The following is a 97,217-nucleotide window of genomic DNA, read 5'->3' on the forward strand; positions in this document are numbered from 1 at the left end:
TGTCCTGGGCCGTTGTATAGGACTCCCCATTAACGGACCACAAATATTCCTCATCCGAACAGATATTGACCTCCGTTACTACAGGCGCTGGCTCCGGTGTCACCGCTAGCACCAGGCGCTGGTCGGCTGCACAGTCCTCGCCCTCTATCGTGATGTCCTGGGCCGTTGTATAGGACTCCCCATTAACGGACCACAAATACTCCTCATCCGAACAGATGTTCACCTCCGTTACTACAGGCGCTGGCTCCGGTGTCACCGTTAGCACCAGGCGCTGGTCAGCCCCACAGTCCTCGCCCTCTATCGTGATGTCCTGGGCCGTTGTATAGGACTCCCCATTAACGGACCACAAATATTCCTCATCCGAACAGATATTGACCTCCGTTACTACAGGCGCTGGCTCCGGTGTCACCGCTAGCACCAGGCGCTGGTCGGCAGCACAGTCCTCGCCCTCTATCGTGATGTCCTGGGCCGTTGTATAGGACTCCCCATTAACGGACCACAAATACTCCTCATCGGAACAGATGTTCACCTCCGTTACTACAGGCGCTGGCTCCGGTGTCACCGTTAGCACCAGGCGCTGGTCGGCTGCACAGTCCTCGCCCTCTATCGTGATGTCTTGGGCCGTTGTATAGGTCTCCCCATTGACAGACCACAAATATTCCTCGTCCGAACAGATGTTGACCTCCGTCACTACAGGCGCTGGCTCCGGTGTCACCGTTAGCACCAGGCGCTGGTCAGCAGCACAGTCCTCGCCCTCTATCGTGATGTCCTGGGCCGTTGTATAGGTTTCCCCGTTGACGGACCACAAATACTCCTCGTCGGAACAGATGTTCACAATCGTCTCAATCGGCGCAGGCTCTTGAGTTACTTCAATCATAAAGTCACAAGAGTTACTACAACCATTGGCCGCTGTGTAAGAATAAGTAATTTCATAAATTCCTGGTGATACTTCAGATGGATCAAAAACCCCTTCAACAACTCCAGCACCGCTATAGGTGCCATTTTCTGGAGTTCCACCACTTAGACCAACAGGATTATCATCACTACACAAAACCATATCTTCTGGACAGCCTACCTGTGGTTGAATTGTATCCAATGTTACCTCCACCGTATCTGAGGCCGTACACCCATTTTCACCTGTTACTGTAAGAGTATAAATTCCAGGAGCATCAAAAATTGAAATACTTGGGTTCTGTTCTGAAGACGAAAATCCATTTGGACCACTCCATTCATAGCTCACATTTGGTGTGCTACTGGATCCTTCCAAGGTTACTTCAAAAACCTCACAGGTCAGTAGTTTATCTGGTCCCGCATTAACATCTGGTGCTGAATTCCCCAAAACTACCTCCACTGTATCTGAGGCCGTACAACCATTTTCATCGGTCACCGTTAAGGTATAGGTCCCTGAAGCATTCAAGAAAAGGGAAACTGCAGGAGTAGCATCAGTAGACATATAGCCACCAGGGCCACTCCATTCAAAACTTACATTTGGCGTGCTACTTGACCCATCCAGTGTCACTTCTGAGATAGAACAGGTAAGAATTTTATCAAGACCTGCATTTACATCCGGTAGAGGATTGATAGAAATTACTAATTCCTGAATAGTGTAACAATCCTCAGAAACCTGACTTCTTACAAAAAAGGAAGTTTCCTCCAAAGGACTTACCTGTGTATCGGTCAATTCAGTTGTATTATTTTGGGCATCCTCCAAAGTTTCATGAAAACTTACCAATGCTCCTTGGTCGGTTGTAACAAGGCTTTCTAAATCTACACTTGACTGCCCCTCTGCACAAACTGAACCTGGAGTAACTTCCAAATTAGGCTCGACGCAGCAATTCTCCTGAGTCAACACAATGCTTTGCTCACATTCCGAGGCATAATAAAAAGCATCATCTACAGGGTCGTAATATTCTAAAGTATAGGTTCTCGTTACTGAAATGGTATTATCATCATTAAGATCTATACAATCTGTTTCACCTTGATCTTCAAAACTCATCTGAAACTCTAACTCACAGTCTTCAGAAATGACGAAAACATCAGATGGATTCTGAAAAGCTACAGGCAAATTACATGGATCTCCATCACAATAATTTCCATTGATATCTGTATCCCCAACACAGGTTAAATCCAACACACAAGGAGGCCGCTCTCTACAAATATTACAAATGGACACATTGGCATTGGAGTTTACGCAGAGATAAAGGTATACTTCATTGACATTATCGGGAAAATCAAAAGTGATGGTTGTTTGCGAACCTCCACTGGATAAAGGCGTACAGTTAATCCCGTCATAAAAATAATAGGAAGCATCCAATTCTCCATTACAACCTTGCCCTTGCCCTACATCAAATGTAAAGCTTTCAGTTACGGATTGTTCCTGTCTCACAAACACAAATTCATAACAATTAAGAAGATCACTCCCCTCATTATCTAGGTCACTTAGAATCTCACAACCTGAGCCATTAATATCTCCTGAAATACCCGTGGTTCCTTCATCGCAAAACGGTAAGGCATCTACATCTACAGTCACGCTTTGATCCGCACAAAGTGCACTTTCTATACATTGCGCATATGAGACTGAACTACTTGAAAACAAAAAAGTCAATATAATTACCAATGGTATATTGACTTTATGATGTAGTTTTTGAATGAGAAAGTTTGGGGTGTTTTTACTTGAATTGATAGCATTGTTATTCATAATGGTTAGTTTTTAAAGTTTAAAAACCAAACATTAGTCTGTTCTTATTCTGAGTAAATTTAGGTTGACGGGCTATTAATCAACTTAAATTTTTCACTAAAAAATGCTTTGGGAATTATTACAACAAACGAATTTAAAAAAAATTAATTCACAAAAATAAATCTTCTATCAACTGAACAATAAAAAGTTAAACGTTATTTATCGGTAAGAAAAAACATATACAAAATTAATATTCAGACAAATACAATACGAAATTTCATAATAACAAATCAATTTGAAAGAAATAACATTCATTGATTTCACTTGTCCAAATAGGCCTTCAAACTCTCATTAATAAAATATTGCCAGCCCTCTAAACAACTTTCTCTTGAAAACTCTGGAATCCCTTCTTGAAAATCCTCAATAATAGTTACGCTTAGGATCAGTTGTGTTTTACTAACATCGATAGGGATAAGTTCAAATGTAACATATGAATCCCCATCCAAATCTTGATATCGCCATCTGTACACAAGTTTTTTATTCGGAAGCACTTCTTCAATAGTCCACAGATGTAAAAAATCCCTACTCGGGGCCTTCACATTAAATTGAGTATGAAACCCTTTTTCAGCTTTAAATTCTGGTATATTTTCAAAAAACCATTGCAACATCTGCTTGTGCTCTGTAATAGCCTTCCAAACTTGAGCAACAGGTACCTCAAATTCCTGAATTATTATAATTGGTGGGTCACTTCTTTTCATAGTAATAAAGCATCTTTCACAGTTTTTAAACCAATACATTGTTTTACGTAGCTAAAGATAAGCATTCCCATAACTCACAAGAATCATTTTTAATAGAGTACACTACAAATCAATAAAACTTATCAAATCAAACCCTGACATCAAATTCTACTATTATTATGTAAGATATTTCATTAAAATTAAAGAATGTTTCTATATTTGAGGGAAATAAAAGCAACCTAAGTATTATTAACAAAACACATTAATTCAACTATTTATGAATGTAAAATTACCCAACCTATTTTTAAGTGCCTTTTTAGGAACCTCATTAATGCTAAATGCTCAAGAATACGAGCCCTTAATTGTAGATTCTGGATTTACAGCGGATATTGTCGCAAATGGTGCAACTACAGCCATGGCTTCAACCACAGCCGCCGCTGATGATGCCAATTGGTGTTTTATGAGTACCGATTTTGATCCTACCGGCACTTCCAATTTTGATTTCGCATTGCCTGCCGATGGACTATTTAATTCTGAAGCAACCCTTGATATTAGTTTTCAATTAGCAGATTTTGCATCCAACAACTCTTTAAGAATAGTCACCCAAGGGAATAGTGGGACGCTAACATTCACAAACGACGTACAGGCTTCCAAATTATTTGTGGTAGGAACCACAGGAAGCGGGAGTACGCAATTTACAACAATTGTAACGTTTACTGACGCCTCCGTACAGATTTTCAACGGATCCCAGATGCCTGATTGGTTTAACAGTAATGTTCAGCCTATTGCATTATCTGGATTTGGAAGAGTCAACAGAATTGATGACGAAATCCATACAAATACAGGAAACCCTAGACTTTACCAAGTACAATTAGATATTCTTCCAGAAAACTATGGAAAAACTATCGAAAGTATTGAAATATCGAAAACTACTGATGATAATAGTGTGCTGAATATCATGGCTATTTCAGCTGAATTAGCACCATCATGTTTACCAATATCTAATCTAGAAGCTTCTGCCACAGCAACTACAGCAGAGATTTCTTGGGATTCACCCGCTACAGCACCTGCTAATGGAATAGATTACTATTTAACTACGGATAGTATTGCTCCAGACGAAACGACAGAGCCAACCGCCAATTTGGCTGCTACTGAAACATCTTTATCTCTTTCTGACTTAACTACAGGAACAATTTATTATTTCTGGATCCGTACCAACTGTGGAACTGATGATTTAGGAACATGGGAACTGGTGAGTTTTACACCTGGCCAGGTAAGTGCCACCTATTCTGATGGAGACATATCTACTTTACATTTAGACTCGCCAACTACATCTTCAAGTACCACATGTCCTGGTATATTAACTATTTCTATCCCCGAAGGATATCAAATAGCAAATGTTGATGTAAGTTATAATATGACTAGTAATAATTCCGGATACATGTCTGAACAAAAATCAATTCTAGTTTGTAATACAACTGGAAATACAGAATCTCAAGTCCATTCTGGACTTGGACAAGGAGGAACTTATGCCTACAGTCGAAGTAATCTAGATATTGCAAATGGCACTACAGGTGATGTGGAATTTGAACTAAGGGGTTGGAGAACTTGGACATCACCTGGAGCAGATACAGGCTGCACCACAACTTATAACAAAGTAGACAACAATACTTGGACCATTACCGTAACCTATGAAGCTACCTTATCCGCTCCTAATTATGAGTTGGAACAATTGTCAGTATATCCAAATCCTGCCACCAATGTGGTGACCGTAGAAGCTGGAGAGCAAATTTCAGACATCACTATTTTTAACTTGTTAGGTCAGGTTGTACTGAACCACACGGCGAACAGCCTTATCGAAGAAATCAATATTTCTTCCTTGGCTCAAGGTAATTACATCCTAAAAACTTCTACCACAACAGGCAAACAAGCTACTACGAAATTGATAAAACAATAGGTTTTAATATTCCAATAAAAAAAGGGAAACTAAATGTTTCCCTTTTTTTATAATACTTAACTATCTTTCAATGTGTCAACCTTCTTACAATATCCTTTACAGGTAAAATTTCATTTGTGTATTCTATACTAGGTCCCGCCACCCATACTGTTTTATAGGTTGCTTTGAGCGCCGCATTCTCAGTAGCTTTCATTCCTAAATAAAAACGAAACATTTTCACCCACTTCTTAAGCTTTTTGTTTTTATTCAAAACCGTTTCCAACCAAGTGGCTTTGGTTCCTATTTTTTGTACATAGGGTGTGTTGATGACGGTACAAGGTGTGCCCGATATTCTTTCCGTCATCACAATATCATTTTTACCATAATCTACACAGGCCTGTTTGTATTCTTGAGTTACTCCAGCTTCTTTTGAAGCAATAAATGGACTTCCTACCGAAACTCCTGCTGCACCGTATTTCAACATTTCATCTACATGTGCTTTCGTACCAACCCCACCAGCCGAAATCACTGGGATATTGCAATATGTTTTAATCTCTTCAATGAGTTCCTGAGGCGGCACTTCACCCCGATGTCCACCTGCTTGATTGTTAACGGCAATGACGGCATCTGCGCCCAATTCCGTTACTTTTTTGGCGTAGGTTAAATCCGTAACATCACAAAATACTTTTATGTTATGTTTATGAGCTTCTCGAATGGTTTCTTCAGGACTTCCCAAAGAAGTGATGATAAAATCGCAACCTTCTTCGCACAGCAATTGTAACTGCTCCCTATATTTTACGTTGGATTTATTGACAATCAAATTAAAACCATAGGCACCTCCTTTTGGTTTTGCAGCCTTCAGTTCCTTTATTGCTTCCTGCAATTCTGGAAGTGTTCTATAATTCAATGCAGGAATACAACCGGCAATGCCTTCCTGCATGGCTTCTTTTACCATTTCAACATTGGACACCAAAAACATGGGTGCCATAATAATTGGGTATTTAATACCTAAAATTTCTGTAAGTGGGGATGTCATATAGTTTGCTTATACAACAAATATAAGCATTTTACTATGCGCGCATAACAAAAAGTCAATTTCTAATCTATAAATCGATAATACCCACATTTCAAGTAGGCTCCCTCCGGAAAGTTTACAGGGTGGTCAATGTCGTGTTGCGTTTTTAAGATCAATTTAAACTTCCTCCCTGCCTTACTTAATGCTTGATTGTTGATATCAAAGAAGGCCTGAGCTACTACTCTTGAAGAACAGGATGCCAAAACCAAGAGGCCATTTTTTGCGGTTAACTGCACTCCCAAGGTTGCCAATTGTGCATATTTCTTTTTTGCCAAATCCACTTCTGACGCCTGCTTGGCAAAACTTGGTGGGTCAATCACTACCACATCAAATGTATCTCCTTGATGTATTAAATTTTCCAATTCTTTGAACGCATCTCCTGCGATGGTGTTATGCACTCCCGAATACTCATTTAATTTTCCATTGGCCAATGCCACTTCCAAAGCCTGCTTACTAATATCCAAACTGGTTACCGAAGTAGCACCATTGTAAAGCGCATGTACCGAAAATCCCCCCGCATACGAAAACACATCCAAGACGGTCTTACCTTTACTCCATTCACCCACCTGTTTTCTATTGGCTCGATGATCTAAGAAATAGCCTGTTTTATGCCCTTTGATAACATTGGCAGAAAAATTCACACCATGTTCTATAAATTCCACAACCTCATTCTCCAACACACCATAGATTACAGAGCCATCAACTAGATTTTGGTTGGGAATGTTTTGAAGGTTTCGGCTTAGCCGAATCACTACAGTATCCACACTAGACACTTCCCGCATCATTGGCAAAATAGTTTCTAAATAAGGTAGCCAAATTTCAGAATATAACTTCACTACCAACACCGAAGCATACACATCGGCAATCAACCCTGGAAACCCATCATTTTCTCCAAAAATCAATCGGTAACTATTGGTATTTGTCTGCAACAGGTCATAGCGTTTTGCGTAAACTTCCTCAATTTTCTTTTGAAAAAAAACAGCATTAACCTCTACCTTTTCAACTCCGCTATACAACATTTTTATACGAATTGGAGAATTAGCATCGTACAGCCCCAATCCTATTAACTTATTCTTGTTTTTACTGAAAACAATAGCTAAATCTCCAGATTTTGCATCCTCATTAATCTTTACAATACTGTTTGAAAACACCCACGGATGACCTTTAACCACAAACTGCTCCCCTTTAACATTCAACTTGACCGCCAAACGCTTGGGCTGATAATTAGACTTTATATTTTTAGAAAATGACATAGCTCTGAAATAGACCTCAAAATTATGGGTTTTAATTGAATTTGGTGTAACAAAAAACGCAACCAGAAATGGTTGCGTTTTTAAGTCCTTATTTTCTTTTTTATTACTCTTCCCTAACAAACGTTTGAAAAGTAGTCATATTTGTTGTTACCTCATACCCTTGTTGATTTTGAGTATCTGAAATAGTGCTTTTCAATTTCATCATGGTATCAGTCATTTCTAAAATCACAAATTCTTGAATTAACTCCCCACTAGTTATCGTGATAACATCTCCTTCCATTTCCCAAGTTCCTTCCAAGTATTGTCCAACCATACCGTAATCTTGGGTTTGGCTAACTCCTTGGCTAGTCGCAGTTACCTCTAGCCCAAAAGCTCCGTCTGCAATTACTTCGTTGGGAGTTTCTGTAAACGTCCAAATATAATCAATTTCATATGCCTCTCCTACAACATCTGAGGATACTGACTGGCCCATATACTCGTAGGATGTCTCTCCTTCATAGTTATATTCTAACATAGACCAAGACCCTGTAAGTTCTCCAGTGATAACAGCAGGATTATCATTACTGTCATCATTAGAACATGACACAAATAACAATGTAACAAATGCAAACAATAGGTTAAGTTTTTTCATAATTTTAATTTTTAGTTGGTTAATAATTTAATTTGCGGCAAACATAGCAGAATTGAAATGTTAAAAAAAGTTTATTTTTATATTTTTTTAAGAAAATTCATACTGAATTTTTCAACATACTTGCTATCAATAATTTATTTATTACACCATTAACAAATAACGTTCTTCATAAAAAACGCAACCAGAAATGGTTGCGTTTTTCATAACAATTAAAAATCGTTATCTAGAAAATGTTGTTGTAGTTGTATAGGTTACTTCAGTTCCAGATCCCAAATCTTCTGTATATTCACTTTTCACTTTCAAGGTAGAAGCCGTCAACTCTAATATTTCATATTCTTCAATATCTCCATAAAAATCTAAGGTCAATACAGTTTCTGCCATTTCATAGGTGCCTTCATCATAATAATCTGAAATACCATCATCGTAAGAATTCATTTGCTGACCTTGTATAGATGTGGTTATCTCCAAGCCGTAAGATCCATCTCCAACAACTTCATTAGTTTCTTCACTAAACACCATAGTATAGTTGATATCATAGGCTTCCTCTACCTGATCTGTGGTAGCGGATTGTCCCATAACAGACTGTACAGTGTGCTCTTGATACTTGTATGACTCCAAAGTCCAAGTTCCTGCAATTTCTGCTGTAATTTTAGGTCCATTGTCATCATCGTCCTTTGAACAAGAAACGAACAATAATGTCATTGCGGCAAATAATAGGCTAAGTTTTTTCATAATTTTTTGAATAATTAGTAATTGGTTAATAAAATTTGAAAGCCAAACTTAACGAAAATAAAATGTTAAAATAACACTTAATCTCGCTTTTTTTAACATTAAAAATGTGATTATTATTAATAAACTACAATACAAAGACTTACATTCAATTTTTATTCACCTACCCCTCATCGTTTAACTTTCAAAATGCTCCCAATTTTTAAAAGTCTCCTTCCAAAAAACAAAAAAAGCAACCATTTCTGGTTGCGTTTTTATTGAGATTCCTTCTTTCTAAGGAATTTGTTATTTTACTTCTTCAAAGTCTACGTCTTCAACATCGTTGCTTTCTCCTGCATCGCCACCTGCATTTCCTTCAGGTTGTGCTCCAGCTCCGTTTTGTTGTGCTTCCGCTTGTGCTTTGTACATTTCTTCGCTAGCTACTTTCCAAGCTTCGTTAATTTTCTCCAATGCAGGATCAATTACCGCGATATCCTTGGTTTCGTAAGCTTTCTTCAACTCTTCCAATGCATCTTCGATTGGTTGTTTCTTATCTTCAGATAATTTGTCACCAAACTCCTTCAACTGACTTTCGGTTTGGAAAATCATGGCATCGGCACTGTTCAATTTATCAGCAGTCTCCTTAGCTTTAGCATCTGCTTCGGCATTGGCCTCAGCTTCTTGCTTCATCTTTTGGATTTCTTCCTCCGTCAATCCTGAAGAAGCTTCAATACGGATATCCTGTGTTTTATTGGTTGCCTTATCTGTAGCTGATACTTTAATGATACCGTTGGCATCAATATCAAAGGTCACTTCAATTTGTGGGGTTCCTCTTTTTGCTGGTGGAATACCATCTAAGTGGAAACGACCGATTGTTTTGTTGTCTGCTGCCATTGGGCGCTCTCCTTGCAACACATGGATTTCAACCGATGGTTGGTTATCCGCTGCTGTAGAGAACACTTGTGACTTTTTGGTAGGAATGGTTGTATTGGCCTCGATAAGCTTGGTCATTACATTACCCATAGTTTCAATACCTAAAGACAATGGCGTAACATCCAATAACAATACATCCTTAACATCTCCTGTTAATACACCACCTTGAATAGCGGCACCAACAGCTACTACCTCATCTGGGTTCACACCTTTACTTGGTTTTTTACCGAAGAATTTCTCAACAGCATCCTGAACTGCAGGAATACGTGTAGATCCACCTACCAAGATAATTTCGTCGATATCACTCTTAGACAAACCAGCCGCTTTCAATGCAGACTCACAAGGTGCAATGGTACGCTTTACCAAATCGTCGATTAATTGCTCAAATTTAGCTTTCGTCAAGGTACGTACCAAGTGTTTTGGTCCACTAGCGGTAGCAGTAACATAAGGTAAGTTGATTTCTGTTTGTGCAGAAGATGACAACTCAATTTTAGCTTTTTCAGCAGCTTCTTTTAAACGTTGTAATGCCATAGGATCTTTACGTAGATCCATGTTTTCTTCAGCATTAAACTCTTCTGCCAACCAGTTGATGATTTTCTCATCCACGTCGTCACCACCTAAGTGCGTATCTCCATCAGTAGACAATACTTCAAATACTCCGTCTCCCAATTCCAAGATAGAAACGTCATGTGTACCTCCACCAAAGTCGAATACGACGATTTTTTGATCGTGACCCTTTTTGTCCAATCCATAAGCCAAGGCAGCTGCCGTAGGCTCGTTAATAATTCTTTCCACTTTTAAACCTGCAATCTCACCAGCTTCTTTGGTAGCTTGACGCTGAGAGTCGTTAAAATAGGCAGGTACTGTAATTACGGCACGCGTTACATCTTGTCCTAGGTAGTCTTCAGCAGTTTTCTTCATTTTTTGAAGAATCATAGCGGAAAGTTCTTGAGGTGTGTACAAACGTCCGTCGATATCCACACGTGGGGTATCGTTATCTCCTTTTACTACTTTATATGGTACGCGTTCTGCTTCTTTTTTAGATTCAGAATATTTATTCCCCATAAAACGTTTAATAGAATAAACAGTTTTAGTTGGGTTGGTCACTGCTTGTCTTTTGGCTGGGTCACCTACTTTAATTTCGCCTCCTTCAACAAAAGCAATAACCGATGGTGTAGTACGCTTACCTTCTGCGTTTGGGATTACAACAGGCTCGCTACCTTCCATTACAGAAACACAGGAGTTTGTTGTACCTAAATCGATTCCAATAATTTTACTCATAATACTAATTTCTTTATTTGTTGCGTTGAATGTTCAATTTTAAATTCAGGAGGTATATGTCAATGATTATGCCATGGAAAAAAATATGACACGATGTCACCTCGCCTTCATTTTAATATTTCCATAGCACTGGCTTAACATTGCCATGCAACCACGATTCCAAACCTATACTTAGTTGACCTTTTCTTAATAATGTATTGATTTTAAAGGAAAACTCGACCTGTAATTTCACGGCATCTAAAATCAAAACAATATTTATGAAAAAACTTCTACTCTTGGCCTGCCTATGCATTGGCCAGTTGTTTTACGGACAACTAAACACCGGTGACATGGCATTTACAGCCCTGAATGCCGACGGCAATGATGATTTTGCCATGGTGACCTTTGTGGACATTCCTGCCAACACCACCATTTACTTTACCGATTCTGAATGGGATGGCTCCCAATTCGGAACCGATGAAAACGATTTTTCATGGAATTCAGGTACTGCCACTATCAACGCGGGAACTGTCATTTCCTTTAATGCCATCAGTGATATTTCTGTAACGGTATCCCACGGAAGCATTACCGGTGAACCAGGTGGTGTTTCGGGAAGTTCCGAAGCTATTTTCGCCTTCCACGGAACCGCTCCTAGGGTTCCCACAACCTTTATTGCTGCCATTGCCAATTCAAATTCTGCTTATGGTTCTTTGGATAACACAGGTTTAGTAGATGGTACTACTGCAATCACCTATCCTGACGGAACCGATATTGGTGCTTATAACGGACCAAGAACAGGATTGGATATCAACGGCTATTGGCTTGCCTTGAATGACATGCCCAATTATGATTTCCAAGATGACAGTGGAGACCAAAGCAATGATGGAATAGCCCCAGACCTGTCATTCAATACGACTAGTTTTGTAGTTTCAACTGAAGATGTTACTGCTCCCGCAGTAACAAATGTTTCTGTGCTTAACCAGACAACTTTAGAAGTGGTATTCTCCGAAAGTGTAACTTCTGCCACTGCTGAAACACTATCCAATTATAGCATCTCACCTTCTCTTACCGTTTCATCGGTTAGTTATGATGACGCCTCTAAAACAGCGACCATTGCCCATGCTGGATTTGCTGTTGGTACAGCTTACAATGTAACTGTTGACAACATTAACGATACCGAAGGCAATCCAATGGCATCGGAATTTGTAAGTGAGGATTTATTTTTCAATAACACAAGCAACGGATTGATCATTACGGAGATAATGTACAATGCGCCTTCTGATGATTCTGACGCTTTGGAATTCCTTGAAATATACAACCACTCTGCTTCTACAATTGCTCTTGGAGGAATTCAAGTGAAGGATGAGGCGAATTTTGTCTTTACTTTCCCTGAAATGGACTTGGCTTCTGAAGCCGTTGTATTGCTAGCTACAGACAAAACAACTGCCGATGCCTTTTACGGCGTAACATTTTTAGACATGCCTCAAAGCATTTCCAACGCTTTAGGAAACGGTGGGGAGCTTTTACAAATTATAAACTCTCAAAACACGGTTATTTCCGAAGTAGAATATAGTGACGACGCTCCTTGGCCGACAGACGTAGACGGTAATGGTCCATCCTTAGAACTTTTAAATCCTGATTCCGATTTCAACGAAGGCACCAACTGGACTTCTGCTACCAATCTTGTTGGGCAATCATTGGGCGAAAATGTTTATGCTTCTCCAGGAGTGTATAATATTGTTACCGAAGTAACTCCACAAATCTCCTTTGGAGCAACTACTTATAATATTTCGGAAGATGGAACTTCAGTAACCGTAACGGTTGAAATCTCTTCAGCTTCAAGCAACCCTATCACTGTAGATGTGTCCTTGGTAACCGAATTATTGACAGCAACGGAAGGAAGCGATTTTACTTTTTCCAACCAAAACATCCAATTCCCGGCCAACTCTACAGAAGGCATCGAATTGGTAATTCCAATTACTAATGATTTGGATGCCGAATCAGATGAGTTATTCCTATTGGAACTGACCAACCCTTCAAATGCTACTTTGGGAGCTTATGCCGTAACAGGCGTTTACATTACAGATAACGATGTAAGTTTAGAATACCCTGCATCTCCGCTCGACATAAATTTTACTACAAGCTATTTGGTGGACGCTCTAGGTTCTGCTGAAATTTGCGATTATGATGCCGATACACAACGTTTGTTTGTGTTGAATTCTGTCGCTAAAAAAGTAAATATTCTAGACCTTTCAGACATCAACAACATCACTGAGTATGCTGTTGTGGACTTATCTTCCTATGGAACCGAAGGCCCAACGAGTGTTGCGGTTCATAATGATATTGTAGCTGCTGCTGTATCCAATGGACCTGCCGCCGATGGTGTTGTGGTTTTTATGGACAAGCAAGGACAAAATCTTTCATCTGTTGTTGTTGGAAACCTACCAGACATGGTTGCGTTTTCTCCTGACGGCACTAAAGTTTTGGTGGCCAACGAGGGACAACCGAACAGTGATTACACCATCGACCCTGAAGGTACTATTTCGGTTATCGATGTTACTGGCGGATTTGGCAACATCACTCAAACCAATGTCAGCCATATCAACTTTAATGCCTTCGATTCCCAATTGGAAACTTTAAAAGCACAGAACGTTAGAGTATTTGGTCCAGATGCTTCAGTGTCTCAAGATTTGGAGCCAGAATACATCACATTTTCAGCAGATTCCCAAACGGCTTGGGTAACCCTACAGGAAAACAATGCTGTGGCTAAAATCAGCTTAACCTCTAATACGGTTACAGATATTTTCCCTCTAGGCTTAAAAGATCACAGCTTAGCGAACAACACTTTTGATGCTTGCGACGACACCGATTTTATCTTTATGGGCAACTGGCCTGTAAAAGGAATGTACATGCCAGATGCCATGGCCTACTACCAAGTGAACGGAACCGAGTATTTGGTAACAGCCAATGAAGGTGATGCCAGAGAGTATGATACTTTCGAAGAAGAAGTGCGCGTTGGTGATAGTGATTACAACCTTGACCCGACTGTCTTTCCAGATGCAAATTTCTTGAAATTAGATGAAAACTTGGGAAGGTTGACAGTTACCAATGCCACAGGAGATATTGACAATGATGGCGACTTTGATGAAATCCATGTTTTGGGAGCACGTTCTTTCAGTATTTGGAATGCCAATACAGGCGCATTAGTGTTTGACAGTGGCGATGATTTTGAACGTTACACTGCCAATGATCCTGTGTTCGGAGGATTGTTCAACGTAAGTAATAGCAATAATAATTTCAAAAATAGAAGTGACAACAAAGGACCAGAACCAGAAGGTGTAACCGTTGCCGAAATCAACGGAGTTCACTACGCCTTTATCACTTTGGAGCGTGTTGGAGGATTCATGACTTATGACATTAGCAATCCTGCCAATGCTAGCTTCCAAAAATATGTAAACAACAGAACTCTTGGAGAGGACGAAGGTGGCGATTTAGGACCAGAAGGCATTATTTATGTACCCACTGAAGACAGTCCTAACGGTTCCGGCTTAGTAATCATGGCGAACGAAGTAAGCTCTACCATCAGTATCTATACTGTAGAGAGTGCTACTCTGGATACTCCTGAATTATCAACAAACAGCAATACTTTTAAAATGTATCCTAATCCAGTTAATGGCAATGAAATATTGTATTTCAACCAACAAGTAAGCGTTCGTTTATTTGATTTGCAGGGAAGAGAAATTGCCCACAAAGCAAATACCATAAGCTTTAACATTCCTAACTTACCAAGTGGAACGTACCTGTTAAAAACCAACACAGGTGAAACCCAAAAAGTCATCGTAAAATAGTCTGCCGCTATTTTTAGTTTAAGATGCTTATTCTGAGAGCCCTTCATTGAAGGGCTCTTTTATTTTTCAATACAAGCCATAAATCATTCTCCCTAAATTCAGTAACTTTAGTATCTAATAACATCATTGTTTCAATAAAAAAGAATTATTATGAAAAAACTTTTTGCTCTTTTAATGTTTACCTCCCTGCTGTTTACAGCTTGTGAAGGAGACCAGGGACCTCCAGGTCCTCCTGGTCAAGATGGAGTCTATTTTGTTGGGCAGTCCTTTGAGAGGACTATGGATTTAACCTCTGCAAACAACTACCAAACTACAGTAGAAATACCTTTAAGTATTGATTTATATGAATCTGACATGGTATTAGTCTATCGCCTAATTGGTCAGGTAGATGGCTATGATGTATGGAAACTACTTCCTGAAACTATTTATACTTCTTCTGGTGAATTCCAATATAATTTTGAACACAATTTTGATTATGTCACCATCTTTATGGATTTTTCAGCAACATTTAATTTTAATGAATTGTTACCTAGCGACACCTTAGATCAAATTTTTAGAATTGTTATACTTCCTGTCGATTTTGTGAACAGTAGTAATATAGATGTTACAAATTACGATGAAGTCATGGAGTTTGTCCAATAAGAATTCAGCAATTAAAATACACAATACCAAGTCCGAAATTAATTTCGGACTTTTTTATTTCCAAAGGCTTAAACTTTGCTGAAACAACTTATATATTTGCAGCCTTAATATAACGTTTTCGTAAATGGAGTGCATTAGTGTTTTTGATATGTTAAAAATTGGTGTGGGACCGTCTAGTTCCCACACACTTGGCCCGTGGAGGGCTGCCGAACGTTGGATTGCAGAATTAAAAAACAAAAACAAATTTGATAAGGTTGAAAAAGTAAAAGTTGACCTTTTTGGTTCCCTTTCCCTAACAGGAAAAGGACATGCCACAGATTATGCTGTGCTTTTAGGTTTGAGTGGTGCCGACCCGGAACGCATTCCAACCGAAGACATTGATGTGATCATCTCCAACATAAAAAACTCAAAAGCACTTTGTTTCAATAACGAAAAAATGATCCCTTTTGATTTTAATGAAGGAATTACATTCAATAGAAAATTTTTGCCCTTTCATGCCAATGCACTCACTTTTACTGCGACCATTAATGGAAGAAATTACAAATCTACCTACTACTCCATTGGCGGCGGATTTGTAGTTCAGGAAGAACGCAAAATAGCCAAGGCCAATAAAATCATCTTTTACTGCACCTTCCCCTATCCCATTGAAACAGGAACCCAACTGTTGGATTTCTGCAAACAATTGGAATTGCCAATTTCAGGAGTGGTTTTGGAAAACGAAAAATCCATACGAGAGGAAGACGCTATTGATTCTGAATTGAAGCGCGTTTGGGATACCATGTTGGAATGCATGTACCTAGGTTGCCATACCGAAGGAAACCTGCCAGGTGGCCTAAATGTAAGAAGACGCGCTTACGATACCCATCAAAAACTAAAAGGAGAACTTCCATACAATACACCTCAGGAATGGTTGGAGACCATTCGGCTTACAGAAGTAAAATTTAGACAGATCTTTAAATGGGTAAGTTGTTTTGCTTTAGCAGTAAATGAAGTAAACGCCTCCTTGGGACGTGTCGTTACGGCCCCTACCAATGGTAGTGCCGGGGTAATTCCTGCCGTATTGATGTACTATATGGTAATTGAAAATCACAAAGCTAATTTTGAACATGTAAAACGTTTCCTTTTGGTGGCAGGAGAAATTGGCAGCATCTTTAAAAAAGGCGCCACTATCTCAGCTGCAATGGGTGGGTGCCAAGCCGAAATAGGCGTATCCTCTGCCATGGCCGCTGGTGCTCTTTGCGAGCTTTTGGGAGGAACCCCAGAACAGGTGTTGGTAGCTGCAGAAATTGCTATGGAACACCATTTGGGACTTACTTGCGACCCTATTGGCGGATTGGTACAGGTGCCTTGTATCGAGCGCAACTCAATGGGCGCCATTAAAGCCATTAATGCAGCTGAATTGGCCCTGGACACAGACCCCAACAATGTAAAAGTGCCATTGGATAAAGTAGTCAACACCATGTGGGAAACTGCAAAGGACATGAACTCCAAGTACAAAGAAACTTCAGAAGGAGGTTTGGCTGTAGGAGTTCACCTAACGGACTGTTAACAAAGTTTTAGCGTTTCAGCACAAAGGAATAATAGCTTTAATAGCATAAATTCTTATTTAAACTCATTATTTTTGCATCTCCTAAATGTAAAACACTATGTCTGTAGCTAAAAAAGAATACAAACGAATTACGGTTAAGTCCTTGGTTGAAATGAAGCAAAACGGAGAGAAAATCTCCATGCTTACAGCCTATGACTACACCATGGCAAAAATTGTTGATGGAGCTGGAATAGATATCATTCTTGTTGGGGATTCTGCAAGTAATGTTATGGCAGGTCACGAAACAACCCTTCCTATCACTTTAGATCAAATGATCTATCACGCCTCGTCTGTAATTAGAGCTGTGCAACGTGCTTTGGTTGTAGTGGATTTACCGTTTGGAAGCTATCAAAGTGATCCCAAGGAAGCCCTTAGGTCTGCCATTAGAATCATGAAAGAAAGTGGCGGACATGCCGTGAAACTTGAAGGTGGTAAAGAAATTAAAGATTCTATCAAACGTATTCTTCATGCAGGTATTCCTGTTATGGGGCATTTAGGATTGACGCCACAATCTATTTACAAATTCGGAACCTATACTGTAAGAGCTAAAGAAGAGCAAGAAGCCAAAAAGCTTAAAGAAGACGCCTTAATGTTGGAAAAAGCTGGTTGTTTTGCCATTGTATTGGAAAAAATCCCTGCAAAATTGGCCAAAGAAGTTGCTGAAAGCGTTTCCATTCCTGTTATTGGCATTGGTGCAGGAAATGGGGTAGACGGACAGGTTTTGGTATTACACGATATGTTGGGAATGACCCATGAGTTTAATCCAAGATTTTTACGTCGCTACATGAACCTTTACGAAGAGATGACTTCGGCCATTTCTCAATATGTAGACGATGTAAAAGCAGTTGATTTCCCTAACGACAACGAACAATACTAAAGTTCTAACTTTTCAATTGCAGTCTAGTGGGCACAAAAACCATATCCACGCCGGAAAATCTTCAGGTTTTATATGAAGACAACCACATTATTGTGGTTAACAAACGTGCTGGTGATTTGGTACAAGGCGACAAAACTGGAGATTCACCGCTGAGTGACATTGTTAAGGCTTATCTAAAAACAAAATACAACAAACCCGGAAACGTGTATCTTGGAGTGGTCCACCGTTTGGACAGACCAACTACAGGCATTGTGCTGTTTGCAAAAACCAGTAAGGCACTACCAAGGCTTAACAAACTGTTTTCAGAAAAAAGTGCCTCCAAAACCTATTGGGCTCTGGTTAAAAATCAACCTCCCAAAACGGAGGACACCCTTATCCATTGGTTAAAAAAGAATCCGAAAAACAATAAATCTTCCGCATTCCACAAGGAAACCAACGGTAGCAAAAGAGCGGTGTTACACTACAGTGTTCTTAAGCAATTGAACAATTATTTCCTATTGGAAATTGAATTGAAAACAGGCCGTCACCATCAAATTAGATCTCAATTATCTAGTATTGGATGCCCAATCAAGGGAGATTTAAAATATGGCTTCGACCGAAGCAATCCAGATGGCAGCATTCATTTACATGCCCGAAAATTGGAATTTACGCATCCGGTTTCCAAAGAAGCTATATGCATTACTGCTCCTTTGCCCAATGATCCACTTTGGGATGCTTGTCTAGATTAACGATCCAAATTCCATGGTTTCAAACGAAACCTTATGGTATTACCTGTAGTTTTCTGAGCCAGTGAATTGATAGAAGCTTCCGTAAGCTGCAACACCCTTGGATAGCCTCCCGTAGTTTGACAATCCCGCATCAACACGATCAATTGTCCTGAAGGTGTCAATTGCACCGTTCCAGGAAGCACAGGAGCCGTTATAATGGCATTTAAATCGTTTGGAAGGGTTTCATTCAACTGATAAGCCATACGGCTGTTATGGTTCGAAATTGTAAATGTTTTTGAAAACAAGATGGTTTGCTGCTCTTTGGAGAGCTCATTGAACTCTGGCCCCTCTAAAACCTCCAATGTATCCGAAACAACATAGGATTCATCAAACCTAACAACTGCATGTCTTTTAAAAGAAGTTTCCTTAGCCTCCATAAGCTTCAACTCATCTCCTTTTTCAACCCTACTTTGTAGCGTCACTGGCCAATACATACTCCGACTTCCCAATACGGATTCTGTTTGAACACCTCCCAAAACCGCCAAATAGCACCTCATCCCCTTTTGCAATCGTCCAAAAGTCAATCGATCTCCTTGAAAAACGTTAATAGCTATATTGTTCTTAACAGCTGCTCCATTAACCCTAGGACCCATTTCGGCTCCAACAATACAAATACTCGTCACCTCTGTAAATTCCAATTCAGGACCTACCATTGTAATCTCCAAAACAGCCGCATGTTCCGGATTCCCTAAAAGTACATTCGCAAACTTTGCCGATTGCACATCCATAACCCCGGAAACAGGCACTCCAAAATTACCATGTCCAAACCTCCCCAAATCCTGTACGGAAGTATACAATCCAGCCTTTAGAACCCTAATCATAATCGTTTCCTAAATTTAGGTGGATACACTCCAGAATTCACATCACTTTTTATTTTTTCATACTCCAGCATATCTATTGGAACAAACTGAACTTGATCTCCCGCTTGTACAAAACAGGGCGGTGATTGATGCGGATTAAAAAATTCTAAGGGAGAATTTCCAATAATATTCCACCCTCCCGGACTTTCATTTGGGTAAATCCCGGTTTGATATCCACCGATGGCCACCGCTCCTTTTTCAACCTTCATCCTTGGTGAAGATTTTCGTGGAAACTGAAGTTGATGATCCAATCCTCCCAAGTATAAAAATCCGGGTAAAAACCCGATAAAATAAACCGTGTAAAATGGCTGGGAATGCAGTTGGATCAGCTCTTGTTTTGTTAACTTTTTTTCTTCTGAAATTTCATTCAAATCTAAACCAAATTTAGTATCATAGCAAACTGGAATTTCCCAAACCAAAGATTCCAAACCCACATCATCAACTTGGGATTCATATAGTGATTTTAACCTCAAAATTTCACCATTGAAATCATCAATAGTTAAACCGTAAATAACTAATAATGAGCCGTATGACTGAATTATCTCAACAATAACTTTAGAAAGATTTTTCTGAATGCCATTTTTTAACGAAAGTACATCTTTTAATATATCTTCATCAATACGGGACGGCCATTCCACTAAAATAGAACGTTCATTGAAAGGTAAAAACTTCAACTGAAAACCCTTCATAACATCATAAAATTTTCACATTATTCACCTTTAATTTGGCAGTCATTTCCTGAAGTATTTCTACTGCCTTTGGATGGTCGCCGTGCACACAAAACGTATCAGCTTTTAGATCCATTTCAGCCCCAGAAATGGTCTTTACTTTTTGCGTTAAAATCATGTTGTAAACATGATCAAAAACAGCCTCGGAAGATTCGATAATAGCATCAGGTTCCTTCCTCGATACCAAGGTGAAATCATCATTGTAATTCCTATCGGCGAAAGCCTCAAATGTCACTTTAATATTTTCCTTTGAAGCCAAATCGGCGATTACAGATTTATAGGGCACGTATAAAGCCACGGGCATCGCAATACTTTTGATTACCTCTATTATTACCTGAGCGGTCTTTACATCTACAGCTGCTTTATTGTACAAGGCACCATGAGGTTTGATATGATGCAAAGGGACATTTTCTTGATAGAGAATTTTCGTCAAGCTCCTCACCTGCTTTTTAAGGGATGTATATAAATCTGCGCAGGATATCTTTATGGATTCCCGGCCAAAATTTTCTTTGTCGGGATACGAAGGGTGCGCCCCCACCTTCACTTTATACAATTTGGCCAACTTCACCACCTCACGCATGCTCTCTTCATCACCAGCATGTCCCCCACAAGCAATATTACATGACGAAATATAAGGTAATAACTGCGACTCATTGCCCAAACCTTCACCCACATCTACATTAATATCCACAACAAAACGCCCCATTATATCACTTGTAAAACTTTCAATATACTTTTCAACCCCAAAACGATGGTCACAACTAAGATAATCATTCCCATACTATTTTGAAACATGGAATTCTTGTAAGTTCCCAACAAGGACGCTTTATTCATGGCCCAAAGTAAAAAACCTGCAATCAACGGCAATAATAACCCATTTGAAAATTGAGCAAACCGAATGATTTCTATCAAATTAAAACCTCCCATCGAAACCAAAACTCCAACCAATAACACAAGGCCCCAAACCACCTTAAACCGTATGGATTTCAAGTCTGAAGGCCACCCGAAACACCCACAGGCCACATAAGCTGCCGCCAAAGGCGCTGTAATAGCACTGGTGATTCCCGCTGCAAATAAACCTATGGAAATCACATATTTTGAAAAGGATCCAAACAAGGGCTCCAAGCTTTTTGCTAAATCACTTGCATTAGTTACTTCCAAACCGTTTACGGCCGACGCCGCAATAATTACACACATGGAAACCATTCCTCCTAACACCACAGCAATACCCGTGTCTGTCCTCGCGAATTTTAAGCTCTCTATATCTTTCCATTTCTCTTTTGCCAATGAAGCATGCAAAAACAAATTATAAGGCACCACAGTAGTCCCTATAAGCCCCACAATGGTCATCAAACTTCCTTCAGGACTCTTAAGCATAATAATCCCTTTTATAATGTCCACTATATTGGGACGAGTTACCACAGCAACAGCCAAAAACGATACACTCATAAGAATGACCATTACCAAAAGAACTTTCTCCAACAACTTATAACTTCCCTGAAACAACAACAGAAAGGCTAAAATTCCAACAAGGATCACATGGAGATTAAAAGAAAATCCAAAAAACTGAAGATTCATTTTTCCAAACATAGCCTCCAACCCCAAAACCGCACCACTAATATTTCCTGCTTCATAAGCCGTATTGCCGACAACAATCGCGGATAACACCAAAAGCACTAAAAATCGTTTAGCCAATTTGTTCTTTATCTCACTCTGCAACACATCTGCCAATCCCTTTTGCGTCACAATACCCAGACGAGCTGCCATTTCCTGCAACACTATGGTAGCTACAATAGAAAAAACCATAGCCCACAACAAATCCAGACCAAACTGAACCCCTGCAATGGTACACACGGTTACCGTTCCAGGCCCAATAAAAGCAGCCGCTACCAAAGGACCTGGGCCAATGTTCTTAAGCCACTTACTCATGAATAGAATTCAATGCATAAATGGCAAAACTCCCCAACCAGTGCCCACCTTCATAACTATCTCCAACAATAGAGGGCAGCGAATGATTGATATGCTTATAGGCGATGTTCTGTAAATGTTGATATTCAGGAATCCCTTCTGATATTTTCATCAAACTCCAAGCCCTTGAAAAATTCACGCCATCCAAGTGCACTAATTTTCCATCTGAACGATCAGACACCTTACCGACATCCAAAGTAAAATTAGACGCTACTAGTTGCGGTAAAAAGTCAGCCAACCATGGTTTAAAGATTTCTTTCGGCAAAATTCGCTTCATTAAAGCAGCCTCTTCCAAACAAGGCGACAAAAAATCAAAACCTCCCGGCTCCCATGATAAAGGGCACCCTTGATCATTCATATAAAAATCCTTGGCTCTACCCTCAATCAACTCTTTCAAAGCTATATGCCCCACACTTAAAGCATAATCATAGGCAAAGGATAAGCCAAAGGCGGTGTTTGGATGCTCTCCTACCCTAATGGGATAATTCAATTTGGGAAGAAACTCCAAATATTTCGTCACGATTAAATCTGTCAATGGCTGCAGATTGCTTTCCAGTTCTCTCGCAACAGGATCATCCCAAGTATGAAGCTCCTCTGCTAATTTCAACAACCAAGCCCAACCGTAAGTCCGTTCATAAGTCTTGTTATGTTCGCCATAAAAATAAGCGATTTCTTGGGCAATGTTCTCTTTGGAAATATGCTCCAGTAGCTTTCCTTTTATCTCTGAAGCACCTTCCAACTCAGGAAATTTCTTCAACAAACTCACCAAGCTCCAATGCCCATGTACCGCCGAATGCCAATCGAAACAACCATAAAATGCAGGATGCAATGCCTTTGGGGATCGCAGGTCTTCATCACCACCAATCACCTGATTTAATTTATTGGGATATTCAGTATCCATACAATGTAAGGGTAATTGAGATAGCCTTTTGGCTTCTTCAGGATTTAACACAGGTGCTTTTTCTGTTTTTTCTAGGGTTATTTCTTTAGCTACTTGCTCATTTTCACTTGACGGATTCTTGCAGGAGAAAACCACAGCAAGCGCCATTGCAACATAATATTGTTTCATTTACTAATAGTTATTTTAAAATTTAGGACAATCACCCCAACCAACCTTCCCTATCCAAACTTCTGTATTGAATAGCCTCACTTATATGAGCTCCCTGAACCTCAGCACTGCCTTCCAAATCGGCGATTGTTCTTGCCACTTTCAAAATACGGTCATAAGCCCGCGCAGACAAGTTCAAGCGTTCCATAGCCGTTTTTAACAACTGCTTGGAAGCCTCATCCAATACACAATAGTTTCTGATTTGCTTGGTATTCATTTGTGCATTGTAATGCACATTATCATATTCCTTAAAGCGTGTCGACTGCATCTCCCTAGCCTTCGTTACCCGCTTTCTAATATCCACGGAAGCCTCGCCCTTTCTGTCATCGGAGAGTTTTTCAAAAGGTACCGGCGTCACTTCAATATGGATATCAATTCTATCTAACAAAGGCCCTGAGATCTTACTCAAATACCGCTGCATTTCTGCTGGAGAAGAGGTCACAGGTGCACTAGGATCGTTAAAATAGCCACTGGGACTTGGATTCATACTAGCCACTAACATAAAACTGCTAGGATAGGTTACGGTAAACTTTGCTCTGGAAATAGTCACTTCCCGATCTTCCAAAGGCTGGCGCATCACTTCCAACACCTCTCTTTTAAACTCGGGAAGTTCATCCAAGAACAATACTCCGTTATGCGACAATGAAATTTCACCTGGCTGCGGATAACTTCCCCCGCCGACTAAGGCTACATTTGATATCGTGTGATGTGGACTTCTAAACGGCCGTTGCGACATCAATCCCGTGTGTTCTTTCACCCGCCCCACTACCGAATGTATTTTCGTAGTTTCCAAGGCTTCACTTAAGGTCATAGGCGGCAAAATACTAGGCAAACGCTTTGCCAACATGGTCTTTCCTGCTCCAGGAGGCCCAATTAAAATGATGTTATGCCCTCCAGCCGCAGCAATTTCCATACAACGTTTGATACCTTCCTGCCCTTTGACATCTGCAAAATCGAATTCTGGAAACTCTAGGTTTTTATAAAACTCTTCACGCGTATTAATGATTGTTTGCTCTAAAGGTTCCTCCTTATCAAAAAAGTTAATGACCTGCGTGATGTTATCCACCCCAAATACTTCCAAGTCATTTACAATGGCCGCTTCCTTAGCATTCTGACTCGGCAAAATAAAGCCCTTAAAACCTTCCTCTCTAGCTTTCACTGCAATAGGTAATGCCCCTTTTATAGGCTGCAAAGTACCATCCAAAGACAATTCTCCCATAATCAAATATGATTCCAGAGCTTCGGCTTTAATCTGACTTGAAGCTGCCAAAATGCCAATGGCCAAAGTCAAATCATAGGCAGAGCCTTCCTTTCGCAAATCTGCCGGAGACATATTGATAATAATCTTTTTCCCTGGAATTTTATAGCCGTTATTCTGAAGCGCTGCTGCAATTCTGAAGTTGCTTTCCTTTATTGCGTTATCGGGCAACCCCACAAGGTGATACCCTATGCCGTTGTCCACATTAACTTCCACGGTAACCGTAGTAGCCTCAACGCCGAACACAGCACTTCCATAGACCTTTTTTAGCATCGTTGATTGGTTTTGCTTAAAAATAGGAAAATTTGGGAAATAATAATATTGCTTGAAAATTCACTATTATTACATGACAAAGCATTTATTACATGAACACCACAAAACGCATTGGTTTCTTTCTTGGCCCGATTCTGTTTATTCTTATTCGCTTATTTTTCCATTCTGAAGGTCTTTCTACTGAAGCCAATGGTGTATTGGCATCAACCACATGGATAGCCGTTTGGTGGATTACCGAAGCCATCCCCATTGCAGCCACTGCGCTTTTGCCGATAGTTCTGTTTCCGCTTTGCGGCAGTTTGGACATAGGATCCACCACAGCATCCTTCGGGCATAAGTATGTTTTTCTTTACTTGGGAGGCTTTATTATTGCCATTGCCATTGAAAAATGGAACCTCCATAAACGCATTGCTCTAAATATCATCAATCTTATTGGCTCCAACATCCATAAAATCATTTTGGGTTTTATGGTAGCAACCGCCTTTCTCTCCATGTGGATTTCCAATACAGCTACTTCTGTCATGATGTTGCCTATTGGCATGGCCATCATCAACCAGTTAAAGGACAATCCCAAAACCTTGAAAAATGAAAACGAGCTTTTCGGAAAAGCTTTAATGCTCGCCATTGCCTACAGTGCTTCCATTGGAGGCATCGCCACTTTGATTGGCACTCCTCCCAATTTGGTGTTAGCAGGCATCGTGAAGAGCACCTACAATTATGAAATTACCTTTCTACAGTGGTTTCTATTTGGATTTCCCATTTCTGTTTTAATGCTTTTTATCTGCTGGAAATTTTTAACCCGAGTGGCTTTTAAATTTCATCAAAAGGAATTTCCGGGAGGCAAAGAAGAAATCAAAAAACTTCTAAAATCACTTGGAAGCATTAGTTATGAAGAAAAATGGGTGACCGCAATTTTTGCGACTACAGCCTTTTGCTGGATCACTAGATCCTTTTTACTTCAAAACCTACTGCCAGGGTTAGACGATACCATTATAGCCATCCTTTTTGCATTGGTATTATTCTTTATCCCCTCCAAAACCAAAGGCGAACAATTGATTTCTTGGGAAGACACACAAAAACTCCCTTGGGGCATCATTCTTTTGTTTGGTGGTGGTATGGCTCTCGCCAAAGGTTTTGAAAGTAGCGGACTCGCCCTTTGGATTGGCAATCAAATGACCTCGCTAACAGGCATTGCAACTTTTCTAATTATACTACTTCTGATTGCGGCTGTTAATTTCTTAACTGAAATCACCTCCAATTTAGCCACAACCGCCATGTTGCTTCCCGTATTGGCCCCTATGGCCTTAACGGTAGACATGCATCCTTTTATCTTGATGGTTAGCGCAGCCGTAGCGGCATCTTGTGCCTTTATGCTTCCGGTTGCAACACCTCCTAACGCAGTTGTTTTCGGGTCTGGTTACCTGAGAATACCCGATATGGTAAGTAAAGGGGTTGTAATGAATCTAGTATCCATACTTATCATTACATTGTTTGTGTATTTTGTACTTCCTGAGCTATGGGATATCAACCTGTTAGGTTTTCCTGAAGATTTGAGACTTAATCCAATCCCTGAATGAACTCCAAAGTCCGTTTTTCATTGTAATAAAATCCATTTCTCAAACAGAAGCCTACATGCCCTCCATGTTTAGGCATCTCCAAATAAATATTAGGATTTTCCTTAGCATCTTTTACAGGATAACATTCTGGTGACAAAAACGAATCATTCAACGCATTGATGATTAAAGTCGGAACTTTAATGCCTTTTAAAAATTGTAAACTACTGCATTGTTCATAATAATCCACAGCATCCTTAAAACCATGCGCCCTTGAAGTATAAACGTCATCAAAATCACTCAATGTTTTGATGGACTGTAATACAGCATCGTTCAACTCTTCCGAATATCTTAGCTGCTTCACTTTTAATTTATTGAGCAAATGTCTTTTGAATCGATCGTGAAAAAGAACATTTTTAAAAGAATGTAGTTCCTCTGCCGAACCTTGAAGATAACAAGGTACAGACACGGCAACACCCGCCTTAATTTCCGGGACCAATTCTTCTCGTTCGCCCAAATACTTAAGCACTATGTTCCCACCAAGACTCACGCCATGGAAAAATATTTGTGAATAGGATTTGGTTTTCAAAATATGTTGAATAACCTCATCCAAATCATTGGTCGCACCTGAATGGTAAGAATAGAATTTTAAGTTATCCTCACCACTACAACCTCTAAAATTCACACAAACGGCATCAATAGCATTGGCATTGCATAATTTAGCAACACCTGTCATATAAGGTCGCTGGGCATTGCCTTCCAGACCATGTAAAACAATTATGAGTTTGTCAGTTTTGGTTTCGGCGTAGCTCCAATCCAAATCCAAAAAATCCCCATCAGATAAGGTGATGCGTTCACGTTCCTGCTCCACGCCTTTCACTTTACGAATCAATCCGGAATAAACCGTAGAGACAAATCCGTTTTTTAATAACACAGGTGGTTTATAGTCCGAATGAAGAATAGGCATAGCACATTATTTATGGGAGACAAAACTAAGAATGAAATACCTATTTAAAAACAGTTTACAGTTCTAAATCCACAAATTTGAAGGTATTGCCATCAAAAAGCCCTTTGTCACTCAGTTTGAGTGACGGAATTACCAACAATGCCATAAAGGATAGGGTCATAAAAGGTGCATGCAAAGTACTGCCCAATTGTTTTGCTTTTTGACTTAACTCGGCATAAGCTTTACCTACTGACACCCCGTCTTGATCACTCATGATTCCAGCCACAGGAAGCGGCACCACCTGCTCTTCCGTATCAGAGACGACACAAATGCCACCTTTATTGGCTATGATCAGGTTAACCGCCTTACAAAGTGCGGCATCATCCACTCCCACGGCAATGATATTATGCGAATCATGACCTACAGAACTAGCAATGGCCCCTTCCTTCAATCCAAAATTCTTTATAAATGCCAAAGCTGGTTTCTGGTTTTCATAGCGATTCACCACGGTCATTTTCAAGATATCCTTTTCAGTATTGGACATCAATTCTCCATTAACAATCAAAGCCTCTTCTAATAATGGGTTAGTGACCAATTCGCCATCCAAAGCTTCTATAACCCTAATTTGTTTTGCTGAAGATGGTATTTTGAAATCGGAAATTTGTTTGGATACAGCCTTAAAGTTGTTAGGAATTTCAAAAGGAATTGGCTTAATGAGGCTCTTTCCATCAAAAACCAATTCACCTTCAATATAGGTTTGCAATGTTTTAAAATTAACCAAATCTTCCACCACGATGCAGTCTGCTATATCTCCCTCTTGAAGCAATCCTACCTCAAGGCTATAATGCTTCACAGGATTCACGCAAGCTATTTGCAACACGTTAAACACATCATGACCTTTGACAATGGCTCTAGCACACAATTGGTTTATGTGTCCAACTATTAAATCGTCTGGATGTTTATCATCACTACAAAACATCATGTTGTGATAATGGTCAGGCAACAAATCTATCAAGGCTTCAAAATTCTTAGCGGCACTTCCTTCCCGAATCAACACTTTCATGCCTTTTTGCAATTTCTCCAAACCTTCTTCATACGTAAAGCACTCATGATCGGTGGAGATTCCAGCATTTATATAGGTAGACAAATCATCTCCTCGCAACCCGGGTGCATGCCCATCGACAGGTTTGTTATAATGTTTGGCCAAAGCGATTTTCTTAAGCACCTCTTCATCTTGAAACAACACCCCGGGGTAATTCATCATTTCGGCCAGATATTTTATCTCAGGATTTTCCAAAAGCGTTTTAATCTCTTCGGAATCGATGACCGCTCCCGCCGACTCAAAATTAGTTGCCGGTACACAGGATGGAGCCCCAAAATTGAACTTAAAGGGCGTTTGTTTACCGTTTTCAATCATGAATTCCACACCTTCCACTCCTAAAACATTGGCAATTTCGTGAGGATCGGACACCGTAGCCACCGTACCATGACACACTGCCAATCGGGCAAATTCGCTAGGCACCAACATGGAGCTTTCAATATGGATATGGGCATCTACAAAACCCGGAAGAATGAAATGTTCAATGTCATGTTCCTTTTCTTCTAGGGAAAAAATCTTTCCATCCCTTATGGTGACTTCCCCCTTAAAAATCCTTCTATTTGGAATATCTACGATTTGCCCCTGTAGTACCATGGTCTATTTTAATTCTATTTTAATGATATGATGCGTATGGTCACAAACTTTAAAACGGCCATCGGGACGTTTTCCTATTACCCAGATGATATAATCTCCCGAACACAGCACCAACGCATTTTCCTTTTCCAATAAGGACATTTTCTCATCCTTAAAGTATTTGCTCAATTTCTTCTTCCCTTTCATTCCCAACGGATGAAAATAATCGCCTTCTTTCCAATGTCTAATAGTCAATGGGTATTTGAGCTTTTTCTTGTCCACAAAAATTACATTGGGACCTTGATTGGACACCTCAGCAGCCTCACTAAAATACAAATTTCCAAGAGGTGTTTTTATCTTATCATCACATTCAGACACGAGAATAAGCGTTTCCTGTTTATCCTCAATTTCACTCAACAACAAAAACTCTCGGTCTTTGATCAAACGATGAGTTTCAGAAAACAGTTGCTTCCCCGATTGCGCATCCAAAAGATCTTCCACATCATTCCACTCTGTGAAATTGTAAGCTTTTAAGAGTTCATACAAATAGGCTTGGGGATTGCTTAGAGCTTTTATTTTGGAGATATCGTATTTCACGTCGTATTCGGAGATTTCTTTAATCACGGAATCTTCCACTTCTTCCACATGATCTTCAATAATTGATTTAGACGCTTTTAAAAACCCAATAGTTTTCTCAAAATTCTGCAACAATTGTGGATTGATTTCCTTCAACAAAGGAATGACATCATGGCGCAATTTATTTCGCAGGTATTTTGTAGACGCATTACTACTATCCTCTCGCCAAGTTAACTGATGTTCCTCTGCATATTCTACCAACCTGTTTCTTGAAAATGGTAAAAGCGGCCTTACAAACAAGCCATTCACTTCAGGAATTCCGGTTAAACCATCGAGTCCTGTTCCTCTCGTTAAATTAATCAAAAATGTTTCCAAATTATCGTCGGCATGATGCGCTGTTAGGACATAATCAAAATGAAGTTGTTTGGCCAATTCGTCAAACCAATCGTAGCGCAGCTGCCTCGCTGCCAATTGAATGGACAATTTATGCTCTGCCGCATAAGCTTCCGTTTGAAAACTCTCCAAGAATAAATCCAAGCTTAAATCTTTAGCCAATTGAAATACGAAATCGGCATCGCCATCACTCTCTGTTCCACGTAAATTAAAATTGCAATGCACCAAGGAGACATCCAACCCCAGTTGATGACACAAATGAGTCAACACCACACTATCTACCCCACCAGAAATGGCAATAAGCAATTTACTTTCAAAAAATCCTGGGAATTGCTGTTCAATATGCGCCTTAAAGGTGTCGAGTGTCATAAAAAGGTGGTTAAAAATGAATGTTTAATTCAAATATAACCAAGTTGTAGGTTTTTCCCCCTCAGCAACACCAAGAAACTTTAGTTTTCCAGAACTTCACGCATGGCTTTAGCCTTGACCAAACACTCTTCATATTCATTCAACGGATTGCTTTTAGCGGTGATGGCCCCGCCAACCGAATAGGACACATATCGCTTTTCAGCATTGTACAGAATACTCCTTATCACCACATTAAAATCGAAATCACCTTGCGGAGAAAAGTAGCCAACGGCTCCAGAATACAGGCCTCGCTTGGTATCTTCCAACGCTTCTATAATCTGCATAGCTGAAATTTTTGGCGCCCCTGTCATACTGCCCATAGGGAATGTTGTTGCAATGACATCTACGGGATTTGTAGACGCCTCAATCTGAGATGTAACCGTAGAGACCATTTGGTGCACCTGCGGATAGGTATAGACTTCGCACAATTCTTCCACAACCACGCTTCCTTTGGTGGCAGTATGTGCCAAATCGTTTCGGACTAAATCCACAATCATGATATTTTCGCTGCGCTCCTTTTCGTCTTTAGACAATTGTTCTTTCAACAATAGGTCTTCTTCAGGATTTCGCGAACGTTTTGCCGTTCCTTTGATAGGCTGCGAAGTAATCTTTAACCCCTCCTTTTTGATATAGCGCTCTGGAGATGCCGACAATAAATACTTATCGTCAAGCCTTAAAAAAGTTGCAAAAGGCGGCTTTGAAATGGCATCTAACTTAAAATAGGTTTCTAAAGGATTTATTTGGGTATCCTCAGCATAAAACTCCTGACAAAAGTTGGCTTCGTAAATATCGCCTCGATGAATATGATCCAAAACTGCATTCACTTTCTCGAAATACTCATCCTTATGCATGCGGAGTTTCACCTTAATATTATTGGATGTACTGTGTGTTTCAGAAGTGCCACCCAATGATTCTATTTCTTTTAGATCCGCTTCCATTTCATCGTCCACCATCCCCAAATATTGCACTTCAACTTCATCATCTTTTATCAGGAACAACTTCTTGGGTTGAAAGAAAAACAAGTCTGGGAATTCGAGACCGTCAAAATTATTGGACTCCAAACGCTCCACAGCATTTTTAAGATCATAGGTCAAATAACCAAATAACCAATCTTTTGTACAGGATTGGTATTCCTTCAACTTCTCAAACGCATTGTGATAATCTGTTTGAATACATGTAAAGGCCTCTACCGCCAACACCGCATTATAGCTGGAATATTGATTGTGATAATCGTTGGAATCCAGCCATACTACTTCATTAAACTGCTGCGCCCAGAACAATAATTTTTGTTTATATTGCTCTACGTTTGGGATGCGAAATTTTTGTGTAGTTCTCAAAATATAAGGCATGCGTTTTGAATGCGGCAAATTTATTAAGAAACTGCCAAATACAATAACATTGCACCCAATACTTAGCCAAATTCAACCCTACTATTAACACCCATGAAAATCAATTTCACAAGTCGCTCATTTACAATAGCAACTACTTTAATTCTATTTTTCATTTCAAATGTTGTCAAAGCTTCGTCTGATACCGATTGGTACACCTATACGGATGAAGCCACCGGATTTTCACTTGAATTGCCTGAAGCACCAAATTATACCGATGATTATGATGCCTTCATAATGTACAGTTACAACGCTCCAAATTCCAACCGAATCTATTCGTTCTTTTCATTGGATTTTCGAGGTCTAAATAAGGACAATGCACCTGACGATATTATGGACAGCTTTATCACCAATATTGTAACGAATTTAAATGGTGAACTATTAAACAAAAAGCGCCAACGATATGCCGAGGGGTTAAGATATAAAGTCTCTGTTAAGCTTAATGCAAAAAAATTGATGAATGCCCAGTTCACTTTGCAGAACAATATTTTGTATTACCAATCTGTAGAAGATGACACCAATGAAATTGAAGATGCACATACAGACCATTTCTTTGAATCCATCACCATTGGAGCTCCTAAACCCAAAAAGGAAATCCCTTGGATCGACTATAAAAGCCCTGAAGGAGCCTTTTCAATAAAACTTCCAGGAGAACCGGTAGACCTTTCAAGAGCACACCCCAACCCTATTGATGAAAATGGAGAGCCTTATTACCTGCACATGTACAATGTTCAAGACCTTAAAAACGACAACAATTATCTTTTCCGCTACAACGACCAACCTTTGGGATATTATATGGAAGACCCCGTTGGAGCTTTTGAATCTATCAAAGACAATTTTGAGGGAAAGGCAAGTCTAGTAGGCGAAGGCAAAACCATTTATTTGGATGGCTATGAAGGTAGAGAGTACGAACTTTTAATTCAAGACCAGTACCACTCGGTTTGCAGAATTTACATTAGGGGCAACAGGACTTACCTACTCCTAAAACAAAAATTAAACCCAACAGATAAGGCCTCTACAGATGATGTGTTCTTTAATAGTTTTACTTTTGAAGCTCCCAAGCCACTGGAATTGGAAACCTTAAGTCCAAAAGGCACCAATTTTGAAATACAATTTCTTGAAGACAATAAATTGACCATTGACAGCTTGGGATACGAAAATGTGTATTTAAAAAATTCACATGACTATTTTGCCCTCAACAAGGAGTCTGGTGATGTTTATCAATTTGGCTACAGCGACATAAAGGACTATTTCAAAATAAAGAGCCGCAAAGAATTTTTTGAGACCAATGTCAATTCACTTCTCGTTTGGAACGACTCTATACTTAGTCAAAAAGACATTACTATAAACAACAAAGAGGCTTTGGAATTCTATATTCAAAACAAGCGAACCAAAGTGACCACCAGACATCAAATTTGGCTAGAGAATAAACGTTTGTTTTTATTGACTGGATACCTGAGTAAGGAAGGCATGGATAGCGAGCTTAGCAATAGGATATTCTCATCCTACAAGGAAACTTCTAAAGGACCTGAGTTCGATATGTTTTCATCTAAAACAGACCTTCTTTTGGAGCATTTAAAATCTACAGATACCATCGTGTTCAAAAATGCCTTGGGCGCTTTTGATTACTACGTCTTTGAACCTGAGGATCTGCCAAAGCTATACAAAGCCATGACAGACAATTATGCCTCTTCTGAAACCAAAGTTAAAGTCTCCAATGAAATTTTGGAAGAACTTACCATCACCAACGATAGCAATACCTTGGAATTTCTAAAAACCCTGTATTTAAACCCAAATACAAACGACACCGTGAAAGCTCATATTTTAAATACCATTTCTGAGCTTCCAAGCAATAACAGGCTCACAGTGTTCAACACATTACTGAATACTTCAATTCCTACTAACTCCGAAAATTACACTTATGGTGTAACCGCTCCCTACAGAGATTCACTGGAGTTTGCCATAGATAACTCCAAGATCCTATTAAACCTCAACAATTATGAAGCCTACCGTTCTGATGTATTGGATATTTTTAATGATATAGCCGAAAACCATCCTGAGCACCTAAATCTGGTCTCAGATAATTTGGACACACTTTTGAAATATTCAGAAAGCGATCTTAAAAAATATCTTGAAATGAAAGAGGGCGAAGATTACAACTACAAAACAACCTCGTTAATGTATAGTTACCTGTCCTTGTACAACACTATGCCCTACAACAACCCTTCAACCGATGCTTTTACAAAAGCCTTGATAAATGTGCAGGACAACGAATGGCTAAGTTTACGTGCCTTGACAGCCAGAATACATTGCGGACTCAATGTAGACAGCAATTACACCTCCAAAAAATTGGACAGTTTGTTTTCCAGATACGAAATAATGGAAGTCTACCACAAAACCAATCAGTTTGATAAGGTTCCTAAAAAATACACCAAGCCCGAATCCTTTGCCCAATTGGTACTTTATAATTATTTGGGTGAAGAAGAAGGCTACCCAGACAACTTGGATGTATTGGGTAAGGTATCAAAAGATGATGCCATTTTTTACGCCATCTCCTATTCTTATGAAGACGAAGAAGACGACAGTGAATACATTGGTCTAGTGGGCCCCGTTACTCCTATTTCTAAAGACAAACCTTTTACAAAGTATAAGTCCTATTCGGGGTATGAACCTTTGCAAAAGGATTGGAAAAACCAAGCACTCGATTTGATTCCAGATTTATTGGAATACGGATATTAATACAAAAACACATGTTAAGCCTAAAAAACAATCTCTTAAAAATAAAGGTCAATCCCGTTGGAGCGGAACTTTCAAGAATTACTTCCACAAACCACCGAACAGAGTTTATGTGGAATGGCAACCCAGATGTATGGAATGGCATCGCACCTATTCTGTTCCCAATTGTGGGCGGACTTAAAGACGACACTTTTTTTCATAATGGAAAAAGTTATAAACTGCCTAGACATGGCTTTGCCAGACGCAATGCCTCTATGCAGCTTCATGAACAAACAAAAGACAAATTGACATTTAAATTAGTTTCAGACGAAGCTCTTTTAAAACAATACCCATTTCAATTTGAGTTTTACACCTCCTATGAATTAACAGAAAACACAATTATCGTTTCCCATGAAGTAAAAAACGCAAATGCCAAAGACATGTATTTCTCCTTGGGAGCACATCCAGCGTTTAAATGTCCTGTATTTGCAGATGAAAACTATAGTGATTACTATTTGGAATTTGAAACCGAAGAACACAGCGCCACCCATTTGCTCGATTCCAATTCCGGTCTTCAGAACAACCAAACCGAATTAATACTTAACCACACCAACAAACTACCTTTACACTATCAACTTTTTGACCGAGATGCTTTAATTTTCAAGGACCTAAAATCCAAAAAAATTACCTTATCCAGCAAGAATAAAGGAGCGATTTTAAGCATGAGTTATGAAGATTTCCCATATTTAGGCATTTGGGCCAAACCCAATGCCGATTATGTATGTATCGAACCTTGGTTAGGCGTAGCAGACAACATAAATAGTAATCAACGACTTAAAGACAAAGAAGCCATTTTAAAATTGGCTCCAAATGAAGTCTTTAAAGCTAGCTACACCATTAGCATAGAACATTCGCTTTTAGTTTAAGTAGAATTAATGTGGTAGATTTGCATCAAAATACAAACAGTGACATTTCAAGATCTTAATTTAAACACACCGCTTTACAACGCCCTGGAAGACATGGGGTTTACCACTCCTACCCCCATTCAGGAACAGGCTTTTAATGTAGTAGCCTCTGGTAAAGATGTCGTGGGTATTGCACAAACGGGAACCGGAAAGACATTTGCCTACATGCTTCCTATCTTGAGAAACCTAAAGTTTTCTACACAGGATAATCCTAGAGTACTTGTGTTGGTGCCCACTAGGGAACTTGTGGTTCAGGTGGTTGAAGAGGTAGAAAAACTGGCCAAGTATATCAACGTTCGCGTATTGGGAGTTTATGGAGGTACCAATATTAACACTCAAAAACAAGCCGTTGCAGAAGGTCTGGATATTTTGGTAGCCACACCAGGGCGCCTTTATGATTTGGCAGTTAGCAGAGTGCTGCAATTAAAATCAATCCAAAAATTGGTAATTGATGAAGTTGACGTCATGCTCGACTTGGGTTTCAGACACCAATTGATGAATATTTTCGACATCCTACCTGAACGTCGCCAAAACATTATGTTTTCGGCTACTATGACCGAGGATGTCGACCAAATGATCAATGAGTTTTTTATCGCTCCAAAGCGTGTTACAGTAGCAGTTTCGGGAACACCTTTGGAAAACATTATCCAAGAGCGATATGAGGTTAAAAACTTCTATACTAAAGTCAACTTATTGCGTAGTTTATTAAGTGATCGAGAAACCTACAACAAGGTCATCATTTTTGTGGCCTTTAAAAAGATGGCCGACCGTTTATTTGATCAGTTAGAAGAGGAATTTAATGACGAATGTTGTGTAATCCACTCCAATAAAACACAAAATTACAGGTTGCGCAGTATTGCTCAGTTCCAAGCTGGGGACAATCGCATTTTGATAGCTACGGACGTTATGGCCCGCGGGCTGGATATCGACAACGTATCCCACGTCATCAATTTTGACACCCCTCACTACCCAGAAAACTATATGCACCGCATAGGAAGAACCGGTAGAGCTGAGAAAAAAGGGCATGCCTTGGTATTTTCAACCCAAACTGAATTAGAGTATATTTCTGAAATAGAAAAGTATATGGATATGGACATTCCATTGTTGCCATTTCCAGAAGGTGTTGCCATTTCAGAAGAACTCATTGAAGAAGAACGCCCGCAAATAAAGGAACGCAACAACCCAACCAAACGTTCCCTTGATGACGTTCCTGGGCCTGCTTTTCACGAAAAGTCCGAGAAAAACAAAAAACAAAACCAAGGTGGTTCCTACAGACGGGAAATTGCCAAGAAATATAAAAAGCCAAAAACCAGAGGAGATAAAAATTTCAATAAACGCAACAAAAGGAAATAACATTATGAAAGCAAGACTTACGCTCGTCATTTTTACCTTAGCCTTTCTTGTCCAACCTTTAAACGCCTCCTTAAAATGGGGCAAAACAGGACATAGGACCATTGGTGCTATTGCAGACCAATATTTAACGGGTAAGACGAAGCGTAACTTAAAAAAGATTCTAAACCACGAATCGCTTGCGTTCACGTCTACTTTTGCCGATGAAATTAAGTCTGATGAGCGTTACAATGAATTTTACTCGTGGCATTTTGTAAACATGGCATTGGATGAAACCTATGAAAATTCCACAAAAAATCCAGAAGGTGATTTAATAACAGGTATTGAACGTTGCAAAGAAGTGATTACGGATGAAAATGCTTCCATGGAAGACAAAGCCTTTTACCTAAAAATGTTGATTCACTTAATTGGCGACCTTCACCAACCACTTCATGTGGGCCGTGCCGAAGATCGTGGTGGCAATGATATTAAGGTACAATGGCAATTTAGAGACACCAACCTACATACGGTCTGGGACACTAAGATGATTGATGCTTATGACATGAGTTATTCTGAATTGGCCCAAAATGCCGATTACCTTACCAAAGACCAAGTAAAAGCTATTCAACAAGGTTCCATTATTGATTGGGCTCACGAATCGCAGCAATTGGCAAAATCAGTGTATGCTTCAGCGAACGAAGGCGATAATTTAAGATACAAATACTCCTACGAATATTTTGGAACCGTGCGTTCACAATTACAAAAAGGAGGTATTCGTTTAGCAAAAGTGTTGAATGACCTTTTCTAAGAAAGGATTCTAATTATACTTTTAACTCTACACCAACAAAAGACTTCAATAGTTTAATCAGTATAACTATTGAAGTTTTTCATTTCAAAACATCTGACAACTTACCAGAGCAAAATTAACAAACAAAAAGCGGTGCATCATTAAAATACACCGCTCATAAAAATTGGTAAACACTTAAATATGCTTAATGTGTAATTACACATGTAAAGCTCTATCTCCTGTAGCAGCCAAAGCCGCTTCTTTAATAGCTTCGGTAAAGGTCGGGTGAGCGTGAGACATACGCGAAACATCCTCAGCAGATGCTCTATATTCCATAGCAACCACTGCTTCTGCAATCATATCGGCTGCACGGGCTCCAACCATATGGACTCCTAAAATTTCGTCAGTATTTTTATCTGCCAAGATTTTTACAAATCCATCCAAATCCATACTGGCTCTACTTCTACCCAAAGCACGCATTGGGAATTGTCCAACTTTATAATCTACACCAGCTTCTTTCAATTGCTCTTCAGATTTTCCTACTGCAGCAACTTCTGGCCATGTATACACAACCCCTGGAATTAAATTATAATCGATATGTGGTTTTTGTCCGGCCAAAGTTTCGGCTACAAATACACCTTCTTCCTCTGCTTTATGGGCCAACATCGCTCCTTTTACAACATCTCCAATCGCGTAAATGTTGGAAGCTGATGTTTGTAAATGGTCGTTTACTTCAACTTGGCCTCTGTCATTCAACTTCACACCAGCAGCTTCAGCATTTAAACCATCGGTATAAGGACGACGTCCTACCGACACCAAACAATAATCACCTCTAAACTCTACTTCTTCTCCTTTTTTATTATCGGCTTTTACAATAACTTCATCACCAACACGCTCAACAGATTTTACTTTGTGAGAGGTATTGATTTTGAATTTTTGCTTCTTTAATACCTTGTTCAATTCTTTGGACAAACCACCATCCATAGTTGGGATGATACGGTCCATATACTCCACAACGCTTACTTCAGCACCTAAACGCTTGTATACTTGACCAAGCTCCAAACCAATAACACCACCACCAATAACGATTAGGTGTTTTGGAATTTCTTTCAATTTTAAAGCTTCGGTAGACGTAATAATACGCTCTTTGTCAATTTCAATAAATGGCAAACTTGAAGGCTTAGAACCAGTCGCAATAATTGTGTTCTTAGCTTCAATTTCTATGGTTTCCTTACCTGAAATGGTAATGTGTGTAGCATCTTTGAATGCGCCTACACCTTCGTAAACATCGATGTTGTTTTTCTTCATCAAGAAATCAATCCCTCCTGTAGTTTGATCTACTACAGATTGCTTGCGGGCAATCATTTTTTCCAAGTTCACTTTGATGTCTCCTGGAATTTCAATTCCGTGTTCTTCAAAATGTTTTACGGCATCTTCGTAGTGGTGAGACGAATCTAAAAGGGCTTTACTTGGAATACATCCTACATTAAGACAAGTTCCTCCAAGTGTTGAATATTTTTCTATGATAGCTGTTTTCATTCCCAATTGGGCACAGCGAATGGCCGCCACATACCCTCCAGGACCAGAGCCTATAACGGCTACATCGTATGAATTCATAAGGTTTTGTTTATTCGATTTTGTTAAAACGATTACAAAAGTACAAATGTTTTAGGTCACAACCATGAAAAAACAATCTGTTATGAAGTAGAATCCTCAATTATCCTTTTCTATTTAACACTATAGCTGTTAGGAAGGAAAACCAAGCATATCGCCCATGCCAACAGTAAACAACCAGCTTCCATAAATAGCGTGTTCAATGGACACCAATGTGGTTGATTTTGTTTTTAAAAACGTAAGCGCAAACAACAAACCGCCCAAAAAGGTCATAATGAGTACCAAGGTATTTTTAAACATTAAATGTGCCATTGAAAACACCAATGCGTTCAGAATAATGGACAGCCATTTACTTTTCATTAAATTTTGATACCTATTAAAATATAAGGTTCTATAAATAAGCTCTTGAGGATACACGGAAAATAGTGCGTATAAAAACAAAATCAACACCCAAAATTTGGGTCTGGACAACAAAACGCAAAACAAATTTCCCTTATCTGTAACATACACAAACAACGTAGTAAGCAATGCTATGATAAGAAATTTAGCAGAGGTAAGTTTCCAAAAAGTTTTCCATTTGATGGTTGGGGACAGTTTAAACCTTATATCTTCCACTTTCAGCAAAAGGTATACGACATACAAGAATCCGATACTTCCCAAAAATAGTTTAAGAACTGGAGGGTATTTCAATGCAAAACTTACCGGCAAAATCACGAAAATGATTAAAAATTCTAGCCACCTATAAGTTTTGGATTCCATTTTACACCGTAATAGCCGTAGTATGCTTTACTTCATTGATTACAAACATACTATGTGTACTCCCAATATGATTGATGGAAGTGAGTTTGTTTACCATAAATTTCCGAAAATCTTCCATATCCCGCACCATAACTTTCAATAAATAATCATAATCGCCACTAATATGGTAGCATTCCACTACCTCCTTCAAATTGGCAACCTCCTCTTCAAACTTCACAACGTAGTCGTGCGAATGCTGAATGAGTTTAATATGGCAAAAGGCCACAAAGCTCCTATCCACAGACTCTTTATTTAACAGCGCTACATACTTTTGTATCACGCCTTCTCGCTCCAATTTCTTGATCCGTTCGTATACCGCTGTCACGGACAAGTTAAGTTTATTGGAAAGTTCTTTATTGGTCTGCTTACTATCTGCCTGCAGTAATTTGAGGAGTTTTAAATCGGTATTATCCAAAGCCATGATTGAAAAAATTTCTAAAGGAAAAGCGAATTGACGCATCTAACTGTAAATTTAACCATAAATAACCAATATATCAGTTTTATTTTCCTAATAACCAAAATACCATTGACAATAATTCTATTAATTTAGAATTTTGAAGAGTAAACAAAAACTTTAACCATGGAATTCAAACCCGCAAACAACATACAAGACTTACAATATTTCGGAGAATTTGGAGGTGTCAACCCATCCATTTCAGACTCTTCAACCTACACCTTTTTATCGGCAAAGACCATGTTCGACACGTTTGAAGGCAATGCTGACGGCTGCTATTTATACTCACGCCACTCTTCGCCTTCCAACTTATATTTAGGTGAAGCGTTGGCTGCTATGGAAGGTACGGAAACTGCCAATGTCTCAGCCTCAGGAATGGGTGCCATCACTCCTGTATTGATGCAATTGTGTGGTGCAGGAGAACATATTGTTTCCAGCAGAACCATCTACGGAGGAACTTATGCTTTCTTAAAGAATTTTATGCCTCGCTTTAATGTATCCACTTCTTTTGTAGACATCACAAAATTGGATGTCGTTGAAGCAGCCATTACCGAACACACCAAAGTGCTTTACTGTGAAACCGTGAGCAATCCTCTTTTGGAAGTAGCTGATATTGAAGGTCTATCTGAAATTGCAAAACGCCACAATTTGACTTTGGTGGTAGACAATACGTTTTCACCTTTATCCATTAGCCCAATAAAATTAGGCGCTGATGTGGTAATCCACAGTCTTACAAAATTCATCAATGGTTCAAGTGATACTGTTGGTGGTGTTGTATGTGGTAGTCAAGAATTCATTGATGCGCTTCGTAATGTAAATGATGGCGCTTCCATGTTATTGGGACCAACTATGGACAGTCTTAGAGCATCTTCAGTGTTGAAAAATTTGAGAACCCTTCACATCCGTATGATGCAACACAGCCACAATGCCTCTTATTTAGCTGAAAAATTTGAAGCTGATGGTTTGAAAACTGTGTACCCAGGATTGGCATCGCACCCATCCCACGACTTGTTCAAAAGCATGATGAATGAAAAGTACGGTTTTGGAGGTATGTTGACTATAGATGTTGGTTCATTAGACAAAGCCAATGAATTAATGGAACTTATGCAGGAGCGCAACTTAGGGTATTTAGCCGTGAGCTTAGGATTCTACAAAACACTGTTTAGTGCACCGGGAAGCTCTACGTCTTCGGAAATCCCGGAAGATGAACAAGCCGAAATGGGACTTACCGATGGCCTGATCCGTTTTTCTATTGGTTTGGACGCGGATATCGAACGCACTTATAAGATGATGAGAGCTTGTATGGAAGAATTGGGCATCGTCAATAAAAAGGCTGAAGCAGTTATTTAAAACTTTATGCTAAACATTTAAAAGAACGCCTTTCAACAAAAATTGAAAGGCGTTTTTGTGTTAAATTCCCTTTATTCGTCTAAAAAACAATTCAAAATCTTCTCTCCCTGGTGCTTCCCCCTCAAAGGGTTTGATATCCCATCGCGTCCCTTTTTCCTCCAAATAAAAACTAAAAATAGAAGAATTGGGATCGTCGGGATTTAGCATAGGATACCGCAAGTCATCATATCTAATCTCTTTTTCTCTTTCCTTTATTAAATTAAAGTAACCATCACTAAACCAAGTTAATTTCTGGATATCAGGATGATTAACATCCAACAATTCATGTTGCTTTGGTAAAGTCATCACCCGCTTTACATGAGCATCTGTATCCAATAGCGAATAGTATCCCACATAATAACTACTGTCTGTTTCTGCTATACCATACCACAAAATGTTATTTAAAATAGTAGGTTGGGTTCTGAATCTTGAAAAAGAAATATTAGCATCCTTAAAGGACCTTTCAAAAACACTATTTATATATAATTTATTAACTAGGGTAAATAGCATGTATAAGGAACTAACACCTAACCCCAACCTAGTCCAAAAGAGTCGTTTGGGATTTGAACGCTTAAAACGCATTACCAACACCATGCACCCCAAAAACGGTAAGGTATAGGCGAAATCCACTACCGAAATATTATTGAACGCTACCCTATCGTCTGAAAACGGTTTGAACAATTGGGTTCCATAAGGTGTAAAACTATCCAATATTGGGTGTGTGAACAACGATATCCCAAAGAGCCAAAACCAATCTTTAAGCGAGGTTGTGTCCTTCCGCTTCCCTGTGTCATAAAGTTTGTAGACTAGCCAACCAAAAACAAAGGCCCCTATTAAGCAAAACAAAAAAGAATGCATAAACCCCCGATGGAACATCATGCTATCTATTTCATTATTATAGATAAATTTTCCAACATACACATCGAGATCTGGAATGGTACCACCAATGGCTCCGAACAACAAAGCTTTGTTTCCTATTTTTTTTCCAAGAGCCAATTCTCCGCAGGCAGCGCCTAATACAATTTGGGTTAATGAATCCATATAAATTTTTCAACTAAAGACAAATGTACACAACTGTTTCTATTTGCAGAATATCTTTCAAAATCGTAACATTACATCTCCAATACTAAAAGCAAGCCATACATGCAAAGCCAGGAAATAAAACCCACCAATCCCCAAGACGAACATATTGTGGAAAACCGAGAATTAAGCATATGGGAGGCCTTGATCCCTGTGTTTGCTTTGGTGATTATGCTTGGCTACAATGTTATTGAGGCCTTTGGTGATGATGCCCTTAGTGGAAGCAATCAGTTTATCCTTCTTTTAGGCGCTGCTGTAGCCGCCATTGTTGGCTACTTTAATAAAGTTTCCTTCAACCAAATGATGGAAGAAGTTGCTGAAAATATAAAGTCCACCTCGGGAGCCATTCTAATTTTACTTCTTGTAGGCTCCTTAGCTGGAACATGGCTTATCAGTGGTATCATTCCGTCCATGATTTATTACGGGCTTCAAATTTTAAGTCCTTCTATTTTTCTACCTGCCTGTGTCATCATTTGTGCCATTATATCTGTGGCTACAGGAAGTAGCTGGACCACTTCGGCAACCGTGGGGATCGCCCTTATAGGCATTGGAAATGCATTGGGCATCAACCCGGGAATGACGGCAGGAGCGGTAATTTCGGGGGCTTATTTTGGAGATAAAATGTCTCCTTTGAGCGACACTACCAATTTAGCTCCAGCTATGGCAGGAGGTGAACTATTCTCCCACATCAAATACATGATGTACACCACCATTCCCACCCTAATCATTACTTTGGTATTGTTTGTTATTATCAGTCTTTCTCTAGATGTAAAAGGAGATACCGATACCACAGAAATGTTAAGTGCTATAGACAGTGCCTTTCATATTTCGCCTTGGTTATTTTTGGTACCGGCATTAGTTATCTTTATGATTGTAAAGAAGACGCCTCCCTTACCTGCATTATTGGCAGGAACATTATTAGGCGGTGTTTTTGCCCTTATCTTTCAACCAGAAATCGTCAAACAAATCACAGGCGCTTCCGAACTTACCTTTCTATCTGCCTATAAAGGCATCATGACCGCCATTACTGTAGATACCTCCGTAACCACTAATAGTGCTGAACTAAACGACCTTTTCTCTTCCGGTGGTATGTATGGCATGTTGGGTACCATTTGGCTGATTCTTTGTGCCATGGTTTTTGGTGGTGTTATGGATGCCATTGGCGCCTTATCCAGAATCAGTAAAGCCGTATTGAACTTATTTGACTCTGTATTCGGGCTTTTTGCAAGTACCGTTATCAGCTGTATTGGATTAAACGCCCTTGCCAGCGACCAATATTTAGCTTTGGTAATTCCTGGAAGAATGTACAAAAAAGCGTTTGAAGACAAAGGATTGGCCCCGGAAAACCTAAGTCGCACCCTTGAGGACTCTGGTACAGTAACTTCGGTATTGGTACCTTGGAATACCTGTGGCGCTTACCAAAGTGGTGTGTTGGGCGTGGATACTTTATCTTATGCTGGCTATGCCTTCTTCAATTATTTAAGTCCGTTTACAACCTTATTTTATGCAGCCTTTAAAATTAAGATAAAGCAAATTTCAAAGGGTGATTTTTAGCAAATAACTAAAAACTATACTTTTAAATCACACCCATTGAATAAAGCTATTATTTAATAAATTTTTAAAATCATGCAACCCCATTAAACCTACATGAAGTAGTATATTTGCATCCAGAAAATTACTAACAATTAAATATACTATTATGGCATTTGTAGGAAAAAAATTTCCAAATTTAAACGTAGACGCAATGAACGAAATGGGTGACACCTATAAAATCAACGTTCTTGAAGAAGCGGTAAACAACAAGAAAAAAGTAGTTTTATTTTGGTACCCAAAAGACTTTACTTTTGTATGCCCTACTGAGTTGCACGCATTCCAAGCTGCTGTTGCTGAATTTGAAAAGCGTAACACTATTGTAATTGGAGCATCTTGCGACACTCCAGAAGTACACTTTGCATGGTTGAACACTGCAAAAGACAACGGAGGAATTGAAGGTGTTACTTACCCAATCTTGGCGGATTCTAACAGAAACCTTGCTTCTACCCTAGGAATCTTGGATATCACCAACGAAACTTACAACGAAGAAACCGGTGTTGTAACTGTTGAAGGTGACAACGTAACTTACAGAGCTACTTACATCATCGACGAAGAAGGAACTGTGCAACACGAGAGCATCAACAACATGCCATTAGGAAGAAACGTTGGTGAATACTTACGTTTAATCGATGCCTTAACTCACGTTCAAGAAAAAGGTGAAGTTTGTCCAGCAAACTGGGAAGAAGGTAAAGATGCTATGAACGCCAACAGAGATGGTGTTGCTAGCTACTTGGCTTCTCACTAATAAGAGCAACAACAAAATTTAAATCAAAGTGGGCCATGCCATTGGCCTGCTTTGATATCCTACTCACAATCATAAACTTTTCATTATGGTACAAGAATTAAATCAAGATAACTTACAGGACATCATCAACTCAAACGACACTGTTGTGGTACAATATTCAGCAACTTGGTGTGGTAACTGCCGAATCATGAAACCAAAATTCAAAAAATTGGCTTCAGAAAATGAAAACACGTCATTTGTAGTGGCAGATGCAGAGAAATTCCCAGAATCCAGAAAGTTGGCGAACGTAGATAACCTTCCTACTTTTGCAACCTTTAAAAATGGGGCGTTTGTAAACCAAGTACAAACCAACAAGTTTGAGGTTTTGCAAGGCCTAGTATCGGAAGTCGTTTAAAGCATTATTTGCAAAAAATCTATAAGCAATGAAATTACCTGTAATTAAGCATTTAACAGAATTTATAGAGGAAAACGACGAGGACTTCGTAATTGAAGCCATCGAAACCCTTGAAGCCCTTACAGAGGTTCCTTCTCTTAAGGATGAAGAATTGGACGTTATTGGCGAGTTGATCTCCAACATGTATGGAGCCGTTGAAGTCCACAAATTGATTAAGGAAGGTACTCCTAAAAAAGAAGCCCTAAATGGCTTTATGAAACGTGTGCTAGGATCTATTGACAAGTAACCCTGTCGATAAACAGCATAGTAAAAGCCTTTGAAAGCAGGTATTTCAAAGGCTTTTTCATTTTTTACCAGCATCTATACATCCTGTAAATCTTAAAAAATTCTCCACTCAATAACTCAATTTTTCGTATCTTAAGTACATAAAATTCACTTACAATGGGCGAAGACAACTACATAAAAATTTTCTCAGGCAACTTTATCATGGTACAGCTCATGATAACAAGGCTTGAAGAGATTGGGATTGAACCTATCATTAAAGACGAGTCTGAATCTGGTAGATTAGCTGGCTTTGGTTCTTCCATACAGGGGTTCCAGGAACTTTACGTTCATAAGGACGAGTTGGACAAAGCGGTTCCGGTAGTGGAATCTGTAAGGTCTGAAATGCAAGCATAAAAAAAGCCTGAGATATTTCTCAGGCTTTTTAATATTTTCAAATTGAAAGTCTATGCTTCCACAGCATACATTTTTTCTCTTTGCTCTTTAATTTTCTTATCACTCATGTACTCATCAAACGTTAAGTATCTATCGATAATTCCATTTGGAGTCAACTCAATCACTCTGTTTGCTACCGTTTGGGCAAACTCGTGATCATGTGTTGTGAACAATACCGTTCCTTTAAAGTTTTTAAGGGAGTTGTTGAAAGCCGTGATACTCTCCAAATCCAAGTGGTTTGTAGGCTCATCAAGCATCAAAACGTTGGCTCTCATCATCATCATTCTACTCAACATACAACGTACTTTTTCACCTCCAGACAATACATCGGCAGTTTTCAAGGCCTCTTCCCCACTAAAGATCATTTTCCCAAGGAATCCTCTTATGTATACCTCTTCACGCTCCTCTTCTGTTGTTGCCCATTGGCGTAACCAATCTACCAAACTTAATTTGTTCTCAAAATACTCACTGTTATCCAACGGCAAATACGATTGAGAGGTGGTAACTCCCCAAGAATAGCTTCCTGAATCGGCTTCCATCTTCCCATTAATAATTTGGTAAAATGCCGTAGTAGCTCTGGAATCCTTGGAATACACCACAATCTTATCTCCTTTGGCCAAATTGATGTCTACATTCTGAAACAACAAATCGCCATCCAACGAGGCAGAAAGGTTTTCAATATTTAGAATTTGATCCCCCGCTTCTCTATCGCGTTCAAAAATAATAGCCGGATAACGTCTACTAGACGGCTTAATTTCTGAAATATTCAGCTTGTCAATCATTTTCTTTCTACTGGTAGCCTGCTTGGATTTGGCAACGTTGGCAGAAAAACGACGGATAAACTCTTCCAATTCCTTTTTCTTTTCTTCAGCTTTCTTGTTTTGCTGTGCTCTTTGTCTTGCCGCTAACTGCGAAGACTCATACCAGAATGTATAGTTTCCTGAATAGTGGGTAATTTTTCCAAAATCGATATCTGAAATATGGGTACAAACCGCATCCAAAAAGTGACGGTCGTGAGATACCACAATCACACAGTTGTTATAATCTGCCAAGAAGTTTTCCAACCAAGAAATAGTTTCATAATCCAGGTCGTTGGTAGGCTCATCCATGATCAATACATCTGGATTTCCAAAAAGCGCTTGCGCCAAAAGCACACGTACCTTTTGCTTACCATCCAAATCCTTCATCAACATGTAATGCAAATCTTCCTTGATTCCCAAGTTTGAAAGCATGGCAGCTGCATCACTATCGGCATTCCAACCATTCATTTCTTCAAACTGTACTTGAAGCTCCCCTATCTTTTCCGCATTCTCATCGGTGTAATCTGCATACAAAGCATCAATTTGGGTTTTAAGCTCATACAATGGCTTGTTCCCCATAATGATGGTTTCCAAAACCGTATGTTCATCATACAGGTTGTGGTTCTGCTCCAGCACGCTCATACGTTTTCCCGGCTCTAAATGTACATGTCCAGAGGTAGGATCCATTTTACCTGCCAAAATCTTTAAAAACGTAGACTTTCCCGCTCCGTTTGCTCCAATAATACCGTAACAGTTCCCTTGGGCAAAAGTTGTGTTCACCTCATCGAAGAGAATTCGTTTACCAAACTGAACTGAAAGATTAGACACTGATAGCATAATAATTTGTTTTAATTTTTTGCAAAAGTAGACAAATGAATCCACAAGATGAAACATCTATTCTATTTTTGACAGCACAATTCCATTGAAAGCCTTATACTACATAACTTTTAACAACGCCTTAACAAGAGGTCTAGATTTGTTAGTCTATTTTTGTTTATAACCGAAAGCAACCTACAATAAGGAATCTCTATGAAGTTTTACATCATACCCCTAATAATGTCTGTGTTTGTATCGGGATGTATGGATACCACATATGCTCCCGAAGACCATGCTTATTTTGGGGGTGAAATTATCAATCCTAAAAACAATTATGTAACACTTCACTTAGCGGAAGACCAGGTAGATACTTTATTTCTTGATGAAGAAAATAGGTTTTTCAAAAAAATAGATGACGTAAAATCTGGCTTATATGCCTTTTTACACGGTGGTGAATATCAGCTGGTACTATTGGAGCCTCAAGACAGTGTCATGCTTAGGTTGAACACTTTAGATTTTGACGAATCCTTGGTATTCACAGGAATTGGATCAAAAAAGAACAACTACCTTATTAAATCCTTTTTACAGGATGAAAGTGAGGACAAAAAGAAATCTACTTTATTTAAAATGTCCCCAGAAGAGTTTGAAGACTATCTAAACTCTAAGCGAGAAGAAAAGAAGGAACATCTCTCTCTCTTTTTGGAAAAATATCCTTCTTCTGAGTTCTTTAAAAACATTGCCGAAGCCAATATAGATTATAACAATTATTATTACAGGGAAGTCTACCCTTTTGGTTATTATGGTGATAGTAAATTAGTTCACTTCAAAGATTTACCAGAGCATTTCTACGATTTTAGAAAGGACATTAACTATAATTTTGAAGCCTTAAGGGAATATGCCACCTACAATCGCTTTTTAATTGCTCATTTCAATAACCTAGCCCTTGATGAGTATTACAAAAACACAGACCAGCATTTGTACTTTGACAGACAATCTTTAAAATACAACCTCAAAAAGTTAGAACTCATAGACAGTCTTGTAAACGTCGATGCCATTAAAAATTACTTGTTGAAAGTAAATATCAGGGAATCTATTTATATGAATGACGATCTTGATGAGACAAAGCAGTTGTTGGCCTCCTATCTGGAAAAATCCACCAGCGAAATTGACAAAAAAGACGTAAATAACCTCGTTACCCGATTAAACAGGCTTAAACCCGGAGAACCAATCCCCGATGTTACTTTGGTAAATGTAATGGACGAGCCACAAAACCTGAAATCACTTATTGACAAACCTACCGTTATTTACTTTTGGTCTTCCAACTTTGACTTAAATCACAAAAACCTGTATTACCGTACCAAAAAACTGAAGGACAGATATCCAGACTTGAATGTTATTGCCATCAATATCAACGATGAAAATAAAATGTACTGGAAAAACACCCTGAAACGCAATAAGTTTTCAACTCAAAACGAATATCGTTTTGAAAATTTAGGAGAAGGCATGAAAACATTAGTTATCAACTCAGTATATACTATTCTATTAGTGGATTCTTCTGGGCACATTATCTCTTCAAAAAACAGCTTATACAGTAAAGAGTTTGAAAATAATTTTGAAAAACTAATTGCTCAAAAATAACAGACAACAGGTTTTAAAAATAACCGCAAATAAAAAGCTCCTAAAACACATTAGGAGCTTTTTATTTATCTATGGGAAGATTATTCTATTTAGTTTCCTTTTTTATAGTCAGCTAAAAACTTCTCAAGACCTATATCAGTCAATGGGTGGTTCAACAAACCTGTAATAGCGCTCAATGGGCCAGTCATTACATCTGCACCAAGTTTAGCACAGTCAATTACGTGCATTGTGTGACGTACAGAAGCTGCTAAAATTTCAGTTTCGAAACCGTAGTTGTCAAAAATTTGACGGATTTCAGAAATAAGATTTAAACCATCTGTAGAGATATCATCCAAACGTCCAATAAATGGAGACACATAAGTCGCCCCTGCTTTAGCAGCCAATAATGCTTGGCCTGGAGAGAATACCAAAGTTACGTTTGTTTTAATTCCTTTATCGCTAAAGTACTTACAAGCCTTGATACCATCTTTAATCATAGGCAATTTAATCACGATTTGGTCGTGCAACTCAGCTAAAGCCTCACCTTCTCTAACCATTCCTTCAAAATCTGTAGAAATTACCTCGGCACTTACATCACCATCAACAATATTGCAGATATCCACATAGTGCTTCATAATGTTGTCAACTCCAGTAATACCTTCCTTGGCCATTAATGAAGGGTTGGTTGTTACACCATCCAAAATACCTAATTCCTGTGCCTCTCTAATTTGATCTAAATTAGCTGTGTCTATAAAAAATTTCATGTTTATTGTTTATTTAAAGTTGATTATTAAATCTCTCGCAAAATTACAATTTATAATGATTTAGCAGTAGTTTTTCGTAAACTTTATCAGGCAAAATTCGCTTTAAAACGATAGAAAACTTCTGCATAAATTCCCCGACTTTATAATGGATTTTAGGATTGGGATTTTCTATGATTTTATGGATGGCTTTAGCCATAAGCATCGGGTCTTTTCCTTCATCAACATGAGCATCCATCAATTTTAAAGTATTACCATATGGATCCTTATATGGTGAGTCCTCCAAAACTGGAGCATGATATCTTCCGGCAGCAATGTTGGTGGCAAAATCACCTGGAGCCACATTGGTCATTTTAATGTTAAAACCTTTAAGCTCCATCCTAAAGGCCTCTGTAACCAATTCCAAAGCACCTTTACTGGCACTGTAAATGCCTCGGTAAGGCAATCCCATATAGCCCGCAATGGAGGTTACATTAACAATCAACCCCGAATTTTGGCTACGCATATGCGGCAATACCGCCTTAATCACATTAATTGGACCAAAAAAATTGGTTTCAAAATTGCGTTTGATCTCCGTATCTGGGATTTCCTCTATAGGCCCAGTAATACCTGCTCCAGCATTGTTAATTAGGACATCCAGTTTCCCTGATCTTTCAACCACAAAGGCAACCGCTTTGGAAATTGTTTCCTGTTTGGACACATCCAATGCAATTAAAGGAAACTTACTATTGGTATATTTATCGGGATTTCGGCTGGTACCATACACCTTATACCCCTTTGCGGTTAAAAATTCTCCTATGGATTTACCGATTCCGGAAGAGCCTCCGGTAATGAGTACAACTTTAGACATTATTATATTATAAAACTTAGGGCGTAAAAATAAGAATGAATTTGGTAAGCGCACAAAACAAAAAGGATTTGTTACAAAAGCGTAACAAATCCTTCTATTTGTATCACCTTTTTCAGGTAAAAAAGGTTCAGTTTATGCCATAAAAAAAGGCAAGCTACCTACATCACACCGCTACGACCGCTTACCTTTGCTGCGTTCCCGCCCTGGAGGATTCAGCAGGAGCTGGTTGTGTAGGACTTGCCGCTGCAAAGATACAATCTTTTAATAGTTCTGCAATGATTTTTTAAACTGAATTTTATTAGATAAATTGCCTTAAAAACACATTAAAATGACAGCCATCTATAAACTTTTATCAATCACCATTTTAGCTTTCACATTATGGTCTTGCGGCAGCAATTCTGAAACGAAAAAAAATAATTTTTCTATTAAAACTAGTGCCAAAAAGAACATAATTACTCTAGGAGAGCCCCTAAAACTGTCAATAAAAAATCCAAAAAACGTTGCAATAACTTCTGTAAGCTACAAATTGGGGGATCAAACCATCCCTAATGAATTTAAAGTGGAAGATGTAAAACTTGGCGTTCAAAAAATAACCGCCTCCATAACTACAGAAGACGGAACGGATGAAGTTTCTACACGAATCACCATTTTAAACAACCAAAAACCCAAGTTATATACCTTTAATATCATCAACGAATATCCTCACGATATTACCTCCTACACCCAAGGACTAGAGTTTCATGATGGCTACCTTTATGAAAGTACTGGGCAATACAACGAATCTAAATTGCGAAAAGTAGACTATAAAACAGGGGAAGTATTGCAAAACACCGATTTAGAAAGACAGTACTTCGGTGAAGGCATGACCATTATGAATGACAAAATCTATCAATTGACCTGGCGTGAAAATACCGGTTTTGTATATCAATTGGATTCTTTTGAAAAAATAAGCACCTTCACTTATGGCCAGAGCAAAGAAGGTTGGGGATTATGTAATGACAGTGAGGTAATTTATAAAAGTGACGGTACCGAAAACATCTGGATACTGGATCCTAATACACTTCAGGAGAAAGACCACATTCAAGTGTATAGAGATAAAGGAAAAATAATCAACCTTAACGAATTGGAATGGATTGATGGAAAAATCTACGCCAACAATTACCAATATAACGGTGTTACCATCATCAACCCAGAAAACGGCGCTGTAGAAGGTGTCATCGACTTCTCCCCGCTTCACAAAAAAGTCAAACAACACCCAGGCCTTGATGTACTAAACGGGATTGCTTATAATCCCGAGACAAAGACACTTTTTGTAACAGGAAAACGTTGGAACAAATTATTTGAGGTAGAAATCATTGAAAAGTAAGGACAAATTCCTTTAGATCTTTCATCGATAAACGCTAATATATTTTCAAGAGCTAGCAATAAAGGCTACTTTTGCGCTCAAACAAATTGAGCCATGGAAACCTTTGAAACCATAATTACCGTAACGGAAGATGATTTGGACCAACTAAACCACGTCAACAACGTTAGGTACGTACAATGGGTTCAAGATGTTGCCTCCCAACATTGGGACCTAGGCGCTACTCAAGATATAAAAGACCAGTATTTTTGGGTGCTTGTAAAACACACCATAGAATATAAACTACCTGCCTTTTTAGGCGAATCCATTAGGTTAAAAACCTATATTGCCAAAACCGAAGGCGTCATCTCCACAAGGATTGTAGAGATTTATAACAATACAACCTCCAAGCTCCTAGTAACTTCAGAAGCCAATTGGTGTTTGATTTCCAAAAGTACCAATCGCCCTTGCAGAATAACTGCAGAAATTGAAAACCTCTTTACTTAAACAAAGGTTAAAACCACTGTTAAAGTTTCTTAAGAAGGCATTTTCCTACTTAACTATTCTCTTATTTTGATTGAAAACCAACCAATCAAAATATGTTCAGAATCTTTGTTCTTATTTGTATTCTTTCCTCCAACCTTGCTTCTTCCCAAACCTTAAAAGGCAAAGTATACGATGCTGAAACCACTGTAAAAGGAGCCAAAATCATAAACAAAAGCGAAAATCGCTTTACTTATTCGGATGACAACGGTGACTTTAGCCTGACTGCTTCTGTAGGAGACAGCATAGCGGTTCATTCTTTATTCCATGAAAGTCAGCAACTGGTTTTAAAACCCAATGATTTTAAAGAGACTGTAGTCATTGAACTAAAGAAAATCACCAATACCTTAGATGAAGTTATCCTGATTGACGAAAGGGAAAAGGTATTTGACTCTACAAAGTTTCAATCTAGTCTCCATAAACAATTACAAACTGAGGAAAACAACTTTCCATTTACCTATAGCGATTCTTACACTCCGACTATAGATTTAATTAAACTAGGTAAACTTGTTGTCGAATTATTCAAACGAAAAGAAGTTGACACCTCACTTCTATATGCTTCTTATGAGGATTTCGACACACTATTTTCCACTAACGCCTACTTTAACGACGAGTTCATAAAAAGTGAACTACATATTCCAATAGAACAGAAATACCTATTTCTGGAATATCTGTCTGCTCAAAACATTCCCAAATCACTGCTGAATGGCAATAATAATTTTTTCCTTTTGGATAACTTGTTAAAACACGGCGAAAGCTTTTCCAAACTATTACAGGAAACCAAACCTTAACTTAAAAGGCAACAACTCTAAAATACTTTCGTTGATACTACGCATTCGTGCAAAAAATCATACTTTTATCCCTCAAAAGCACCACAGTATTTTATCTATGAAGAAACTAGGCTACTTTATTTTTGCGCTATCAATTTTAATGACCTGGAGTTCCTGCAGAAACGATTTTGATTTCGAACCAAGTACAGGACAATTACAATTTTCCAAAGACACCGTATATCTTGATACCGTTTTCACAAATATTGGCTCAAGCACCTACAACCTTAAGGTATACAACAGAAGCTCTAAAGACATTGTCATCCCTACATTGCGTTTAGGCCAAGGGGAAAGCTCCAATTACCGCTTGAATGTTGACGGCCTTTCCGGAAAGGAGTTTCAGGATGTAGAATTATTGGCAAAAGACAGTATGTACATTTTTATAGAAACTACTGTAGACATAGAGACCCTTGCGGCAACAAATAACCAATTTCTATACACCGATGCCATAGAATTTGACAGCGGCAACAATTTTCAAAAAGTAGAATTGGTTACCCTTATACAAGATGCGGTTTTTATCTATCCTAGTAAAGATGAAACTACCGGGATAGTTGAAACACTAATGTTTGATGTGGATGGCGATGGTATTGATGACGAAACCAACCTTCAAGGGCGCTTTTTAACCGATGAAGAATTGACCTTTACAAACGAAAAACCCTATGTTATTTACGGTTACGCAGGAGTAAACAGTGGTAAAACGCTTACTGTTGAAGCAGGCGCACGCGTGCACTTTCATGCCAATTCGGGCTTATTGGTAACTAACAATGCTTCTTTGCAAATAAATGGAGCCTTCAGTAATGATCAGGAACTTTTGGAAAACGAAGTGATTTTTCAAGGGGATCGTTTAGAACCTTTATATGAAGATGTTCCTGGACAATGGGGAACAATTTGGCTATACAACGGAAGCACCAATAACTCCATAAATTACGCCACTATAAAAAATGCAACCATCGGTATTTTAAGTGAAGGGAATCAATATGAAGAGAACAACAAACTAAACCTCGCAAATACTCAAATTTACAACTCCAGTAACTTTGGTGTTTTAGGTCGTGCCACTTCAATCGGCGCCCAAAATGTGGTTATCAATAACTCGGGGCAATCCTCTTTTGCTGGCACTTATGGTGGCAAATACAATTTTACGCATTGTACAATTGCCAATTATTGGGGCAACAGTTTTAGGCAATTTCCTTCTGTGCTAATTAATAATTATGTAGTTGATGAGGAACAAAATATCTACACCAACGACTTGGATGAAGCCAACTTCAACAATTGCATAATCTATGGCAATGACAACCCTGAATTTCTTTTGGACCAAGAGGAAAGTGGCGAAGTCTTCAATTTTAAGTTCACCAACTGTTTGTTAAGATTTCAGGATAACACGAACTTCTTTTCTGGTGACAACTATGATTTTGAAAACGCACTATTTTACGAGAACAATATCTTTAATGAATCCCCTGACTTTAGAGCACCTTTTGAAAACGATTTGATTATTGGTGACGATTCTGCAGCAAACAACCAGGGTAATGGATTTTATGCCAACCAAGTGCCAACAGACCTATTGAACAATGACAGGACTAGCGCTCCGGATTTAGGTGCATATCAACACATTACATTTGAAGAAAATTAAGATTAGTTTCCTAAATGCGTATTTAGGTAATTAAAATTTAAGTAATTTTATAACACAACTATTAATCTGGGTTCTGTTATGACTTATCTTATTTTTGAAATTGCCTGTATCTGTGCGGGCCTCATGCTAGCGGTAACAACTTTGGACCGCTTGGATGGAAAAAGTAACTTTTTTTTGAATGTTGCCGCCAAATTACAACCGTTAAGTCCTATCATTGGAGTACTGACCTTAGCCATTGGCATCATATTCATTTTTAAATTCAATTGCATTATTTTTGCTCTTGTAGGTATTGCATGTGGTATCTTATTACTTCCTCAGCAACTTTCAAAAGTCCCTGGCATAGGAGATTCACTCTTCAAACTATCCCAAAAAATAAACCCCTATAAAGTACTCATCGGTGATGCTGCACTTATACTAGGGGTTTTAAGCTTATTTAATATGAATCCGTTCTGCTAAAAGATCATTTCAATTCTATTTTTTTGGTAACAACTCCAGATTCATTGGAAATTTTAAAATAATAAATACCTTTTGGTATACTTGTAAAGTCAATTGTATTAGAACCGCTTTGAAGCTCCCGTTCATATACGTTTTGCCCCAATATATTATATACCATCAAATCAGACTCAGCTTCTACACCTGATATCATGATTGTTCCCGTAGATGGATTGGGATAAATACTCACCTTGCCTAATACTCTGTCATCGAGCCCTAACGTACTACCCTCTACAACTTCTAAAGTTTGGTTAGGCGTTACATCATTATAAATATCTATTGTACCGCTTGACCAAGTAATCTGGACATAGTCAATATTGGAAGCATTTCCAAGCCCAAAAAATTCAGTGTTGGAATTTTGGCTTAAATAACTTTCACCCAAAGCCACGTAACGATACTGCACTTTACCATCCGCTAAAATTTCTATTTTAGAACCGATACCATCCTTATTGGAAGTAACACCTTCCAGTTTAACCTTAAGATATCCATTTGAAGTGGTTGTCTGATTTTCCCATAAAAAAGGTAAGGCATTATCATTTATCACTACCATATCCGGTTTACCATCATTGTTGAAATCTCCCAAAGCATTACCATAACTATTTTGGCTATCCGTTTCAAACCCGATACCCTCGGGAATGGTACAGGTATCATTACCATTATTGTGGTAAAAAGCAGAAGGCAAATATGAAGGTTGTGTAGCCGTATAGAATCCACTTACATACAGATCGTTGTGGGTATCCAAATCAGCATCCAAAAACAATGCGCCCCACCCAAAACTATTGAAAGTCGTGCCTGTTGCACCTGCCACATTAGTGAAGGTTTCATCTCCGTTATTACTCAACAGTGCATTACCTACTGGGTCTGAAACAGGGCTGCTGGTATTTGTAATGTAAATATCCATCCAACCATCATTATCGAAGTCTTCAACCGTTGCAGACATAGCATCCATGCCCACATCTCCTCCACTACCCGCACTGATATCTGAAAATGTCCCATCCCCATTGTTTTTCATGAAATAGTTGTCATAAAAGGTTCGGTCATTATTGATGTAAATATCCTGCCAACCATCATTATTGAAATCGCAAAAAATAGCATTTAAACACAAAACCGGGTCCAAATCTCCAATTCCTGAAGTCTCAGTTACATTTGTAAATGTTCCATCACCTTCATTATGGTACAATTGATTATAAATCTCGTTTGTAAAATCATATTTGCAAATCATGACATCCAAAAAGCCATCCTTATCATAATCTCCCCAGGCACATCCAGTTGACAATGGACTATTACTATCTAAACCAGAAACACCGGTAACATCAATAAAAGTCATATCCCCTTGGTTTTGATAAAGTTTATTGAGCCCTAAATTACTGGTCACAAAAAAATCCTTATCACCATCATTGTCATAATCTACCCAAATAGGGTGTTTGGTGTTGTAATTAGGATCAACTATATCAAAAGTCACTTGGGTAAAGATTCCCTCATTATTCTGAAAGAACAATACAGAACTATCTGTAGCCGAGGTAAAAGTAAGGTCATCCCAGCCATCTCCATTAAAATCACAAAAAGAAACACCTCCTCCTTCAGAGAGGAGATCTATAGTAATATCAAGTCCTTTGGACGAAGCTACATCTTCAAATTGCAATTGGGCATTTAGCCGAGGTGAAACAAAAAGTAACCCCACCGCACAAACGAATGCTATTAATCGTGTCGCCATAGAGTAATTGTTTAATTAAACAAAGCTCTATCCTTCATCATGTTGTTCACTTTAACAGCGACTTCTTCCAGCACAGTTTCGTTTTCATAATTTGTAATAACCTCGTCTATCAAGGTTACGATGGATTCCATATCAGCTTCTTTTAAACCTCTTGTGGTTATAGCCGCTGCCCCTATTCTAATTCCTGAAGTAACAAAAGGAGACTTATCATCAAAAGGCACCATATTCTTGTTTACAGTAATATCAGCTTTTACCAAAGCTTCCTCTGCCTCTTTTCCTGTTATGTTCTTATTGCGAAGATCGATCAACATCATATGGTTATCAGTCCCTCCGGAAATGATATTATAGCCTTTAGCCACAAAAGCCTCAGCCATAGCTGCAGCGTTCTTCTTCACCTGCAATACATAATGCATAAAATCATCGGTAAGTGCTTCTCCAAAAGCAATTGCTTTGGCCGCAATGATATGTTCTAATGGTCCTCCTTGGTTTCCTGGGAATACCGCAGAATCCAATAATGAAGACATTTTTCTAAGATTTCCATTTTTCAACTTTAATCCAAATGGATTGTCAAAATCCTCTCCCATTAAAATCATCCCCCCTCTAGGTCCTCTAAGAGTTTTGTGAGTTGTCGTAGTTACAATATGACAGTGAGGAATTGGATCGTTCAGGATTCCTTTGGCAATCAAACCTGCAGGATGCGAAATATCGGCCATTAAAATAGCTCCCACGCTATCAGCGATTTCGCGGAACTTTTTAAAGTCCATATCACGGGAATAAGCAGAAGCTCCCGCTATAATAAGTTTAGGCTGTTCTTTAGTAGCAACCTCTTGGATTTTATCGTAGTTTAAAACTCCAGTTTCTTGATCTACTCCATAAAACACAGGATTGTATAATTTTCCTGAAAAATTCACTGGAGATCCATGTGTTAAGTGTCCTCCATGAGATAAATCGAAACCTAATATTTTGTCTCCAGGCTTCAAACAAGCTGCAAAAACCGCAGTGTTTGCTTGACTTCCAGAGTGTGGTTGCACGTTCGCGTAAGCTGCACCAAACAATGTTTTGGCACGGTCTATGGCAATTTGCTCTATTTGATCAACCACTTCACACCCTCCGTAATAACGTTTTCCCGGGTATCCTTCGGCATATTTATTGGTCAATACAGAACCTGCAGCTTCCATTACCTGTTCACTTACAAAATTCTCGGAGGCAATTAACTCCAAACCTTCCAATTGTCTTTCTCTTTCGTCTTCTATGAGCTCAAAAATTTGTTGATCACGTAGCATAAAAATTAGTTTAGTTAAAAATTTATCAAAAATAATAAATCCCATGAGTATAGAAGTTCAAAAAACAGATATTTACCGCCTTAGCCTCTAATTTTTATTAACCCTTAGAAATCAAGCTACTTTTTCGGCATTTTTTTCAATTAGAACGAAAAAATTATGTAGGTTTGACTAGAATTTATTAAACCATTAATCTCTAAGACTTTTATGCCTTTATCAGCAAATAATCCAGATAGAACATCATGGCTGCACGTAGGAAAGAACTCAGATTTCCCCATCCAAAACATACCTTTTGGGGTGTTTCTTACACGTGACGACATCATTACTATAGGAACCCGAATTGGAGATACTGCCATAGACTTGGGAGCACTGCATCAGTTAGGCTATTTTGACGGCATTCCGTTAACCGACGATATATTCCTTCAAGATACCCTAAACGACTTTATTGCCGACGGAAGAAAAACATGGCGTGCCGTACGTAACCGTATCGCTCAAATCTTTGACAGTAATAACACCACTTTAAAAAACAACAAACAACATAAAGAAATTGTTCTCTTTCGTTTGGACGAAATTGAAATGCAATTGCCTGTTGAAATTGGAGACTATACCGATTTTTACTCTAGCTTGGAACATGCCACCAATGTGGGAACTATGTTTAGAGGAGCAGACAATGCCTTAATGCCTAACTGGCTTCACATTCCTGTTGGTTACCATGGAAGAAGTTCTTCCATCATCCCGTCGGGAATCCCAGTACACAGACCACAAGGACAAACCCTTCCAGCAGGAAGCGACACTCCTGTATTTGGACCTTCAAAATTGGTGGACTTTGAATTGGAAATGGCTTTCATCACTACCGATGCCAACGACCTTGGAGAACCTATTCCAATTGAAGAAGCCGAAGAGTACATCTTTGGATTGGTATTGTTGAACGACTGGTCTGCCCGAGATATTCAAAAATGGGAATACGTGCCACTAGGACCTTTCTTGGCAAAGAACTTCGCCTCTTCCATTTCACCTTGGATTGTGACGTTGGATGCCTTGGAACCATATCGTGTACAGGGACCAAAACCTGAAAAACCTCAGTTGCCATACTTACAATATAAAGGTAAAAAGAGCTACGATATCAACTTGGAAGTATCTCTTAAACCAAAATCGGCAAAGGAGACTCTTGTGAGTAAATCCAATTTTAAATATATGTATTGGAACATGGCCCAGCAATTGGCCCACCACACAATTAACGGTTGTCCAGTGAATTCTGGGGATCTTATGGGAAGTGGTACCATTTCGGGACCAACTGAAGACTCTTATGGCTCTATGTTGGAATTGACCTGGAGAGGAGAACGCCCATTAACAATGAAAGACGGTTCCGAGCGTAAATTCATCAATGACTATGACACCGTAATCATGAGAGGATATTGCGAGAAAGACGGCACCCGTATTGGATTTGGCGAAGTATCCACGCAGCTACTTCCTGTATTCGAACCCAAAAAGAAGAAGTAATCCAATAGAAATATTCATCTTACAACCCTCAATAGTGATATTGAGGGTGTTTTTTTGGCATTAAATTTGAATCTACAACACATACACCCCTAAAACGAATGCTTATGAAACAAATTTTACTCTTATCAATCATCCTTTCCCTAGCAATGAGCTGTAGTAGCAAAAAACAGGTTGAACGCGCCATCAACACGGGCAATTACAACCAAGCTATTACAGAAGCACTGAGAAAATTGGAAACCAATAAAAATTCTAAACGTAAACAAGACTATGCCATGATGCTTCAAGAAGCATTTCACAAGGCACAAGAACGCGACCTGAATACAATTAAACATCTTAAAAAAGATAACAACCCAGAATTGTATACAGAAATCTACGAGCTTTACAATTACCTCAACAAAAGACAGGAAGCCATCAAACCAATTTTACCATTGGTAGTTGAAGACAAAACCATCACTTTTAAGTTTCAGGATTACAGCAATGCCATTTCTGAATGGAAAAACAAAACCGCCGATTATTTATACGAAAAAGGCCTAGCCCTTTTAGAATCCAACTACAAAGCAGATATCCGGGAAGCCCACAATGTATTATCATACGTGGAGCGAATCCATCCAAATTATGAAGACACTAGAGAATTACTTTTGGAAGCCCATGAAAGAGGGATTGAACACGTCATTGTAAATATTAAAAATAACACCAACCAAGTTATCCCACGTCAATTGGAACAGGATCTGTTGAATTTTGACACCTATGGATTGAATCAGTTTTGGCTTGCTTATCACTCCAACAGAATCTCAGGTCTGCAATACGACTTTGCAATGGAATTACAATTGCAACTCATTAATATTTCTCCTGAACAAATTAAGGAACGTCAAATTCCTAGAGAGCAAGAAATAGTAGATGGATGGCAATACCAATTAGATCAAAACGGCAATGTGATGAAAGATAGTCTTGGTAATGACATTAAAGTGGACAAAATTATCAAGGTAAAAGCTGATCTTTTTGAATTCCAACAATTCAAATCATCGCAAATCCTTGGAAACGCCGTGTTCTCCGATCTTAAAACACAACAAACAATAAGCACACTTCCTGTAGATAGTGGATTTATATTTGAGCATTTCTATGCTACCTACCGCGGAGACAAACGTGCCTTGACCAAGGATGACTTAAAATTGACCCGCAATCAAGCCATTCCATTCCCTAGCAATGAGCAAATGGTATTTGACACTGGGGAAGATTTAAAATTGAGGCTGAAGGATATTTTGGCCTCCTTTAAAATAGACAACCAAACTGCAGCCCCTCGTTATTAGGGGCTGTTTTTTTTTTTCAAAAACTATATTACACGAAACTCTTCAAATCTACATCCAAAATAGCTCCATGACTGGCATGCGCTACCACTACCCCATTTTTGACAATAAGTAATTGTGGAGATTGGTGCATCACCTGAAACATACTTGCAATAGCATTGGACACATCCCGATAACTTAGCAAATCTAAATAGTACACATCAAAGTCTTCATTGGAACAACCATAGGACTCTTCAAATTGACGCAATACCATTCTACTTACTCCACACCTAGTAGAATGTTTAAAAATTAATTGTGTTTTGCTTTCAGAGGCACTTTTCAGCTCATTTAACTGATCAATTGTAGTCAATCTTAACCAAGGCATTTCATTTACTACTTTATTCGCTTCTGACGCTTCACCTCCAAACAGCTTCTTTATAAATCCCATACATTTCAATTTTTCAGATGTAAATCTAATTCATTTTTTATTCAACACTCATAAATTAACGTTAACCATACTCGAATACAATCAAAACAATTTAAAAATCAACTATTTAACACCCAAACCTTCTAATTAAAACAATACTTTTTCGTAACTTACAGCATAAACCAAAAACCCTTTTCACAACTCCCCTTTACAGACAAAAAGTCATGTATTTTTAGCAAAATAACGACATTTTGTCTTACGAATTTAAGTGGTAAGCTTTTTGACTTTAGCTTCCTGAATTAAAGGAAAAATTATTCTATGAACTTAAATAATTATACAATAAAGTCACAAGAAGCCATACAGCAAGCACAACAGCTCGCCCAAGGTTTTGGTCATCAACAAATTGAAAATGAGCATATTTTTAAAGCCATTTCTGAAGTTGATGAAAACGTATTGCCATTCATCCTAAAAAAATTGAATGTAAATACCATTGTCCTGCAACAGGCATTGGACAAGCAACTGGAGAGCTTTCCGAAAGTTTCTGGAGGAGACATCATGCTGTCCAGAGAAGCCGGAAAAACACTTAATGAAGCATCCATCATTGCAAAAAAAATGAAGGACGACTTTGTGTCCATTGAACATTTAATCTTGGCTGTTTTTAAATCCAACAGCAAAATAGCTCAAATGCTCAAGGACCAAGGAGTAACTGAAAAAGCTCTAACAGCAGGCATCAACGAATTGCGAAAAGGCGACCGTGTAACTTCTCAAAGTCAAGAGGATACCTATAACGCGCTAAACAAATATTCTAAAAACCTAAACCAATTGGCCAAAGATGGAAAACTGGATCCCGTAATTGGTCGTGATGAAGAAATACGTAGAATTCTTCAAATTTTATCTAGACGTACCAAAAACAATCCTATTTTGGTGGGAGAACCCGGTACCGGTAAAACTGCCATTGCTGAAGGTCTTGCACACAGAATTGTAGATGGTGACGTTCCTGAAAATTTGGTAGATAAACAGATATTTGCCTTGGATATGGGCGCTCTTATTGCAGGCGCCAAATATAAAGGTGAATTTGAAGAGCGCTTAAAAGCGGTCATCAAAGAAGTTACCGAAAGTGATGGAGACATCGTACTATTTATTGACGAAATCCACACGCTTGTAGGTGCCGGAGGTGGTCAAGGCGCAATGGACGCAGCCAATATTTTGAAACCTGCTTTGGCTAGAGGCGAATTGCGCGCTATTGGAGCCACTACCCTAGACGAATACCAAAAGTACTTTGAAAAGGACAAAGCTCTAGAAAGACGTTTCCAAAAAGTAATGGTCGATGAGCCCGATACCGAAAGTGCCATTTCTATTTTGAGAGGAATCAAGGAAAAATACGAAACCCATCATAAGGTTCGCATCAAAGATGAAGCAATTATTGGTGCCGTGGAATTATCCGAACGTTACATCACCAACAGATTCCTTCCAGACAAAGCTATCGACTTAATGGACGAAGCTGCGTCCAAATTGCGTATGGAAATCAATTCAAAACCTGAAGAATTGGATGTTTTGGATAGAAAAATTATGCAATTGGAAATTGAGATAGAAGCCATTAAACGTGAAAAAGATGAGGCTAAGTTAAATTCATTACGCTCAGAATTAGCCAATTTGAAAGAAGAGCGAAACGAAATCAATGCTAAGTGGAAAAGCGAAAAAGATGTTGTTGACAATATTCAAGCGACTAAGCTTGAAATTGAGAATTATAAACTTGATGCAGAACGTGCGGAACGTGATGGTGATTATGGTAAAGTTGCTGAAATTCGCTATGGAAAAATAAAGGATAGTCAGGAACGTCTTGAAAAACTTCAAAAGGAGCTTCATGAGAATCAAAAAGAGAACTCCTTAATTAAAGAAGAGGTTACCTATGACGATATTGCAGAAGTTGTAGCCAAATGGACAGGAATACCAGTTACCAAAATGCTTCAAAGTGAACGTGAAAAATTGTTGAAATTGGAAGACCAACTGCATAAACGTGTAGTAGGCCAAGACGAAGCCATTACCGCAGTAAGTGATGCCGTGCGAAGAAGCCGTGCAGGCCTGCAAAACCCTAAAAAACCAATTGGGACCTTCCTATTCCTTGGAACCACTGGTGTAGGTAAAACCGAATTAGCAAAGGCCTTGGCCGAATATTTATTTGACGATGAAAATGCCATGACCAGAATAGACATGAGCGAATACCAAGAACGCCATGCCGTTAGCCGATTGGTAGGAGCGCCTCCAGGATATGTAGGCTATGATGAAGGAGGTCAATTGACAGAAGCCGTCAGACGCAAACCTTATTCCGTAGTGCTTTTGGATGAAATTGAAAAGGCGCACCCAGATACGTTCAATATCTTGTTACAAGTATTGGATGAAGGACACCTTACGGACAACAAAGGGCGTTTAGCAGATTTTAAAAATACAATCATCATCATGACCTCCAATATGGGAAGTCAGATTATCCAAGAGCGTTTTGAAGCTACCAAGGATATTGATTCCGCTATGGAAGCTGCCAAAATTGACGTGTTGGCCTTACTGAAACAAACAGTAAGACCCGAATTTTTAAACAGAATAGACGAAACCATCATGTTTACGCCTTTATCCAAGGAAAATATTTTGGAAATTGTAGAGTTACAATTAAAAGGACTCACAAAAATAATAGGCCAACAAGGTATTACGTTTGATGCCACAAGAGAAGCCATTGAATACCTTGCCGAGAAGGGATACAATCCGGAATACGGTGCCAGACCAGTAAAAAGAGTTATTCAAAAAGAAGTACTCAATGAATTGAGTAAAGAGATTCTATCTGGAAAAGTCACCACAGACAGTGTGATCCTTCTAGATGCATTTGATGACAAATTAGTCTTCAGGAACCAGGCCAATATGGTTGCTGAAGAACTTTAACGAAAACTTCAGTGGTTAACCGCCATTGGAGTTTAAATGTCCGCTAGGACGTTTCATAATAATTTGGTTGATTGGTGTTAGGCAACGCGACCCTTTAATTAGGTTAGCGTTGCTTTTTTTATCAAAACCAAAAGCCCCTTTAACTTTTAAAATTGAGTTTTATGGGAATGTTCTATTATTACGATTTTCCAAATGCAGAAATCTTGGTTTTTGATGATTTTCTGGTGGTTCAAATTAGAGAAGGTGCCGACATTCACCCCAAACATAACGAAAAATTAAACGAGATTGTAGAAACCCATTATTCGGGCAAACATTTTGTGTATATCTCCAACCGAGTCAATTCCTATTCTGTAGACCCATTAACTTATGTGGAAACCGAAAAAATCACCAATCTTATTGGCATAGCTATTGTGACAGACGCCAGAATAATGCGTAAAAATGCAGAATATGAAAAGAATTTTTTCGATAAACCGTACAAGATTTTTAATACCTTGTCCGAGGCAATCCAATGGGCTCACAAAATCCTAACAGATTTCCAACAAAAGCAATAAACCTAATAGAACATCTACTTTCTTATAACTATGTCACCAACACCTTTCTACCGATCCATTCTAAACATTGCACTAATTCTTTTCTCAGCAATTACTGTTGCACAAGAAACTAGCAAATCCCTCCTTTGGAAAATATCTGGAAATGGCCTTGAGGCACCTTCCTATATTTTTGGAACCATTCACGTTACCTGTAATGCTACATTGGACCAAACAGTAAAGACAGCATTGGACAACACCTCTCTCTTGGTCCTTGAAGTTGATATGGACCACCCTGAAATACAATCGAAAATGGCGCAAGAGATGTATATGAAAAATGGAAAAACAATCAAGGATTATCTTTCGGAAGCAGATTACCAACTCCTTTCAGATTTTATAAAAACCCAAACCGGAATGCCTCTAGATCTATTGGGAAACATTAAACCTTTCTTTTTAAGTGCCATGTTGTATCCTAAACTTCTGGGGTGCCCTATTCAATCTTTTGAAAACGAATTAATGGCCGTTACCAAAGATCAAAAAGAAGACGTTGAAGGATTGGAAAGCATTGAACAGCAAATGCAATTGTTTGACGAAATTCCCTATGAAGACCAAATTCAGGAACTCCTAAAATCCGCTAAAGACAATATGGCAAGCGACAGAGCAAACATTACTGAAATGATGAGTCTTTATGAAAACAAGGACTTGGACGGCCTTTACCATCTTTTATTGGTCGACGACTCTACATTGACCTCTAAATACCAAAATGAAATGCTGGACGAACGCAATAAAACATGGATTGCAAAAATTGGCAGCTTTTCCAAAGAACAACCTACCTTTTTTGGAGTTGGCGCAGGACATTTATCCGGAGACAATGGAGTCCTTTCATTATTGCAAAAAGCGGGGTATACCGTGGAAGCCGTCCTACCATAATCGCATTCAAGCAGATACTCATTTATCAAGTCCCAAAAACTTGTTAATTTTTGTGAAATTTTTCGTTCAAAGGCAATAAAGTTTAAGTTTTCGCTTTATCTAATTAAGATTAATTTCTTAATTTTGACCCGCTATTAATTCCCCAATTACATAGACGCTATTGACCCGTAACTCTCTTAAAACAACCTATTTAAGAAAGCTTACATCAAATCAATATTAAACCTACTGAAACATGAAGATTAATAAATACATAGACCACACGGTATTAAAACCCACTACTTCCGAAAGGGATATTATAGACTTATGTAACGACGCAAAAAAGCATCATTTTTATTCTGTTTGTGTAAATGGCTGCTACGTGCCTCTTTCCCATCAACTTTTGGAAAAAACGGATGTAAAAGTATGCACGGTTGTCGGGTTTCCTTTAGGCGCCATGTCCACTGAAGCTAAAGTTTGTGAAGCCAAAGCTGCTGTAAGTCATGGAGCCAATGAAATAGATATGGTAATAAACATTGGATTTCTAAAAAGTAAAAATTACGTTGCTGTGTATAAAGACATTAGTGATGTAAAACAAGCTATAGGCCGCATTCCGCTTAAAGTAATTCTTGAAATTAGCGAATTGTCCAAAAATGAAATCATCAAAGCCTGCGAAATCTGTATGGATGCCAAAGCAGATTTCATCAAAACCTCAACAGGATTTTCAAGCAGCGGAGCAACCTTAACCGCTGTAAAAATCATTAAAAAAACCGTTCGTAACAATGCCAAGATTAAAGCCTCTGGTGGTATCAAAGATTATGAAACGGCTCAAAAATATATCGATATAGGTGTAGACCGCATCGGAACATCGGCCGGAGTTGCCATTGTTACCGACAAAGCTTCAAAGGTCGAAGACTAACAAACAATAAAACTTATAGGTTTTCAAAACATCAGATTTGGGCTTCGGCCCTAATTTGTGTTATATTTGGATATAATCCATTAGTATCCAACATGAAACCGTTTAGTCTTTTGCTTCTTTTACTGTTGTCTTTTCAAGGCATTTCACAAGAATCAAACAACAATACATCCACCTACTTTTTAATTCGGCATGCGGAAAAGGACAGAACAGATGCTTCCAACCCCGACCCCCATCTTTCGGAAATTGGTTTGAAACGCGCCAACCAATGGGACAGTGTATTCAGCCAAGTTCCTTTAGACCGGATTTTTTCGACGGATTACTTTAGAACGAAGGAAACCGTAGCACCTATTGCCAAAAGGTTCAACATCGATATTGAACTATACGATCCGAACAACTTAGATATAAACACCTTCCTAAACGACACAAAAGGGCAAACTGTACTTATTGTTGGCCACAGCAACACAACGCCTGCCACGACAAACGCCCTCATTTCCCAAGACAAATATCTCATGATGGAAGACGACAACAACAGCTTCTTATATATTGTTGTATTATTTAAAGAAACTGTCACCGACTATATACTTACCATAGACTGACATCTCATCTAAAACCGCAATAAAATTCTCAAAAGGTATTTAGCATAAATTATAAAAAACGTAGTTTTGTGCTATGCAAAAAACGGTCAACATAAAAAACAAAAGAGCCAAGTTTGAATACGAAATTCTTGACACTTATACTGCTGGAATTGTTTTAACAGGTACTGAAATAAAATCCATCAGGGATAGTAAGGCCTCTATTGCCGAGAGTTTTTGCGAATTTAACGACCGTGGCGAACTGTTTGTCATCAACATGACCATTCAGGAATACGTTTACGGTAACTACTACAACCATAAACCAAAAGCCGAACGCAAACTGCTTCTTAACAAACGAGAGCTTAAAAAACTTCAAAAGGACGTTAACGTTAAGGGACTTACCATTGTACCGCTTCGTGTATTCATTAACGAAAAAGGGTATGCCAAAATGGACATTGCTTTGGCAAAAGGTAAAAAGCTTTACGATAAAAGAGACACCATCAAAGACCGGGACAACAAGCGTAACTTGGATCGTATCAAGAAAATTTACAAGTAATTTTTTGAATGGTTATAACAGGACTTTTCAAAATGTTTATAACCAGTAGTTCGGACACGGACACCTTACAGCAATTTTTTAGCACCATCAACCAACCCAAATATGAGACAAAAACTAGTCTTACTTTTTAGTTTTTTGCAGACGTTTTATTCCTTGGCACAAATTCAAGGCACTGTAAAAGATACCAATAATACTCCTTTAGCCTTTGTTAATATTTATATTGAAAACACCTACACAGGCACTACCAGTAACGATAATGGTATTTATGAGCTAAACGTCTCCGCCCCAAAAACCTACACAATTACCTTTAAATATCTTGGCTATAAAACCCTCAAAAAAACAGTGATTATTGAAAATTTCCCATATCAATTGGACGTGATTTTGCAGGAAGAAGAAATATCCCTTCAGGAAGTCGTTGTAAAAACCAACGAAAATCCAGCCAACAAAATCATGAGGGCTACAATAGACAAACGAAAAGAAAACCTTGAGCTAATCAAAGCCTTCAAAGCCCACTACTATTCTAGAGGATTACTGAAAATCAAGAATGCTCCAAAAGCCATTTTAGGTCAGGAATTGGGAGATTTGGGTGGCGGTTTGGATTCTACTAGAAGTGGAATCATTTACCTTTCAGAAACTGTTTCAAAAATTGAATACCTCTACCCCAACAAACTCAAAGAAACCATTATTGCCTCTAAAGTTAGTGGCGACGACAATGGCTTTAGCTTCAATACGGCCTTAGATGCCGATTTCAACTTTTACAACAACACCATTGACTTAGAAAATCCTCTCATTTCCCCAATTGCAGAATATGCTTTTAACTATTACCGTTACACCCTGGAAGGGATTTTTTATGACGATTTTGGAAACCTCATCAATAAAATAAAGGTCACCCCGAAACGCAAAAACGATCGCGTTTTTGAAGGACATATGTATATTGTGGAAGACCAATGGACCATTTACGCTCTTGAATTGACGACTACTGGCCAACAGGCACAAATCCCTGGAGCCGACACCATCACTCTTAAACAAAATTTCTCCTACTCCCAACAGGATAAGGTTTGGGCCTTGATGTCGCAAAACATTGATTTTTCCTTTGGCATGTTTGGCATCAATGGAGAAGGCCATTACACTTCTGTCTATAGTGATTACAATTTCAATCCAGAATTTTCAAAACGCAATTTTGGAAAACAAATACTGTCCTTTAGAGAGGAAGCCAACAAAAAGGACTCTTTGTATTGGAAAATCAATAGACCTGTTCCCCTAACCGAGGAAGAAATTCAGGATTATTTGAAAAAAGACAGCATTCAAACGGTTAAAAAGTCCAAAACCTATTTGGATTCCACAGATAGGGTATCCAACAAGTTCAAATTTTCCGATATCTTTTCTGGTTACACATTTTCCAATTCCTATGAAAAATGGAGTTTAGGCGTTTCCTCTATCTTTTCAGCGCTTAGTTTTAATACTGTTCAGGGTTTTAATAGTTCTATTGGCATTCACTACACAAAAAATATAAATGAATTTAAACGCTATTTCTTCACAAGAGCCACCCTAAATTACGGATTGGGAGATCAAAGATTGAGAGGCGTTTTTTCTGCTCATTACAAATTCAACAATATAAACAGACCGTATCTAATGGTTTCGGGAGGTATAACCACGCAACAATATAATGGAACGGAACCTATTTCAAAATTAATAAACAGTATTAGTTCTCTGTTCTTTGAAGACAACTACATGAAACTCTACGATAAAAGTTTTGCTGAAATAAGCTTTTCAAAGGAACTTTTTAATGGCTTCAAAGTGTACAGCAACATAAGCTACGAACGCAGGAAACCACTTTTCAACACAACAGATACCACGTTTATCAATGAAAGTGACGACACCTACACAAGTAACAACCCACTGGATGAAACAGCCTATGGCATTGCACCGTTCAATACGCACAACATTTTCAAATTTAACCTAAGTGCCACCTTCAATTTTGGACAGGAATATTTTAGTTATCCAGACAGCAAATACACGGTGATAGAAACCAAATACCCAACCTTGGCCATAGGATATGAAAAGGGATTTGGAGCCTCACTAGACGCTTACAATTTTGACCAACTTAAACTGCGTATTTTCCAGAATGTAGAGCTTGGCAACAAAGGCGATTTTGCATACAACTTTAAGGCAGGAACCCTATTCAATGCCGAGGATATTGCGTTTATGGATTACCAACATTTCAATGGCAACCAAACCCATGTTAGCGCTTCCGGAAGCTATACCAATGTGTTTAATAATCTGCCTTATTATTCCTTAAGCACAAACGACAATTATCTGGAATTACACGCCGAACACAACTTTAATGGATACATTTTAGGTAAAATTCCACTGCTTAATAAATTAAATTACAACTTAATTGTTGGTGCCCATGCCCTTTCCTCTAAAACTTATAAAACTTACCAAGAATATTCAGTTGGAATAGACAACATAGGTTGGGGAAAATTCAGGTTCTTAAGACTTGATTATGTACGTTCTTACCAAAACGGATTTCAAAGTGACGCCGTTATTTTTGGGTTGAAACTCTTTAATTGATTAATTTTAGCAAATTTTTTTAGTGAACCACATGAAAACTTTCGCCCTTACATCCTTACTTTTTTTAGCCACTATTTGTAACATCAATGCTCAGGAAGCCGAAGAAGCTCCGGTGAGCTACCTAGGAAAAACCATTACACTAGATTCTACCATTACTTCCCTTTACGGAGCCATTTCTGGTGAAAAAGGGGTAGAACGCGATTGGAAACTATTCAAATACCTTTTTAAAAACGAGGCGAGGTTAATCCCTGCCTATAAAGATGGCGTAAAAGGCATTTACGACACCAATTACCTTTCGGTGGAAGATTACATCAATACTACCAACGACTGGATTCTTCAAAACGGTTACATTAAAAAGGAAATTCACAGAGTTACCCAATCTTATGGAAATATAACCCACGCTTTTATCACATTTGAAGCTTTCAGAAGTGAGCAAGACGAAACCCCATTCCTACGAGGAATAGACAGCATTGAATTGCTTTTTGATGGGCAACGTTGGTGGGTTGTAAATCTATATTGGACTTTGGAAACGGAAGGAACTCCTATCCCTGAAGACTATTTACCAAAGCCTTAATTTTTATCTTCCAAGAGCGGCACAAAGCGGAATTCTCCAAACTCGTGCTGTTCAAACTCTTTTGGCCCCTTTCTAATGAAAAGGGTCATAGTTTGCACATCCACCCCAACGGGGATTACCAAACGACCACCAATTTTTAATTGGCTCAACAAGGGTTTAGGTACAAACGGAGCACCTGCAGTTACAATGATTCCATCAAAAGGTGCTTCTTCAGGCATCCCTTTATAGCCATCTCCAAAGATCAACTTTTTAGGACGATAGCCTAATTTTGGTAAAAACTTACTTGTAATTCTATACAATTCCTGTTGGCGCTCAATACTGAATACTTTTGCTCCCATCAGGCACAAAACAGCGGTTTGATACCCACTTCCGGTACCAATTTCAAGAATCTTGTCCCCTGGTTTGATATTTAAAAGTTCGGTTTGAAATGCCACGGTATAAGGTTGGGAAATGGTTTGGTCTGCGGCAATTGGAAACGCCTTATCTTGATAGGCGTGATCCAAAAAACTAGAATCCATAAACAAATGCCTTGGAATGGTACCAATGGCTTTTAAAACCTTTTCATTGGTAATTCCTTTAGCCCTAACAACTTCTACAAGTTGCTGTCTCATTCCTTGATGTTTAAACGTGTCTTTCAATGTTGGTAAGCTTTTCAAGGCAAAATTACTTCAAACATTTTAAAGGCAAAAATTAAAATTCGCTGTTTTATCAACTCCCTGCACAGGGTCATTTTATTCTATTTTTAAGTCCCCAAATAATGAAAAATACTTAGTTTTGTTAAAAACTCAAAAACATGTTGAAAGCAGGAGTTCTTGGTGCTGGTCATCTTGGAAAAATTCACTTGAGATTACTTAATCAATCAGATAAATATGAGCTTGTTGGATTCTACGATCCCAATGAAGCCAACGCCCAAAAAGTTGTAGAAGAATTTGGGTATACCTACTTTAAAGACATCGACGAACTTATAGATGCTGTGGATATGGTGGACATTGTAACGCCTACCCTATCGCATTATGAGTGTGCCAAAAAGGCCATTGCAAAAGGAAAGCACATCTTTATAGAAAAACCTATTACAAATACCATCGAAGAAGCCGAGCACATCAGGGAACTTTTGGCTGAAAATGGACTTCGAGGACAAGTGGGACATGTGGAGCGTTTCAATCCTGCTTTTATTGCAGTTAAGGAAAGTGTACACAACCCTATGTTTATAGAAACCCATCGTTTGGCAGAGTTCAACCCTAGAGGAACTGATGTTCCCGTGGTTTTGGATTTGATGATCCATGACATCGACGTTATTCTAAGCGTGGTGAATTCAAAAATTAAAAACGTTTCGGCCAGTGGTGTTTCCGTTATTAGCGACACTCCAGATATTGCCAATGCCAGAATAGAGTTTGAAAATGGCTGTGTAGCCAACCTAACGGCTAGCAGAATTTCTTTAAAAAACATGCGTAAAACACGTTTCTTTCAACGTGACGCCTATATCTCTGTAGACTTTTTGGAGAAGAAATGCGAAGTGGTAAAAATGAAAGATGCCCCAGAACATCCTGGAGATTTTGATATGATTCTACAAAATGCCGAAGGCGTGAAAAAACAGATCTATTTTGACAACCCTGATATTACGGCCAATAATGCCATTTTGGACGAGTTGGAATCATTTGCGCATGCTATTAAAACAGACACGGCTCCTATAGTCACCTTACTTGACGGAACGGAAGCGCTTCGAGTAGCCCATATGATTATCGATCAGTTTTAGGCTGACGTAACATTTCAACCAACCATTTATTGCTAGTACCTACTATTGCAATACCCGAATTAGCAAGAGTTTAATAATACCCCCTTTATAAAACTAAAGGGACACAAATTTTAATATATATGAAAAATATAGCAGTTATTGGAGCTGGAACCATGGGAAATGGAATTGCACACACCTTTGCTCAAAAAGGCTTCAATGTTCAACTTATCGATATTAGTGAAGCTTCTCTTGAAAGAGGTTTGAATACCATTGCCAAGAATTTGGACAGATTGGTTGCCAAGGAAAAAATCACCGAAGCTGACAAACAAGAAACCCTAAATAACATCACCACCTTTACCTCTATTGCTGAAGGCGTAAAAACTTCGGATTTGGTGGTTGAAGCTGCGACAGAAAACGTTGATCTTAAGCTAAAAATATTTGAGCAATTGGACGAAACTTGTGATGAAAACACCATTCTGGCCACTAACACGTCTTCTATCTCGATTACTCAAATTGCCGCGGCTACCTCACGTCCAACAAAGGTTATTGGGATGCACTTTATGAATCCTGTGCCAATTATGAAATTGGTAGAGATCATTCGTGGGTACAACACTAGTGACGAGGTAACCAATACCATTATGGAATTGTCTAAAGCATTGGATAAAGTTCCTGTTGAAGTAAACGATTACCCGGGCTTTGTGGCCAATCGCATTTTAATGCCAATGCTTAACGAATCCATAGAAACGCTATACAATGGAGTTGCTGGAGTAGCCGAAATTGACACCGTAATGAAATTAGGAATGGCACATCCAATGGGGCCGTTACAATTAGCTGACTTTATTGGACTGGACGTTTGCCTTTCTATTCTAAATGTAATGTACGAAGGATTCAAAAACCCAAAATATGCACCTTGCCCACTATTAGTGAATATGGTACGTGCAGGAAAATTGGGAGTAAAATCTGGTGAAGGTTTTTACGATTACTCAAGCAGCAAAAAAGCTGAAGTAGTCGCTTCACAATTCTTGAAATAATAACAAGATCCCGATGTGATTTTAAAATCACATCGGGATTTGCTTTTTAGCTAAGGGAGAAACCTTTCTAAATCAATTCCCCAATAAAAAACAAGTTGGATTAAACGCTTATAAAAAATGGACATTCAACACAATCTTCTACAAATAAAATCTCAATTACCTAAACATGTCACTCTGGTCGCCGTTTCCAAGACCAAACCTGCTAGTGATATTATGGAAGCCTACAATAGTGGCCAGCGTATTTTTGGAGAAAACAAAATACAGGAAATGGCAGAAAAATATGAGCAGCTTCCAAAGGATATCGAGTGGCATATGATTGGTCATGTACAACGTAATAAAGTAAAGTACATGGCACATTTTGTAAGCCTTATTCACGGTGTGGACAACCTAAAATTACTTCGGGAAATTGATAAGCAGGCTCAAAAACACAATAGGACTATAAAGTGTTTACTTCAAATTAAAATAGCCGAGGAAGATTCAAAATTTGGGATGAGTCCAGAGGATGCTGCAAGTTTATTACACGATGAGGCATTTCATAGTTTAAAACATATTGCCATTGTTGGCGTTATGGGTATGGCCACCTTTACGGAGAATGAAACCCAGATAAAAACGGAGTTTTCCAATTTAAAGACTACATTTGAGCAGCTTAATGCAATTCACCCAATGGATATCATTTCCATGGGAATGAGCGGCGACTACCCCCTGGCTATTGAGTGTGGCAGTACCATGGTTAGGGTTGGGAGTAGTATTTTTGGCGAACGCAATTATTTATAATTTCACAGAAGCATATACCGTTATTTACGCAATACTAGACATAGAAACTACCGGAGGTAAGTACAACGAAGAAGGTATTACCGAAATAGCCATTTATAGATATGATGGTCATAAAGTGGTGGACCAATTTGTAAGTTTGGTGAATCCAGAACGAGATATCCAGCCCTTTGTAGTCAACCTTACCGGCATTAACAACAAAATGCTTCGCAATGCCCCTAAGTTTTTTGAAGTTGCCAAACGTATTGTAGAAATCACCGAGGATTGCATTATTGTAGCCCACAATGCCCAATTTGACTACCGTATTTTAAAAACCGAGTTTAAACGTTTAGGATTTGGCTACAAGCGAAAAACCCTTTGTACTGTTGAATTGTCCAAAAAGCTGATTCCAGGACAGGACTCCTATAGTTTAGGGAAACTGGCCAGATCCTTGGGAATCCCTGTAAGTGACAGACACCGTGCCGCTGGGGATGCCATGGCCACGGTAAAACTTTTCAAAATGATCCTGAACAAGGATTTAGACAAGTATATCATTCAAGATGCTTTAAAGACAGATCAGAAGCAAATCAATCCTAATTTAAAGCGTATAATTGATGAACTGCCAAACGTTACCGGCGTGTATTATTTGCACAATGACGATGGTGAAATTATATATATAGGCAAGAGCAACAACATTAAAAATCGAGTAAGTCAACACTTTACTGGAACAACCTCAAAATCAAAAAAATTACAATTGCAAACCGCTGCAGTAACCTATGAGGAAACAGGCAGCGAACTAATTGCCCTTTTAAAGGAAAGTGCCGAAATCAAGAGAAATAAGCCACTTTTCAATAGAGCGCTAAGACGCAACAGCTTTACCTTTGCCCTATACTCTTTTCAGGACGAAGCAGGTTACATCAATTTAAAAATTGATAAAACCGATGGACGAAAACATCCCATCACAACCTTTACCACAAAGCAAAGTGCAAAACAGTTCCTTTTTAAAACTGTAGAGGAATTTCAACTGTGTCAGAAATTAACAGGCCTCTACCCTACCTCAAGCAACTGTTTCAACTATACCATTAAGGAATGCTTTGGCGCTTGCATTAATGAAGAAGCTCAAGCCACCTACAACTCGAGAGTCATTGAGTTTATAGATAAAAACAGTTACCGTAACAAAGACATGCTCATTATTGATAAGGGCCGAGAACTAGATGAACGCAGTGTAGTGAGCATTAAAAATGGTGCTTTTGTAGGGCTGGGATACTTTAATTTAAACCATCAAATTACAAAGCCAGAAATTTTGGAGGCTATTATTACTCCAATGGAAAACAACAGGGATAGCCAACATATCATTCAAAGTTATTTGAGGAAACATAAAAAATTAAAACTTATTACTTTAACCAACCAATAACAACCAATGAAACAACCAACCTTAACCATCCTTTTTCTTTTTTTCTCCTTATACCTTTTTTCACAATCACCATTTAATTCAAAAGACCTCAACGTTACCAAAGGGGATTTAGAGACGAATATTTATCCTCAAGACACTACCGCCAATGCCCTAATGATTTATGAACACGGCAATAGCTTTGTCAACAAAAGCACCTACAAACTAAATACTGAAATCACTAAAAAATTGAAAATCCTTAACAAAGAAGGATTTGGCGAGACTAAAATCACAATTCCTCTTTACAATGACAAATCCAATAAGGAAAGTGTAAAAAGTATCCAGGCTACAGTTTATAATTTGGAAAACGGTAAGGTTACCAAAACTAAGCTGAAAAACAGCGAAATTTTCAGGGAGATTTACGACGAACACCACACTTTGGTGAAATTTACATTCCCAAACATCAAGGAAGGGTCGGTTATCACATATAGCTACACCCTTATTTCTCCTTATATGTTTAAATATAAATCTTGGGAGTTCCAAGGAGATATTCCAAAGCTTTATAGTGAATATGAAACCAGTATTCCCGGCAATTGGGACTATAACATCAAACTTGTGGGGTCACAAAAATTGGTAAAAAATGACTCCCATATTGAACCTAATTGCCTCAGTGGTCCTGGAGGAGCCTATTCCGGTTGCGCAGTAAGCACCTATGCAATGGAGAATATCCCAGCCTTTATTGAAGAAGATTACATGACCACCAAGGAAAATTATTTGTCCAGAATTGATTATGAACTGAAAACATTTCAAGGCTTCAACGGCACAATTAACAATTACACAAAATCTTGGAAAACGGTTGACCATGAATTAAAAACGGACAAAGATATTGGAAGACAATTTCTAAAAAATACTGGACTAAAAGATGAAATGACAATTCTTTTATCCGGTACCGATTCTCCCTTAGACAAAGCACAGCTCATCTATAAATATATTCAAGAAAATTATAGATGGAACAAAAAATACAATCTTTTTAAAGATGTATCTGTTAAGGATTTGATTAAAGATAAAACTGGCTGCGTTTCTGAAATAAATATTTTACTTCATAACCTTTTAAATGAACAAGGCATTGAGGCCAAACCTGTACTTTTATCTACAAGGGGCAACGGATTTGTCACCAAACTATACCCTGTTTTATCAGATTTCAACTATCTAATTGTACAAGTTAACATTGGAAGGGAAAGCTTTTTATTGGATGCCACCGATGAATTCTTGGATTTTGGGGAGGTGCCATTTAAATGTTTAAATAGAGATGGCCGCCTTATAGATTTTGACAAGGGCAGCGAATGGATAGAAATTTCACCTAGAAAGAATTCTGCCATTATACAAAGTTTAGACCTCAACCTTGGCACTAACAATGTTTTATCTGGCAATATCAACCTCAGATCTACTGGCTACCATGCACTGCCTATCAAGAGAAGATTCCACAGTAATAAGGAAGACTATTATGACAGCTACTTTAAAAAGTTTGAAGATATAGAAATCTTAAACCATGAGGTGGCAACCCAAAACAAATCGGATTACGAGTTTTTAGAAAACCTTGAAATTTCCTATCCACTAAATGAGACTGGGGACAAAATTTATATCAATCCTTTTTTATTAAAGTTTTTCTCCCAAAACCCATTTAAATTACAAGAACGCAACTACCCTATCGACTTTGGCTACAAGGATACTTTTATTTACAAAATGCAAATACAGGTGTCAGACGGCCTAGAAATTTTGGAACTCCCTGAAAATTTCAAAATTTCATTACCCAACAACACAGGTTCTTTGGTATTCAATACTCAAAAAGAAGAAAACAATATCATACTTTACTTAAAATTTGATTTCAGAGAATCCATGTACGGGCCGGAGTACTATAAAAGCCTGAAGATATTTTTAGGGAAAATTGTGGATATCCAACACAACTCCCTAATTGTATTGGAGAAAAAATCATAAATCTTTTAGTACATTTGGATTAATGGGCAGCCTAAAATCAAATAAAAACTGGAAAACCCAGCTTCATGAAATCATTTATGAAGCCGACACTCCTGCTGGGAAATTATTTGATATTATATTGTTTTTTGCCATCCTTGCCAGCATTGTATTGGTGATGTTGGAAAGTGTTAAAAGTATCGATAATAAATACCATACCTTTTTAGACATTTCAGAATGGGTCATTACCATTCTATTCACTATTGAATACATTGCCCGAATCATCTCGGTAAAAAAGCCCTTTAAATACATTACCAGTTTTTATGGAGTAATTGATTTACTTGCCACTATTCCTAAATATATTTCCTTAATTTTTGCCGGAACCCATGCCCTTGTTGCCTTACGTGCCTTACGTTTGTTAAGGGTCTTTAGAGTATTGAAATTGGCTCGCTTTTTAGGGGCCTCCAATAATTTAGTAAATGCTCTAAAAGCCAGCAAAGCCAAGATTTCCGTGTTTCTATTTGCTGTCCTTATCCTAGCCATTGTTCTAGGTACCATCATGTATCTGGTAGAAGGGGAAGAAAATGGCTTTTCAAATATTCCTAAAAGTGTATATTGGTGCATTGTAACCCTTACAACCGTTGGATTTGGGGATATAGCCCCACAAACACCATTAGGCCAATTTATAGCTTCCTTGGTCATGATTTTGGGTTACGGGATAATTGCGGTACCTACAGGAATTGTATCTGCGGAATATACCAACCAAAGTAAAACTCCAACAACAACCAAGGACGATACCGTACACGTGAATACACAATGTTGCTCCAATTGTCTGGCCGACAAACATCAAGATGGTGCGAAACATTGTTATAAATGCGGAAGCGAATTACACTATGACTAAATACCTTATTTCTATAGTTGGTCCTACCGCCATAGGAAAAACAGCCTTAAGCATACAGTTGGCCCAACATTTCAATACTGAAATTATCTCTGCAGATTCCAGACAGTTTTTCAAGGAAATGCAAATAGGCACTGCTGCCCCTACACCAGAGGAATTGGAGGCTGCTCCTCATCATTTTATTCACCATAAATCCATTGAAACCGACTATAATGTTGGAGCCTTTGAAAGAGATGCCATAAAATGCTTGGACACACTATTCAAATCGTATGATGTGGTGATTATGGTAGGTGGATCTGGCCTGTATGTTGATGCCGTAACAAAAGGGTTGGATGATTTTCCCGACCTTGATCCAGAAATTAGAAAAGAATTAAATAAAACCTTAGAAACCGAAGGTCTTGCTGATTTACAGCACCAATTAAGGGAACTTGACCCAGAATCCTATAATCGTATTGCCATTGATAATCCGCATAGAGTGATACGGGCCTTGGAAGTTTCTATTGGAACTGGTAAACCATATTCTTCTTTTTTAAACCAAAAGGAAAGCAAACGTCCATTTAAAACCATTTCAATTGGTTTGACGGCAGACCGCCAAATTGTTTACGACAGGATCAACAAACGGGTAGATATCATGATGGAGAACGGTCTTCTTGAAGAAGCTAAGGCGCTTTTACCCAAACAACATTTAAATGCCCTCAACACCGTAGGCTATAAGGAATTATTTGAATATTTCAATGGAAATTCGACCTTGGATTTTGCTGTTTCGGAAATAAAAAAGAATTCTAGACGCTTCGCCAAACGTCAATTTACCTGGTTCAAAAAGAATGAAAATATCCTTTGGTTTGACTATACAACTCCTCTTGAAACCATCGTAAAAGACATCTCAAAACTAATTGAAAAACAATAAATTAAAATAAGTTTCCATTTATAGCTGTATTCATATTATTAACACTACCTTTGGCCCTTTATTAAATTAATTTATATTATGAGTAAAGGTACAGTAAAGTTCTTCAACGACTCAAAAGGTTTTGGGTTTATCGTTGAGGAAGGGACCAACAAAGAACATTTTGTACACATTTCTGGTTTAGAAGATGAAATTCGCGAAGGAGATGAAGTAGAATTTGATCTAACCGAAGGAAGAAAAGGATTGAACGCAGTAAACGTAAAAGTTATCTAATATTCACCCATTTTTTAAGCAAAAAGCCTATCATAAAATGATAGGCTTTTTTTATTATTGGAAGAGAGCAAGGATTACGCACTTTGGTTAACCACCAACCTAAATCCTTCTCCATGTATATTTAAAATTTCAACGTTTTCATCTGGTTTTAGATATTTACGCAGCTTCGCAATGTAAACATCCATACTACGAGAGGTAAAATAGTTATCGTCTCTCCAAATTTTTGTCAAAGCTAATTCCCTAGGCATCAAATCGTTTTCATGAAGTGCCAACATACGCAACAATTCATTTTCTTTTGGAGACAATTTGATTGGTTCTCCACCATCAAATCGTAAAAATCTCAATTTGGAATTCAAATCGAATCTACCAATTTTGAACTCAAACTGTTTACTGTCGGTAACTGTTTCTGTAGCCTTACGCTGCATGATGGCCTTTATTTTCATTAGTAGCACCTCACTATCAAAAGGCTTATTCAAATAATCATCTGCCCCCACTTTATAGCCCTTCAATACATCTTCCTTCATTGCTTTAGCTGTTAGGAAGATGATAGGAATTTCATTATTCTTCTCTCTAATTTCTTTGGCCAATGTAAAGCCGTCCTTGTACGGCATCATGACATCTAGGATACACAAATCAAAATCATCCTTTTTGAATTTCTCAAAACCTTCCATTCCGTTTTTGGCATGAACAACGTCATAATCGTTCATTGTCAAATAATCCTTTAATACCGTTCCAAAATTTGGGTCATCCTCAACAAGGAGAATTTTTTTATTTTGTTCTTCCATAATTTATGATATTAATGGTAGCTTGATTGTAAATACACTACCTTTTCCTTTTTCACTTTCTACTGATATATGACCGTGATGGTCTTCTACTATTCTTTTTACGTAGGCCAAACCTAAACCATGACCTTTAACGTTATGTACATTACCTGAGTGTTCTCTGTAAAATTTCTCAAATATTTTTCGTTGTACCTGTTTGGACATTCCATTACCCTGATCGGCAATTTTCAACAAAATATTGTTCCCCACATTCTCTGTATACACATCGATTTTTGGTTCATCATCCGAATATTTTATGGCATTGTCCAAAATGTTAACGATAACATTTGTAAAATGACTTTCGTTAGCTAAAATTGAAGATTTGGAAGCGTCAAGATGTGTTTTCACATATCCTTTCCGGTCTTCAACAATGAGCTCTACATGGGTAATAGCATCTTCTATTAATTCGTGTAGCTTTACTCTGTCCTTACTTATGTTCAATTCATTTTTCTCAAGTTTCGATATTCTCAATACATTTTCAACTTGAGCATGCATACGCTTGTTTTCATCCTTAATCATTTTCAGATAGCGCTTCACTTTATCCTTATCTTCAATAATTTTGGGATTTTTTATGGCATCCAAAGCAAGATTAATCGTCGCAATTGGTGTTTTAAACTCATGCGTCATATTATTGATAAAATCCGTCTTTATTTGCGATATTTTACGTTGTTTTATCAATTGATAAATGGCATTTGAGTAAGCTACAATGATAATTAATGTAAACACAACCGAAAGCACTATGGCCTTTATAATGGTAGAGAACAAAAACTTTCTTCGTTCTGGGAAATTCACATATAACCTATAATCATTTTGATGGTCATTTCCTGAATAAACAGGAATTCCATAGGTTGAAGAACTATTCAACTCAAAATTATCGGACTGCACTTTTGTTGCCAAGTCCTTATCATAAATGGCGAATTCAAAACCGGTATAAATACCATCTTCCCTTAACTGATAATCCAAAAGCTCTAACACCTCATCCGCGGATACCCTTTTATAAATTGGAAAATTCTTGTAGGTTTCCCTATAACTATCTTCCATGATTTTTTTTGTAACCTCGGGCAACTCCGAATACTCTCTGTAAGTGCGCTCTGGGTTGACGTTTAAATCTCCTCCATTCCCCAAAGCTGTGTTACTGTAAATCTTTGTTTCCTGTTCACTAAACAAACGACTGATACTAATACTATCAATTCCAATATCAAAGAACACCGATGGCACCTTAAAGCTTTCCTCTAAAACTGTATTTCTGTAAATTATGGTTTCATCTCTTTCATTATCCTGAGTTTTCACCAAAATTTCCCTAATGGTACTGGTATCGGCCTTAGCATCATGTCTTCTAATTTGGTTAAGAGCCTTTTTAGTATAATCTTCAAGCTCTCTGTCCTCCAAATTTTTTGATACCAAGCTTAAAGCATGCTTTACGTTTCTTTCAAATTGCTTTTCTTCAATCTCAACCGAATTTTTGATAAAAAACGCTTGTACTAAAATTATACCTATGAGTGAGACACTCATTAAAATCACCAATAAGACGAATAGCTTTCTGCCCATCGTTCAAATTTAACATTTTAACATTTATTAGATATCCCCTTTAACCTTACATTAACAAAAATGTTAAAATAAGGGTTATTTTCCTACAGAAAGAAGGGACTCATGGAGTTTTAACACCTGATTATGAGTTGCATCCAACTTATCATTAACAATAATATAGTCTGCTAATTTAAGTTTCTCATCATCACTAAACTGGTTATCCATAATGGTTTGTATTTTTTCACGGGAAGTATCATCTCGTTTTAAAAGACGTTCTATTCTTTGGTTGGTACCAGCAATTACCAAAATAACAGCATCATATTCCTTTTCCATATGTTGCTCAAAAATGATGGCAGCTTCTTTAATGACATAAGGCGAAGATTGTTGGGCCAGCCACTCCTTGAAATGTTTGGCTACTTCTGGATGCACGATCGCATTCATAGCCTCCAGCAAAGCCTTATTATTAAAAATAGCATCGGCAATAAAAGGTTTGTTTAGCTCTCCGTTAATATAGGCCTGTTCACCAAAAAGCACTTTTAATTTACGTTGAAGTTCTGGTGAGGTTGCCATGATCCTTTTAGCCTCAAGGTCTGCCGTGTAGACAGGAATCCCTAAACTTCTAAACATATTGGCAACTGTACTTTTACCACTTCCTATACCGCCTGTAACCCCTATAATCTTCATATAACCGACTATTATCTAACTATTTGATATTCAGAAGATAAATTTATCATTTTACAACGATAAACTCAACTTTATTTTGCTTGATTCTTGTACTTTTTGCAGCTTCCGGCACTAAAGTCAATTTTGGGGTCATTGTATTTTTATCTGTTTCCGCTATTTCTTGGTAATCACACACCACTTTAAAATCGGAGGATTTTATTTCATTGAACCTGTTCAATGGAACATAATACAGTACTGTAACCGCTTTAGGAAAGTAATTTATGGTAATATTTTTTGGAGTGTTGATTAAAGTTACCGGAACATCCAACGCTCCTTCGGTAAATTTTACAACTTCTGAGGAAACCTCAACTTTTTGAGAAGAAAGCTTGAGTTCTCCATCTACTTCAGGAACTTTCAACGCAATGGGAACCTTAAATCCTGCATTGACATCTTTTAAAGACAATGATTCTGTAGAGAGTTCCATTATTCCATTCACTATATTTTCTGCTCCAATAACTGTAACAGAATCTGGGGCTACTTTTAATTTATCCAAAACGTCATACCCTACCATATAGGAAATATTAGCATCTAATTTTACAGGGACTTTTTTGGTATCCAAGGTTTCAAAATAAAAATCCAAGGTATCGGGCTTCACAGAAAGCATTTCCACCTTTTGGCCCAACATAGATTTAATTTTATGTGAAGATTTGCTTGCGATCCATGAATAATGGTCATTATTATAATACAAATCCGATTCAAAATCGATTTTAACAGGGCGATTAAAGAAATTTAACGGTAAAAGATTGAATCCGTTGGAAGATATTACTGCCTTAATTTTTGCCTTTTGCTTCTCTCGCAAGACTTTATTTTCAGGCACCTTTTCAAAAGACACATTAAAAGTAACGGTTTCGGTATATTTTGCAGAAAGCTTCCCTACTATCAAAAACAAAAATGACAAAAGAAGAAAAAAGCCAAACACATTTAGCTTTTTGTTTCTTATGGACTCTAAAAGTTTTGATTTAAGTTTATTCAACATGCTTAAAAAATAAATAAGGAAAGGCCTCTTCTGGTTTTTTACCTAAAATTTTCAGTGCAATTACTGATTTCAAAAAACCGTATCCATAGCCAAAAAACTGAACGCCTATTGCATATACTGCTTTCATTGCCACTCCAATACTCTTTGTTGAAATCAAGGCTAAAAGAAATGCTATGAAAAAATACGCCACATAAGCCAAAATTCCAAGGCTATACCCTAAAAGCCATAAAATAATTGCACTCAAAAACCCCATCATAAACAATGTAGGGAACCAATAAGTCAACTTTGATGTCTTTGGATGCCACGAATTTAAAATTGGTCTTACCAAACCAAACTTATGAACTTGGGTATAAAACTTAGACCAAGAAATGCGCCGTTTATGATATACAAAAGCATTTTCAATCAATTTGGTTTGAAAACCTAAATCGGTTAACCTGATGGATAAATCAGGATCTTCGCCTGGATGAATGACCCCGAACCCTCCAGAAGTCTGGAATGCCTTTTTAGAAATGCCCATGTTAAAACTTCTAGGCTGAAACTTTCCAACCTGGGTCTTTCCTCCTCTAATTCCTCCTGTGGATATAAAAGAAGTCATCGCAAAATTAATGGCCTTTTGAAGAGAGCTAAATGATGAATGAGCAGTATCTGGTCCACCAAAACAATCCACATAATGTTTTTCTAAAGATTTATAAACGTCAGTTAAGTAATCAGGTGGTAATACACAATCGGAGTCCAAAATAATGAAATAATTGCCTTTGGTACGTTCCATTCCGTAATTACGGGAATCCCCTGGTCCTGAATTTTCCTTATAAAAATAGGAGATATCTAAACGATCAATATAAGCATCGACAACAGGTTTACAATCGGTAGAGGAGCCATCTTCCACAATTACAATTTCAAAGGGCTCATGGTATTTTAAATTAGAAAAACTCTCTAATAATTCCGCAACCTCATCAGGCCTATTGTATACTGGAATAACAAATGAAAAAGACAGTGTATTCATACCCTACAAATGTAACTAAAGAAAATAGAATACATCTCTTGACGGTTTTAGAAAAATTTTACACTGAGATCATATTTTTAACAGAGTTATTTCCGAACCTTTACCGAAAAAAATGAGTTAGAAACATTTTGAACTAAATAGAATGATACAATAAATAAAAAATCCTAAGTCAAATAAATGACAAAGGATTTGTATACATTGTTCTGAAAGCTTAAACTATTTTTTAAGTATTCGGAATGTTTCAGTTTTATCCAAAATGGATGCCTGTACAAAATAAGCTCCAGAATGAAGGTTTGATAAATCAATTTGACTATTCATTTCATTTGGACTCAACTGCAATACTTTTTGTCCCAATGAGTTAAATACTTGAACACTATGAATAACAGAAGGGGATTTTAAATTAAGTACATCTTCTACAGGATTAGGGTAAAAGCTAAACTCTGCAATAGGATCTTCCACATCCTCTACTCCTAAAGTAAATTGCCCTACAGACACATTATCTACATACCATGAATCTCCGTCATTCTGAATCCTTACAAAAGCAATATAAATTTGCTCTCCATCATACTCACTTAAATCCACAATTTTCTCTTCATACACTTGTGCATCATCATTCAATTCATCCTCATCCCAAGTTATAAGAGTATCAAAATCTGCTGGAGCAGTTTGAGAGGCTGTAGAAACTCTAATTTGAAATATCGTTCCATAATCATCATCAAACCCTTGACGTGTATAAAATCTTAACTCAGCATTTGTAGCGTTGGTTAAATCTATTTGACTAGTAACCATCCAATCTTCAGTATCAAACTCTGCGACTTCATACATAATGTGAGCCGCATTACTTCCCTCATAGGGATTACTTTGGTTCACAACCCAATCTTCATCTCCAGATCCTCCTATATCGAATACAGCCCAATCAGCCGGAGGAAAACCATCTTCGAATCCTTCAAAAAAACCCTCAAAAGTTTGGGCATTGGAGTGGAAAATAAATGAGAGAGAAAGGATTGCAATCCATACAAAAGTAGTTTTTTTCATATCATTAAATTTAATCAATTATAGCATTCTAAATTTACCTATAAAATACTTCAAATCAATTAGTTAAATATTAAAATCGATTAAACGCCAATTATTTCGACTAAAATCTCCCAACATATTCAATGCAAAAGCACAAAAACATCCGATTATATACCGTTTCCACCAACCATCAATATTATATCAAGATCTTTAAAAAATAAAAAAATGGCTTTTACAAGCCACTTTTTTTCATAAGATAAATTATAATTTTTATTGCTTCACAATCCTAATAGTCTTGACCACATTATCTATTGAAACCTGAATAAAATAAGCTCCAGATGGCAACATGGTCATATCAATATTACTTTCAATTTTTGCAGGGTTAAGCCTCAACACTTCTTTTCCAATCATATCAAAAACAGTCACATTTTCGATATTTGAACCGGCTTTGAGGGTTAACACATTTTCTACTGGATTTGGATAATATTGAAACATTCCTTCACTTTCCTTGTCCTCGATAGATAAGGTAGAAGATGACCATACCTTTAAACTGAATGTTGGAACTGTCTCTACGGCTTCAGAATAGCTATAAACTCTCACGTAATAGGTATTCCCCTGAATTAAATCGAATTCCATTATTTCTGGATTTTGGCCAATATCTTTACAACTAATATGCTCCAATGCTCCACAAGTCCCTTCAAGCAACTCTACAATTCCATTGAAATTATCTTCCAAAGTAATGTTAACTTCTGAAGTTTCTGCCACAAACGAATACCAAATATCATCATTGGCAGTACCCTGTAAGCTATCACACTCTGGAGCTTCGACGCCTGAATCTGTTGCCCCTTGGAGAGTACCATTTGTTGCCGATGCTGTAGATGCATCCAGTACATTCAATTGATGTGTTACCATAAGCGCCGAATCGCAATCATCATTACTTGGAGGACAGTAAAAATTCAATGTCCCTAAATTGGTGTTACATGAAGCATCTTCCCCATGTCTCAGGATCAACGTTTTACTATCCCCATTGGCAAAAGGGCCTATTTGAGTAGTTCCTAAACCTAATATGGTCCATGTCAATGTACCATCTGTAATGTTTGGATTACCATTCCCTAAATCAGTAATATCAATTGCGATAAAAAACTGATTATTATTACAATCTGGCACTACCTCAGCTGAACCTTGAGGGGGCAAACAACTACCTTCTACAATGTTCACCGTAACATCTACTGTGACACTTTTTGCGTTATTATTACAAGGATTGGAGGCATTCTCTTCGCTATAGGCAGAAACAATACGCATTCTATGTTCTCCCAATGAAGCATCTTCAGGCATCATAAAAGAAGCGTCCACAATACTTACTGGTTCAAAATTAGAAGATCCCGTAAAAAACAATTCCGAAGCATCAAATTCCAAATCGTCATTAAGGTCGATCCATAAATTCACATTATAAGCCCAAGTTGTCAAAAATTCAATTTCTATATCTGCCATTGTATCTTGGCTCAACTCTGCTGCTATATTGGTAAAGTCTTCGTAACTATTATCCCCCGTACTTTCATATAATGTGTCACCTACATTCAGACTTCCGATACCATCATTGTCAACACTTACAGGATTGGATTCACAATAACATACTGATGAATTGGTTGTAAATTCACCTTCCGCACAACCTGTAGACTGTCCAACAGAGTTATAAGCTATGACAGACGCATAATAAGTCGTGTTCGGGCCTACTGAGGATACTGTATAAGAAGTTGACAAACCATTGTCTTCATTATTTGCCAAATCATTTCCTCCTGAGGTCGTACCTAAGGTTACATAATACCCTTCAGCACCTGCTACATCCTCCCAAGTAACCTCAAAATCATAATTACCACATTCATCCAAATCAGCCGTAAGCTCAGGACAGGCAGGCAGTGATGCCGTTGTAAATGACGCTTCTGAACATCCTGTTGCATTTCCATTGGCATTGTAAGGTGTAATGGTTACATAATAAGTAGTTCCTTCCTGTAAATCCAAATTATAGGACAATACGTTACCTACATCATAACTATCTAAAATTTCGGCACCTCCCGAAGTTATGCCAACAGATAACAGATAACCTTCAGGGTCTCCAGAGGCTTCAGTCCAAGTTAGATTAGTAAGGAGCGATACTCCTGAAGCACCATCAAGAGGAGCTGTTAATACTGCATCACAAATTGGAGGTAAACTCATCTCAAGCCCTCCTAAAATTACATTGGTATAACCTGCAACTAAATTACCAGATCCGTTAAAAGTTGATGGGTCTGGATTTGCACCATCCGTCTCATAATACAAACTTCTATATGAAGTTGCACTAGTCATTCTACAAGAATTAGCACAATCGTAATCTAGTTCGTTTTCATCTACAGCAATTAACAAATTATCTGCATTGTTGTAATTAAAAGGCGTGTCCAATACAATTTCGATCCAGTTGCCATTTCCTGGGTAAGAAACAGTTCCTGAAAATACTTGGGTTAAATTGTCGATGATTTCCCAATCTGTAGCAGACGAAAACGCCGATTTAGCCGTATGCCCCAAATAAATAGTCCAATCTGAACTATTACTATTCTCCCCTGCCGACGAATTAAAGTAGAATGACAAAGAAGTAATTTCCCCGATGGAATTAATCTCCGTTTGATAGATTATTTGCTGACTATAACTGTAATTATAACAACTTGAAACCGGTAATTGTGAAGTGGTCCCGACACCATCTCCTATTGAAATTTGCGCATTTGCAAAAAATGTTAAAAGGAAAAAATAAATGGTCCACAGAAAAGTAGTTTTTTTCATGTAGCGTAGAATATTAGTTTAGTTAAAAAAGGTTACTAAAACGAAGTCTTGCATAATGACATCCTATAGAGAATCAACACACTACCATCGTTTAAAACCCAAATATACCGATTAAATACGTTTTTTCCTATATTTTCCTATGGCTTCCTACATAATTCACGGTACTTAAATTCCTCTTTACAACAAAAAAAGAGAGGCATCAACACCTCTCTTTTCCAAAAATCTTATATACAACCAGTTACCTTTTAATAATCCTGATTATCTCAGTTTTACTATTAATTATAACTTTTACAAAATAAGCTCCAGATTGTAGTTGAGACATCTCAACATCACTTGATACCGAATTTGGAGCAACCTTCATTACTTCTTGCCCTAGCATGTTCACTACTATGATTGTTTCCATATTGTGTTGAGAGCGAATTGACAACTTATCATTTACTGGGTTTGGGAAATATGTAATGCTATTTAACGCTTCATTGAAATCGTTTATCCCTAAAGTTTCATTAGTTGACACCTCCAAACAAAATGTCCCTACTCTTGAAGAATTATAACCAGATACCCTTACGAAATAAGTCTCTCCAACATTCACCTCAAAATCCTCGATAAAGGAATTCCAACTAGAACCGTTACTTAAAATTTCTGTCCCACCATCATTATCACAGTCCTCTTCTACTAAAGCTCCACAATCACCAGAATACACCGCTATTTCTGTATCCACATTTGTTCCTCCTGTAAAATCCGTTGAAATATTAACTGAACTGGTTCCTTCTGGCACAGTAAAAGAAAACCAGACATCATTTTCCCCATAATCAAAACATTCTGCTTCACCAAGACCTGAGTCCGTCGCGCCCGTATTATCTCCGTTATTATTGATTCCGTCGCAATACCCGGCATCTACATTTATTACAACTGCTCCTTCACATTCATCATTAACAGGAGGACATGAATAATTAAAGCTATCTAATTCAAAGTTACAGTCTGTATTAGAGTGAACGGCTGAAATAGTAACCTCGGTGCCATTTGGATAAGGTCCAAAGTTGTAAAATGGCTGAGACTCAGATATTGTTTGTTCCTGATTCCCGTCAGACAATGAGGTCAAATCTCCAAATTCCGTCACTGCAACATCTATATAAAATTGATTATTATCACAATCAGGAACAATTGCCGCTGCAATATTGGCAGGAGTACAGGTAATATAATAACCGCAAAGATTAAAAGTTCCTTCTTCATCATTACCATAATCATATACTTTAAGATAATAGATTTCCCCTACTGTTAAACCCGAAATTTCCCATGGCCAACCACTAGAAAACTCAGTACAATCCAACTCAGTAAAATCATCTGGTGTTCCAGAATAAATTGCTCCTGCAACCGATGTTAGTCCTGAAACATTAGAAACATTTAATATAAAACCTTCTGCAGGCGCCTCAATGGTATACCATAAATCTCCCCCATCGTAGTCTCCGCAACTTGGCGTCCCCACTCCTGAATCCGTGGCAGCTACATTACTTATCTCTGTAATAGTATTATCTCCACAAGAAGTTCCAATGTCAAGTGTTAAAGCTATCGCTGTTGATGGCAAGTCATTATCAGGAGGACATGTATAGTCATAACTACCAACTTCAAAATCACAATATTCATCGGTATGAATGGCATCAATATCAACTTCAGAACCACTTATGTAAGGACCAAAAGTATATGTACCAGAACCTGTTACATCAATCGCAGTAGTACCATCCGACAAATGCAAAATATCACCTTGATCAGTCACTTCAACTTCAATAGAAAACTCTCCATTATCGCAATTTGCTACAATTGTCCCAGAAGCCTCTCCTTCCAAACAAGGCAACGTTCCCACACAAATATCAAAGTTATTATATTGAATAGTGCCATACCATCCATAAACTCTCACGTAATAGGTTGTTCCCACGTCGAGACCTTCTAAAATTAAATTATTAGGGTCACTATCATCAACAAATACTAGAGCCTCGCATCCTGCTGTAGCATCATATACGGCCATTCCCATATCAACGCTGGTACTAGTCCCGCCTCCTTGATTCTCTACATTACTAATTTCAATTTCATGAGCCGGATAGGTTGCTACAAATGAAAACCAAACATCGGTATTAGGAGTTCCTGTAACATCATCTTCCTGTGCTGATTCAGTAGCTCCTAATGTAGTCCCGTTTGTTACTATGGTACATTCCAAATCTTCATTGACAGTCAAGGCAATCGCACCGGAACAATCATCATTTTCAGGAGCTATAGGAAGCGTGGAAAAAGTATAAGGACCAGCCCAACTACTAGTACCATCAGACTCACAATCGGCCTGTACATAGAAATCATATTCGGTAAACGGTATTAAATCGCTTTTGGTAAATCCGTTGGTAACACCTATATCAGTTGGTGTTCCAGTTGCTGTTCCTCCTTCCAAAACCACTTCCACATTGTATATTGAGGCATCACCATTCTCCATCCAACTTAAATTGGCAGAAGTTGAAGTGATACCTGAAACTGATAAATCAGAAACAGGTATACAAGATGGAATAGGTTCCCAAATCATGTCATCTATATAAACGTAAGTATATGTAGAAGTGGAAAGCCTTCTTATAGCAATATAAGTATCTGTCCCAACATATTCATCGAAATAAACAACGTATTCATCAAATGTTGTCGTTAAATCAATCGTTTCCAACACCGTAAATGTACTTCCATCACTAGGATCAGCTATGGTCCCAACTTCAATATCTTGAGTCGAAGAACTATTTCTAGCAAAAAAACGTAATTGATGAGTCCCTGCTCCCAGGTTTGACAAAACAGGAGACACTAGCATTATATTCGTTTCACTCGTTGAACTAGAGTTATATAAACTAACACCATTGGGTTCTGTATTATCTGCTGAAGTTGAAGTCCCCACAGTTGCATACGAAGATGCACCGTTATCGATAACGGAAGACCAACAAGCGGGTAAATCTGGAGTGGAAACCAAGTCGAAATTTTCGCTAAAACTATCTATTGCCTCACATGCCGTAGTAAAAGCATAAGGCCCAGACCAGGAACTCAAATCTCCTTCCCCACAATCTGCCTGATAATAAACATAATAAGTAGTATAGGGCTGTAAATTTATAGCATTGTAAACAGGGGATTCCGTTGCATTGGCTGAATCTTCCTCTTCCCCATTTCCAGGAGAAAAATTAGCCTCTGCTTTCCACTCCAGATTCCAAGAAATTTCACTTCCTCCCGCTGACCATTCTAGATTAGCAGTAGAAGATGTTACAGATGTGGCCGTCATATCTAATGGTTCTAGACAAGAAGGCGCCGGGCCTGCAAAAAAGTCATCAATATAGAGCTCGTCTGCCCAATCACCAACATATTTAAAAGCAATATAAACTGTTTGACCGGCATAGGAATCTAAATTCAGTGAAAATTCAGTCCATAAATTTTCGGAGAAATTAGCATCTAAATCATAGATTTCAGTAAAATCACTAGGGTTTGTGACAGGATCTCCTGAGGATGTAGAAATCCAAACCCCTGATTCAACACTATAACTAGGGTAAGTCTGGTTGTAATAAAATGATATAATATCTCCGGTAGAAACGGAGTAAGCCGGAGAAATCATCCATGATGTAGACTCTACAGAAATATTATCATCATTGTGATAATAGGAATATGTACCTGTATTTGCTCTTGAGCTTGTTTGTACAAAACCAGGATCATCTCCTTCTGTTTGCATAAAAGTCCATCCTGAAGGCGGATCTGTTTCAAAGCCCTCAGTTATTTGAGCACTATTTTCCAAGGAAAAACCCAAACAACACAAAGCAAAAAGCCATAATGTAATTTTCTTCATAAAGTTATATTTTTGTTATTAAAAAGTTATTTGCAAATAAATGCTTTAAAAATTTACCTACAACAACAAAAACACATAATCGACCAAACACAAAATACTCAGATTAACTGTTAAATAAATTACAAATATAAACTAAATGTTATTTATTTAACAAACATAAAACCCTTGGGAATTTTGTAAAAGGAGAAAATAATAACAAAAAAAAGGAGCCTAGAGGCTCCTTTTTCGTACGAGTATATGATTAATTTACTCCTTTATAATTCTAACAATTTCAGATGTATCTCCTACATTAACTTTCACAAAATAAGCTCCAGCTTGTAGTTTAGACATCTCAACATCACTCGATACCGAATTTGGAACAACTCTCATCACTTCTTGTCCTAACATATTTATCACTGTAATTGATTCAATATTATGTTGGGCGCGAATTGACAATTTATCATTTACAGGGTTTGGGAAATATGTAAAGCTATTTGATGTTTCATTTAAATCACCCACTCCCAAAGTTTCTGTAGACCATATTTTCAATTCAAATGTTGGATCGGATGGAGTTGAAGAGCTATAGGCAAAAACCCTTACATAATAAGTAGATCCAACTGTTAGGCCTGTAGCATCAATCTGAACAGGGTCACCTAAATCCTTACATGCCATATGCACTAATGAGCCACAGTCTCCTTCAAACAACTCAACTACACCATCAAAAGCGTCATCTAAACTGATGTAAACATCTGTCGTCAAGGCTTCAAATGAATACCATACATCATCATTAGGAGTTCCCGTCCACCCATCACATGTTGGCGCTTCAACACCTGAATCTGTAGCTCCTACTAAAGTACCTGCTACTCCGGTTGCCTCGTCCACATCCATAATATCCGTTTCTTGAACCATAGCAACGGCACCGTCACACTCATCATTGTCTGGAGGACATGTATAATTAAAACTATTAACTTCAAAATCACAACTAGCATCCGTATGCACAGCGGAAATAGTAACTTCTGTCCCATTTACATAAGGTCCAAAATTGTACAGGGGCTGAGCATCTGATACTGTTTGCGTTTGCGTACCATCAGTTAATTCTGTTAAGCTACCAAATGAGGTAACTACCACATCTACATAATATTGTTCGTTTTCACAATCTGGCACAGCTGCAGCAACAGCTTCAGCAGACACACAATCATAAACCAACCATTCCAAAACAAACTCACCACTACCCGTAGAATACGCTGATTGAATCCAATACACGGTTTGATCTTCCCCTGTATCATTGGTCCAAGTAATGTGCTCTGTATCCGAATCATCAATACAATCAATCAAAATATCACCAGGACAACTGGCTCCATAAGCCAATCTATGTTTAGAATCGTAAGCATTTGACACCTGTCCTATTTCAATTGTTGATCCATCTGGAACCATAATGGAATACACCATATCAGGAGCTTCATCATTGGTTAAACAGTCCTGGTCAAAATCGTTTGTCGCATATTCTGTTGATGCTGTTAATGGGCTTGACAGTGTCCCTAAGTCTATTACCCCCTCACAAGTATCGTTATCAGGTGGGCAATTGTAGGTAAAGGTTCCTAAAGACACATTACACATTTCATTCTCACCGTGCTGTAAAGTCAATTCCTTACTGTCTCCTGTTGCAAAAGGTCCTATTTGCATCACTCCAACCTGACTTACTCCCCAGGTTAAAGTACCATCGGTAATTGAAGGTGATCCATCTCCCAAATCAACCACATCAATGGCAATGAAAAATTGATTATACTGACAATCCTCCACCACAGAAACAGTAGCCTCAGCCGGATCACAAGGCAAGTCAAGAATCTCTACTGTATAATCATGAGCTTCACCGTAACCACTTGTATTACAAGGCATGGGTTGAGAGTTCCATCTATCTCCAACCCGCATTCTATAAGTGCCAGGCAGTACCGATTCTGGAATAATTAACGTACCATTTGTAACGGCACTTGAATTCGACCCCGTACTTTCATCAACCGCCACCAATTCAATTGATCCTTCAGAATCATCAAACTCATAGTCTTCATTAAAATCAATCCAAATTCTCACTTTTTGGCTTCCAAAGGCATGCCCCACCGAATAATCATAAGAAGTATTATTGTATAAGGTAATCGTCACATCTGAGAAATCACCATAAGCACCTTCAGAACATCCTGTATCCAAATGGCTAAACTCAACTTCCGGAATTTCAAAATCATTTATTTGATCCCCACTAGCGCACCCACTGGAAAAGGCAGGAGCACAATAACATTCATTTTCGCTTGTTGTTAACATAATCTCAGAACATCCTGTAGACTCTCCTACGGAATTATAAGCTATAATGGTGGCATAATAAGTAGAACCTGCCATAGGGCTAGAAATACTGTATGAGGTACTTGTACCGTTGTCCTCAGAATCCGCAACATCTGTTCCTCCCGAAGTGGTTCCAACCGTTACATAGTACCCATCAGCATTAGCAATTTCATCCCAGGTAATATCAAAATCATAGTTTCCACAATCGTCCATAACCGTAGTGTCCACCGGGCACTCTGGTAAAACCGTAGTTGTAAAACTTTCCTCTACACAATCAGCCGCATTACCAAATGAATTATAAGGAGTAATGGTTACATAATAAGTAGTTCCTTCGGTTAAAGCCATATCATAGGTCAACATATTCCCAACATCCATTGCATCCAAAACATCATTCCCTCCTGAGGATGTTCCAACGGTAAGCAAATAACCTTCAGCTCCTCCGGTGGCGGCACTCCAAGTTAATCCTTCTAGTATGTTGGCATCGGTTTCTCCATCAATTGGCGAAGTAAGCATTGCATTACAGTTAGGAGGGGAAGTTACCTCTTGATTAGCACTAAAATTATCCACATAGAAATAATAATCTCCAGCTGCCCACGTATTATAAATTCTTAGTTTGATGTCCGAACCATCCGGTAAAGAAGCTCCAGGTATTACCCCACTCATCGTAGCACAAACATTACTAACTACATGATTGTCATCATTAATTGTAAGTGCTGTAGTCCAAGTATCTCCGTCATCCAAGGAATACTGAAACTCAGCGGTCCCCCAACCTGCCGAGGTTGGATTTGTAGCAGCAAACCAATCTACCACTTTATAATCAAAAGAAAAGCTCAAATCAGTTTCATTTGAAATTCCCACAAAATTGGCTGTGCCAATATAGCCTGTGGTTGATCCTGAATACAAGTTTCTTCTTTCCGAATTTCCCTCACAAGATTGAGTTGATGTATTGCTATAGGTGTCCACCCAGTCACCTGGAGTGCCGGAATCAAAATTTTCGATAATTTCTATTTGAGCCATTCCTGTCATACAGAATAATCCAAATAGAAAAACTGATAGCATAGTAGTTTTTTTCATAAATCGATTAGTTTTTAGGTTAAAAAATTGAATTACAGCTAAATGTATTAATATATTTTTTCCTACACTAACCTTTCAAAAACA

78 protein-coding genes and 1 other RNA gene are annotated in these 97,217 nt (G+C 38.2%); 41 read left to right on the plus strand and 38 right to left on the minus strand.

Translation table 11 applies throughout. The features are described from left to right. On the minus strand, window positions 1-2,698 hold a 2,698-nt coding region (locus tag ZA05_RS08615; protein WP_197276073.1), incomplete at its 3' end, for a hypothetical protein. 299 nt (window positions 2,699-2,997) lie between these two features. Then, window positions 2,998-3,435, minus strand: a complete 438-nt coding sequence (locus tag ZA05_RS08620) for an SRPBCC domain-containing protein (protein ID WP_053991294.1) — start codon at window positions 3,433-3,435, stop codon at window positions 2,998-3,000. A 256-nt stretch (window positions 3,436-3,691) separates the two neighbouring features. On the opposite strand from ZA05_RS08620, the gene ZA05_RS08625 reads away from it, so the two are divergent. After that, on the plus strand, window positions 3,692-5,371 hold the full coding sequence (locus ZA05_RS08625) for a T9SS type A sorting domain-containing protein (protein ID WP_053991295.1): 1,680 nt from the start codon (window positions 3,692-3,694) through the stop codon (window positions 5,369-5,371). 67 nt (window positions 5,372-5,438) lie between these two features. On the opposite strand, the gene ZA05_RS08630 is transcribed toward ZA05_RS08625, so the two are convergent. From ZA05_RS08630 to dnaK, 5 genes are all read right to left on the minus strand, one after another. Then, window positions 5,439-6,386, minus strand: coding sequence for a nitronate monooxygenase family protein (locus ZA05_RS08630; protein ID WP_053991296.1), 948 nt, complete (start codon window positions 6,384-6,386; stop codon window positions 5,439-5,441). A gap of 62 nt (window positions 6,387-6,448) precedes the next feature. Continuing rightward, complete coding sequence (locus ZA05_RS08635; RefSeq protein WP_053991361.1) at window positions 6,449-7,678, minus strand: class I SAM-dependent rRNA methyltransferase; 1,230 nt, start codon at window positions 7,676-7,678, stop codon at window positions 6,449-6,451. A gap of 103 nt (window positions 7,679-7,781) precedes the next feature. After that, entirely contained in the window at window positions 7,782-8,309 is a 528-nt protein-coding gene (locus ZA05_RS08640; protein ID WP_053991297.1) for a lipocalin family protein, read from the minus strand. 219 nt (window positions 8,310-8,528) lie between these two features. Further along, a complete protein-coding gene (locus ZA05_RS08645) occupies window positions 8,529-9,041 on the minus strand; it encodes a lipocalin family protein (protein ID WP_053991298.1) in 513 nt (170 codons plus the stop codon). Window positions 9,042-9,323: 282 nt separating this feature from the next. Continuing rightward, window positions 9,324-11,231 (minus strand): molecular chaperone DnaK, encoded by a 1,908-nt coding sequence (gene dnaK / locus ZA05_RS08650; RefSeq protein WP_053991299.1) that lies wholly within the window; start codon window positions 11,229-11,231, stop codon window positions 9,324-9,326. Window positions 11,232-11,488: 257 nt separating this feature from the next. Here dnaK and ZA05_RS08655 point away from each other — a divergent pair, with 257 nt between their 5' ends. The 5 genes from ZA05_RS08655 (at window position 11,489) to ZA05_RS08675 (ending at window position 18,893) form a co-directional block, all read left to right on the plus strand. Continuing rightward, a complete protein-coding gene (locus ZA05_RS08655) occupies window positions 11,489-15,058 on the plus strand; it encodes a choice-of-anchor I family protein (protein ID WP_053991300.1) in 3,570 nt (1,189 codons plus the stop codon). Between the two features lie 150 nt (window positions 15,059-15,208). Next, a complete protein-coding gene (locus tag ZA05_RS08660) occupies window positions 15,209-15,700 on the plus strand; it encodes a hypothetical protein (RefSeq protein WP_053991301.1) in 492 nt (163 codons plus the stop codon). Between the two features lie 124 nt (window positions 15,701-15,824). Continuing rightward, entirely contained in the window at window positions 15,825-17,249 is a 1,425-nt protein-coding gene (locus ZA05_RS08665; RefSeq protein ID WP_053991302.1) for an L-serine ammonia-lyase, read from the plus strand. A 97-nt stretch (window positions 17,250-17,346) separates the two neighbouring features. Further along, window positions 17,347-18,165: a 3-methyl-2-oxobutanoate hydroxymethyltransferase gene (gene panB, locus ZA05_RS08670; protein WP_053991303.1), complete on the plus strand. Its 819-nt coding sequence runs from the start codon at window positions 17,347-17,349 to the stop codon at window positions 18,163-18,165. A 26-nt stretch (window positions 18,166-18,191) separates the two neighbouring features. After that, window positions 18,192-18,893 (plus strand): RluA family pseudouridine synthase, encoded by a 702-nt coding sequence (locus ZA05_RS08675; RefSeq protein ID WP_053991304.1) that lies wholly within the window; start codon window positions 18,192-18,194, stop codon window positions 18,891-18,893. Here ZA05_RS08675 and ZA05_RS08680 read toward each other — a convergent pair. Genes ZA05_RS08680 through ZA05_RS08705 form a run of 6 tightly spaced genes read right to left on the minus strand, consistent with a single transcriptional unit; the run spans window position 18,890 to window position 25,127 of the window. Beyond that, complete coding sequence (locus tag ZA05_RS08680) at window positions 18,890-19,753, minus strand: biotin-dependent carboxyltransferase family protein (RefSeq protein ID WP_053991305.1); 864 nt, start codon at window positions 19,751-19,753, stop codon at window positions 18,890-18,892. The two genes, ZA05_RS08675 and ZA05_RS08680, sit on opposite strands and share 4 nt — an antisense overlap. Beyond that, window positions 19,750-20,481, minus strand: coding sequence for a 5-oxoprolinase subunit PxpB (gene pxpB, locus ZA05_RS08685; protein ID WP_053991306.1), 732 nt, complete (start codon window positions 20,479-20,481; stop codon window positions 19,750-19,752). Before pxpB ends, ZA05_RS08680 begins: the two co-directional genes overlap by 4 nt. Before the next feature lie 4 nt (window positions 20,482-20,485). Continuing rightward, entirely contained in the window at window positions 20,486-21,226 is a 741-nt protein-coding gene (gene pxpA / locus ZA05_RS08690; protein WP_053991307.1) for a 5-oxoprolinase subunit PxpA, read from the minus strand. Then, window positions 21,226-22,449 (minus strand): Nramp family divalent metal transporter, encoded by a 1,224-nt coding sequence (locus ZA05_RS08695; RefSeq protein WP_053991308.1) that lies wholly within the window; start codon window positions 22,447-22,449, stop codon window positions 21,226-21,228. Before ZA05_RS08695 ends, pxpA begins: the two co-directional genes overlap by 1 nt. Further along, entirely contained in the window at window positions 22,442-23,557 is a 1,116-nt protein-coding gene (locus ZA05_RS08700) for a DUF2891 domain-containing protein (RefSeq protein ID WP_053991309.1), read from the minus strand. The genes ZA05_RS08695 and ZA05_RS08700 overlap by 8 nt, the downstream gene beginning before the upstream one ends. 31 nt (window positions 23,558-23,588) lie before the next feature. Then, window positions 23,589-25,127 carry a YifB family Mg chelatase-like AAA ATPase gene (locus ZA05_RS08705; RefSeq protein ID WP_053991310.1) on the minus strand — a complete coding sequence of 513 codons (1,539 nt, stop codon included), beginning with the start codon at window positions 25,125-25,127 and terminating at the stop codon, window positions 23,589-23,591. A 92-nt stretch (window positions 25,128-25,219) separates the two neighbouring features. Between ZA05_RS08705 and ZA05_RS08710 the strand changes: the two genes are divergently transcribed. Next, a complete protein-coding gene (locus ZA05_RS08710) occupies window positions 25,220-26,704 on the plus strand; it encodes a DASS family sodium-coupled anion symporter (RefSeq protein ID WP_053991311.1) in 1,485 nt (494 codons plus the stop codon). On the opposite strand, the gene ZA05_RS08715 is transcribed toward ZA05_RS08710, so the two are convergent. The 4 genes from ZA05_RS08715 to pabB all read right to left on the minus strand — a co-directional run bounded on the left by ZA05_RS08715 (window position 26,685) and on the right by pabB (window position 32,012). Further along, complete coding sequence (locus ZA05_RS08715) at window positions 26,685-27,647, minus strand: YheT family hydrolase (protein WP_053991312.1); 963 nt, start codon at window positions 27,645-27,647, stop codon at window positions 26,685-26,687. The genes ZA05_RS08710 and ZA05_RS08715 overlap by 20 nt on opposite strands. A 55-nt stretch (window positions 27,648-27,702) precedes the next feature. Further along, window positions 27,703-29,319 (minus strand): adenine deaminase, encoded by a 1,617-nt coding sequence (gene ade, locus ZA05_RS08720; RefSeq protein WP_053991313.1) that lies wholly within the window; start codon window positions 29,317-29,319, stop codon window positions 27,703-27,705. A gap of 3 nt (window positions 29,320-29,322) precedes the next feature. Further along, window positions 29,323-30,636 (minus strand): tRNA lysidine(34) synthetase TilS, encoded by a 1,314-nt coding sequence (gene tilS / locus ZA05_RS08725; RefSeq protein WP_053991314.1) that lies wholly within the window; start codon window positions 30,634-30,636, stop codon window positions 29,323-29,325. An 80-nt stretch (window positions 30,637-30,716) separates the two neighbouring features. Continuing rightward, complete coding sequence (gene pabB / locus ZA05_RS08730; RefSeq protein ID WP_369793854.1) at window positions 30,717-32,012, minus strand: aminodeoxychorismate synthase component I; 1,296 nt, start codon at window positions 32,010-32,012, stop codon at window positions 30,717-30,719. Window positions 32,013-32,117: 105 nt separating this feature from the next. Here pabB and ZA05_RS08735 point away from each other — a divergent pair, with 105 nt between their 5' ends. Genes ZA05_RS08735 through ZA05_RS08750 form a run of 4 tightly spaced genes read left to right on the plus strand, consistent with a single transcriptional unit; the run spans window position 32,118 to window position 37,880 of the window. Further along, entirely contained in the window at window positions 32,118-34,802 is a 2,685-nt protein-coding gene (locus ZA05_RS08735; protein WP_053991316.1) for a hypothetical protein, read from the plus strand. A gap of 11 nt (window positions 34,803-34,813) precedes the next feature. Beyond that, a complete protein-coding gene (locus ZA05_RS08740; RefSeq protein WP_053991317.1) occupies window positions 34,814-35,704 on the plus strand; it encodes an aldose 1-epimerase family protein in 891 nt (296 codons plus the stop codon). A gap of 39 nt (window positions 35,705-35,743) precedes the next feature. Then, window positions 35,744-37,096 carry a DEAD/DEAH box helicase gene (locus ZA05_RS08745; protein WP_053991318.1) on the plus strand — a complete coding sequence of 451 codons (1,353 nt, stop codon included), beginning with the start codon at window positions 35,744-35,746 and terminating at the stop codon, window positions 37,094-37,096. Between the two features lie 4 nt (window positions 37,097-37,100). After that, the gene (locus ZA05_RS08750) at window positions 37,101-37,880 is read left to right on the plus strand and encodes a S1/P1 nuclease (protein ID WP_053991319.1); all 780 of its coding nucleotides are present in this window, start codon (window positions 37,101-37,103) and stop codon (window positions 37,878-37,880) included. Between the two features lie 195 nt (window positions 37,881-38,075). Here the strand turns inward: ZA05_RS08750 and lpdA are convergent, their stop codons facing one another. The 3 genes from lpdA to ZA05_RS08765 all read right to left on the minus strand — a co-directional run bounded on the left by lpdA (window position 38,076) and on the right by ZA05_RS08765 (window position 40,692). Next, window positions 38,076-39,476, minus strand: a complete 1,401-nt coding sequence (gene lpdA, locus ZA05_RS08755) for a dihydrolipoyl dehydrogenase (RefSeq protein WP_053991320.1) — start codon at window positions 39,474-39,476, stop codon at window positions 38,076-38,078. Window positions 39,477-39,605: 129 nt separating this feature from the next. After that, complete coding sequence (locus ZA05_RS08760) at window positions 39,606-40,232, minus strand: CPBP family intramembrane glutamic endopeptidase (RefSeq protein ID WP_053991321.1); 627 nt, start codon at window positions 40,230-40,232, stop codon at window positions 39,606-39,608. 1 nt (window position 40,233) lies between these two features. Continuing rightward, the gene (locus tag ZA05_RS08765) at window positions 40,234-40,692 is read right to left on the minus strand and encodes an Lrp/AsnC family transcriptional regulator (RefSeq protein WP_053991362.1); all 459 of its coding nucleotides are present in this window, start codon (window positions 40,690-40,692) and stop codon (window positions 40,234-40,236) included. Window positions 40,693-40,851: 159 nt separating this feature from the next. On the opposite strand from ZA05_RS08765, the gene ZA05_RS08770 reads away from it, so the two are divergent. Beyond that, window positions 40,852-42,075, plus strand: a complete 1,224-nt coding sequence (locus ZA05_RS08770; protein WP_053991322.1) for an aminotransferase class I/II-fold pyridoxal phosphate-dependent enzyme — start codon at window positions 40,852-40,854, stop codon at window positions 42,073-42,075. 60 nt (window positions 42,076-42,135) lie between these two features. On the opposite strand, the gene ZA05_RS08775 is transcribed toward ZA05_RS08770, so the two are convergent. Further along, entirely contained in the window at window positions 42,136-43,155 is a 1,020-nt protein-coding gene (locus ZA05_RS08775) for a metal-dependent hydrolase (protein ID WP_053991323.1), read from the minus strand. A gap of 75 nt (window positions 43,156-43,230) precedes the next feature. Here ZA05_RS08775 and nhaC point away from each other — a divergent pair, with 75 nt between their 5' ends. The 5 genes from nhaC to ZA05_RS08800 all read left to right on the plus strand — a co-directional run bounded on the left by nhaC (window position 43,231) and on the right by ZA05_RS08800 (window position 46,604). After that, on the plus strand, window positions 43,231-44,748 hold the full coding sequence (gene nhaC / locus ZA05_RS08780) for a Na+/H+ antiporter NhaC (protein WP_255350054.1): 1,518 nt from the start codon (window positions 43,231-43,233) through the stop codon (window positions 44,746-44,748). 145 nt (window positions 44,749-44,893) lie between these two features. After that, on the plus strand, window positions 44,894-45,532 hold the full coding sequence (locus ZA05_RS08785; RefSeq protein WP_053991325.1) for a peroxiredoxin: 639 nt from the start codon (window positions 44,894-44,896) through the stop codon (window positions 45,530-45,532). An 85-nt stretch (window positions 45,533-45,617) separates the two neighbouring features. Further along, complete coding sequence (locus ZA05_RS08790) at window positions 45,618-45,926, plus strand: co-chaperone YbbN (protein WP_053991326.1); 309 nt, start codon at window positions 45,618-45,620, stop codon at window positions 45,924-45,926. 28 nt (window positions 45,927-45,954) lie between these two features. Further along, complete coding sequence (locus ZA05_RS08795) at window positions 45,955-46,212, plus strand: hypothetical protein (protein WP_053977621.1); 258 nt, start codon at window positions 45,955-45,957, stop codon at window positions 46,210-46,212. A 155-nt stretch (window positions 46,213-46,367) separates the two neighbouring features. After that, window positions 46,368-46,604, plus strand: a complete 237-nt coding sequence (locus tag ZA05_RS08800) for a putative signal transducing protein (protein ID WP_053991327.1) — start codon at window positions 46,368-46,370, stop codon at window positions 46,602-46,604. Window positions 46,605-46,654: 50 nt separating this feature from the next. Here the strand turns inward: ZA05_RS08800 and ZA05_RS08805 are convergent, their stop codons facing one another. Next, window positions 46,655-48,280, minus strand: a complete 1,626-nt coding sequence (locus ZA05_RS08805) for an ABC-F family ATP-binding cassette domain-containing protein (protein WP_053991363.1) — start codon at window positions 48,278-48,280, stop codon at window positions 46,655-46,657. A 219-nt stretch (window positions 48,281-48,499) separates the two neighbouring features. Between ZA05_RS08805 and ZA05_RS08810 the strand changes: the two genes are divergently transcribed. Then, window positions 48,500-49,897 (plus strand): hypothetical protein, encoded by a 1,398-nt coding sequence (locus ZA05_RS08810; RefSeq protein ID WP_197276074.1) that lies wholly within the window; start codon window positions 48,500-48,502, stop codon window positions 49,895-49,897. 89 nt (window positions 49,898-49,986) lie between these two features. Here the strand turns inward: ZA05_RS08810 and fsa are convergent, their stop codons facing one another. From fsa to ffs, 3 genes are all read right to left on the minus strand, one after another. Beyond that, window positions 49,987-50,640, minus strand: a complete 654-nt coding sequence (gene fsa, locus ZA05_RS08815) for a fructose-6-phosphate aldolase (RefSeq protein WP_053991329.1) — start codon at window positions 50,638-50,640, stop codon at window positions 49,987-49,989. 43 nt (window positions 50,641-50,683) lie between these two features. Further along, window positions 50,684-51,487, minus strand: coding sequence for an SDR family oxidoreductase (locus ZA05_RS08820; protein WP_053991330.1), 804 nt, complete (start codon window positions 51,485-51,487; stop codon window positions 50,684-50,686). Window positions 51,488-51,631: 144 nt separating this feature from the next. Then, an RNA gene (ffs, locus tag ZA05_RS18020) (signal recognition particle sRNA small type) lies at window positions 51,632-51,730 on the minus strand. An 85-nt stretch (window positions 51,731-51,815) separates the two neighbouring features. Between ffs and ZA05_RS08825 the strand changes: the two genes are divergently transcribed. The 5 genes from ZA05_RS08825 (at window position 51,816) to ZA05_RS08845 (ending at window position 56,282) form a co-directional block, all read left to right on the plus strand. Continuing rightward, window positions 51,816-52,853, plus strand: a complete 1,038-nt coding sequence (locus tag ZA05_RS08825; protein ID WP_053991331.1) for a glutaminyl-peptide cyclotransferase — start codon at window positions 51,816-51,818, stop codon at window positions 52,851-52,853. A gap of 93 nt (window positions 52,854-52,946) precedes the next feature. Next, on the plus strand, window positions 52,947-53,336 hold the full coding sequence (locus ZA05_RS08830) for a thioesterase family protein (RefSeq protein WP_053991332.1): 390 nt from the start codon (window positions 52,947-52,949) through the stop codon (window positions 53,334-53,336). A 92-nt stretch (window positions 53,337-53,428) separates the two neighbouring features. Next, complete coding sequence (locus tag ZA05_RS08835; protein ID WP_053991333.1) at window positions 53,429-54,163, plus strand: carboxypeptidase-like regulatory domain-containing protein; 735 nt, start codon at window positions 53,429-53,431, stop codon at window positions 54,161-54,163. 97 nt (window positions 54,164-54,260) lie between these two features. Then, window positions 54,261-55,826, plus strand: coding sequence for a hypothetical protein (locus ZA05_RS08840; protein ID WP_053991334.1), 1,566 nt, complete (start codon window positions 54,261-54,263; stop codon window positions 55,824-55,826). Window positions 55,827-55,904: 78 nt separating this feature from the next. Next, on the plus strand, window positions 55,905-56,282 hold the full coding sequence (locus tag ZA05_RS08845; RefSeq protein WP_053991335.1) for a hypothetical protein: 378 nt from the start codon (window positions 55,905-55,907) through the stop codon (window positions 56,280-56,282). Between the two features lie 4 nt (window positions 56,283-56,286). On the opposite strand, the gene ZA05_RS08850 is transcribed toward ZA05_RS08845, so the two are convergent. Then, the gene (locus tag ZA05_RS08850; RefSeq protein WP_082333728.1) at window positions 56,287-58,032 is read right to left on the minus strand and encodes an FG-GAP-like repeat-containing protein; all 1,746 of its coding nucleotides are present in this window, start codon (window positions 58,030-58,032) and stop codon (window positions 56,287-56,289) included. Between the two features lie 11 nt (window positions 58,033-58,043). Further along, window positions 58,044-59,315: a serine hydroxymethyltransferase gene (gene glyA / locus ZA05_RS08855; RefSeq protein ID WP_053991364.1), complete on the minus strand. Its 1,272-nt coding sequence runs from the start codon at window positions 59,313-59,315 to the stop codon at window positions 58,044-58,046. A gap of 204 nt (window positions 59,316-59,519) precedes the next feature. On the opposite strand from glyA, the gene fahA reads away from it, so the two are divergent. Together fahA and ZA05_RS08865 are read left to right on the plus strand one after the other, a co-directional pair. Next, the gene (gene fahA / locus ZA05_RS08860) at window positions 59,520-60,812 is read left to right on the plus strand and encodes a fumarylacetoacetase (RefSeq protein ID WP_053991337.1); all 1,293 of its coding nucleotides are present in this window, start codon (window positions 59,520-59,522) and stop codon (window positions 60,810-60,812) included. Between the two features lie 104 nt (window positions 60,813-60,916). Continuing rightward, entirely contained in the window at window positions 60,917-62,119 is a 1,203-nt protein-coding gene (locus ZA05_RS08865; protein WP_053991338.1) for a hypothetical protein, read from the plus strand. 28 nt (window positions 62,120-62,147) lie between these two features. Here the strand turns inward: ZA05_RS08865 and ytxJ are convergent, their stop codons facing one another. Next, a complete protein-coding gene (gene ytxJ, locus ZA05_RS08870; RefSeq protein WP_053991339.1) occupies window positions 62,148-62,543 on the minus strand; it encodes a bacillithiol system redox-active protein YtxJ in 396 nt (131 codons plus the stop codon). Between the two features lie 297 nt (window positions 62,544-62,840). Here ytxJ and clpB point away from each other — a divergent pair, with 297 nt between their 5' ends. The 8 genes from clpB to ZA05_RS08910 all read left to right on the plus strand — a co-directional run bounded on the left by clpB (window position 62,841) and on the right by ZA05_RS08910 (window position 72,078). After that, on the plus strand, window positions 62,841-65,450 hold the full coding sequence (gene clpB, locus ZA05_RS08875; protein WP_053991340.1) for an ATP-dependent chaperone ClpB: 2,610 nt from the start codon (window positions 62,841-62,843) through the stop codon (window positions 65,448-65,450). A 161-nt stretch (window positions 65,451-65,611) separates the two neighbouring features. Continuing rightward, window positions 65,612-66,001 (plus strand): STAS/SEC14 domain-containing protein, encoded by a 390-nt coding sequence (locus ZA05_RS08880; RefSeq protein WP_053991341.1) that lies wholly within the window; start codon window positions 65,612-65,614, stop codon window positions 65,999-66,001. 30 nt (window positions 66,002-66,031) lie between these two features. Then, window positions 66,032-66,907: a TraB/GumN family protein gene (locus ZA05_RS08885; RefSeq protein ID WP_053991342.1), complete on the plus strand. Its 876-nt coding sequence runs from the start codon at window positions 66,032-66,034 to the stop codon at window positions 66,905-66,907. Between the two features lie 232 nt (window positions 66,908-67,139). Next, window positions 67,140-67,802: a deoxyribose-phosphate aldolase gene (gene deoC, locus ZA05_RS08890; RefSeq protein WP_053991343.1), complete on the plus strand. Its 663-nt coding sequence runs from the start codon at window positions 67,140-67,142 to the stop codon at window positions 67,800-67,802. 92 nt (window positions 67,803-67,894) lie between these two features. Further along, window positions 67,895-68,398: a histidine phosphatase family protein gene (locus tag ZA05_RS08895; RefSeq protein WP_053991344.1), complete on the plus strand. Its 504-nt coding sequence runs from the start codon at window positions 67,895-67,897 to the stop codon at window positions 68,396-68,398. A 73-nt stretch (window positions 68,399-68,471) separates the two neighbouring features. Next, window positions 68,472-68,930: an SsrA-binding protein SmpB gene (gene smpB / locus ZA05_RS08900; protein ID WP_053991345.1), complete on the plus strand. Its 459-nt coding sequence runs from the start codon at window positions 68,472-68,474 to the stop codon at window positions 68,928-68,930. A gap of 102 nt (window positions 68,931-69,032) precedes the next feature. Beyond that, entirely contained in the window at window positions 69,033-71,504 is a 2,472-nt protein-coding gene (locus ZA05_RS08905) for a DUF5686 and carboxypeptidase regulatory-like domain-containing protein (RefSeq protein WP_053991346.1), read from the plus strand. A gap of 31 nt (window positions 71,505-71,535) precedes the next feature. Further along, window positions 71,536-72,078 (plus strand): hypothetical protein, encoded by a 543-nt coding sequence (locus tag ZA05_RS08910; RefSeq protein WP_053991347.1) that lies wholly within the window; start codon window positions 71,536-71,538, stop codon window positions 72,076-72,078. On the opposite strand, the gene ZA05_RS08915 is transcribed toward ZA05_RS08910, so the two are convergent. Continuing rightward, a complete protein-coding gene (locus ZA05_RS08915) occupies window positions 72,075-72,716 on the minus strand; it encodes a protein-L-isoaspartate(D-aspartate) O-methyltransferase (protein WP_053991365.1) in 642 nt (213 codons plus the stop codon). The two genes, ZA05_RS08910 and ZA05_RS08915, sit on opposite strands and share 4 nt — an antisense overlap. Before the next feature lie 155 nt (window positions 72,717-72,871). Between ZA05_RS08915 and ZA05_RS08920 the strand changes: the two genes are divergently transcribed. The 8 genes from ZA05_RS08920 (at window position 72,872) to ZA05_RS08955 (ending at window position 81,027) form a co-directional block, all read left to right on the plus strand. After that, window positions 72,872-73,831, plus strand: coding sequence for a Gfo/Idh/MocA family protein (locus tag ZA05_RS08920; RefSeq protein WP_053991348.1), 960 nt, complete (start codon window positions 72,872-72,874; stop codon window positions 73,829-73,831). 119 nt (window positions 73,832-73,950) lie between these two features. Then, a complete protein-coding gene (locus tag ZA05_RS08925; protein ID WP_053991349.1) occupies window positions 73,951-74,841 on the plus strand; it encodes a 3-hydroxybutyryl-CoA dehydrogenase in 891 nt (296 codons plus the stop codon). Between the two features lie 117 nt (window positions 74,842-74,958). Beyond that, on the plus strand, window positions 74,959-75,615 hold the full coding sequence (locus ZA05_RS08930; RefSeq protein WP_053991350.1) for a YggS family pyridoxal phosphate-dependent enzyme: 657 nt from the start codon (window positions 74,959-74,961) through the stop codon (window positions 75,613-75,615). A gap of 22 nt (window positions 75,616-75,637) precedes the next feature. After that, complete coding sequence (locus ZA05_RS08935) at window positions 75,638-77,005, plus strand: exonuclease domain-containing protein (protein WP_053991366.1); 1,368 nt, start codon at window positions 75,638-75,640, stop codon at window positions 77,003-77,005. Between the two features lie 6 nt (window positions 77,006-77,011). Then, the gene (locus ZA05_RS08940; protein ID WP_053991351.1) at window positions 77,012-78,976 is read left to right on the plus strand and encodes a DUF3857 domain-containing protein; all 1,965 of its coding nucleotides are present in this window, start codon (window positions 77,012-77,014) and stop codon (window positions 78,974-78,976) included. Between the two features lie 22 nt (window positions 78,977-78,998). Then, window positions 78,999-79,853, plus strand: a complete 855-nt coding sequence (locus tag ZA05_RS08945) for an ion transporter (protein WP_053991367.1) — start codon at window positions 78,999-79,001, stop codon at window positions 79,851-79,853. Continuing rightward, the gene (miaA, locus tag ZA05_RS08950) at window positions 79,846-80,757 is read left to right on the plus strand and encodes a tRNA (adenosine(37)-N6)-dimethylallyltransferase MiaA (RefSeq protein ID WP_053991352.1); all 912 of its coding nucleotides are present in this window, start codon (window positions 79,846-79,848) and stop codon (window positions 80,755-80,757) included. The genes ZA05_RS08945 and miaA overlap by 8 nt, the downstream gene beginning before the upstream one ends. A gap of 78 nt (window positions 80,758-80,835) precedes the next feature. After that, the gene (locus ZA05_RS08955) at window positions 80,836-81,027 is read left to right on the plus strand and encodes a cold-shock protein (RefSeq protein WP_053977594.1); all 192 of its coding nucleotides are present in this window, start codon (window positions 80,836-80,838) and stop codon (window positions 81,025-81,027) included. Window positions 81,028-81,101: 74 nt separating this feature from the next. On the opposite strand, the gene ZA05_RS08960 is transcribed toward ZA05_RS08955, so the two are convergent. From ZA05_RS08960 to ZA05_RS09000, 9 genes are all read right to left on the minus strand, one after another. Continuing rightward, window positions 81,102-81,812, minus strand: coding sequence for a response regulator transcription factor (locus ZA05_RS08960; RefSeq protein WP_053991353.1), 711 nt, complete (start codon window positions 81,810-81,812; stop codon window positions 81,102-81,104). Between the two features lie 3 nt (window positions 81,813-81,815). Further along, window positions 81,816-83,396: a sensor histidine kinase KdpD gene (locus tag ZA05_RS08965; RefSeq protein WP_053991354.1), complete on the minus strand. Its 1,581-nt coding sequence runs from the start codon at window positions 83,394-83,396 to the stop codon at window positions 81,816-81,818. 75 nt (window positions 83,397-83,471) lie between these two features. Next, complete coding sequence (gene coaE / locus ZA05_RS08970; RefSeq protein WP_053991355.1) at window positions 83,472-84,059, minus strand: dephospho-CoA kinase; 588 nt, start codon at window positions 84,057-84,059, stop codon at window positions 83,472-83,474. Window positions 84,060-84,105: 46 nt separating this feature from the next. Beyond that, on the minus strand, window positions 84,106-85,074 hold the full coding sequence (locus tag ZA05_RS08975) for a CdaR family protein (protein ID WP_053991356.1): 969 nt from the start codon (window positions 85,072-85,074) through the stop codon (window positions 84,106-84,108). Next, entirely contained in the window at window positions 85,064-86,077 is a 1,014-nt protein-coding gene (locus tag ZA05_RS08980; RefSeq protein ID WP_197276075.1) for a glycosyltransferase family 2 protein, read from the minus strand. Before ZA05_RS08980 ends, ZA05_RS08975 begins: the two co-directional genes overlap by 11 nt. 216 nt (window positions 86,078-86,293) lie before the next feature. Further along, the gene (locus ZA05_RS08985) at window positions 86,294-87,112 is read right to left on the minus strand and encodes a choice-of-anchor J domain-containing protein (RefSeq protein WP_157514627.1); all 819 of its coding nucleotides are present in this window, start codon (window positions 87,110-87,112) and stop codon (window positions 86,294-86,296) included. A gap of 249 nt (window positions 87,113-87,361) precedes the next feature. Continuing rightward, complete coding sequence (locus tag ZA05_RS08990; RefSeq protein ID WP_053991358.1) at window positions 87,362-89,902, minus strand: T9SS type A sorting domain-containing protein; 2,541 nt, start codon at window positions 89,900-89,902, stop codon at window positions 87,362-87,364. A 238-nt stretch (window positions 89,903-90,140) separates the two neighbouring features. Continuing rightward, a complete protein-coding gene (locus ZA05_RS08995) occupies window positions 90,141-93,749 on the minus strand; it encodes a choice-of-anchor J domain-containing protein (protein WP_053991359.1) in 3,609 nt (1,202 codons plus the stop codon). Between the two features lie 246 nt (window positions 93,750-93,995). Then, on the minus strand, window positions 93,996-97,133 hold the full coding sequence (locus tag ZA05_RS09000) for a GEVED domain-containing protein (RefSeq protein ID WP_082333729.1): 3,138 nt from the start codon (window positions 97,131-97,133) through the stop codon (window positions 93,996-93,998). Window positions 97,134-97,217: the final 84 nt, after the last annotated feature.

This window comes from Mangrovimonas sp. TPBH4 (genome assembly GCF_001280505.1).
Classification (GTDB): domain Bacteria; phylum Bacteroidota; class Bacteroidia; order Flavobacteriales; family Flavobacteriaceae; genus Mangrovimonas_A.

Coding starts and splice junctions, on each gene's coding strand:
- ZA05_RS08620 (WP_053991294.1), bottom strand. CDS start 3,435: ATGAAAAGAAGTGACCCACCAATTATAATAATTCAGGAATTTGAGGTA.
- ZA05_RS08625 (WP_053991295.1), top strand. CDS start 3,692: ATGAATGTAAAATTACCCAACCTATTTTTAAGTGCCTTTTTAGGAACC.
- ZA05_RS08630 (WP_053991296.1), bottom strand. CDS start 6,386: ATGACATCCCCACTTACAGAAATTTTAGGTATTAAATACCCAATTATT.
- ZA05_RS08635 (WP_053991361.1), bottom strand. CDS start 7,678: ATGTCATTTTCTAAAAATATAAAGTCTAATTATCAGCCCAAGCGTTTG.
- ZA05_RS08640 (WP_053991297.1), bottom strand. CDS start 8,309: ATGAAAAAACTTAACCTATTGTTTGCATTTGTTACATTGTTATTTGTG.
- ZA05_RS08645 (WP_053991298.1), bottom strand. CDS start 9,041: ATGAAAAAACTTAGCCTATTATTTGCCGCAATGACATTATTGTTCGTT.
- dnaK (WP_053991299.1), bottom strand. CDS start 11,231: ATGAGTAAAATTATTGGAATCGATTTAGGTACAACAAACTCCTGTGTT.
- ZA05_RS08655 (WP_053991300.1), top strand. CDS start 11,489: ATGAAAAAACTTCTACTCTTGGCCTGCCTATGCATTGGCCAGTTGTTT.
- ZA05_RS08660 (WP_053991301.1), top strand. CDS start 15,209: ATGAAAAAACTTTTTGCTCTTTTAATGTTTACCTCCCTGCTGTTTACA.
- ZA05_RS08665 (WP_053991302.1), top strand. CDS start 15,825: ATGGAGTGCATTAGTGTTTTTGATATGTTAAAAATTGGTGTGGGACCG.
- panB (WP_053991303.1), top strand. CDS start 17,347: ATGTCTGTAGCTAAAAAAGAATACAAACGAATTACGGTTAAGTCCTTG.
- ZA05_RS08680 (WP_053991305.1), bottom strand. CDS start 19,753: ATGATTAGGGTTCTAAAGGCTGGATTGTATACTTCCGTACAGGATTTG.
- pxpB (WP_053991306.1), bottom strand. CDS start 20,481: ATGAAGGGTTTTCAGTTGAAGTTTTTACCTTTCAATGAACGTTCTATT.
- pxpA (WP_053991307.1), bottom strand. CDS start 21,226: ATGGGGCGTTTTGTTGTGGATATTAATGTAGATGTGGGTGAAGGTTTG.
- ZA05_RS08695 (WP_053991308.1), bottom strand. CDS start 22,449: ATGAGTAAGTGGCTTAAGAACATTGGCCCAGGTCCTTTGGTAGCGGCT.
- ZA05_RS08700 (WP_053991309.1), bottom strand. CDS start 23,557: ATGAAACAATATTATGTTGCAATGGCGCTTGCTGTGGTTTTCTCCTGC.
- ZA05_RS08705 (WP_053991310.1), bottom strand. CDS start 25,127: ATGCTAAAAAAGGTCTATGGAAGTGCTGTGTTCGGCGTTGAGGCTACT.
- ZA05_RS08710 (WP_053991311.1), top strand. CDS start 25,220: ATGAACACCACAAAACGCATTGGTTTCTTTCTTGGCCCGATTCTGTTT.
- ZA05_RS08715 (WP_053991312.1), bottom strand. CDS start 27,647: ATGCCTATTCTTCATTCGGACTATAAACCACCTGTGTTATTAAAAAAC.
- ade (WP_053991313.1), bottom strand. CDS start 29,319: ATGGTACTACAGGGGCAAATCGTAGATATTCCAAATAGAAGGATTTTT.
- tilS (WP_053991314.1), bottom strand. CDS start 30,636: ATGACACTCGACACCTTTAAGGCGCATATTGAACAGCAATTCCCAGGA.
- ZA05_RS08735 (WP_053991316.1), top strand. CDS start 32,118: ATGAAAATCAATTTCACAAGTCGCTCATTTACAATAGCAACTACTTTA.
- ZA05_RS08740 (WP_053991317.1), top strand. CDS start 34,814: ATGTTAAGCCTAAAAAACAATCTCTTAAAAATAAAGGTCAATCCCGTT.
- ZA05_RS08750 (WP_053991319.1), top strand. CDS start 37,101: ATGAAAGCAAGACTTACGCTCGTCATTTTTACCTTAGCCTTTCTTGTC.
- lpdA (WP_053991320.1), bottom strand. CDS start 39,476: ATGAATTCATACGATGTAGCCGTTATAGGCTCTGGTCCTGGAGGGTAT.
- ZA05_RS08760 (WP_053991321.1), bottom strand. CDS start 40,232: ATGGAATCCAAAACTTATAGGTGGCTAGAATTTTTAATCATTTTCGTG.
- ZA05_RS08765 (WP_053991362.1), bottom strand. CDS start 40,692: ATGGCTTTGGATAATACCGATTTAAAACTCCTCAAATTACTGCAGGCA.
- ZA05_RS08770 (WP_053991322.1), top strand. CDS start 40,852: ATGGAATTCAAACCCGCAAACAACATACAAGACTTACAATATTTCGGA.
- ZA05_RS08775 (WP_053991323.1), bottom strand. CDS start 43,155: ATGGATTCATTAACCCAAATTGTATTAGGCGCTGCCTGCGGAGAATTG.
- ZA05_RS08785 (WP_053991325.1), top strand. CDS start 44,894: ATGGCATTTGTAGGAAAAAAATTTCCAAATTTAAACGTAGACGCAATG.
- ZA05_RS08790 (WP_053991326.1), top strand. CDS start 45,618: ATGGTACAAGAATTAAATCAAGATAACTTACAGGACATCATCAACTCA.
- ZA05_RS08795 (WP_053977621.1), top strand. CDS start 45,955: ATGAAATTACCTGTAATTAAGCATTTAACAGAATTTATAGAGGAAAAC.
- ZA05_RS08800 (WP_053991327.1), top strand. CDS start 46,368: ATGGGCGAAGACAACTACATAAAAATTTTCTCAGGCAACTTTATCATG.
- ZA05_RS08805 (WP_053991363.1), bottom strand. CDS start 48,280: ATGCTATCAGTGTCTAATCTTTCAGTTCAGTTTGGTAAACGAATTCTC.
- ZA05_RS08810 (WP_197276074.1), top strand. CDS start 48,500: ATGTCTGTGTTTGTATCGGGATGTATGGATACCACATATGCTCCCGAA.
- fsa (WP_053991329.1), bottom strand. CDS start 50,640: ATGAAATTTTTTATAGACACAGCTAATTTAGATCAAATTAGAGAGGCA.
- ZA05_RS08820 (WP_053991330.1), bottom strand. CDS start 51,487: ATGTCTAAAGTTGTACTCATTACCGGAGGCTCTTCCGGAATCGGTAAA.
- ZA05_RS08825 (WP_053991331.1), top strand. CDS start 51,816: ATGACAGCCATCTATAAACTTTTATCAATCACCATTTTAGCTTTCACA.
- ZA05_RS08830 (WP_053991332.1), top strand. CDS start 52,947: ATGGAAACCTTTGAAACCATAATTACCGTAACGGAAGATGATTTGGAC.
- ZA05_RS08835 (WP_053991333.1), top strand. CDS start 53,429: ATGTTCAGAATCTTTGTTCTTATTTGTATTCTTTCCTCCAACCTTGCT.
- ZA05_RS08840 (WP_053991334.1), top strand. CDS start 54,261: ATGAAGAAACTAGGCTACTTTATTTTTGCGCTATCAATTTTAATGACC.
- ZA05_RS08845 (WP_053991335.1), top strand. CDS start 55,905: ATGACTTATCTTATTTTTGAAATTGCCTGTATCTGTGCGGGCCTCATG.
- ZA05_RS08850 (WP_082333728.1), bottom strand. CDS start 58,032: ATGGCGACACGATTAATAGCATTCGTTTGTGCGGTGGGGTTACTTTTT.
- glyA (WP_053991364.1), bottom strand. CDS start 59,315: ATGCTACGTGATCAACAAATTTTTGAGCTCATAGAAGACGAAAGAGAA.
- fahA (WP_053991337.1), top strand. CDS start 59,520: ATGCCTTTATCAGCAAATAATCCAGATAGAACATCATGGCTGCACGTA.
- ZA05_RS08865 (WP_053991338.1), top strand. CDS start 60,917: ATGAAACAAATTTTACTCTTATCAATCATCCTTTCCCTAGCAATGAGC.
- ytxJ (WP_053991339.1), bottom strand. CDS start 62,543: ATGGGATTTATAAAGAAGCTGTTTGGAGGTGAAGCGTCAGAAGCGAAT.
- clpB (WP_053991340.1), top strand. CDS start 62,841: ATGAACTTAAATAATTATACAATAAAGTCACAAGAAGCCATACAGCAA.
- ZA05_RS08880 (WP_053991341.1), top strand. CDS start 65,612: ATGGGAATGTTCTATTATTACGATTTTCCAAATGCAGAAATCTTGGTT.
- ZA05_RS08885 (WP_053991342.1), top strand. CDS start 66,032: ATGTCACCAACACCTTTCTACCGATCCATTCTAAACATTGCACTAATT.
- deoC (WP_053991343.1), top strand. CDS start 67,140: ATGAAGATTAATAAATACATAGACCACACGGTATTAAAACCCACTACT.
- ZA05_RS08895 (WP_053991344.1), top strand. CDS start 67,895: ATGAAACCGTTTAGTCTTTTGCTTCTTTTACTGTTGTCTTTTCAAGGC.
- smpB (WP_053991345.1), top strand. CDS start 68,472: ATGCAAAAAACGGTCAACATAAAAAACAAAAGAGCCAAGTTTGAATAC.
- ZA05_RS08905 (WP_053991346.1), top strand. CDS start 69,033: ATGAGACAAAAACTAGTCTTACTTTTTAGTTTTTTGCAGACGTTTTAT.
- ZA05_RS08910 (WP_053991347.1), top strand. CDS start 71,536: ATGAAAACTTTCGCCCTTACATCCTTACTTTTTTTAGCCACTATTTGT.
- ZA05_RS08920 (WP_053991348.1), top strand. CDS start 72,872: ATGTTGAAAGCAGGAGTTCTTGGTGCTGGTCATCTTGGAAAAATTCAC.
- ZA05_RS08925 (WP_053991349.1), top strand. CDS start 73,951: ATGAAAAATATAGCAGTTATTGGAGCTGGAACCATGGGAAATGGAATT.
- ZA05_RS08930 (WP_053991350.1), top strand. CDS start 74,959: ATGGACATTCAACACAATCTTCTACAAATAAAATCTCAATTACCTAAA.
- ZA05_RS08940 (WP_053991351.1), top strand. CDS start 77,012: ATGAAACAACCAACCTTAACCATCCTTTTTCTTTTTTTCTCCTTATAC.
- ZA05_RS08945 (WP_053991367.1), top strand. CDS start 78,999: ATGGGCAGCCTAAAATCAAATAAAAACTGGAAAACCCAGCTTCATGAA.
- miaA (WP_053991352.1), top strand. CDS start 79,846: ATGACTAAATACCTTATTTCTATAGTTGGTCCTACCGCCATAGGAAAA.
- ZA05_RS08955 (WP_053977594.1), top strand. CDS start 80,836: ATGAGTAAAGGTACAGTAAAGTTCTTCAACGACTCAAAAGGTTTTGGG.
- ZA05_RS08960 (WP_053991353.1), bottom strand. CDS start 81,812: ATGGAAGAACAAAATAAAAAAATTCTCCTTGTTGAGGATGACCCAAAT.
- ZA05_RS08965 (WP_053991354.1), bottom strand. CDS start 83,396: ATGGGCAGAAAGCTATTCGTCTTATTGGTGATTTTAATGAGTGTCTCA.
- coaE (WP_053991355.1), bottom strand. CDS start 84,059: ATGAAGATTATAGGGGTTACAGGCGGTATAGGAAGTGGTAAAAGTACA.
- ZA05_RS08975 (WP_053991356.1), bottom strand. CDS start 85,074: ATGTTGAATAAACTTAAATCAAAACTTTTAGAGTCCATAAGAAACAAA.
- ZA05_RS08980 (WP_197276075.1), bottom strand. CDS start 86,077: ATGAATACACTGTCTTTTTCATTTGTTATTCCAGTATACAATAGGCCT.
- ZA05_RS08985 (WP_157514627.1), bottom strand. CDS start 87,112: ATGAAAAAAACTACTTTTGTATGGATTGCAATCCTTTCTCTCTCATTT.
- ZA05_RS08990 (WP_053991358.1), bottom strand. CDS start 89,902: ATGAAAAAAACTACTTTTCTGTGGACCATTTATTTTTTCCTTTTAACA.
- ZA05_RS08995 (WP_053991359.1), bottom strand. CDS start 93,749: ATGAAGAAAATTACATTATGGCTTTTTGCTTTGTGTTGTTTGGGTTTT.
- ZA05_RS09000 (WP_082333729.1), bottom strand. CDS start 97,133: ATGAAAAAAACTACTATGCTATCAGTTTTTCTATTTGGATTATTCTGT.